At 53.9% G+C, this 115,343-nt stretch carries 102 protein-coding genes and 1 pseudogene; 55 read left to right on the top strand and 48 right to left on the bottom strand.

Annotated features, from left to right (window positions below):
* Position 1: 1 nt before the first annotated feature.
* Positions 2-1,237, bottom strand: a complete 1,236-nt coding sequence (locus tag M2418_RS22440; RefSeq protein ID WP_259149215.1) for a benzoate/H(+) symporter BenE family transporter — start codon at positions 1,235-1,237, stop codon at positions 2-4.
* A gap of 108 nt (positions 1,238-1,345) precedes the next feature.
* Here M2418_RS22440 and M2418_RS22435 point away from each other — a divergent pair, with 108 nt between their 5' ends.
* Both M2418_RS22435 and M2418_RS22430 read left to right on the top strand, forming a co-directional pair.
* Positions 1,346-2,836 (top strand): PLP-dependent aminotransferase family protein, encoded by a 1,491-nt coding sequence (locus M2418_RS22435; protein ID WP_405049468.1) that lies wholly within the window; start codon positions 1,346-1,348, stop codon positions 2,834-2,836.
* A 420-nt stretch (positions 2,837-3,256) separates the two neighbouring features.
* Positions 3,257-4,390: a glucoamylase family protein gene (locus tag M2418_RS22430; protein ID WP_259149325.1), complete on the top strand. Its 1,134-nt coding sequence runs from the start codon at positions 3,257-3,259 to the stop codon at positions 4,388-4,390.
* A gap of 1,629 nt (positions 4,391-6,019) precedes the next feature.
* On the opposite strand, the gene M2418_RS22425 is transcribed toward M2418_RS22430, so the two are convergent.
* Both M2418_RS22425 and M2418_RS22415 read right to left on the bottom strand, forming a co-directional pair.
* Entirely contained in the window at positions 6,020-6,289 is a 270-nt protein-coding gene (locus M2418_RS22425) for a DUF1488 domain-containing protein (RefSeq protein WP_250985760.1), read from the bottom strand.
* 271 nt (positions 6,290-6,560) lie between these two features.
* The gene (locus tag M2418_RS22415; RefSeq protein WP_259149207.1) at positions 6,561-7,109 is read right to left on the bottom strand and encodes a hypothetical protein; all 549 of its coding nucleotides are present in this window, start codon (positions 7,107-7,109) and stop codon (positions 6,561-6,563) included.
* A gap of 49 nt (positions 7,110-7,158) precedes the next feature.
* Between M2418_RS22415 and M2418_RS22410 the strand changes: the two genes are divergently transcribed.
* The 6 genes and pseudogenes from M2418_RS22410 (at position 7,159) to M2418_RS22385 (ending at position 12,870) form a co-directional block, all read left to right on the top strand.
* Positions 7,159-7,368, top strand: coding sequence for a cold-shock protein (locus M2418_RS22410; RefSeq protein WP_250985757.1), 210 nt, complete (start codon positions 7,159-7,161; stop codon positions 7,366-7,368).
* Between the two features lie 134 nt (positions 7,369-7,502).
* Positions 7,503-7,727, top strand: coding sequence for a hypothetical protein (locus M2418_RS22405; protein ID WP_192490323.1), 225 nt, complete (start codon positions 7,503-7,505; stop codon positions 7,725-7,727).
* 174 nt (positions 7,728-7,901) lie between these two features.
* Positions 7,902-8,711: pseudogene (locus tag M2418_RS22400) on the top strand (transglutaminase family protein).
* 121 nt (positions 8,712-8,832) lie between these two features.
* Positions 8,833-9,906, top strand: a complete 1,074-nt coding sequence (locus M2418_RS22395; RefSeq protein WP_259149206.1) for an AI-2E family transporter — start codon at positions 8,833-8,835, stop codon at positions 9,904-9,906.
* A gap of 267 nt (positions 9,907-10,173) precedes the next feature.
* Positions 10,174-10,440, top strand: coding sequence for a hypothetical protein (locus M2418_RS22390; RefSeq protein ID WP_192490211.1), 267 nt, complete (start codon positions 10,174-10,176; stop codon positions 10,438-10,440).
* A gap of 438 nt (positions 10,441-10,878) precedes the next feature.
* Positions 10,879-12,870: a BCCT family transporter gene (locus M2418_RS22385; RefSeq protein WP_259149204.1), complete on the top strand. Its 1,992-nt coding sequence runs from the start codon at positions 10,879-10,881 to the stop codon at positions 12,868-12,870.
* A 151-nt stretch (positions 12,871-13,021) separates the two neighbouring features.
* Here the strand turns inward: M2418_RS22385 and M2418_RS22380 are convergent, their stop codons facing one another.
* The 8 genes from M2418_RS22380 to M2418_RS22345 all read right to left on the bottom strand — a co-directional run bounded on the left by M2418_RS22380 (position 13,022) and on the right by M2418_RS22345 (position 24,042).
* Entirely contained in the window at positions 13,022-14,284 is a 1,263-nt protein-coding gene (locus M2418_RS22380) for a glycerate kinase (protein WP_259149202.1), read from the bottom strand.
* A gap of 36 nt (positions 14,285-14,320) precedes the next feature.
* Positions 14,321-15,172 carry a 2-hydroxy-3-oxopropionate reductase gene (locus tag M2418_RS22375; RefSeq protein ID WP_259149197.1) on the bottom strand — a complete coding sequence of 284 codons (852 nt, stop codon included), beginning with the start codon at positions 15,170-15,172 and terminating at the stop codon, positions 14,321-14,323.
* 13 nt (positions 15,173-15,185) lie between these two features.
* Positions 15,186-15,962, bottom strand: coding sequence for a 2-oxo-tetronate isomerase (gene otnI, locus M2418_RS22370; RefSeq protein ID WP_259149196.1), 777 nt, complete (start codon positions 15,960-15,962; stop codon positions 15,186-15,188).
* 9 nt (positions 15,963-15,971) lie between these two features.
* Entirely contained in the window at positions 15,972-17,684 is a 1,713-nt protein-coding gene (locus tag M2418_RS22365; RefSeq protein ID WP_259149194.1) for an ABC transporter ATP-binding protein, read from the bottom strand.
* 11 nt (positions 17,685-17,695) lie between these two features.
* Positions 17,696-18,871, bottom strand: a complete 1,176-nt coding sequence (locus M2418_RS22360; protein WP_259149193.1) for an ABC transporter permease — start codon at positions 18,869-18,871, stop codon at positions 17,696-17,698.
* Positions 18,872-18,882: 11 nt separating this feature from the next.
* Positions 18,883-19,869 (bottom strand): ABC transporter permease, encoded by a 987-nt coding sequence (locus tag M2418_RS22355; RefSeq protein WP_192490204.1) that lies wholly within the window; start codon positions 19,867-19,869, stop codon positions 18,883-18,885.
* 26 nt (positions 19,870-19,895) lie between these two features.
* A complete protein-coding gene (locus tag M2418_RS22350) occupies positions 19,896-22,010 on the bottom strand; it encodes a family 10 glycosylhydrolase (RefSeq protein WP_259149189.1) in 2,115 nt (704 codons plus the stop codon).
* A 106-nt stretch (positions 22,011-22,116) separates the two neighbouring features.
* Positions 22,117-24,042, bottom strand: coding sequence for an ABC transporter substrate-binding protein (locus M2418_RS22345; RefSeq protein WP_259149186.1), 1,926 nt, complete (start codon positions 24,040-24,042; stop codon positions 22,117-22,119).
* Positions 24,043-24,237: 195 nt separating this feature from the next.
* On the opposite strand from M2418_RS22345, the gene M2418_RS22340 reads away from it, so the two are divergent.
* Complete coding sequence (locus tag M2418_RS22340) at positions 24,238-25,251, top strand: LacI family DNA-binding transcriptional regulator (protein ID WP_259149182.1); 1,014 nt, start codon at positions 24,238-24,240, stop codon at positions 25,249-25,251.
* Between the two features lie 126 nt (positions 25,252-25,377).
* On the opposite strand, the gene M2418_RS22335 is transcribed toward M2418_RS22340, so the two are convergent.
* Positions 25,378-25,650, bottom strand: a complete 273-nt coding sequence (locus M2418_RS22335; protein ID WP_259149180.1) for a hypothetical protein — start codon at positions 25,648-25,650, stop codon at positions 25,378-25,380.
* A 579-nt stretch (positions 25,651-26,229) separates the two neighbouring features.
* On the opposite strand from M2418_RS22335, the gene M2418_RS22330 reads away from it, so the two are divergent.
* The 8 genes from M2418_RS22330 to M2418_RS22295 all read left to right on the top strand — a co-directional run bounded on the left by M2418_RS22330 (position 26,230) and on the right by M2418_RS22295 (position 32,214).
* Positions 26,230-26,544 carry a PepSY domain-containing protein gene (locus M2418_RS22330; RefSeq protein WP_259149177.1) on the top strand — a complete coding sequence of 105 codons (315 nt, stop codon included), beginning with the start codon at positions 26,230-26,232 and terminating at the stop codon, positions 26,542-26,544.
* A 27-nt stretch (positions 26,545-26,571) separates the two neighbouring features.
* Positions 26,572-27,180, top strand: a complete 609-nt coding sequence (locus tag M2418_RS22325) for a general stress protein (RefSeq protein WP_259149175.1) — start codon at positions 26,572-26,574, stop codon at positions 27,178-27,180.
* A gap of 74 nt (positions 27,181-27,254) precedes the next feature.
* Positions 27,255-27,761 carry a ferritin-like domain-containing protein gene (locus M2418_RS22320; RefSeq protein ID WP_250985743.1) on the top strand — a complete coding sequence of 169 codons (507 nt, stop codon included), beginning with the start codon at positions 27,255-27,257 and terminating at the stop codon, positions 27,759-27,761.
* A 95-nt stretch (positions 27,762-27,856) separates the two neighbouring features.
* Positions 27,857-30,001, top strand: a complete 2,145-nt coding sequence (catE, locus tag M2418_RS22315; RefSeq protein WP_259149323.1) for a catalase C — start codon at positions 27,857-27,859, stop codon at positions 29,999-30,001.
* Between the two features lie 175 nt (positions 30,002-30,176).
* Positions 30,177-30,737: a DJ-1/PfpI family protein gene (locus M2418_RS22310; RefSeq protein WP_310503227.1), complete on the top strand. Its 561-nt coding sequence runs from the start codon at positions 30,177-30,179 to the stop codon at positions 30,735-30,737.
* 102 nt (positions 30,738-30,839) lie between these two features.
* Positions 30,840-31,202 carry a ribbon-helix-helix domain-containing protein gene (locus M2418_RS22305; protein WP_250985741.1) on the top strand — a complete coding sequence of 121 codons (363 nt, stop codon included), beginning with the start codon at positions 30,840-30,842 and terminating at the stop codon, positions 31,200-31,202.
* Between the two features lie 366 nt (positions 31,203-31,568).
* Positions 31,569-31,778: a cold-shock protein gene (locus M2418_RS22300; RefSeq protein WP_192490079.1), complete on the top strand. Its 210-nt coding sequence runs from the start codon at positions 31,569-31,571 to the stop codon at positions 31,776-31,778.
* A gap of 160 nt (positions 31,779-31,938) precedes the next feature.
* Positions 31,939-32,214 carry a hypothetical protein gene (locus M2418_RS22295; RefSeq protein WP_192490078.1) on the top strand — a complete coding sequence of 92 codons (276 nt, stop codon included), beginning with the start codon at positions 31,939-31,941 and terminating at the stop codon, positions 32,212-32,214.
* A gap of 926 nt (positions 32,215-33,140) precedes the next feature.
* Here the strand turns inward: M2418_RS22295 and M2418_RS22285 are convergent.
* Positions 33,141-33,860: a fumarylacetoacetate hydrolase family protein gene (locus M2418_RS22285; RefSeq protein ID WP_259149165.1), complete on the bottom strand. Its 720-nt coding sequence runs from the start codon at positions 33,858-33,860 to the stop codon at positions 33,141-33,143.
* 173 nt (positions 33,861-34,033) lie between these two features.
* On the opposite strand from M2418_RS22285, the gene M2418_RS22280 reads away from it, so the two are divergent.
* From M2418_RS22280 to M2418_RS22235, 10 genes are all read left to right on the top strand, one after another.
* Positions 34,034-35,047, top strand: coding sequence for an ABC transporter substrate-binding protein (locus tag M2418_RS22280; RefSeq protein ID WP_259149164.1), 1,014 nt, complete (start codon positions 34,034-34,036; stop codon positions 35,045-35,047).
* Entirely contained in the window at positions 35,044-35,850 is an 807-nt protein-coding gene (locus M2418_RS22275) for an ABC transporter ATP-binding protein (protein ID WP_192490190.1), read from the top strand. The genes M2418_RS22280 and M2418_RS22275 overlap by 4 nt, the downstream gene beginning before the upstream one ends.
* Positions 35,847-36,719: an ABC transporter permease gene (locus M2418_RS22270; RefSeq protein WP_250984626.1), complete on the top strand. Its 873-nt coding sequence runs from the start codon at positions 35,847-35,849 to the stop codon at positions 36,717-36,719. The genes M2418_RS22275 and M2418_RS22270 overlap by 4 nt, the downstream gene beginning before the upstream one ends.
* A gap of 25 nt (positions 36,720-36,744) precedes the next feature.
* Positions 36,745-37,485, top strand: coding sequence for a GntR family transcriptional regulator (locus M2418_RS22265; RefSeq protein ID WP_259149163.1), 741 nt, complete (start codon positions 36,745-36,747; stop codon positions 37,483-37,485).
* Positions 37,486-37,494: 9 nt separating this feature from the next.
* Positions 37,495-39,084 (top strand): gamma-glutamyltransferase family protein, encoded by a 1,590-nt coding sequence (locus M2418_RS22260; protein WP_250984628.1) that lies wholly within the window; start codon positions 37,495-37,497, stop codon positions 39,082-39,084.
* Between the two features lie 233 nt (positions 39,085-39,317).
* Positions 39,318-39,608, top strand: coding sequence for a hypothetical protein (locus M2418_RS22255; RefSeq protein WP_250984629.1), 291 nt, complete (start codon positions 39,318-39,320; stop codon positions 39,606-39,608).
* Complete coding sequence (locus M2418_RS22250; protein ID WP_250984630.1) at positions 39,608-39,874, top strand: DUF1488 domain-containing protein; 267 nt, start codon at positions 39,608-39,610, stop codon at positions 39,872-39,874. Before M2418_RS22255 ends, M2418_RS22250 begins: the two co-directional genes overlap by 1 nt.
* Before the next feature lie 335 nt (positions 39,875-40,209).
* Positions 40,210-40,464, top strand: coding sequence for a hypothetical protein (locus M2418_RS22245; RefSeq protein WP_250984631.1), 255 nt, complete (start codon positions 40,210-40,212; stop codon positions 40,462-40,464).
* Between the two features lie 148 nt (positions 40,465-40,612).
* The gene (locus tag M2418_RS22240; RefSeq protein WP_259149162.1) at positions 40,613-40,804 is read left to right on the top strand and encodes a hypothetical protein; all 192 of its coding nucleotides are present in this window, start codon (positions 40,613-40,615) and stop codon (positions 40,802-40,804) included.
* A gap of 298 nt (positions 40,805-41,102) precedes the next feature.
* Positions 41,103-41,546 carry a hypothetical protein gene (locus tag M2418_RS22235; protein ID WP_192490182.1) on the top strand — a complete coding sequence of 148 codons (444 nt, stop codon included), beginning with the start codon at positions 41,103-41,105 and terminating at the stop codon, positions 41,544-41,546.
* Between the two features lie 266 nt (positions 41,547-41,812).
* On the opposite strand, the gene M2418_RS22230 is transcribed toward M2418_RS22235, so the two are convergent.
* Positions 41,813-42,307, bottom strand: a complete 495-nt coding sequence (locus M2418_RS22230) for a hypothetical protein (RefSeq protein WP_250984633.1) — start codon at positions 42,305-42,307, stop codon at positions 41,813-41,815.
* Between the two features lie 134 nt (positions 42,308-42,441).
* On the opposite strand from M2418_RS22230, the gene M2418_RS22225 reads away from it, so the two are divergent.
* The 7 genes from M2418_RS22225 to M2418_RS22195 all read left to right on the top strand — a co-directional run bounded on the left by M2418_RS22225 (position 42,442) and on the right by M2418_RS22195 (position 54,517).
* Positions 42,442-43,104 (top strand): response regulator transcription factor, encoded by a 663-nt coding sequence (locus tag M2418_RS22225; RefSeq protein WP_250984634.1) that lies wholly within the window; start codon positions 42,442-42,444, stop codon positions 43,102-43,104.
* A complete protein-coding gene (locus M2418_RS22220; protein WP_250984635.1) occupies positions 43,101-44,468 on the top strand; it encodes a HAMP domain-containing sensor histidine kinase in 1,368 nt (455 codons plus the stop codon). Before M2418_RS22225 ends, M2418_RS22220 begins: the two co-directional genes overlap by 4 nt.
* 371 nt (positions 44,469-44,839) lie before the next feature.
* Entirely contained in the window at positions 44,840-46,027 is a 1,188-nt protein-coding gene (locus M2418_RS22215) for a glycosyltransferase (RefSeq protein ID WP_259149153.1), read from the top strand.
* Between the two features lie 179 nt (positions 46,028-46,206).
* Positions 46,207-48,447, top strand: a complete 2,241-nt coding sequence (glf, locus tag M2418_RS22210) for a UDP-galactopyranose mutase (RefSeq protein ID WP_259149151.1) — start codon at positions 46,207-46,209, stop codon at positions 48,445-48,447.
* Entirely contained in the window at positions 48,440-51,682 is a 3,243-nt protein-coding gene (locus M2418_RS22205) for a glycosyltransferase (RefSeq protein ID WP_405049467.1), read from the top strand. Before glf ends, M2418_RS22205 begins: the two co-directional genes overlap by 8 nt.
* Positions 51,679-53,940, top strand: a complete 2,262-nt coding sequence (locus M2418_RS22200) for a glycosyltransferase family 4 protein (RefSeq protein WP_250984637.1) — start codon at positions 51,679-51,681, stop codon at positions 53,938-53,940. The genes M2418_RS22205 and M2418_RS22200 overlap by 4 nt, the downstream gene beginning before the upstream one ends.
* A 109-nt stretch (positions 53,941-54,049) precedes the next feature.
* The gene (locus M2418_RS22195) at positions 54,050-54,517 is read left to right on the top strand and encodes a MarR family winged helix-turn-helix transcriptional regulator (RefSeq protein WP_259149149.1); all 468 of its coding nucleotides are present in this window, start codon (positions 54,050-54,052) and stop codon (positions 54,515-54,517) included.
* Positions 54,518-54,643: 126 nt separating this feature from the next.
* Here M2418_RS22195 and M2418_RS22190 read toward each other — a convergent pair whose 3' ends face one another.
* From M2418_RS22190 to M2418_RS22165, 6 genes are all read right to left on the bottom strand, one after another.
* The gene (locus M2418_RS22190) at positions 54,644-55,738 is read right to left on the bottom strand and encodes a polyamine ABC transporter substrate-binding protein (protein ID WP_259149320.1); all 1,095 of its coding nucleotides are present in this window, start codon (positions 55,736-55,738) and stop codon (positions 54,644-54,646) included.
* A 304-nt stretch (positions 55,739-56,042) separates the two neighbouring features.
* Complete coding sequence (locus tag M2418_RS22185; RefSeq protein ID WP_259149147.1) at positions 56,043-56,372, bottom strand: hypothetical protein; 330 nt, start codon at positions 56,370-56,372, stop codon at positions 56,043-56,045.
* Positions 56,373-56,612: 240 nt separating this feature from the next.
* Complete coding sequence (locus tag M2418_RS22180; RefSeq protein ID WP_259149146.1) at positions 56,613-58,214, bottom strand: GMC family oxidoreductase; 1,602 nt, start codon at positions 58,212-58,214, stop codon at positions 56,613-56,615.
* A gap of 219 nt (positions 58,215-58,433) precedes the next feature.
* Positions 58,434-59,210: an alpha/beta fold hydrolase gene (locus M2418_RS22175; RefSeq protein ID WP_192490156.1), complete on the bottom strand. Its 777-nt coding sequence runs from the start codon at positions 59,208-59,210 to the stop codon at positions 58,434-58,436.
* 309 nt (positions 59,211-59,519) lie between these two features.
* The gene (locus M2418_RS22170) at positions 59,520-60,686 is read right to left on the bottom strand and encodes a M20 aminoacylase family protein (protein ID WP_250984641.1); all 1,167 of its coding nucleotides are present in this window, start codon (positions 60,684-60,686) and stop codon (positions 59,520-59,522) included.
* A gap of 80 nt (positions 60,687-60,766) precedes the next feature.
* Positions 60,767-61,012, bottom strand: coding sequence for a hypothetical protein (locus M2418_RS22165; RefSeq protein WP_259149144.1), 246 nt, complete (start codon positions 61,010-61,012; stop codon positions 60,767-60,769).
* A 175-nt stretch (positions 61,013-61,187) separates the two neighbouring features.
* Here M2418_RS22165 and M2418_RS22160 point away from each other — a divergent pair, with 175 nt between their 5' ends.
* On the top strand, positions 61,188-62,267 hold the full coding sequence (locus M2418_RS22160) for a helix-turn-helix domain-containing protein (protein WP_192490168.1): 1,080 nt from the start codon (positions 61,188-61,190) through the stop codon (positions 62,265-62,267).
* A 23-nt stretch (positions 62,268-62,290) separates the two neighbouring features.
* Here M2418_RS22160 and M2418_RS22155 read toward each other — a convergent pair whose 3' ends face one another.
* The 12 genes from M2418_RS22155 to M2418_RS22105 form a co-directional block, all read right to left on the bottom strand.
* Complete coding sequence (locus tag M2418_RS22155) at positions 62,291-62,662, bottom strand: hypothetical protein (protein WP_250984643.1); 372 nt, start codon at positions 62,660-62,662, stop codon at positions 62,291-62,293.
* Positions 62,659-63,519, bottom strand: a complete 861-nt coding sequence (locus M2418_RS22150) for an extradiol ring-cleavage dioxygenase (RefSeq protein ID WP_250984644.1) — start codon at positions 63,517-63,519, stop codon at positions 62,659-62,661. The genes M2418_RS22155 and M2418_RS22150 overlap by 4 nt, the downstream gene beginning before the upstream one ends.
* A 257-nt stretch (positions 63,520-63,776) precedes the next feature.
* Complete coding sequence (locus M2418_RS22145; RefSeq protein WP_259149142.1) at positions 63,777-64,517, bottom strand: response regulator; 741 nt, start codon at positions 64,515-64,517, stop codon at positions 63,777-63,779.
* A gap of 791 nt (positions 64,518-65,308) precedes the next feature.
* Complete coding sequence (locus M2418_RS22140; protein WP_259149141.1) at positions 65,309-67,834, bottom strand: two-component system VirA-like sensor kinase; 2,526 nt, start codon at positions 67,832-67,834, stop codon at positions 65,309-65,311.
* Positions 67,791-68,819, bottom strand: a complete 1,029-nt coding sequence (locus tag M2418_RS22135) for a cytochrome-c peroxidase (RefSeq protein WP_259149140.1) — start codon at positions 68,817-68,819, stop codon at positions 67,791-67,793. Before M2418_RS22135 ends, M2418_RS22140 begins: the two co-directional genes overlap by 44 nt.
* A gap of 138 nt (positions 68,820-68,957) precedes the next feature.
* The gene (locus M2418_RS22130) at positions 68,958-69,677 is read right to left on the bottom strand and encodes a phosphatase PAP2 family protein (protein ID WP_259149138.1); all 720 of its coding nucleotides are present in this window, start codon (positions 69,675-69,677) and stop codon (positions 68,958-68,960) included.
* A gap of 382 nt (positions 69,678-70,059) precedes the next feature.
* Positions 70,060-70,446 carry a hypothetical protein gene (locus M2418_RS22125; protein WP_259149137.1) on the bottom strand — a complete coding sequence of 129 codons (387 nt, stop codon included), beginning with the start codon at positions 70,444-70,446 and terminating at the stop codon, positions 70,060-70,062.
* A gap of 191 nt (positions 70,447-70,637) precedes the next feature.
* Positions 70,638-71,447 carry an alpha/beta fold hydrolase gene (locus tag M2418_RS22120; RefSeq protein WP_259149135.1) on the bottom strand — a complete coding sequence of 270 codons (810 nt, stop codon included), beginning with the start codon at positions 71,445-71,447 and terminating at the stop codon, positions 70,638-70,640.
* Positions 71,448-71,739: 292 nt separating this feature from the next.
* Complete coding sequence (locus tag M2418_RS22115) at positions 71,740-72,285, bottom strand: cytochrome c (RefSeq protein ID WP_259149133.1); 546 nt, start codon at positions 72,283-72,285, stop codon at positions 71,740-71,742.
* A gap of 113 nt (positions 72,286-72,398) precedes the next feature.
* Positions 72,399-72,947 carry a DUF1127 domain-containing protein gene (locus tag M2418_RS25845; protein ID WP_405049464.1) on the bottom strand — a complete coding sequence of 183 codons (549 nt, stop codon included), beginning with the start codon at positions 72,945-72,947 and terminating at the stop codon, positions 72,399-72,401.
* A 250-nt stretch (positions 72,948-73,197) separates the two neighbouring features.
* Entirely contained in the window at positions 73,198-74,406 is a 1,209-nt protein-coding gene (locus tag M2418_RS22110; protein WP_259149131.1) for a cytochrome P450, read from the bottom strand.
* A gap of 231 nt (positions 74,407-74,637) precedes the next feature.
* On the bottom strand, positions 74,638-75,414 hold the full coding sequence (locus tag M2418_RS22105) for an alpha/beta fold hydrolase (RefSeq protein ID WP_259149130.1): 777 nt from the start codon (positions 75,412-75,414) through the stop codon (positions 74,638-74,640).
* 411 nt (positions 75,415-75,825) lie between these two features.
* Between M2418_RS22105 and M2418_RS22100 the strand changes: the two genes are divergently transcribed.
* Entirely contained in the window at positions 75,826-76,326 is a 501-nt protein-coding gene (locus tag M2418_RS22100) for a cupin domain-containing protein (RefSeq protein WP_259149129.1), read from the top strand.
* A 559-nt stretch (positions 76,327-76,885) separates the two neighbouring features.
* A complete protein-coding gene (locus M2418_RS22095) occupies positions 76,886-78,061 on the top strand; it encodes a cytochrome P450 (RefSeq protein WP_259149127.1) in 1,176 nt (391 codons plus the stop codon).
* A 759-nt stretch (positions 78,062-78,820) separates the two neighbouring features.
* Here the strand turns inward: M2418_RS22095 and def are convergent.
* Positions 78,821-79,285, bottom strand: coding sequence for a peptide deformylase (def, locus tag M2418_RS25840; RefSeq protein ID WP_250984870.1), 465 nt, complete (start codon positions 79,283-79,285; stop codon positions 78,821-78,823).
* 438 nt (positions 79,286-79,723) lie between these two features.
* Here def and M2418_RS25835 point away from each other — a divergent pair, with 438 nt between their 5' ends.
* The gene (locus M2418_RS25835; protein ID WP_405049463.1) at positions 79,724-79,909 is read left to right on the top strand and encodes a DUF1127 domain-containing protein; all 186 of its coding nucleotides are present in this window, start codon (positions 79,724-79,726) and stop codon (positions 79,907-79,909) included.
* 158 nt (positions 79,910-80,067) lie between these two features.
* On the opposite strand, the gene M2418_RS22085 is transcribed toward M2418_RS25835, so the two are convergent.
* Positions 80,068-81,210, bottom strand: coding sequence for an esterase-like activity of phytase family protein (locus tag M2418_RS22085; RefSeq protein ID WP_250984871.1), 1,143 nt, complete (start codon positions 81,208-81,210; stop codon positions 80,068-80,070).
* 527 nt (positions 81,211-81,737) lie between these two features.
* On the opposite strand from M2418_RS22085, the gene M2418_RS22080 reads away from it, so the two are divergent.
* Positions 81,738-82,775, top strand: coding sequence for a glutamine synthetase beta-grasp domain-containing protein (locus M2418_RS22080; protein WP_259149124.1), 1,038 nt, complete (start codon positions 81,738-81,740; stop codon positions 82,773-82,775).
* A gap of 274 nt (positions 82,776-83,049) precedes the next feature.
* Here M2418_RS22080 and M2418_RS22075 read toward each other — a convergent pair whose 3' ends face one another.
* The 6 genes from M2418_RS22075 to M2418_RS22055 all read right to left on the bottom strand — a co-directional run bounded on the left by M2418_RS22075 (position 83,050) and on the right by M2418_RS22055 (position 88,898).
* On the bottom strand, positions 83,050-84,108 hold the full coding sequence (locus M2418_RS22075) for a ketopantoate reductase family protein (RefSeq protein WP_250984656.1): 1,059 nt from the start codon (positions 84,106-84,108) through the stop codon (positions 83,050-83,052).
* A 305-nt stretch (positions 84,109-84,413) separates the two neighbouring features.
* Entirely contained in the window at positions 84,414-84,845 is a 432-nt protein-coding gene (locus tag M2418_RS25830) for a BA14K family protein (RefSeq protein ID WP_405049466.1), read from the bottom strand.
* A gap of 653 nt (positions 84,846-85,498) precedes the next feature.
* Positions 85,499-86,758: an ABC transporter substrate-binding protein gene (locus M2418_RS22070; RefSeq protein WP_250984657.1), complete on the bottom strand. Its 1,260-nt coding sequence runs from the start codon at positions 86,756-86,758 to the stop codon at positions 85,499-85,501.
* Between the two features lie 2 nt (positions 86,759-86,760).
* The gene (locus M2418_RS22065; RefSeq protein ID WP_250984658.1) at positions 86,761-87,807 is read right to left on the bottom strand and encodes an aldo/keto reductase; all 1,047 of its coding nucleotides are present in this window, start codon (positions 87,805-87,807) and stop codon (positions 86,761-86,763) included.
* Positions 87,808-87,817: 10 nt separating this feature from the next.
* Complete coding sequence (locus M2418_RS22060) at positions 87,818-88,168, bottom strand: TIGR04076 family protein (protein WP_250984659.1); 351 nt, start codon at positions 88,166-88,168, stop codon at positions 87,818-87,820.
* Positions 88,161-88,898 carry a GntR family transcriptional regulator gene (locus M2418_RS22055; RefSeq protein ID WP_250984660.1) on the bottom strand — a complete coding sequence of 246 codons (738 nt, stop codon included), beginning with the start codon at positions 88,896-88,898 and terminating at the stop codon, positions 88,161-88,163. Before M2418_RS22055 ends, M2418_RS22060 begins: the two co-directional genes overlap by 8 nt.
* A gap of 113 nt (positions 88,899-89,011) precedes the next feature.
* Here M2418_RS22055 and M2418_RS22050 point away from each other — a divergent pair, with 113 nt between their 5' ends.
* From M2418_RS22050 to M2418_RS22030, 5 genes are read left to right on the top strand one after another with little or no spacing between them, the layout of a single operon-like run.
* Entirely contained in the window at positions 89,012-89,821 is an 810-nt protein-coding gene (locus tag M2418_RS22050; protein WP_250984661.1) for an ABC transporter ATP-binding protein, read from the top strand.
* On the top strand, positions 89,818-90,561 hold the full coding sequence (locus M2418_RS22045; protein WP_259149119.1) for an ABC transporter ATP-binding protein: 744 nt from the start codon (positions 89,818-89,820) through the stop codon (positions 90,559-90,561). The genes M2418_RS22050 and M2418_RS22045 overlap by 4 nt, the downstream gene beginning before the upstream one ends.
* Positions 90,558-91,469, top strand: coding sequence for a branched-chain amino acid ABC transporter permease (locus tag M2418_RS22040; protein WP_250984663.1), 912 nt, complete (start codon positions 90,558-90,560; stop codon positions 91,467-91,469). The genes M2418_RS22045 and M2418_RS22040 overlap by 4 nt, the downstream gene beginning before the upstream one ends.
* Positions 91,466-92,437 (top strand): branched-chain amino acid ABC transporter permease, encoded by a 972-nt coding sequence (locus M2418_RS22035; RefSeq protein ID WP_250984664.1) that lies wholly within the window; start codon positions 91,466-91,468, stop codon positions 92,435-92,437. The genes M2418_RS22040 and M2418_RS22035 overlap by 4 nt, the downstream gene beginning before the upstream one ends.
* Before the next feature lie 4 nt (positions 92,438-92,441).
* Positions 92,442-93,902 carry an aldo/keto reductase gene (locus M2418_RS22030; RefSeq protein ID WP_259149115.1) on the top strand — a complete coding sequence of 487 codons (1,461 nt, stop codon included), beginning with the start codon at positions 92,442-92,444 and terminating at the stop codon, positions 93,900-93,902.
* Between the two features lie 431 nt (positions 93,903-94,333).
* Here the strand turns inward: M2418_RS22030 and M2418_RS22025 are convergent, their stop codons facing one another.
* On the bottom strand, positions 94,334-94,816 hold the full coding sequence (locus tag M2418_RS22025; protein WP_192490138.1) for a MarR family winged helix-turn-helix transcriptional regulator: 483 nt from the start codon (positions 94,814-94,816) through the stop codon (positions 94,334-94,336).
* 409 nt (positions 94,817-95,225) lie between these two features.
* Between M2418_RS22025 and ehuB the strand changes: the two genes are divergently transcribed.
* From ehuB to M2418_RS22000, 5 genes are all read left to right on the top strand, one after another.
* Complete coding sequence (gene ehuB, locus M2418_RS22020) at positions 95,226-96,095, top strand: ectoine/hydroxyectoine ABC transporter substrate-binding protein EhuB (protein ID WP_250984665.1); 870 nt, start codon at positions 95,226-95,228, stop codon at positions 96,093-96,095.
* Positions 96,096-96,160: 65 nt separating this feature from the next.
* Positions 96,161-96,832 (top strand): ectoine/hydroxyectoine ABC transporter permease subunit EhuC, encoded by a 672-nt coding sequence (gene ehuC / locus M2418_RS22015; protein ID WP_259149111.1) that lies wholly within the window; start codon positions 96,161-96,163, stop codon positions 96,830-96,832.
* A gap of 3 nt (positions 96,833-96,835) precedes the next feature.
* Positions 96,836-97,528 carry an ectoine/hydroxyectoine ABC transporter permease subunit EhuD gene (gene ehuD, locus M2418_RS22010; protein WP_259149109.1) on the top strand — a complete coding sequence of 231 codons (693 nt, stop codon included), beginning with the start codon at positions 96,836-96,838 and terminating at the stop codon, positions 97,526-97,528.
* Positions 97,525-98,298, top strand: a complete 774-nt coding sequence (ehuA, locus tag M2418_RS22005; RefSeq protein ID WP_259149108.1) for an ectoine/hydroxyectoine ABC transporter ATP-binding protein EhuA — start codon at positions 97,525-97,527, stop codon at positions 98,296-98,298. Before ehuD ends, ehuA begins: the two co-directional genes overlap by 4 nt.
* 118 nt (positions 98,299-98,416) lie before the next feature.
* Complete coding sequence (locus tag M2418_RS22000) at positions 98,417-100,579, top strand: mechanosensitive ion channel domain-containing protein (protein WP_259149106.1); 2,163 nt, start codon at positions 98,417-98,419, stop codon at positions 100,577-100,579.
* A gap of 169 nt (positions 100,580-100,748) precedes the next feature.
* Here M2418_RS22000 and M2418_RS21995 read toward each other — a convergent pair whose 3' ends face one another.
* The 5 genes from M2418_RS21995 to M2418_RS21975 all read right to left on the bottom strand — a co-directional run bounded on the left by M2418_RS21995 (position 100,749) and on the right by M2418_RS21975 (position 106,337).
* Positions 100,749-101,459 (bottom strand): ribonuclease activity regulator RraA, encoded by a 711-nt coding sequence (locus M2418_RS21995; protein WP_259149105.1) that lies wholly within the window; start codon positions 101,457-101,459, stop codon positions 100,749-100,751.
* 27 nt (positions 101,460-101,486) lie between these two features.
* Positions 101,487-103,223 carry an L-arabinonate dehydratase gene (gene araD / locus M2418_RS21990; protein WP_259149104.1) on the bottom strand — a complete coding sequence of 579 codons (1,737 nt, stop codon included), beginning with the start codon at positions 103,221-103,223 and terminating at the stop codon, positions 101,487-101,489.
* 48 nt (positions 103,224-103,271) lie between these two features.
* A complete protein-coding gene (locus tag M2418_RS21985; protein ID WP_192490131.1) occupies positions 103,272-104,771 on the bottom strand; it encodes a tripartite tricarboxylate transporter permease in 1,500 nt (499 codons plus the stop codon).
* A 38-nt stretch (positions 104,772-104,809) separates the two neighbouring features.
* Positions 104,810-105,289 carry a tripartite tricarboxylate transporter TctB family protein gene (locus M2418_RS21980; protein WP_250984672.1) on the bottom strand — a complete coding sequence of 160 codons (480 nt, stop codon included), beginning with the start codon at positions 105,287-105,289 and terminating at the stop codon, positions 104,810-104,812.
* A gap of 67 nt (positions 105,290-105,356) precedes the next feature.
* Positions 105,357-106,337, bottom strand: coding sequence for a tripartite tricarboxylate transporter substrate binding protein (locus M2418_RS21975; RefSeq protein ID WP_250984673.1), 981 nt, complete (start codon positions 106,335-106,337; stop codon positions 105,357-105,359).
* A gap of 239 nt (positions 106,338-106,576) precedes the next feature.
* On the opposite strand from M2418_RS21975, the gene M2418_RS21970 reads away from it, so the two are divergent.
* Positions 106,577-107,602: a LacI family DNA-binding transcriptional regulator gene (locus M2418_RS21970; protein ID WP_259149101.1), complete on the top strand. Its 1,026-nt coding sequence runs from the start codon at positions 106,577-106,579 to the stop codon at positions 107,600-107,602.
* Between the two features lie 10 nt (positions 107,603-107,612).
* Here the strand turns inward: M2418_RS21970 and M2418_RS21965 are convergent, their stop codons facing one another.
* Positions 107,613-108,785, bottom strand: a complete 1,173-nt coding sequence (locus M2418_RS21965) for an L-talarate/galactarate dehydratase (protein ID WP_275643479.1) — start codon at positions 108,783-108,785, stop codon at positions 107,613-107,615.
* A 114-nt stretch (positions 108,786-108,899) separates the two neighbouring features.
* Between M2418_RS21965 and M2418_RS21960 the strand changes: the two genes are divergently transcribed.
* A complete protein-coding gene (locus M2418_RS21960; RefSeq protein ID WP_259149100.1) occupies positions 108,900-109,790 on the top strand; it encodes a LysR family transcriptional regulator in 891 nt (296 codons plus the stop codon).
* Between the two features lie 572 nt (positions 109,791-110,362).
* Here the strand turns inward: M2418_RS21960 and M2418_RS21955 are convergent.
* Complete coding sequence (locus tag M2418_RS21955; protein ID WP_259149099.1) at positions 110,363-111,289, bottom strand: LysR family transcriptional regulator; 927 nt, start codon at positions 111,287-111,289, stop codon at positions 110,363-110,365.
* Positions 111,290-111,402: 113 nt separating this feature from the next.
* Here M2418_RS21955 and M2418_RS21950 point away from each other — a divergent pair, with 113 nt between their 5' ends.
* Genes M2418_RS21950 through M2418_RS21935 form a run of 4 tightly spaced genes read left to right on the top strand, consistent with a single transcriptional unit; the run spans position 111,403 to position 115,133 of the window.
* Positions 111,403-112,485 carry a 4-oxalomesaconate tautomerase gene (locus M2418_RS21950; RefSeq protein ID WP_259149098.1) on the top strand — a complete coding sequence of 361 codons (1,083 nt, stop codon included), beginning with the start codon at positions 111,403-111,405 and terminating at the stop codon, positions 112,483-112,485.
* 46 nt (positions 112,486-112,531) lie between these two features.
* Positions 112,532-113,533, top strand: coding sequence for an ABC transporter substrate-binding protein (locus M2418_RS21945; RefSeq protein WP_259149096.1), 1,002 nt, complete (start codon positions 112,532-112,534; stop codon positions 113,531-113,533).
* 12 nt (positions 113,534-113,545) lie between these two features.
* Positions 113,546-114,376, top strand: coding sequence for an ABC transporter ATP-binding protein (locus tag M2418_RS21940; protein ID WP_259149094.1), 831 nt, complete (start codon positions 113,546-113,548; stop codon positions 114,374-114,376).
* Complete coding sequence (locus tag M2418_RS21935) at positions 114,360-115,133, top strand: ABC transporter permease (RefSeq protein ID WP_259149092.1); 774 nt, start codon at positions 114,360-114,362, stop codon at positions 115,131-115,133. The genes M2418_RS21940 and M2418_RS21935 overlap by 17 nt, the downstream gene beginning before the upstream one ends.
* Positions 115,134-115,343: the final 210 nt, after the last annotated feature.

The raw sequence follows: 115,343 nt of genomic DNA, 5'->3' as shown, positions 1-115,343 counted from the left end.
GTCATTTGGCAGTCTCTTGCTTCATCTTGGCTATGCTTCGGTCTCGGGTCAGCAAGCGGCCGTTCAAGCCGACATAGGCGACGAGGCCGATAACCAGTCCCCAGAATGCGCCACCAATCCCAAGCAGATTGATGTTCGCCGCCGACGCGAGGAAGGTTATGAGTGCTGCCTCACGGGTGACGGGGTTTGCCAGGGCGGCAGCAAGGCTGTTACCAATGGTACCTAGCAAGGCAAGCCCTGCCAGCGCGGTAATGAAGGTCGAGGGAAACGCCATGAAAACGGCCGCCAACGTCACACCAAATACGCCGACCAGCACGTAGAAGAAGCCCGCCGCAATACCGGCGATCCAGCGCCTTGAAGGGTCTTCATGGGCCTCCCGTCCTGTGGCGATGGCGGCGGTGATCGCGGCAATGTTGAACGCATGCGATCCGAACGGCGCCATAATGAGCGAGCCAAGGCCGGTCACCGCGAGTATGGGATTGGCACTCGTCCTGAAACCATCACTCCTTAAAACAAGCATTCCCGGCATGTATTGACCTGTCAGAGTAATGAGAAACAGTGGCAGCGCAACGCTTAACAATGAATTCAGAGAAAAGACCGGCATGGTCAAGACAGGTGCAGCGAACTGAAGCTGCAGCCCGGCCAGATCAACTCGCCCCTGCATGACCAGCAACCCAAGCCCCAGACCGAGAATACCGACAACTGCATATCGAGCAGAAAACCTCTTCAGCAGGACGTAGGCGACAATAAGAAGACCAACGAGTAGGGGATCGACTGTTACACCGGCGAAGGCACCAATGCCGAATTGAAGAAGGATGCCGGCGAGCAGGCCCGATGCGATACCAGGCGGGATCAGGCGGACGATTCTCTCAAAGCCGCCCGAAAGCCCCAGCAGGACAAACGCAGCCGCCGATGCGATATAGGCGCCGACCGCTTCGGCATAAGGGGTTGTACCGAGTGCTGTCACAAGGAACGCCGCAGCCGGCGTCGACCATGCGGTGATGATGGGCTCACGGTAGCGCCAACTGAGGATCACCCCCGTCACACCAACGCCGATCGAAACCGACCAGACCCAGGATGCGGTGAGGTCGGGTGTGAGACCCGCGACGCGCGCGGCTTGAAATACCAGAATGAAAGTCCCTCCGTAATTAACGATGACGGAGATCAGTCCCGCAACGATCGGGTGCACGAGATCGAATATGTATGTGAGATATGGTGATTTCAGACGAGTGGACATGGATTTTCGATGTTCCTTCAATCGCGGCATTTGCAATTCTTCTGCTTGACTTCTAGGCGGAAAATGGACGGATATTCCCATCCATTTTTCGAGAGAGATGCAGACCAATTGTTCAGGCATTCACAACTGGAAACCGTACAGGCTTGGCTTGCTCATCCCGGCCATGAAGCGATGCCTATTCATGCCAGGATACAACGGGCAATCCGCCAAATGATCATTGACGGGGCACTTCGCGCCGGCAAACCACTGCCCGCATCGCGGTCGCTCGCACGATCACTTGGTGTTTCAAGAGATACTATCGAATCGGCCTATGCCCAGCTTCATGCAGAAGGTTTTATCGAACGGCGTGTGGGCAGCGGCAGCTTCGTCTCGGCGATGACTGAGTTTGCACAGCAGCACCGGCTCAAGCAGCGTGGCACTTTATCGCGCAATCAGGCCCCTGACCTGAGCAAGCGTGGAGCGGCCATGTCGCACGGCGGTGGCGTGCGAGAGATTCTGGCGCCTCGCCCTTTTGCGCACGGTGTTCCAGAAACACGCAATTTTCCGCTGCAGCTTTGGGAACGACTGGAGCGGCAGGTGCTGAAAGAGCATGGCACCAGTGCACTTCTTCACGGCGACCCGCAGGGAACGGAACCCTTGCGACGCGCTATCGCCGATTATGTAAATCTCGAACGAGGTGCTAGCGCGACAGCCGACCGAGTACTGGTACTGACCAGTTCGCAACAAGCGATGACGCTCTGCGCAAACATGCTGTTTGATTATGGCGACCGAATATTCATTGAAGATCCGGCCTATTATGGCGCCCGAAAGGCGTTTGACGCCGCGGGTCTTGAATGTATTCCGGTCAGCGTTGATCATAACGGGATCGTTGTCGACCAGATCAAGGCTGAGCCACGCAAGGTCAAAGCGGTATTCCTGACCCCCTCTCATCAGTTCCCGACCGGTGCCACGCTTTCCCTGGACCGTCGCCTGGCCTTGATCGACTGGGCGGCCCGGCAACGGGCATGGATCATCGAAGATGATTACGACAGCGAGTTTCACTATGCTGGGAAGCCAACCGCGTGTGTGCAGGGTTTGGATCCTCATGACCGGACAATCTATATCGGCACCTTCACAAAGGCGCTCTTTCCGGGATTGCGCATTGGTTACGCTATCCTTCCATCGCAACTCGTCAAGCCGATGACTGTAGGACGCACCCTGCTGGACGGTCATACCGCTTCCATAGCGCAACTGACGCTAGCCCGTTTCATGGAAGGTGGACATTTTGGCTCGTACGTACGTGTCATGCGCAGCATGTATGCGCAGCGGCTGGACGTCGCTTCGCAACTGGTTCGCAAACATCTTTCGGATTTTGTTGAACCGGCACCACCCGCCGGTGGCTTGCAAATGCCTTGTCGTCTCATCGGCGACATTTCAGAGCAGGCTGCCGTCAACGCCGCCCGGCGCTCGGGAGTGGAACTTCTGGGTCTGTCTGCGCTTTATGCCACCGGAGACGCCAAGCCCGGGTTACTGATGGGCTTTGCCGCCTATACACCGCATGAAATTGAAATTGCCGTCAGAAAGCTGTCTATTGCATTCAGATCGCTCAGCCTTTCATAGCCGGGCTTTCGCCAAACTGGTGGTGCCCCTCGTCTTGGAAACTGGCACATTGTGGGCGACTGGGGGCAAAGAGTTGGATGGTAAATGACGCCTGCGCTGTTTTGTCTGGAAAAGTGCGGAGAATTTCGCCTGCTGCCCATCAGAAACCATTCTGGAATCTGTGGTATCTAAGAAAAGTTCATAATCAGCATTTTGGCATTTGAAAGCGTAACGGCATGGATTCTGACATTTTCGACCACACGAAATCAATACCCTGCACAATCGATGACCGCACATTTGTCACTTTTGAATCCACCCAGACCCGTTGAGCCCTCCCACGTCACGCGCGCTTTGCCGGAGGAGATCCAAGCGCTGCAGCGGAACACGTTCGAGTATTTCTGGTTGGAAAGTCACCCCAGTACGGGTTTTCCGCGTGATCGGCTGCGATCGGATGGAAAGCCCATCCACGAGATCGCCTCTATCAGCGGGATCGGTTTTGCATTTATTGCAATCGTTGTTGGCGCGTATCGATCCTGGATCACTGCTGCCGATGCCTTGGAGCGGACAAACCAGATCTTGTCATCCCTTGGGAAGGTAAAGCGTTACCATGGCGCCTTTCCTCACTTCGTGAATGCCGAGACATGCGAGTTGATACCATTTGCGAAATTTGATGACGGTGGCGATCTCGTTGAAACCGCCTTCCTTATGCAAGGTCTTATCTGCTCACGTGAATTTTTTTCAGGATCGACGCCCGCTGAACGCAAACTACAGACCGCAGTTGACGAGTTGGTGCAGGCTGTGGAGTGGGACTGGTACACAAAGGGAGAATCCGGGCCTTTATGGTGGCACTGGAGCCCTCGCCACGCCTGGGCTCGTAATCTGCCTATACAGGGCTGGAATGAGGCTCTGAGCTGTTACGTCCTTGCTGCCGGTTCCTGGAAATATGGGATTGATCCCGCCTGCTATCATTCAGGGTGGGCACGAGATGGAGCAATATTAAATGGCAACGAATACCTGGGCGTTCGCCTACCGCTTGGCGACCCGTTTGGCGGGCCGCTTTTCTTATCCCAGTATTCATTTTGCGCCTTAGATCCAAGGGGTCTGGGAGACGGCTATTGCAGTGATTACTGGATGCAAATCCATGCACATGCCAAAATCAACTATCTGCATTGTCGATCTCGATACAAAGATGCCGACGGATGGGGATTGTCTGCCTGCGACGGCCCAAGAGGTTACTTGGTCAATTCGCCTATCAATGACAGCGGGGTAATTGCTCCGACAGCCGCCCTCTCCAGCATTCCGTTTTTGCCAACGGAAGCAATCGAGGCCGCACATCAATTTCTGCATTGGAGAGGCGGACGCCTTGAAGGCCGCTTTGGCCTCATGGACTCTTTCAAGCCGTCTACGGGATGGGTGTCCAAAACTCATCTCGCAATTAATCAAGGCCCAATTGTCGCGATGATAGAAAACTATCGCAGCGGCTTGCTTTGGGACTTGTTTATGGGCGCGCCGGAAACGAAATCTGGTTTGAAACGGCTTGGATTTAGCAGCCATGGACAACAGCTCATGACTTGATCATGCGGAGCGATGTTTGCTGCAACTGACGCTCTGTTATCGTTGCGCAGTACTGACCCTGTCGATATCTGACGCAGGTGCCCGAGAGCACGTGCCCGCCCGAACCGCGACACGATTATGCTGCTGTGAAAGAGCAGATTATTCACCGATTTCTTCTTGAGATGACACCATTCGATCATCCGGTCGATGAGATGCAGCACAGATATCACCGCCTGGTAGCCTCAACGCACCAGTATCTTGTTCCTCGGGCCGTGATCAACCGCGCTTTTCCTTTGCTACTACGTGTGACCATAGCGACCTTCGCGCAAAACACTTGTCAGCGGAAAGATGGACTCGGGAAGAACACCACCATGCGACCGAACGCGGTGCCCTGCACGTTTATTTGCAGCTGAGGAACGATATGTTTGCAATGGCGTTTGCTAGTGCCGCATCACGTGGCAAGGAGTACGTCTTATGACTGACACTCGCAAACCTGATCAAAAGACCGATCAGAAATCGGACCAACGCTCCCAGACTGCTAATCCGTCAAAAAAAGACCACAACCAAAAATCGGGTGGATCAAAGTCTGATGAACAAAAGCGTGGCCCTGACGAACGGTAGGCCCCGGTGTTGGCTGGGTACAACCCCAGCCGGAATGGTTTTCATACTGATGTTGGTAGATCACCAGTCACCGAGGTAAAACGAAGTTTGCCAATCCGATGATAGGGAAACGGGATAACATGCGCTATTATCCCTAGACGTTTTTGTTCACTGCTCGCTCGTTTTTGAGCATCTCGTTTGTTCCGATAACCAAACATCAGTGTTTCGAAGCCATCAACGACTTCAACCATCCAGGCATCGTGAGATCTATAGAGAACCACGCTGGAATTCACACGTATACGCGTTACCATTTGTCCGTCCTTTTGTGAGAAAAGGCGAGACAATGCTCCCGCAGTCGGCAACGTCCTGATGAATTTGCTGTCGATTGCCAGAGTATACACATTCTCAGTCACATAACCAATCCGATGGCTCTTACAACAAATCACTAATCCTGAGGTGCCGTCGTTATTTTTGCAGTACCAATAGAAACCAGTGGAGGACCTCGATGCGCGCTTATATAATTGGCAGTATAGTCATCTGGTGCGGGGTGTTTCTGGCTTGGTATTGCTTGACAGTCTTTACATACCGGGACAGCCCCCAGGACGCAGCTTCCCCTGCAGCAAACGTTGCAATCCTGTCCGCCTCACAGTGCCGTGTTGCAGTTGAGACGCTTTTTTCGATGACCGACAAACTGTTGCAAGCCGGCGGCCCGGAAGTCCCCACGGAGTTACGTCGAAACATCGAATCTTGCATTTCGTCGGATTCTGTCACCCGCGACAAAATCACAGCATCACAACTCATCCGACTTTTTCCGTGAGATATACGGCACACGGTCAAAGCTGCGGCTTCCCCTAAGTCATCACCGGATGAACTAAGGTAGAAAATGATTGAACCATATGCCCACCCGCGTCCACACGGTGTGCTGACACGACGTTTACATCATATGTGATGGTTTGATTGCTTGTATCTCGCCCAGACATTCACGAAGAGGACGCTTTCCGTTCCCATGGCCGAGGAAATGAGCGCCAAGAGAAGGTCAGCCAATCTAAGTTAAGCAAGATCGCTGATTGTCAGAACATTCAAATTGCGCCCGTATTTCGCATATACCTTCTTGGCCGCCTCATGGATGGGCTTGAGCATTGTGTCAAAACTCGAGAGATACTGGGCTTCCGACATTCGCGTTCTAGGCGTCGTGCCCTTGGCCAAGGCCTCGGCTTCAACAAAAAAACGAATTTCGAACATGCCATCATAGCCGAGAAACCGCACGGCGTTTCGCACGTCATCGAAGCTGCGCGCACGGTTGGGGAAAGCCAGTGTCATGATTGACACCTGCTGCGCTCTTGTCTGAGGGTAGCGTTGCGTCGATTGAGTGACAACATGCCGTCAGTCGCCTCAGATATGCTCAGGTCAATGAGCGTGCAGTCCCCTATTCGTACCGGCACTCCCGTGAACACATGGTAGATCGTCCATGAGCGATCTCTCTCGATCCTTCTGCCGTATTGGTTATCAGGTGTATCCGTGACGCAGGCCCCACCCTCGTTTTCCCAACGCTCTACGCTCAGTGCTTGACGTCTGTGTTTGCCGTTGGTCTTCATGGTTTTGGCCTTTCTTTAGCAGTTCGAACAAATTCGTCCGCGTAGAGCCAGTTTTCAGCATGAGCGCGCGCACTGGAGAAAGTCCAGCACAAGACGAGCCGATAAAAAAAGCAGATCGAAAGCGCGTGTAATTCATACAATGCGGCTGTAATGGAAATAAGTTCCGGCGAGATATCACAAGACACGCCGGTATGTTTTCCAATCATGCGCCCTGATTGCGCACAAAACAAGGCCGTATTGAAAGTATTTGGGACCAACCACTTGCGATCATTGGCCATTTCATCGGGAACAATCTCTTTCAGTTCAGCCCCCGTGCAGCAGAATGCTTCGGTAGCCACAGCGGCCTGGGGCGCAAAAGAGTTCTTCAACTCACTCACGCGGATCGCCACTTTTGCGCGAACAAAATAACGACCAAAAACTTTTGGTTGACAATCATTGCAAGACACTTTACGAAGTGTGATCGAGTTTGCTTGCTTAGCTTTGATTATCTCGCGATTGGCACCGCGGTCTGAACGAACCTCTCCTTTCAAAATCGTTATCATCATATACGGCACCGAGTGCTGTGTTTTCTTTATCGTTATGAAAGGGTTCATCATGAACACTGGCACAGTAAAGTGGTTCAATTCCACAAAAGGCTTTGGCTTCATACAGCCTGACAATGGGTCCGCAGATGCTTTTGTACACATCTCCGCCGTTGAGCGCGCTGGGATGCGCGACCTCGTCGAAGGCCAGAAGATCGGCTTTGATCTGGAGCGGGACAGCAAGTCCGGCAAAATGTCGGCCTGTAATCTTCAGTCAGCCTGAGGAGATCGTGCTTTCCCTTGACCACGGATGTGCTGGCACTTCTGAAAGCACGTCACTTTTTTTTATAAAAGGCCAGGCAAATCACCTAGCTTTTTAGCTCGGCCTCGTTGGCCAACTTTGCAACAGGAATTCAAATGACCGAAAAGTACAGCATTTCCCGACAGAAAGCGGAAATTGCTTTCAACGATATCCAAACGCCCTTCTTCGGGAAGGAAAAAGCGTTTGATGAGCTTGAGGCAATAACGCAGAACCGCGAAGCAAAGACTTTGCGGCTCAGGCAAGCACGCCTTGAAAAAGAGCATTCTGATCGTGTATCTGCAACATCCGCTCTCGTCGCGAAACGCAAACGCACAACTTAAATGTGACAAGGCTCGAACCGCCAAGAACGCATTCGATGTCCACAGCTTAATGCGCTCTCGACACTGAGCACGCCAAAGCCGCAAGGCGACACGGCGGTCGTCCCCCGATGGAACGTCCCTTACTTGAGTGCGTTGCAATTGAACGGCTTGATGCCTTTCACTAGGAACACCTCTATGAAAATACGTGCCGGCTTTAATATCGGTTATCAGTGCGAGCATGAGACGGCGATGCTGCTCGTCCTCAATATTCACCCCAGCCGGCGCGCCGACCTACTTACTGAACAAACGCTCACCTTTGATAGGCCGGTTGAGGCTTGGGGTTATCTCGACATATTCGGTAATGTCTGCAGTCGTATATCTGCTCCACCCGGCCTTACGACGATTTCTACCAAGTTCGATATATATGACAGTGGCCTGCCAGATCCGGTTCCTGAAAATGCCTTTCAGCACGACATAAAGGATCTACCTGATGATGTGCTGGTTTTCCTGCTAGGCAGCCGCTACTGTGACACCGACAGATTGGCAGACTTCGCCTGGGAGACATTTTCCGGTACCCCGCTCGGCTGGCAACGCGTGAAAGCAATTGTTGATTTTGTCCACGAGCACATAACCTTCGATTATGATAGAGCAGATCCACTCAGAACAGCTCACGGAGGGTTCACTGACCGAAAAGGTGTTTGCCGGGACTTTGCCCATCTGGCCATTACGCTATGACGTTGCATGAATATCCCTGCCCGTTACTGCACTGGATACCTTGGAGATATCGGCGTTCCCAAGAACCCGCACCCGATGGATTTCAGCGCATGGTTCGAGGTCTACCTGAGTGGACGGTGGTACACGGTCGATGCCCGCCACAACACACCACGCGTAGGACGAATACTGATGGCCATAGGGCGGGATGCGACCGACGTTGCGCTATCGACCGCTTTTGGCCCCGCGATTTTGACGAGCTTCGAGGTCTTTACAGACGAACTTCCATCATGACCGAAGCCATTTGAGACAGACCGAGCCGTGTTGCTCGGAAAATCACGGCACTGCTATAGTACTACCAAAATCTGTACTTGCTGAAGAGAAAGCTAGGTTCGGCTAGCCAACAAAGGCACACATGTCTATTCAACGAACAAGCTTCTACATCTTGCTGGCGGTAGTGACGATCGCGTTTTTCTGGCTTTTGTTGCCATATTACAGTGCCGTGCTATGGGCAGTTATTCTTGCCATCATATTCTTTCCGGTACACAGGCGGGTCGAGCATGCATTAAAAGGGAGGAGCGGGATAGCGTCGTTGCTAACCGTATTGTTGTGCATTTTTCTCGTCATCCTGCCGTCCATGATTATCTTGGGGTCGCTCATTCGTGAAGGCTCCAACCTTTATCAACGGATAAATAACAACGAGATTGATTTTAGCGCCTACTCCACGCGCATCGAGGAGGCTTTGCCCGCGTTTGCCAACGACTGGCTAAGATCAATTAGGCTGGATGGCTTCACAGATTTGCGGGAGAGTGTCTCTGCTGCCTTTATGCAAGCAGGACAGTCGATTGCCGGAACAGTTCTCAGCCTGGGCCAGAACACACTGCAGTTTTTTATTGGTTTCGGCATAATGCTCTATCTCATGTATTTTTTGTTCAGGGATGGTGCGGGACTTGCCAGAACAATCCAACAGGCAATTCCATTGAGCGATGACTACACGCGCCAATTCGTCGATAAATTCGCAGCAGTTGTGCGCGCTACCGTGAAGGGTAACATCATCATCGCGATCATTCAGGGAACGATTGGCGGTATTGCTTTCCTATCTCTTGGTATCGAAGCGCCTGCATTGTGGGGTGTGGTAATGACCTTTCTGTCAATGCTGCCGGCCGTTGGAGCAGCTCTTGTCTGGGGTCCAGCTGCTATCTGGCTTTTCCTCACCGGAGCATGGTTGAAGGGGCTCGCCATGGTACTCATCGGAGTGCTGGTCATAGGGCTGATCGATAACCTCTTGCGACCATTGCTGGTAGGTAAAAGCACCCGGTTACCAGACTACATTGTTCTGGTTTCCACTGTCGGCGGCATTTCACTTTTCGGAATTAACGGATTTGTCATCGGGCCGCTCATTGCCGCCCTGTTTATGTCGGCATGGTCGCTTTTTGGCCGACAACAGAACGCCAAAAAAAATGAAGCAGCCGACGAAGTGATCATGTAGGGCCGCAGACGACTGGCTCGCCTTTTTGCATCCCGGTTTTGCGATCTGAGTTTGACGACAGACGATTTAATTGTCCGGAGAAGACAATTTGGAACACAACAGCAAGAAACTATGTTGAACCGACGAATGGTGCGTAATGCACGCGCTTTGTACTTGAGGCCGATAGCCGCGGCAAACTACCCAAAAAAATATTAGCTTCACTGCCTATTTGTAGTGCTGCCGGGCGACCGAGAGTGAAAACCGTACTCACCGTCGAAGGGAACTATAATGACCGATAATAAAGAGTTTTCAATCAGCAGTAATGGTGATCGTTGGTCGATTGAGACAAATGACGGAGACATAGTTGTCCTGCACACAGCCAATAAGCCTTCCGGAGGTCAGCAGACCCGCAAGGCACTTTCTGATTTCCTTGAAGAGAGTGTTGGCAAACCTGAGCACACGGCGCTTCTTCAAATTTTGGGGCAATCCAAAAACGAGATCAACGACCAACTGGGGAATGAAGTCGTAGATCCGTCTGTTTTCGATAAAGGATGATCGGAAATGAATGAGGCCGTTAGCGAACTCAAGTGTCGTCACACTCTGACAACGCAAACGCAGACATCATAAACCTAACCGCCAGATAGGATCTCATAGGGCGAAGCTGCGTCTATGGCATGGTTGGTCATATGAACACCGTCTCCGACAATACTTCCCTATGATCTGCACAACCGCTTGGATATTTAGTCCGGCCGTATCATCGATAAGAACCTGGACACGTGCGCCTGTCGTCACAGCGTTCTCCCCTTCTTTTACGGGTCAGTAATTGGGTGGAACGCAGTCCTCTTCAAAGCCGTTCTATCCACCGATACTTCAAAGACTTTCAGGCATATTGATTACAGTTCGGGAATTCGTCGTGAGTAACATCCGCGCGTCAAAATACTTCGTAGTAGACATGATTTCCTGGAAAACCAGACGCTGGAAAGATCAAAACCTATGAAGCCTTTCGTCATAAACCCTCCAGTCTTTTATGGGTCACTCTTCATCATTGGTATCTTTCTCGCCATCGGTGTCTTTATGCCGGGAGAGGCCGGGTTGCTGTTCAGTGCGGTGCAAAAGTCAATTTTGAGCGCTTTTGGATGGTTTTACCTTCTTGCAGTTGCAATATTTCTGCTTTCTGTCCTGGTACTGGCATTCGGACGTTTCGGGCAGCTGAAACTCGGTCCTGACGATTCAGTTCCTGATTTTCGTTTCACGTCATGGGTGGCCATGCTGTTTGCAGCCGGGATGGGCATCGGCCTCATGTTCTATGCGGTAGGTGAACCCATGACGCATTACATGGCACCTCCCACAGCAGAACCACGTTCGATTGAAGCCATGCGGGAAGCGATGACAGTGACGTTCTTCCACTGGGGAATTCACGCCTGGGCAATCTACGCTGTCGTGGGTCTGTCTCTAGCTTATTTTGGCTACCGCTATAACTTGCCACTCACGATCCGTTCCGGCCTCTATCCCCTTCTCAAAAATCGGATAAATGGGCCAATCGGGCATGCTGTAGATATTTTTGCAATTGTGGGAACAATGTTTGGCATAGCAACCTCTCTTGGAGTAGGCGTTGCGCAAATCAATGCGGGGCTAAATCACCTGCTGGGCATCCCTATTGGCACAGAGATTCAGTTGCCTTTGATCGCCGCTGTGACCCTGGTTGCGACCTTGTCAGTGGTCTCTGGCCTCGACAAGGGTGTGCGGATCCTTTCCGAAACCAACCTGCTACTTGCAATACTGCTGATGATCTTCGTGCTGATCGTCGGACCAACTGGCCAGATTTTCAGGGACTTCGTGCAAAACCTCGGAATGTATCTGGACACGATCGTTTTGCGCAGCTTCAACATATATGCCTACAAACCCACTCCATGGATCGACATTTGGACATTGTTCTACTGGGCTTGGTGGATTTCGTGGTCGCCATTTGTTGGCATGTTCATCGCCCGCATATCGCGAGGTCGCACAGTGCGCGAATTCGTGATGGCGGTACTTTTCATACCGGCCGGCTTCACTTTTTTCTGGATGACGGTGTTCGGCAATACAGCTATGTTTATCGATACCGGTGTGGCATCTGGCGCCTTGGGCGATGCTGTGGCCAATGATATGTCGGTCGCGCTTTTCCGGTTTTTCGAATATCTCCCCCTTCCCGCCATCACCTCAACCTTGGCGGTGGTTCTGGTTTCGATCTTCTTTGTCACGTCCGCAGATTCTGGTGCACTTGTCGTCGACGCAATAGCAGCAGGCGGCGAAACCACCACAACCACTGGGCAACGCGTCTTCTGGTGTATGATGGAGGGATTGGTAGCGGGTTGCCTGCTTCTGGCCGGTGGCCTTGCGACTCTGCAGTCCGTTACAGTTGCGAGCGCGCTACCCTTTACAGTAGTGATGCTCGCTTTGGTATGGTCCCTGTTTAGGGGTATGAGGGAAGATCTCGCACAGCGGGAGGCTCATCAAGGCCAGAGTGTCCTTCCACCGGCGCAGCCTGCCAGCGGACAAACATGGCAACGTCGTCTTGGTCTAATGTTGACTGCAGCCACCGAACAAGACGTTCGCCGCTTCATGGAAAAGAATGTGCGGCCCGCCCTTGTGCAGATGGCGGAGGAACTCACGGCACAGGGCAGAATTTCAGAGATTTTGACAGAAGACGCCGATGCAATTGTCCTGCGATCACCAGCTGAAGGCGTGCGCGACTTCGTATATGGCGTGTCCCTGACGAGCCACCGTGTTGCAAGTTTCACAACAGTACGTGCAGGGCAACCGGAGCTCAGGTACGAGGCAAGGACTTATTTTTCGAGTGGTAACCGGGGGTACGACCTGATGGGAATGTCACGAGATCAAATTCTAGCCGATGTGCTTATCCAGTTTGAACGATACCTGCATCTGGTTAACTCTCCCGATATGCAGCTTGTCCACGGTGCCCCGGAACATCCCTCCGGAGTTTGATACAATCTCACCATGCAGGAACTCAACGGCAGGGCTTTGCAAAAACATCCAGTAGACCAACGGTCCCATATGCTGATCGAAACTGACATGCTGTTGTTGCAGCCGCAACTAGCCCAGCCGTACAAGTGACTTTAACCCCACAGGGCCCATATCAGGTGATCAGTATAGCGCGAAAATCGTTGACGTTAACACCGGTTGGCCCACAGACGAACAAATCCCCGGCGAGGGAGAAAGCCGAATAACTGTCGTTGGCGGCAAGCAGGGCCTGCCCATCAATGTGGTTCGCGCGAAAGCGCTCCACACTGGTTCCGTCGACAAATGCTCCAGCATTGTTTTGCGAACCATCGATGCCATCAGTATCGGCTGCCAGGGCGTGCACCTCTAAACCGTCGATGGAAAGCGCCAAAGAAAGTGCAAATTCGCCATTGCGCCCTCCCCTGCCACCTTCAGATTTTAATGTCACGGTAGTTTCTCCGCCTGAAAGCAGCAGGCAAGGTTTTGCAAATGGACTGTCACGTGTGGCAATTTCACGGGCTATGGCAGCGTGGACGCGCGCAACATCCCGCGCCTCGCCTTCCATGGCGTCGGACAATATCACCGCGTTGACACCATCATGCTGTGCAAATTCTGCGGCAGCATCGAGCGCCACACGCGCCGAAGACAAAACGTGCCATGTGTTGCCCTCAAAGGCAGCACTTTTCGGACATGGAGCATCTGCAGCGGGCGTGCTAAGAAAATCCAGCAGTTTGGACGGCAGCTCCATGCGGTAACGCGCAATTATGTCCAGTGCCTCCTGACGGGAACTGTCGTCGGGAATCGTTGGACCAGACGACACGAGAGCAGCAGTGTCCCCGGGAATATCCGAGACGACAAAAGTGACGACGCGTGCTTTCGTCGCCGCAGCAAGGCGCCCACCCTTGATGGTGGAGAAATGTTTTCGTACCACATTCATTGCTGAGATTGGTGCGCCTGACGCAAGAAGTACCTCGTTGAGACCTATCTCGTCGGCTAGAGTAAAGCCATCCGGTGGTGATGGCAGAAGAGCTGAACCTCCTCCGCACACCAGAGCAATTACGAGATCGCAAGCAGAAAGGCCTGACAGGATGGATTTCAGCCGCTTTGCAGCGGCAAGCCCGGATTCATCAGGCACCGGATGAGCCGCACCGACAACTTCGATATCACGCGTTTCGCACTCGTAGCCATAAGGCGTCACGACAAGTCCGCTGAGCGGACCGTCCCAGACATGTTCAAAGGAGCGTGCCATCTGGGCGGCTCCCTTCCCGACACCGATCACCACGACGCGACCATTGGCCGGTGGCACAGGCAGGAATTTCGTCATGCCATTTGCAGGATCTGCCGCTTGTACAGCCACATCATAAAGAGAAGTCAGAAAGCGGCGTGGATCTAAAATCACAGCAGTTTCCTTTCTAAGGCCATCAGCGGCGATCGACTACAAAAGCTCAAACAACGCCGAGTGATCCTTGTCACCGAGGCCTTTGGCCAATGCACTGTTCATGAGTTGTTGCACCAATGCTGCGTTCGGCAACATCAGCTCGAGAAGTCGTGCAGATTCCATAGCAAGCGACAAATCCTTGTGATGCAGACGCATGCGGAAGCCTGGTTCAAACGTTCCCTTGATCATACGTTCGCCGTGCACTTCAAGAACACGAGACGCGGCGAAACCACCCATCAACGCCTTACGTACGATCGCGGGGTCGGCGCCTGCCTTTTGAGCAAACCTGAGTGCCTCTGAAACCGCCTGGATATTGAGAGCAACAACGATCTGGTTCGCAACCTTCGCAATCTGGCCGTCCCCGACGCCACCAATCAAGGTGATGTTCTTGCCCATGCGCTCAAAAAGCGGTCTGGCACGCTCAAAGACCTCAGTCTTTCCACCAACCATGATGGTCAGAGACGCTGCCTTTGCGCCAACCTCGCCACCCGACACCGGCGCATCCAGATAGTCGCAGCCCAGGGCTTCAACTCGAGCCGCAAAGTCTCTGGTTACCAACGGCGAAATGGAGCTCATATCGATGACGAGCTTGCCGCTGCTGAGACCTTGCTGAACGCCATCCTGACCAAACAGAACTGTTTCGACATCAGGCGTGTCGGGCAGCATAAGGATGATCACCTCGGCCGACTTCGCAACCTCCGCCGCTGTGTCGCAGGCAACAGCACCACTCTCAACGAGATGCGAAGAGACGGGCTTGACCCGATGCACATAAAGGTCATGACCGGCTTCAATCAAATGCTGCGCCATCGGGCGACCCATAACGCCCAGTCCAATAAATCCAACTTGCAACGTACCTTCTCCCTTATTGATATGCCTTCAGCCAGCCGAGCCCCTGGCTGGTATCGCCCGCCGGGCGATACTCACAACCAACCCAGCCATCGTAGCCAAGCGCGTCCAGACGTTTGAAAATGAAATCGTGATTGATCTCGCCTGTGCCAGGTTCGTGGCGCCCTGGATTATCGGCGACCTGAACATGGCCAATGGAGCTCTGCAGCCTCTCGAACGTTCTGACGATGTCGCCCTGCATGATCTGCATGTGATAAAAATCGTACTGTATCAACAGATTGGGATGGTTGACGCGCCCGATGATACGTTCGGCATGATCTGTGTTGGTCAGATAATAGCCAGGAATGTCGCGGGTGTTGATCGGTTCGAACACCAAGGTCACACCTGCATCTGCAAGCCGCGTTGCCGCATAACGCAGGTTTTTTACCAAGGTCTCCTCCAGAATGTCGGGAGCCACATCCTTGGGAGCGACACCGGCAAGACAATTGACTTTTTGACAATCAAGAACACCCGCATATGCCAGTGCAGTGTCCACCGACACCTCGAACTCGGCGACCCTGTCGGGCAGGCAGGCTAAGCCACGCTCTCCTGCCGCCCAATCACCGGCCGGCAAATTGAAAAGAGCTTGTGTTAAACCGTTTTTCTTCAATTCGGCGGCGACCGCCTCGGGTGTCTCCTCGTACGGGCTGACATACTCGACGGCCTTGAAACCGTCCGCAGCGGCGGCAGCAAAACGCTGGATGAATGGGTGCTCCGTATAAAGCATGGAGAGATTGGCTGCGAATTTGGGCATGTGCTGGCCTCAGGTTTGCTCTGCGCGCAGACGATGAAGCATGCGCTTGTTGCGTGGATCGGGATTTGGAACGGAGGAAATCAACCGCCTCGTATAGGGCTGCGACGGGTTGGTGCAGATCGTCTGCGCATCTCCAACTTCAACAATCTTTCCCTTGTGCATCACCGCCACGCGATCACAGAAGTAGCGCACAACCGAAATATCATGAGAAATGAAAATGAAGCTGAGATGCAGCTGCTTCTGGATATCAAGCAGCAGATCGAGGATCTGGCTACGGATCGATACATCAAGTGCAGAGGTTGCCTCGTCTGCAACGATCACTTTGGGATCAACTGCCAGCGCTCTTGCTATGCCGATGCGCTGCCGTTGGCCACCAGAAAAGGCGTGCGGATAACGCTCCATAGCCAGCGGGTCCAGGCCCACTTTTTCAAGCAGTTGGGCAACGCGTTCTTCGACAGCTTTCCCGCTCATTTTGCCCGATACGATCAGTGGATCCGCAATGATCTGCTTGACTGTCATTCTTGGATTAAGAGATGCAAAGGGGTCCTGAAAGATCAGTCGCACATCCTGATGGTAGCGACGCAGATCAGTTTTACCGAGCGAGGTGACCTCAACAGGTGCAGTGTCACCATCGGGGCGGAAATGTACGCTGCCCGCGGTTGGCTCTATCACACGCAACATCATGCGCCCTAAGGTCGTCTTGCCTGAACCGCTTTCGCCAACAATGCCCAGATTTTCACCCGGAAAGAGTTCAAGAGTGGCATTGTCCACAGCAACCAGTCCCTGACCAGCGCTTGCGCCGAAAAGTTTCGATGCCCCACCGTAAATTTTCGTCAGTCCGCGTATCGATAGTACCGGCTCGACCGAAGAACTGAGGGACGAAGGTAGTGCTCGTTTTTCGGCAGCGCCCTCTAGCTTCACGGTCGCGTTCAAAAGTTGGCGCGTGTAGGCATGCTGGCTGGCGTGGAAGATCTCATCGACTGGTCCCTTCTCAACGATCCGCCCAAACCTCATCACTGCAACATCGTCAGCTACCTCGGCGACTACGCCCATATCATGGGTGATCAGCAGCATTGCCATGCCACGCTCGTCTTGCAGGCGTTTAATGAGGTCAAGGATTTCCGCCTGGGTGGTCACGTCCAGTGCTGTCGTAGGCTCGTCAGCAATCAACACTTCAGGATCGCAGGCCAGAGCCATGGCGATCATAGCTCTCTGGCGCATTCCGCCCGAGAACTCGAAAGTGTATCGCTTGGCCATCAAAGCTGGCTGCGGGATCTCGACCTGCCTCAACAGATCGATACAGCGCTCCCAAGCTTCTTTCTTCGTGACCTTGTTGTGCAGTCGGATAGCCTCGACAATCTGCGATCCGATCGTGTGGACGGGCGAAAGTGAGCTCATCGGTTCTTGAAAAATCAACCCGATGCGACCGCCACGAATGGCAAGCACCTCGCGACTGCCCTCTGCCATTTTTGCGACATCAACCGGACCGCCTGGTCCGTCGAGAAGGATCTCGCCGGCGACCATGCGACCAGGCTTGTCGATGAGCCTCATCAATGACCGGGCAGTAACCGATTTTCCCGATCCACTTTCCCCGACAAGTGCCAGTGTCTTGCCGCGTTGCAAATCGAAATTCACGTCACGCACGGCATGAAGGATGTGTGTTCGCAAATGGAAATCGATGGAGAGATTGCGCACCGAGAGCAATGTTTCAGATTTTATCATCGTGATACACCTCATGTGTCATAAGGGTCGGCCGCGTCGCGCAGACCATCGCCAAAGAAATTGAAGGACAGCACAGCCAGCACGACGGCCAGGCTTGGCCAGATCAGCAGCCACGGGGCTGTTGCAACCGTACGGACATTTTGTGCGTCCTGAAGCAATACGCCCCAACTGACGACAGGCGGTTTGAGGCCGACCCCTAGAAATGACAGCGACGTTTCAGCAACGATCATCGTGGGAATGGCGAGCGTCACGACGGCAAGGATATGGCTGGTAAGCGACGGAAGAATGTGACGAAAGATGATGCGGCGCTCGCTTGCTCCATCCAGCCTGGCGGCCGTTACAAAATCTTCGCCACGCAGCGAGAAGAACCGCCCCCTGACCTCGCGGGCAAGTCCCGTCCATCCCAACAATGAAACGATCAGCGTGACCATGAAATAGACAGATAAGGGTGACCATGTCAGAGGAATGGCGGCGGCCAGCCCCAGCCACAACGGTATGGTCGGCATGGCGCTGACGATCTCGATGATACGTTGTATCAGGGTGTCGACCCAGCCTCCGTAATATCCCGACACCGCTCCCATGATAACCCCAAGGGTGAGCGAAATGGCTACACCCACGAGGCCAATCGACATTGACACTCGAGTTCCGTAGATCAGTCGGCTCATCAGATCTCGTCCAAGACGATCCGAGCCGAGAAGATACATCGGTTCCCGCTGGTCGAGCGGTCCCATCAAACGAGTTTGCATCGGGATAAGCCCCCAAAGTTTATAGGGCGAACCTTCCACAAACAGGCCAATGGGAATGATCTTTGTTTCGTCAACGACAAAGCTGCGGCGCAGGGCCTTTGGATCAATCTCGATCTTGTAACCTTTGACATGGGGAAGAAACTTGCTTCCACCATCCGCCGAGCGGGTAAACAGGGCAATTCTCTGCGGCGGGGCAAATGTGTATTGCGGCCTTGATGCGTTGGGCAGACCCGGTGCCAGGAATTCGGCAAAAACACCAATGACGTAAAGAATGAGAATGATCACACCAGCAACGGCGGCGACCTTATGTCTGAAAAAGCGCTGGCGGATCAGTGTCCATTGCCCAGCCGCCACCAGACTCTCGACCTTACCGCTGCGTTTCAGAGGACTGATTGCGGGACCTGTTTCCAGCGTGGAGACGCTATTTGTGTCACTCAACATGGAGAGCCCCTTCAGTTGAAACGGATGCGCGGATCAAGCGCAGCCAGAAGAATGTCGGAAATCAGCATGCCAACCAGGGTGAGCACGCCCATGAGAAGAATGAAACTGCCGGCGAGATACATGTCCTGCCCCACAAGCGCCCGAAGGAGTAGTGGGCCTGCGGTTGGCAGATTGAGGACGATTGCAGTTATGGTCACGCCGGACACAAGATCGGGCAAAACCCAGCCAATTGAGCTGACGAAGGGGTTCAGCGCGATACGCACCGGATATTTTACAATGACTTTCCGTTCGGGAAGCCCCTTTGCACGCGCCGTAATCACATAGGGTTTGCTCAATTCGTCGGAGAGATTGGCACGCAGAATGCGGATCATTGCCGCGGTACCGGACATTGCGATGACAATGATCGGTATCCACATGTGACTAAGCATGTCCGTGAATTTGGCAACACTCCACGGTGCATCGACAAATGCAGGAGAAAAAATGCCTCCGACGCTTTGGCCCAGAAAACGGTAGCTCATATACATCAAGGTCAGTGCCATGATGAAGTTGGGCACTGCCAGGCCGATAAATCCAAGCAGGGTAAAGGCGTGATCACCGAACGAATGCCTTTTTACCGCTGAGTAGATACCGATGGGCAGTGAAATCGCCCAGACCATCAACAGACTGGCAAACGAGATGAGCAGGGTCGAGCCCATGCGATCCCAGATCAGCGTTGATACAGGCTGGTTCCACTCGAACGAGTAGCCAAAATCGCCCCGCGTCAGAATACCCGTCATCCAAACGAAATACTGGACATAGACGGGCTGATCGAGACCATACTGCGCGCGAAGGCGGGCAATGGTTGCTTCATCTAGGTTCTGTCCCCCATCAGCCATGGTGGACAGAAGCGAGGTCAGATAATCGCCAGGCGGCAATTGAATGATCATGAAGGCGATTAACGACATGCCGAACAATGTCGGTATCATGTAGAGAATACGTTTCAGCACATAGGCCAGCATGGCTTCCTCCCACTGGTTTTCTCGGCTTATGAATGCCAGGTCAGGTGGACCGTCTCCATGGCCTCGACCGATGGCACCTCCACCTCGACCCGGTCGCCCACGATACGGCAGGTGCACTCCTGACCTTTCACCAGCATCTTTGCGACGGCTGACCGCTTTCCTTTCGGTAGTGCTACTGAAAGCGTCTGCGCCCCGATTGGGTACACCTCCCGCAGCGGTCCCTTCATCATCATCGGGTTGGTCAGATTGACAAGGAATACCACCAGTGCGTCGTCCTTTTCGTAGATCGCAATATCGATGATCCCCTTGCCATCAATTCTAACGCGATGATCTTCACCGAAAGCCCAGTTGACTGCATTAGCAATCAACCGCCCGTGGTCCGGTGCCAGCACTTTCCAATAGACTTCACCGAGGTTGAAGGGGATGTAAACCACTCGACCGCCATACCCTGTGTCCCTCGCGACAACGGCTGCGCCCGTCGGCTCTTGTCGCGGATAGACCTCTTCCATAGGCAAATCAGGAAAGTCGGGAACGTAGAGAAACGGTGTGTCTGCAGCTTGTTCTGCATTGACGGCTAACAGGTGCGTACCACCGATGATGCGGGCAGCACCGTCGTAACCTATGTTGATTGGATGGGTACCTGAAAGAGCAATGTAGGTGTTTTTGACCGGCCCGCGGGTCGACGAGGTCAAATGTGCCCCAAAGACGTTTGCCAGACCAAAATCAGTGCGCGGCTTGCCCACCTGGTCGTAAAGCGACGTTTCGTATGCAGCAACAACCGATCCGCCGCGCTGGACGTAGGCTTCGATCGCGCTACATTGTTCATCGGAAAGGTAGGCGGCGTTTGCCAATATGATTAGCTTGAAGCGATCCAGCGTTTCTGCTGTCATGACTTGATCGGACACAAACTCGAACGGAATACGTGCCTCGACCAGAGCATGATAGAAGCCAAGATCGTTTTGCTCGGCAATATGCCGTTCTTCTGGAGCCCAGTGCCGCAACGTGGTTGAAGGATCGATAATCGCAATCTCGGCAGTTGGTTGCATGCCGTCGATATGCGGCTCGATGTCAGCATGAAGATTGAAGGCCTCGACGACCGGCTGTACCCAGCGATCGTCTGGAACACATGCATTGAATTTCGTGAACCACGGGAAAAGTCCCTGCGCCATGCCGTCATGGATCCAGAGCTTGATTTCCTCTCCGCTCTGAACGGAATCCTTCCAGCGATATTCCTCCTCTGGCCCGATGGACGTAATCAAACCAACCGGCCGGTCTCGAAATGTAGCGCGGATACGTTTGCCGTTTCGCCCCGCGGACCAGCCAACCTCAACGCCTTGACGTGCCTGATGGTCAACGAAAAGAATAGGGCAATGTTTCTGAATAAGTGAAAGGTCAAATTCCATGAGCGATGAGCCGCTCATGTTGGGGATGAAGCTGGCATGTGGCCGAATGCCTTTTACGGTCTCGTCCCAATAAACAACCAGCTCTGTCAGAATACGCCTGCGCCACGCAGCCCAAGCCTGCCAGGCAGGATCACTCGCATCCGGTTTTAGCGGCAAGTCAAAGCCGGTTTCATCCTTGAAACGCCTCTGGTTATCCTCGCTGTAGGACACCCCATGACCTTGCCATCGATTGGCAAACACCGCGTCAATGTCGTATTTCAAAACAATCTCACGAATGACGTCTGTCGTAAAATCGCGGTTGTAGCTTCCCAGTGCGTCGGTCACATAAATGCCGGGAAACGCCCAGTGCTCGCGCGGACTGCCATCCTTGTTGATTGCAACCCATTCAGGGTGGGCCTGCGCTGCATCCGCATGAATTGCATGCGGATCGACACGTGCCATCACGTGCATTCCCAATTTGCGTGCCCCCTCAACGATCGTGCCAAAAGGGTCTGTGCTGCCAATGAACTTGGACACATAATGCAAAGGGATTTCGCTGGGGTAATAGGCAATGTAACCGCCCGCCGAAAGGCATAAGGCATTCGATTTCGTGCGCCGGAAAACATCGATCCAGAATTCTGGATCGTATTTTTCCGGATCGTCCTCCGCAAATGTAAGCTGTGTCCATCGGGTGGCAGATTTGTACCACTCATGGGAGCGGCTGGCTGTATCGGTGGACGTATTTGGTCGGTGAAGCATGTTGATATCCATGGCAATAGGTTGCCGTCGCGCCGGGGACGGCACGTGCGACACGTGGAGATTTACTCTCCCCGAACCGGTTTCTCAGTTCGGGGAGGGAGAGCAATCAGGCTTTGAAAAACGTCTCGGGATTGGCTGGAGCAGGTGTCGGATAGCCCCATGAATTCGGCATGGTTTCAGGAACGTTGCGCATGTCCTTTTTGACAACCCCGTAACTGTCCGTTGGCAGGCATATGCCAAAAACGTAGAATTGATCGGCTGCAATTTCCAGAATCTCAGCCATCAGTTTCTTCTGCTCGTCAGGATTTGCCGAGCCAAGCACGCGATCATAAAGGGCCAACGCATCCTTGACCGGTTGAGGTGGCTCGACTGCGCCCTTGGAACTGGGATCTCGATACCACAACTGCCATCCCTTTGCGTAAAGCGCTTCAGTGGTATTTGGAATGTAGTAGCGAGGATCAAGAATGGCGGCAATTCCGCCGTTACCGCCGAAGCGGTGAGCCGTCGCATCATATTCGATACCCTGACGCACCCTTACTTCCCACAACGAGCGGTCCATCGTTCGCATTTGAACATCGACACCAACAGCCTGGAACATAGGCAACGCTAGCTGAAAAATATCGAGGAAGGTTGCGCGCGCCTGATCAATTTCAAATATGACCGTTACACGTTTACCGCTGTCATCCAGACGGTAACCCTCACCGTCCTTGTTGGGAAGGATCTTGTCGAGAAGGGCATTTGCGCCTTCCGGGTCATATTGTGTGAACTGCGTTGCGAGGCGCTCGTTGTAGAGTGGATCTTCTGCTCTGAGTGCGGGTTGCGATACTGTGCCCTGGCCGATGAAAACCGTGTCGATGATGGCTTGGCGGTCAAGCGACATCGATAGAGCAGCCCTGAAATCCTTGTTGTTGTAAAGCTGGCGCTTGAACTCGTTGGGGTGATTGAGGTTCAGCTGGAATACCATCTCGTTAGTTTCGGTTGACGTCAGGGTATAAAAACCGAAGTTGCCCTGCTCCTGTGCGTCATAAAGTACGGCGCGATTGGCCGGGGTTGCGATGTACTGGTCCATCAGGTCAATCTCGCCCTGCATGGCTTTCAAAAGCAACACCTGCGGATCGGCGACCATCTGGTATACAATGCGGTCCAGATAAGGCAGCTGCTTGCCGTCAGTATCGACCTTCCAGTAAAACGGATTGCGCTCGGCAATTGCCCTATCGGTGCTTTGTCCGGGAGCCACGGTCATCTTCCAGGCGTGGATGACGGGGCGTTGCGAATTCTGGAAGAATTCATTGTCGACAACCAGCCCGGCCTCGCGCTGGAATAACTGGATCCAACCGGAGGCGCCTTTTTTCTTCGCCTCTTCCTCCGCATTCTTATTGTACTTGATGTGGAACTGTTTGAGATAGTGCTTTGGCGCCCGGGTTGTCTGATCATCATTTGCCCACGCCAGTCTCAACGGGAAAAGCCCGTTTGGCGCGGCGAAGATTACCTTGAAAGTCACGTCGTCAACGGCTTCAAACCGTGCTTTCTTTCCACCGGAACGCAGGTGGTTCTGGCCGACATCATCCAACCCCTCATAGTTGAAGATATCTTCGTACCAAAACAGGATGTCTTCGGTGGTAAAGGGTTCACCGTCCGACCATTTCATACCCTTACGAAGCCTGAAGGTGAATTCTGTCGCATCAGCATTGGCTTCATAATGTTCGGCGACGTTTGGCACAACGCCCGACCAGTCTGGCGAATATCGCAACAGCGGTTCATAGGCTTGGTACCGGAAAAGCATCGACAAGGAACCGCCGCCAACAATGGCACTGTTCCAGTCGCCACCGTGTGAGCCGACCCGCTCAAGCGGTGTGACAATCAACGGGTTCAGCGGCAACCGATCCGCCAGCGCAGGCAGTTTTCCTTCGCCGACAAGGTCTTTCAGCATTTCAGCTTCAGTGAAAGTCATTTGAGCCCAAACAGGTAGGGCAGGCAGCAAAACAGCTGCTGTTCCCGCAGCGAGAAACGCGCGGCGTTTTAATCCTTGCATGTTTTCCTCCTCGTTTCATACGCCGAGTGAATCTCCCCTCCTCTGGGCCGACACCTCAGCTTTCTTGCAGATCATTCTCCGTTGAGTTTTTGTTTTGTTATTTTGTTAGCTTGCATTATGTATTTTGTTAGGTAAAGCGTTATGTTAAATTTTTTTATTCACTGCGCGATGCGTCAATATTCAGGAGGGTTCGACATGGGTCGGGTCACGCTGCAGGACATTGCCAGCTACACTGGGCTGTCCAAATTTGCCGTCTCCCGCTCCCTTGCGGGAAAGGAAGGTGTGAGCGAAAGCACGCGACAGCGGGTTGAGGAGGCTGCAACCGCACTCGGGTACAACCGGCAAAAGCCGACTGAGGAACAGCGCGAAATCACCCTCATCTTCCATGATAAAGTGGATAGTGTCAGCTATGAGCTGCGCACGATGCTGCAGGATGGCATGCAACGGGAGGCCCACCGCCTCGGCCAGCCGGTTCGGTTGCAGTGGACCCACGATGCCAATCGCGTAGAGGCAATGGCCAAAGATAGCGCTGGCATCATTCTTGTTGGCCCTCACGAGCAGACGACGCTTGATATCGTCAAAGCGTCAGGTGTACCCGTGGTCCGGCTGGGCTGGGTTTCCCCTCTGGAGCAGGCGGATCATGTGGGCGGAACCGATCATGAGGCCGGAATTGCTGTGGGTGAATATCTGCTTGGTCTTGGCCACCGCAAGATCGTCTTTCTTCAGGGTGAAGAAGGATATCGCGGACGACGGGAGCGATACTATGGTCTGAGGGAGAGCCTGGAGGGTTGCCCGGATGCAGAACTCCATGACCTGCGTTTTGCAGAAGACGGCGGCTTTATCCCGGCCCTTTTAACACTCCAGAAATCCGGCGTCCTCCCCACGGCGATGTTTTGCGCTCATGACGGGTTGGCACTGACCGCGGTTTCCGAGCTTCTAGCCCGCGGCTTCAGGATTCCGGAAGATATGTCGGTTGTCGGCTTTGGCGACTTCTCCGCTGCAACCCAGATATCTCCACAACTTACGACGATTAAAGTACAAGGCCTGGAAATGGGTGCAACGGCGCTTCGGCTTTTGCTGGAACGGCTTGAAACGCGCGACCTCTCGGTTCCGGCAAGACGCATTCTTATTGCATCGACATTCATTGAGCGGAGATCATCGGGGCCGGCTCCCGTGCAAGCGAAACAACTCAACGAGGCTTCGAGGTAACTTGCCTTTGGCCGGGTTCGAACCGGCAATCCAACAGCATGTTGGTTAGGCCATGGAAGCAGGAGGCGCGAAGAACTCACGAACATCCAGCGGGACGCGATCGCCATTTTCACGAGCGTGGTGAAATCAATCGCCAGAGGCGTAGAGTAAGGAAATATCGCGGTGGTGTAGCTGACAGTTAGCACTTTCACTCTTCACCACGGCACGTTTTGGCTCCAATACGACCAAGCAACCACTTCGATAAGCATATTCCCGATCTCCGTTCAGCAGGGTCTTTTGAACTGGCACTTCGTCCATCGGCCGTACTTCCTGCGCCGTTTCTTTTGGCACATCAGCAGAGGAGCAAGCGGCGAGCGTTGCGGTAATCGGGAGGGCAAAGATGAGGCGATATTTCAGCATGTCTGTCTCCTTCTTGATGTCTTACGCTAGGAGCAAGATGAGGCGAAAAGACGAACGCACCAGCCTCTCGGTGACGATCGATCGCCGGGACCACACCGCTCAAATCGGCGGCACTGGCATGTGCAAAGCACTCCGACACTGACGTCGCCGATCGTACCAAGGTTTTCAGCAGGCTAAGCTGAGTTGGAACAAGCCGTGTCCCATCTCAGTTGGTTTCGGCCTTTCATGCCGTGCCCGCCACAACGAAGTAGTCGCGCCAGGGGTACGAGAGAATCGAAGCGATGCGTCAGCACTCCACGCGTCCACCATGAACTCGGCGAAAGCTTTGATCCCCTTAGATCGTCGTCAGGCAGATGGTCAAAGCACTAATGGTTGGTCGACCTGGCGTCCCGGCGACATCCGTGCACTCCATTATTCCCGCTGTTGGTCTGCGAGCGCTCTTCAAAACCGGGCGTGTGGCCCGCTCACGTGGTTCGGCAAGTTAAACTAGTCTCCAGCGGGCATGGAACAATTGCCGGGTCTTGGGGTTAGGGACTGAGGAGCTCGTGACTACGAGCTCCAAACGAGAGGAATACCCCAGTGAAAAATTATATGCTTGCCGCGGCGCTGCTCAGCGCCAGCGCGGTTTGCGCATTCGCTCAGACAGCGCCGACCGCGAACTCTGATGCAACGACACCAGCTATCGACACACCGCAGCCTAGGAATACCGCCGCACCCGTTGAAGGGGCAAACAGCTTCACCGAAGCACAGGCGAAAACACGGATCGAAGAAGCAGGGTTCTCCGTCAAGGACCTGAAAAAGGATGACAATGGCATCTGGATGGCCACCGGCGTGAAGGACGGCAAGTCCGTTTCGATCGCACTCGACTATCAGGGCAATGTCGTCGCCAAGTAACCCAATATAACCATAGGAATTTCAATTATGAAAACTGTAACCGGCCTTTTCGACAACTATTCCGATGCAAGCGCAGCTGTCGGCGCGCTTGAGTCAGCGGGCGTAAAATCCAGCGACATCAGTATCGTTTCTCACAATGCGGACGATCGACACGCGGATAATTCAAATGCAGCCGAGGGCGCTGGCACGGGTGCTGGCATAGGCGCCGCCATTGGCGGCACTGGTGGCCTGCTCACGGGTCTCGGTCTGATGGCAATCCCAGGCGTTGGACCGGTCGTGGCCGCCGGATGGCTGGCCGCCACAGCTGCCGGTGCCGTTGCCGGCGCAGTCGCAGGCGGCGCGACCGGCGGGATAATCGGTGCCATGACAAGCTCGGGCGTAACCGAAGACGACGCGCACGTCTATGCCGAAGGCGTTCGCCGGGGCGGAACGCTGGTAACGGCTAAAGTCGAGGACACGCTCGCTCCACAAGCAGACGAAATTTTGAAGCGCTCGAACCTGGTTGATCCGACAGAGCGGCGAGCCGCTTACCAGGAGCAGGGTTGGACGCGTTTCGACGACACCCTTGACCCCTACCCCGCCGAGGAAATCGAGCAGGAACGTAACCGCTATCGCCGCACAGGCGCTGGTCTCTAGCCCGACAAAGCCCGCCAATAAGAGGCGTGTTTTCAAGTTTCAGTTCACCCCTTTTAAGAAATAGGACAACACCAATGGCTAACGAAAAAACATTGAACGACCTTTTCCTCGATACGCTCAAGGACATCTACTTCGCTGAGAAACAGATCCTGAAGGCCTTGCCGAAAATGGCGCGCGCCGCGCAATCAGAAGAAGGCAAGGCTGGCTTCCTCCAGCATCGCGACGAAACTCAGGTTCAGATCGAGCGTCTGGAGCAGATTTTCGAGCTTCTTGGCAAGCCCGCTCGCGGCAAGACATGCGAAGCGATCCAGGGCATTCTCGCAGAAGGCGAAGAGATCATGGAGGACTACAAAGGCACGGCAGCGCTCGATGCCGGACTGATTTCTTCCGCGCAGGCTGTCGAGCACTATGAGATCGCCCGTTATGGCACGCTGAAGTCCTGGGCCAGCCAGCTTGGAATGAAGGAGGCGGCCTCGTTACTGGATGCCACCTTGCAGGAAGAGATTGCCACGGACCAGAAGCTGACGGCCCTCGGTGAATCTTCAGCCAATGCCAAAGGCACGATGAAAAAAGCCAGCTAGACTACCGACACTACGGATCAGGCCGCCCTTTGGGGGCGGCCTTTCTGCTTTCGGGCCGCAGGCGCCCGTCGAACCCAGTTCATCAGGAGCCCACCATGGCCAAGAACACAACCGCTAAATCGCCGCATTCCGCACCCGATACCGCCACGATACACGATGTGACGCTACAGCGCGGGCCGGGTGGCGAACTACACCAGATAGCCGAAGGCGACACACCCATATTGACCACCGCCCAGGGCGGACCAATTGCGGACGACCAGAACTCGCTGCGCATCGGGGCCTTGGGACCACTCGTCGTCGACGACTTTCACTTCCGTGAGAAGATGTTTCATTTCGACCACGAGCGGATTCCCGAACGGGTCGTGCATGCGCGCGGTTATGGTGCGCATGGATTCTTCGAAACGTACGATTCTTTTGCCGCCTACACGAAAGCTGATTTCCTACAGCGTAAAGGCGAAAAGACGCCCGCCTTCGTACGTTTCTCGACCGTAGCCGGAAACAAGGGGTCTGCCGACCTCGCACGTGACGTGCGCGGGTTTGCCGTCAAGCTCTACACCCAGGAAGGCAACTGGGATCTGGTGGGCAACAACATTCCGGTCTTTTTTATCCAGGACGCCATCAAATTCCCGGACCTCATTCATGCGGCCAAGCAGGAACCGGATAGGGCCTTCCCCCAAGCGCAGACGGCCCATGACAATTTCTGGGACTTCATCAGTCTCACTCCGGAGAGTATGCACATGGTCATGTGGACCATGTCCGATCGTGCCATACCGCGGTCTTTCCGCTTCATGGAAGGTTTCGGGGTGCACACCTTCCGCCTGGTGAATGCCAAGGAGGAGTCGACTTTCGTTAAATTCCACTGGAAGCCAAAACTGGGCCTTCAGTCCGTGGCCTGGAACGAAGCGGTCAAAATCAACGGCGCCGACCCGGACTTCCACCGTCGCGATCTCTGGAACGCCATCCAGTCAGGCAACTTTCCAGAATGGGAGCTGCAGGTCCAGCTTTTCGATCAGGCTTTCGCCGACAGCTTTGATTTCGACGTACTCGACCCGACGAAACTCATCCCAGAGGAAATCATCAAGCCTCAGCCGATCGGGCGGCTGGTCCTTGACCGCATGCCAGACAACTTCTTCGCGGAAACCGAGCAGGTTGCCTTCATGACGCAGAACGTACCTCCGGGCATCGATTTCAGTAACGACCCTCTTCTGCAGGGCCGCAACTTTTCTTACCTCGACACACAATTGAAACGCCTGGGCGGGCCGAATTTCACGCACCTGCCTATCAATGCCCCGAAGTGTCCGTTTGCACATTTCCAACAGGACGGTCATATGGCAATGCGCAATCCTGTCGGTAAGGTCAATTACCAGCCGAACTCGTTTGGCGAAGGACCGCGGGAATCGCCGACCCGTGGGTACCGGCATTTCCCCGCCGAAGAACAGGGGGCAAAAGCCCGGCTACGTCCGGAGAGCTTTGCTGACCACTATAGCCAAGCAAGGCAATTCTTTATCAGCCAAACACCACCGGAACAGCGCCACATCGCCGCTGCTTTGACATTTGAACTCAGCAAGGTTGAAATCCCGGTCATTCGCGAGCGCATGATATCCCATCTTTTAAACATCGATGAGACGCTTGCCACGACTGTTTCCCAGAAGCTCGGCATCAAGAAACTGCCAAAGCCTGCTGACGCTGCGGTACCAACGCGCCAGGATCTGGAGCCATCCCCCGCGCTCAGTATCATCGAAAACGGGCCCCAGCGCTTCGAAGGGCGAAAACTTGGTATTCTGGTCACCGATGGTGTGGATGCCAGGCTGCTGAAAGGTCTGACAGATGCCATCATAAAGGAAAAAGGTGTTGTCGAGCTGATTGCGCCCAAGGTAGGTGGGGTAGAAGCCTCTGATGGGAGTTGGATCGAGGCTCAGCATATGATCGATGGCGGACCGTCGGTCCTGTTCGATGCCGTGGCCATTCTCACGTCGACCGATGCGATTGACGACCTAGTGAATGAGGCGACTGCCAGAGACTTTGTGGCCGACGCTTTTCAGCACTGCAAATTCATCGGTTACGATCAATCAGCGCTCCCGCTGCTTGAAAAAGCGGGGATTGCAGACCTTGATGAAGGCGTTCTGGCTTTGCCCGGAGAAGAGGGCCTGTCAGCTTTCGTTTCGGAACTTGGCAAACTTCGTGTCTGGGGCCGTGAGCCATCGGTAAAGCTTGGTAAGGCTTCTCCGCCAATCAAGTAGCCTAGATGGGCGGGGTTGTCCCCGCCCATCAACCAGCAAACGATCGCACATCCAAAGTGACACACGGAGCGCTGCGAGCATGAAAATATTACGGTCGTAGTATTGGAATAACACCCGTTTCAATGGACTTCGTCTAATCTGTTGCTGCAATCATCGCGGCTATAGGGAGGGATGTATGATGGCGAAGATTCTTATGATTACCGGTGACTTCACCGAGGACTATGAAACGATGGTTCCGTTCCAGACGCTTCTGGCCTGCGGCCACAGCGTCGATGCCGTATGCCCCGGCAAAAAGGCGGGCGACAAGGTCAAGACCGCGATACACGATTTCGAAGGCGACCAGACCTACTCGGAAAAACCCGGCCACAATTTCACTTTGAATGCCGATTTCGCATCGGTCGATCCAGCGCATTACGATGCGTTAGTCGTCCCGGGCGGCCGTGCACCGGAATATCTCCGGATGGACCCCGATGTCCTCGCCAAGGTGAAGCATTTTTTTGACGAGGGAAAACCGGTTGCCGCAATATGCCACGGGGCTCAGTTGCTCGCTGCAGCAGGCGTTCTGAAGGGTCGTATCTGCTCGGCGTACCCGGCCTGCGCTTACGAAGTAACGGCATCGGGTGGAACATTCGCCGAGATTGCAGTGACAGAAGCCGTCACCGATGGCAATCTGGTGACGGCGCCAGCATGGCCCGCACACCCGGCATGGCTCAAGCAGTTTCTTGCGATTCTTTAAGAGCAGTCTCCAACTCCGGGCGAACCAGTGGGCAGTAGGATTGTTGCCAGCTCGAGGAATGTTCACACTGCTCTAACATTAATGGGAAGGGAGGCCCTTGCGATGTGCGAACTCTTTATCAAGGCCGATGCCAGTCAGTGGCAAAGCTGCACCCATAGTCTGCGCATCGATGGTGTGACCACTTCGATCCGGATCGAAAATCATTTCTGGTATACGCTCAGCGAAATCGGCCTGCGCGACGGCATGACTGTCGCGCAGCTCATAACAAGGCTATGGCATGAGGCGATGGATGCCGATCATGATCTCGGCAACTTCACCTCATTCTTGCGCGTATGCTGTGCCCGTTACCACGCCCTCATCGCTGCGGGCGAAATTTCGGCAAATCTAAGCATCCCTATTGCCGATCACGCGGCCCGCGAAATACTTGCCCGGGAGGCACAGCAGTATAACACGATAGTCAACTGACAAGGGTGCTCTGCCGTGATTTGCCTTCTACCACGCACCTCAAGCAACTGGCCTGCCCGGACGTTTCAGATCCTGGGTGGCGAAAGTGCTGTTTCGTCAAATCCCGATCTGCCGATCACCGACGAGATGGAAATGACGTGGCGGCCGCATTGACACCCATAGGTAGAATTGCCTGCTCGCAAAACTAAAAGTTGACAATCAGATTAAGATCCACTATATATCCATTATCGATATTTTCTTGCTGAGCTTTGGTTACCGCGCGATTAGCACCGCGCTTTCAACGAACCCTCCCTTTAAAACAATCGTTATCATCATCCGCAGCGCAGTCGCGCTGAGGTCATCTATATTGCTATGAAAGGGTTCATTATGATCACCGGCACAGTTAAATGGTTTAATTCCACCAAGGGCTTCGGCTTTATCCAGCCTGACAACGGCAGCGCTGACGCGTTCGTTCATATCTCTGCCGTCGAGCGCGCCGGAATGCGCGAAATCGTCGAAGGCCAGAAGCTTAGCTACGATCTGGAGCGCGACAACAAGTCCGGCAAAATGTCGGCTTGCAATCTTCAGGCTGCTTAAATCGGTATCTGCTTTCCTTTGACCACGGATGTACTGGCACTGTTGAAAGCACAATACCTACTGAGGTCAGGCAAGTTGCCTGGCCTTTTTTTTGGCCTGATGACACCGCAACTGCGCTGGTGGCCCAGGTGGCCAGTGGCCGCAATAACAGGAGTTCTCGATGACGAACCAAGCCAACGAACTTCAGGCAATCAACACGGCGTGGCAGATTGCCGTGCAGGAAATTCTGCGGATGGTCGTTCGAGACCTGTACAAATCAGGGGATGAGGCGTCCTTCCAAGCGCATATCAAGAGAGTGGAAGAGGCCGCCGTCGACAGCATCTACACCGGACTGATGCTTCGCGGGACTGATGAATGGACGGAAGTGCTTGTCAAGGAAAAGGCCAGTAACTTCGTCACGACGCTTTTGACGTCGTTCACTTATGACAAGGTCTAATTATGTCAGCACTAACGACGCTCCCATAGCGTTGACGAGTTTTTCGCGGCGTCCAATGTGCCACTTCATCAATAGATGATGGAACACACGGTATCAACGCTTCCCAGTTAGATGATTCTTAGAAATCGTTCTTAGCAATCTCTGTTAAGCGAAAACTGGTTACAACGGTCCTCGCAACGGTAGACCGGGCAATTCTGTACATCGCGCGTCGGAACGCTGTTTCTGGCAGCATATTCACCAATCTCGCATTGCCGGGCACTGCTGACGTAACGGTCGTAGAGTGTCATGTTACGAACGCGTGTTGATGGATAACGGAGAATTACGGCACCTTCCCTGTCAATCGCACTTTGTACCGCTGCGCAGTTCATTGAGGGCGTTTCATAGCGAGATATGGCAGATGCTGGTGAAGCTGCAAGAGTAGCAAGTACAATCATAAATGTTGTCTTGAGCATGGGTTTGCCTTTCCTTGACGTCGAGACCACTTGCGTCAACCGCAGACGCTGCCCAACCGAGAGTCGAACAATCGAAACACCAATTAGTTCCTCAGCCCCATGCAATCGCTGAGAAGCAGGCGCCTATGCTGCCTGGCGGCAGCGGCCTCGCCCGCGCTGTGGCAATTCCATGACCAACATATTGAAGAACGTTGCCAACCAGACCGTCACGGACGAAGGCAGTTGCAACCCACCATCACGATAGAGGAAAAGCAACAGTCTGCTGCAAAATCTCTTTCACCAACCGAGGCGAAGAGGCTTTCCGATGCGTTTCGCGCGCTCGACCCCAAGCCCAGTTTTTTGTCTCGTGAGATGGTCGAGCATAACGCATTATGAGATGAAACCCCGGCGACTTGACGCAATCGGCCAGACATTGCTGCCTGGCCGATCCATGTAAAGCAGTACTTATTCCTTGCGGAAAAGAAATGTCCCCGATCAGGCAGCAGCCTTGACCGACGCGCCGATCGTCACGGTTAGCGTGCCGAGATTGTCGATGCTTCCCACGAGTACATTTCCCTCCGTAACGGGCCCTACCCCGTCCGGCGTACCGGTCATGATGACATCTCCCGGCTCCAGCGAGTAATAGCGCGATAGAGTTGAGATGATTTCCGGTGTGCGCCATATCATCAGGCCAAGGTCTGAGTCCTGATGCGCCTTGCCGTCGACTTCCAGTTTAATACGGCCTGTTGCCGGGTGACCGACCTGTTCAACGGGATAGACTGGACCGCAAGGTGCAGACAGATCGAATGACTTTTTCAACTCCCATGGCGAACGTGGCCCTTCTGCGGTGTCGAGAAGCGTCCGTCGTGTCATGTCGAGGCAGATGCCATAGCCGAATACATGCGATAACGCCTCCGCTTCGGGAATGTCATATCCCCCTGACTTCATGACGACCATCAGCTCAAGTTCGAAATGAAAATCATTGGTTTTGGGCGGATACGGCACGGTCCCCCCATCCTGAACCACGCAGTCTCGGGGCTTTTGGAATACAAGCGGAAAATCGCGTGTTTCGTCTCCGCCCATTTCACGCACATGGGCAACATAGTTGCGCCCGATGCAATAGATGCGTCGGACAGGAAATCGTTTGTCACTGCCAACGACAGGCAGGCTCGGTTGCTCCGGTGCAGGCACGGCAAAGGTGGCTTCTGGCTTCATTTAGGCAATCCTGAGAGTTTGATACGCCTCAGAACAATATGCATGTTACTGCGCCTGTCTATAAAAATCTGCATATTTTTAAAAAAAAGAAAAAAATATGAATATTGATTGACAGTCCGCAAAGTTAGTGACTTCCTGAAGACGTTGCAGAAGACAACGAAGGGGAACAGCAGATGATCACACGCAGAACACTGATGGCCTTCACGGCATCCGCCGCGATGTTTCTATCCGGCCATGCCATGTCCCAGGAGAAAAAGGAGTTGGTCATTGCCTATCCCAGCTCCATGGGACTGGGTTATTTCGCCCTCTACAACGCAATCGGAGAGGGATATTTTGAGGAGGAGAATATTACGATCCGTCCCGAAAGCCTCAACGGTTCCGCCCAGGTAATCCAGGCCCTGCTCGCCGGTCAGGCGCAGCTTGGCCATCCCGGCCCCGGCCCGCTTTTGAATGCCCGTGGCCGCGGTGAGGATCTGGTCTATATCTACAACTACTTTGCGCGCAGCCAGTTTAACCTGGTAACGACAGAGGATTCGCCCTTCCAAACACCTGCAGATCTCAAGGGCAAAGTCATTGGTGTGGGTACGTCGGACGGAGCCGAAGTCGCTTTCGTGCGATCGATCTTCGATGCCGCCGGAATGAAGGAAGGCAGCGACTATACCTTTATTACCGTAGGTGAAGGAGGAATGGCCGTTGCCGGGTTCGCAAACAAATCAATCGATGCATACGCCGCCGATACTGCCGGCACCGCGACGCTGCGTTTGCGCGGTGTAAAACTGCGCAATCTGACACCACCCGACTTCAAGGCCTATTTTGGCAATGGATATGTGACGACACGGGCGTTTCTCGATGACAACAAAGATATACTGGAGGGCTTCGGGCGCGCACTCGTCAGGGGAGTGAAGTTCGGCATCGATCCTGCAAACCGCGAAGCAACGCTGCAACATGCACAGATGGGCAACCCGCAGCAGCTAGAGGACAAGGAATTCGCAAGCGCACTTCTGGATATCTACTTCGATCTCACCACACCGCTCGATCCCATGAAGGGTTATGGATACCAGAACCCCGTGGCGTGGCAGCAGTGGCAGAGCACCCTTGTGGCGGCAGGCGATCTGAAGCAGCCTTTGGACAATCTCGAGCAGGCCTACACCAACGAGTTCATTGAAAAGTGGAACGCTCCGAGATGATAGCTGCACAGAGGAAAGCTGTGGTGGAAAAGCCTGACAAGCCGGTCTTTCAGTTGAGTAATGTCAGCAAGATCTATGGCCAGCGCGACGTTGTTGCGCTGGAGGCTGTCGACATAACGCTGAACAAGGGGGAATTTCATTCAGTCATTGGCTCCAGCGGGTGCGGAAAGTCAACGCTTCTAAAGATCATGGCGGGTCTGACACCTCCATCCCGAGGCAGGGTCATGCTATCGGGAACGCCGGTTATGGGGCCACGTCCGGATATTGGCATGATGTTCCAGCAAGCGACATTATTTCCATGGCGAACAACACTGGAGAACATCCTTTTACCCCTCGAAATCCGCGAGGGACGCGCCGTGGCTGCCGCGGCGCGAGCAAAAGCCGAAGCTCTTTTGTCGCTGGTCGGTTTGAAGGGATTTGAACACACCTATCCCGGTCAGCTCTCAGGCGGCATGGCACAACGGGCAGCAATTTGCCGGATGCTGATTGCAGATCCCGATGTACTGCTGCTGGATGAGCCGTTCAGTGCGCTCGATGAAATCACTCGCGATTTCATGAACATGGAATTGCAAAGAGTGTGCCTCGAACGCGGCGCCTCGGCATTTCTCGTGACGCACTCCATTTCAGAGTCTGTCATCCTGTCGGATATTGTCCACGTCATGTCCGCAAGGCCTGGACGCGTTGTCAAATCCATCAAGATCGACCTACCTCGCCCAAGAACACTTGAAATGAGCACGCTGCCGGAATTCGGGCATTACACGTCAACCATTCGCAACCTTCTCGACAAGGGGGCTTTCCTATGACCGATGCAACATCCTCCGGCTTGATGTCAGGCTCGGAAGACGACACCGTATGGACAGAGCGGGTTTCATGGATATCCCTGCTCCCCAGGTGGGTCTCAATGACCATCCTGATGCTGGCATTTCTGTCATGCTGGCAGCTTGTGTCGTCGGCAGGCATCGTTTCCCAGCTGATCTTGCCATCACCACTGGCCACACTTTACGACCTGGGATTTGTGGGCCGTAACCTGCTCTCTGGGCAGTACATGCTTCCCGCACTGTGGGTCACCGCGCAAGAAGTCTTCTGGGGCTTTATCCTTGCGCTGGCAATCGGCGTTTTTCTCGGAGTGCTTGTCGGTGAGACCTCGTTCGGCGAACGCGCAGTGATGCCCTATGTCGTAGCAATCGATACCATGCCCAAGCTTGCATTTGCGCCATTGTTTGTTGCGTGGCTGGGTTTCGGCATCACCTCCAAGGTCGCACTTGCAGCCTTCATATCCGTTTTCCCCATTGTGGTAGGTACGGCTGCAGGGCTGCATGCCGCAGATGAGAATGCCAGAATGCTCTTTAAAAGCATCGGCGCATCACGGTTGCAGACACTGCTCAAACTCAAAATTCCCACTGGACTGCCACAGTTCTTTACAGGTTTGAAAATTGCTTCGATAAGCGTTGTATCTGGCGCGATTGCCGGTGAATTTCTGGGTGGGGGCAAAGGATTTGGAGAACTGATCCGCATCGCTGCTGCTCAACTCGATACGCCGCGTGTATTCTCGCTAATTATGTATCTCAGCCTTCTGGGCCTGCTGATGTTCGGACTGGTTTCATGGATGCAGTACCGGTTTGTTTTCTGGCAGAGAGGCCCGGATGCGGTCAGAAAGACAAAGAAAAAATGAAGCTTCTGTCTCATGGAAAGAATGAATGGCAAAGGTGAGCGACAAGACAACGCTGGCAACCGCAGTGTACCAGAAATTGCGAATGGATATAATCAATGGCTCATTCAAGCCTGGCGAAAAGCTTCGCATTGAAACGATTGCCGCCAATTATGAAGTGGGTAGCAATGCGGTTCGGGAGGCATTGTCGCGGCTTTCCTCCGAGCGGTTGGTCGATCGCCACGAGCAGCGCGGTTTTTCTGTCCCGTCCATAGCGCTAGAGGAATGGCGCATCTTGGTGAAAACACGCTGCTGGCTTGAAACCAGGGCGCTGGAAGAATCCATCAACAATCGCACCGCAGTCTGGGAAGAAGGCATCGTTGTCGCATTCCATCGGCTGTCACGCTATAAATCGTCGGGTTTTCCCGATGACAGGCCCGGCTGGGAAGATGCGCACCGCAGTTTCCATCGCGCGCTGTTGTCGAATTGCGGCTCGCCCTGGTTGCTCGACTTCTGCGACATCCTTGCCGATCACGCCGCACGCTATGTCTCCATTTCCAATGCGTATCGCACCGTCCCCCGTGACGGCACCGCCGAACATGAAGCCCTTATGAGGGTTGTGATCGACGGCAACAGCCAGGATGCCTGTGCAGCGCTCATCACACATTACACAAGAACGCTCCAGTTGATCGAGCACCTGTTCGATGGAGGTGTCATGACCGGTAATCCCGGAAAGACAACCGATCTTCCCGCGATTGATCCTGCCGAACTGTTGAAACTCAATTTCTGAAAGATTAAAATGAAGTTCCCGGTTTCCCCGAAATACGTTTCCCGCCGCTCACCTGTCATGGCGCGCAATGTCGTTTCGACATCGCATCCGCTGGCCACTGAAGCCGGTCTGTCGATGTTACGCAAGGGTGGCAATGCGGTTGACGCCGCACTTGCTGCAGCGATTACCCTGCCTGTAGTAGAGCCCACTGGTAATGGGCTTGGCTCGGATGCCTTCTGCATTCTTTGGGATGGCAAGGAACTTCACGGCCTCAATGCCTCGGGACGTTCACCCGCAGGTTGGACGCCGGAACGCTTCACTGGTTCTTCAATGCCCCGCAGAGGCTGGGAAAGTGTTACGGTCCCGGGCGCTGTTTCCGCCTGGGTTGATCTCTCGTCGCGCTTTGGCAAACTTCCGTTCGAAACTCTGTTTGAACCGGCGATCCATTACGCCTCGCACGGCTTTCACGTTACGCCGATTATTGCCGACCAATGGCAACGCGGAGCTGATGAGCTGAAAAGCCAGCCGGGTTTTGCGCAAACCTTCATGCCTGGAGGACGGGCTCCGGGTGCTGGCGAATTATTCCGCTCGGCTGATATGGCGCAAAGTCTGCGCCTGATTGCGCAGACGAAAGGCGAGGCATTCTATAGCGGCAGCCTGGCTGAAAAGATCGTGGCATTCGCAAGAGAACATGATGCTGTACTGAATGTTGATGATCTCGCACAGCATAAAAACGACTGGTGCGGGACCATCAGCCAGAACTTTGGCGACACAAGCCTTCATGAAATTCCCCCTAACGGACAGGGAATTGCAGCGCTGATGGCGCTCGGCATCTTGCAAGGCACCGAAATTGCGGATCTGGACCCCGACAGCCCCGAAGCAATGCACTTGCAGATCGAGGCCATGAAACTGGCATTTGCCGACATTCACGCCTATGTCGCCGACCAACTCCATATGACCGACGTCACCATTTCACACCTGCTAGAGCCAGCTTATCTGGCCCGACGCGGCCAACTAATTGATCGCACAAAAGCGACAAACTTCCCGACCGGCGCGCCGAAAGACGGTGGTACGGTATGCCTTGCCACTGGTGACGAGAGCGGAATGATGGTCTCGTTCATTCAGTCGAACTATGCCGGTTTTGGCTCTGGCGTGGTTGTGCCGGGTACGGGTATCAGCCTCCAGAACCGTGGCTTCGGCTTTTCGACCACCGATGGTCATCCAAATCAGGTCGGTCCTTCGAAACGGCCATTTCATACCATTATTCCAGGCTTCGTGATGGGCAAATCGGCACCGGTCATGGCTTTTGGCCTTATGGGGGGACCAATGCAGGCTCAAGGTCATCTCCAGATGATGCTACGTACGCAGGTATGGCGACAGAACCCGCAAACCGCCGCCGATGCTCCGCGCTGGCGGGTGATTTCAGGGCTTGATGTCGCGCTGGAGAACTCAATGGATGCCGCGACAATCGAAGGACTTGCTGCACTGGGCCACCGCGTTACAGCCGAGGCCCCCGAGGCAAGCTTCGGGTTCGGCGGCGCTCAAATGGTCCATCGCATCGATGGTGGCTATGTTGCGGGGTCAGACCCACGCAAAGACGGTTGCGCGGCGGGATTTTAGAGGACATCGCAGCTGCAAGGCTTCTATTTACTTGAACCTCAACTGTCGCATGGCATGACCGACGGATGAGCTGTACGGGAGCGCCAATAGGAAAACTGATGCCTAACTTTGTTCACTCGAACGAAGAGGCCTTGTAATCGGATAAATTGGCACGACCTTGGTTATAGTGACAGCTTGTTTTCGGACCGCTGTCGCCGAGGGGCAAAACCTTGCTCCCAACCAAGGAGGCCAGCATGTCTTCCACTCCAGCAGAAACAGTGCAGATCGACAATGCCGGCTTCAAGCTGATCAGGGACGTCCTGAGGGCTGCCGGTCTTCGGGGTATTGAAGCCGACGCCAGTTCCGACATGAAACGCGAGGCACTGATTTTTCTTACCACCGAGTTCCGTGATGGAACCAGGACGAAAGCTCACCTTTTAAAAGCTCTCACTCGGAGAAACCGTTCTGCAACAGCCACGGCCCGCGTTGGGCACTTGTCGACGGAAGATTCCATCGCCCGGTCACAGGATAAAGGAAGCTTTTGATGGGTATCACCTTTCCCAATGAAGCACGCAGTTTCGACGATAAAAACAGGTGTGTGCGATTCAGCGGTTATGACGGAATGTTCGAGGTGAAATTCTATCTCGCGACTGAGGTACTCGCCTGTGAGAAATCACACCGAAACGCAAGCGAGAGCGACTATCTGACATCGTTCGACACGCTGCGACCGAGAATCTTGAAAGCAGCTGCCTCGGCCTATGCGAAAGAAGGAAGCAGTGCCATTTCCCTCAGTCTCGAGAATTTCCGCTGAGGAGATCATTACACGGGAAGGAACGACTGTGCACCATTCAGCCACTGAAACACCTCCCTCATCAGCGGAGGTAAAAACCGTCCTGGTCAGCGAGTTCGCAAGAAGGTTTCGCCTGGATCAGATCGAGGAAAACAGATTACGGAAGCTCCTCGGCCCAGTTGCCAAAGAAATAGATCTACTCAGAAACGCGGGCCGATAGGCGCGGATAACTATTGGCCTTTTGCGCTCAGGTCAGGACGCCCATGCCCATGCAGTCGTGATTGTTGTGCGATGAAAGCGTAGCTGCTGATGCTGCGGACGACAGCCTCGACCTTCAAAAACAAAGGACAAGCAGCATGAAGTCAATTCAGGAATGGCTCAATGACAAGTGCGAGGAAATGGCCACTTCTTCAAGGTTCTCCAACGACACAGTCTATTTCGAGCGACAGGCGGACATCCTGCGCACTCAAGCCCGGGAAGACGGCTACGGAACTCTGGAGCTCGCGGACCATTGTGAGGGCAATATCGCCACCTATCTCATGAACCGGGTCAATACGCTGAACCGAGCCGAGATCGTCCGCGCAGTCGAGAACGCACCGTATGGAGAATGACCACCATGCCTCAGGCCAGTCCGAGCCCGTCGTCTGAGATCAGCAGGTGAGCCGTCAACCAAGTTAAAGTCGTGGGTCAACGGGCAATTACCACTCGTGTCATGCCTGATGCCTTCAAATATCGCGTAACCGCTTAACAGGAGCAATCATGACCAAGGACAATGCAGACACAACAGCGCAAGAGGCTGTTGAGGAGACGGCAAAAAAGGCACCGATTGCCTCGGACAACCCAGCCGCGGGTCCCCACGCCAAGCAGCACTTGATGGACAAAAGCAAAACACCGGGCACTGGCACTTTGCCCGATGTTGAAGACAAAAGCGTTTCGCCCGGCGGCGGCTGATATCGATGAACACACAGGAGAAAGCGACAGGATCGCCAAACAACGCGCGGTCTTTAATGCTGCGTACCGCTCGTCTGATTTGCGACACCATTCGTCGGCGCCTGCGCTCAAGGCAGGATCACAATCGGCAGGCGTTAGCCGATTACATGAAGCGATAATCTGCTCGATGTTTAGCAGCAAGGGAACCGCTTACTTCCAGGCTTGTTAGAGCTACGTACCAATGCTGGTACGGTCATGGCGGCGATCCTGCTAGCTAGTCAGTTACGGAGCAGGCGCTACGCGCAGTGGAGAGTGGACGATGTCAAATGTGACCAAAACAAGCGGCCTCGAAAACGATAATAAAACGAGTGAAACACATTTTGGGCAATCAGTAGAAAGCCTGGCGCAAATGCGGGATAGCGCGTCAGCCGAAGGACCGGCCGGTGAACCCCTCAATATCTACAGGCTGGAACCAACCGCCAGCATTGACGATCCAAGGTGGCAGAATGCTCCTCCGAGCGGTCCCATCACTGTTGCTGCTCGCACTTCAGGCGACGCCCGATTTGTCGCATCGAGCCGTGAAGTGGACTTCATGGAAATCGATTCCGCTCCAGCCGAAGACGTCACAACCGTCAATGCCAGTGCATTTCGAGACGAGAAGCTTTATACCGTCATCGAAATCGAGCATGGCCGGACCGATGTGCGTCGAGGTGTAATGGAAGGAACCGTTCGGGTCGATGCAATCCGGCCTCTAAAGGACTAGCAGTGAAACGGTGTTAGTTTTACCACACTTGGCGAGGCGTCACCATACATGGCCTTGGGACGTAGATATGTCTCGCAGGCTTTCGGCTGGAAACTCGGGATCGCGACCGATCATCCCCAAGAAGGATATTGATAAGTCGAGCGATGTGCGTGGCAGAGCACCACCTATTAACCTGCGAGACCATGTTGGGAACTACGCGACCCCGGCCCTGCACGATGCTGGAGCAGGCTCCACGCGCGAGCCCGCTCTAACACCAGCTTACCCGTTTAAGGCTTGAGGTGCTTGAGCATTTCAAGCGGCCGCTTATGCGGCGGCTTGCCTGCGGGGCCCAGCGCCTCAGTGCGTCCATCTTCGTGAACGATGTAGCTTCCGTGCAGGAAACCATCGTCAAAGCGGCCCTGTATCGTCACAAGTTCACTTGATGCGACAAGTTTACCGCCCTCGCCTTGTGGCCCAGTTTCGACAAGTGCACGACCGGAGTCGTCCTGAACGATGAACTTGTTGCCAAAAATCTCGGCCACCTTGCCTTTGATTGTAACGAGGCTGTCATCCGCCATAGCGGAGATTGCGACAGGCGTCATCGGAGCCACCTCGACGCTCGGCCTTGCCAACTTCATGGCGCCCGCACCTCCTGCAAGGCCGACAACGAGCCCAAGCGCGGCCAGTCCAAATGCACCAGCGCGCCTGCGTCTACGTCTGGGATCAGGTGGCAGATGCGGCTCAGTTGGATCAACGGAATTAATGTTATCGGATATAGACATCGTCGTCTCCTTTGGTTCAGACAACACCGTTCTACGCCACTCTTCCCGGCAACAGCCTGAACCAATTGGTTCAGCTTGAGTTAAGCCTGAAACTCATAGAACATTGCTAATCTTAGCCAGGATCGGACCTTTGGATGCGCGTACTTCTTGTCGAGGACGATATGGATCTCTCCAGCCGTCTCGCAGCGAGCCTCCGGACGGAGAATTTCGTTGTCGATATCGCACGCAATGGAGAGGACGCTGAGCATGCCGGCCTTACAGAGATCTTCGACGTCGCAATTCTCGATCTCGGCCTTCCGAAAATTGATGGCGTTTCAGTCCTGAAATCCTGGAGGGACGCAGATCGATCCTTCCCCGTGTTGGTTTTGACCGCGCGTGATGGCTGGCCCGATAAGGTGGCAAGTTTCAAAGCTGGCGCCGATGATTTTCTCTCCAAGCCATTCAAAATTGAGGAGCTTGTCCTGCGCATCCGCGCGCTTGTGAGGCGCGCCACGGGCCATGCAAGCGCTCGAATCAACTGCGGGCCACTGACGTTTGATGCACAGCTTGGCACGTTCGAGCATAACGGCGTACCCCTGAAGTTAACGGCGCTCGAATGGCGCGTACTGTCCTGCCTGACGCTGCGAAAAGAAACAGTGGTCGACAGGCGTGAGCTTTTAGAAAGGGTCTATGACGGCGACGCGGAGGTAGATTCAAATTCGATTGAAGTGATCATAGCACGCCTGCGCCGCAAGATCGGCCCGCAGCATATCGAGACCGTGCGGGGTCGTGGCTACATGCTGACGGCAGCATCATGAATATCTCAAGGCTTCTGCAGCGCTCAACGATATCCGGGCGGTTGATTGCGTTCTCCGCTATCTTTGTTGTTGCCGCAATCGTCGTCGCTTCAGTCGTCCTCTGGCTGATCGTCGCCGGCGTCGTCCGTTCGCAGGTCGATCAGCGCCTCGACACTCAGATCCAGGCGTTGCGGAGCGCCATCACCACCGCCCCCGACGGTGCAGTAACACTTTCCATTCAGCTAGATGGGCCACCCTTTGATAGGCCGGGATCCGGGTGGTACTGGCAGGTTTCCGGACAGTCCGTTCGGCTTACATCTCGCTCACTTTCCAACGGTACGATCGAGACACCAGGTCACGCTTTCGAATGGCGCCAGCTTTTCGCTGGCATGCCCAGGCCCGGTGGCACCACAGCACTACGCGGACAGGCCTTGCACTCGAGAAGGGCAGAGGCAACCGTCGGCGACAGGATCGTGACGATCACCGCCACCGCACCAGAAACTGCCCTGACCTCCCCCGCATTCCGGTCATTGATGTGGCTTCTTCCCGTCATGGCGCTGCTTGGCGGCAGTCTCATCGCAGGTACTATCTTGCAGGTTAGGTTTGGTTTGCGCCCCCTTCGCCAAATGACGGCAGATATTGGATCTGTGTTGACCGGCAATCGTTCGACCCTCCCCGAGCCGGGCGTTGAGGAACTTCGACCTGTCGCAACCGAGATCAATCGACTGATCGATCAAAGTGCGCAGCGTCTTGCCGACACGCGCGTGCATTTTGCAAACATGGCCCACGGGCTTAAAACACCGGTGGCCAGTATGATGCTGGCTCTCGATGATACAAATGACCCTGATAAAAGCATGAGAAAGCTGATTGAAAGAATTGACCGGCGTATTCAACATCATCTCGCCGACGGTCGTAAAGCAACAGCTGGCGATATGGCTCGCTCAACATCAACGGTCAGACCTCGCCTTAAAGACCTGCTCTTTGTTTTGGAACGGATCTATGCACACAAACATCTGTCTGTTGAATGCAAGGTCGACCCTTCTGTTGTTGTAGGCTGTGCAAACGAAGATTTCGATGAAATTTTTGGCAACATTCTCGACAACGCATTCAAGTGGGCAAATGAAACCATCCGGATTTGTGCACGGATCGAAGGTTCAGCCGTAACGATCGGTATTTTCGACGATGGACCAGGTATGCCCGATTCCGGAATCGAAGACGCGCTTCGCCCCGGATTTCGACTTGACGAAACTGTCGCAGGAGATGGCTTTGGCTTAAGCATATCGAAGGAGATTGTAGAACTGTACGGCGGCAGCATTGAATTGGCACCGATGAACCCGGGCTTGATGGTTAATGTGAAGCTCCCTGGCCCCCAAGCTCTTCGGTGACGTAAGGTATTACCCACTGGCACAATCCGGCCAGCGACAAGGTGCGCAACATGGAGTTGGGTCTGACCCTGCAATCCGCAGCGGCGGCATTTAGACCTGTTGGCAGGATGGCCCACGGAATTTACCTGCATCCAGTCCTTTGAGGCGGTTATCTGGCACCCTCAGGCCAAAACAATTTTCTAAACACAAATCCGAGGAAACTTAAAAAGATCTGCGGTGTTACTGCATATGCTGAGCGGGTACCCTGGATTTCCAAAACGAAGCCCGACCCGTCCGGCAAAATCGTCACCTGATGCTCACGATGGCTCCCGCAGGTTGTGATCGCTTTTTTCAGGCAATCCGTTACAGCACGAACTCACATATTGGAAACCATGGCAACTGAAAGCACCATCAAGGTTCGCGACCAGTCAAGCGGCAAGAAGCTGCAGCGGTTAGTGGTGATCAGTGATTTTCAGGAAGGGCCGCCCAGTTCTGTGGACACGCTATCTGTCGAGTTATCACGCCAAAAGTGGATCAGCGGTTCACGCGGCACTCCTCCCAGTCCTGTATCGTCACCACATCAGGTCATCGTTGAAGGCGGTTACATTGAACGCCTTCCTCTCGCCGCGCTCAAGAATGAGCTTGTCGACTGCGCGGAAGTCTGGACACACTGGCGTGGAGATCTCCCTCCGAAAGACCTGATATCTGCTAGCCCTTTCTTGAGGCGTCGCTCGTTCAGGATGAACGGTCCAGAGGCCCCGTTTTCGTCAAACGACATGCTGGGTCATATACAGGCCTTCGGGCCACCTGCAATATTGTGTGTCTGGGGTCTTGGTGTGAGTGAGGACATTCTTCTGGCATGCAGCGAAAGCTTCAAGATCTACAATTCCATCGATGCTCCCGCCCTTCGGGTGCCTGCAGAAGTAAGCCGCCACTTTGATCTTGTTATCACCGGGGCTGAGTGGCAATCGGAGATTGTTCGAGCTCGTCATCCAGGAATGCGAACTGCAGTCATGCCCATCGGCCCTGAATTTGCTTCCGAGATCACGTTCAGACCGTTGAACCTGCCCAAAATACATGACGTGATCTACGTCGCGGCAGCGCAACCTTACAAACGGCATGACATCCTGTTTCACGCTCTCCACAAACTGCCGCGAACCTTAAAAGCGCTTTGCGTGTGCGGTTATGGCGAAATGATGAGCGATTTACGCCGCCAGGTGGAAGAACTCGGCATCAACGTCGACTTTGTAGATCCTCCAGGCGTACCCTTCGCGGAAGTAAATCGGCTGATGAACCAGTCGCGCATGGGGGTCGTATGCGGTATCGACGATGGTGCTCCGGCGATAATTACTGAATACATGCTGGCTGGCATCCCTGTCCTTGCCAACAGCCTTCTGTCCTGTGGGTTGCAGTATATAACCCAAGACACAGGCCGGACCGCAACGGCTGAACTTTTCCATGAAGGCATCAGCCTTATGTTGAATATCCCAGGTGCCTTTCATCCGCGCAAAACTGTGCTGGAAAACTGGACCTGGCCACACAGCATCCAGAAGCTGCAAAACATAATCGACGAAACATAGCCAGATATCTTCAGCAACTGGAACATTATCTGACAATTGTTGTTAGGGGGCTGTCTGTTGCGAGGTAAGTTATGAATCGCCTGAGCTCATTCCCCGAGAAGTTTCTACCCGAAAATGCCCCGCTCATCTGTTTTTCACATCTGAGATGGGATTTCGTGGTGCAGAGACCTCAGCATCTCATGCAGCGCTTCGCTGCAGATCGCCAAGTATTTTTCTTTGAAGAATTCATCCCAACGGATCATCACCTCGCCTATCTCGAAATCCACCCTTTCGATGGCACTCCAGTCAAGGCGGTTCGCCCACGGATTCCGCACTGGTGGAACGAGACCGAACGCGAGGCTGGCCTTGCAGGTCTTCTGGGCGAGCTCCTTGCGCTACACGGCGGCGAGCGGCCAGTGCTGTGGTTCTATACACCAATGATGTTTGGTTTTGCCAAGCATTTTGATGCCGCAGCAGTGATTTATGATTGTATGGACGAACTTGCAAACTTCAAACTGGCACCACCACACCTTAAGTCGACGGAAGCCGAGTTGATTGATCGTGCGGATGTTGTCTTTACGGGCGGCGTAAGCCTGTATGAGGCTAAGAAGCATCGTCACGACAATATCCACCCCTTTCCCTCAAGCGTCGACAAATGTCATTTTCTATCCGCTCGAGGCAAGCTGCCTGAGCCGCTTGACCAGGCATCGATTCCTCACCCGAGATTTGGTTACTACGGGGTGATTGATGAAAGGCTTGATCTGGAACTGATTGGTTCACTAGCCGCTAGCCGTCCGGAGATGTCATTCGTCTTTCTTGGACCTGTGGTGAAAATCTCGACGAGTGACCTGCCGCAAGCACCTAATATCCATTATCTGGGCCAGAAACGTTACGACGATTTGCCTGCCTATCTGTCAGGGTGGGATGTTGCGCTTATGCCATTCGCACTCAATGAAGCGACACGGTTCATAAGCCCGACCAAGACCCCCGAATATCTTGCAGCCGGTCGCCCGGTCGTTAGTACAGCAGTGACAGACGTTGTGCGCAGCTACGGAAATGTGCCTGGGGTGTTCATTGCCGACGGGACTGAGGATTTTTGCAATGCTTGCGATAAAGCGATCACGATTGCAAAGTCAGGTACTTCCTGGCTGCGCGATGTTGATAGTGTCCTCGCATTATCGTCCTGGGATATAACATTCCGTTCCATGTCCGCTCTGGTGGACGAAGCAGTATTGCGAAATGGCAGCGCGCGCAATGCTGCTAAAAAGCCGCTCCTGAGGGAAAGTAGCCAGGTCCAGAGCGATACATATGACTACTTGATCGTTGGCGCAGGTTTTGCGGGTTCAGTTCTTGCCGAGCGGTTGGCTGCAGACGGAGACAAGAAGGTTCTCGTTTGCGACAGACGTCCTCACGTCGCCGGTAACGCCTATGATCACTATGATGAAGAAGGGGTTCTTGTTCACAAGTATGGCCCACACATTTTTCACACCAATAGCGACGAAGTCTTTGCCTACCTATCCCGCTTTACGGCGTGGCGCCCTTATGAACACCGGGTATTGGCGCAGATCGGCGAATTGCGCGTGCCGATCCCGATCAACCGAACCACACTAAACATGATTTACGGGCTCGACCTGCCGAGCGAAGCAGCAGCTGCACTTTTCCTCGCCGGCCGCGCCGAACCATGTGATCCAATCTCGACGTCAAAGGACGTCGTCATTTCGCAGGTCGGCTCTGAGCTCTATCGGACATTTTTCGAAGGATATACCCGCAAGCAATGGGGTCTTGATCCCTCCGACCTGGACCGCTCTGTGACCGCGCGTGTTCCAACCCGCACCAGCACCGACGACCGCTATTTCCTCGACACATTTCAGGCCATGCCGCTCAACGGTTACACCCAGATGTTCGAGCGTATGCTGGATCACGATAATATCACCTTGATGCTGGGCACGGATTTTGCCGAACTCAAGCAGGCACGCCTTGCAAAACATATTATTTTCACGGGTCCGATCGATGAGTATTTCGACTATCAATTCGGGCGCCTTCCCTACCGAAGCCTGAAATTTCGGCACGAGACACACGATGCCGAATGGGTATTACCAGTCGCAGTCGTGAATTACCCCTCAGAGGAAGTCGAGCATACCCGCATCACTGAATACAAGCATCTGACAGGCCAGTCTCACGAGAAAACCAGCATAAGCTATGAATATGCCTGCGCAGACGGAGATCCCTATTATCCTATACCTCGGCCCGAAAACCAGGCTCTCTACAAGCGATACGAGGCACTCGCGCGTCAACTGGGTGATGTGACCTTTGTCGGTCGGCTTGGCACCTACAAATATTACAACATGGACCAGGTGGTTGGTCAGGCGCTTGCGACGTATAGACGCCTGAAGAAACGACACGATGTCGGCGCGGTACTGGCCGATGTCCATCGTGACTGACAAGCTGCGAATAGTGCTTGCCACAGACAGCCTCGACCCATCAGGCATGGGCGAGCACATGATTGCGCTTGGTCGAGCACTTAGTTTGGACTGGGATGTAACTCTGTCTTTGATGACGGAAGACCGGACAGGCGTGTTACCCCGCGCTGCGCGTCATGGTCTCGGCATACGGCTTTCTGGCAATCACGAAGAATTCGGCAACTGGCTGACCACAGCCGATATAGACCTCCTGCATGTCCACGCCGGGATCGGATGGGAAGGACATGATCTTGCAGCAGCCGGCCGTCAAAAAAACATTACGGTTATTCGAACGGACCACCTCCCGTATTTGCTGACAGATCCTGCACAAAAGGAGCACTACAGGCAGCAGACCCTGGGCGTCGCGCACCACATAGTCGTTTCCGCTGCATCAGCGGAAAGCTTCCGTAGCAGCGTCGATCCTGCCCGTCTATCAACCATCCGTAACGGTATTTTTCCTTTCGAGCCCAGCCTCGAAACTTCCAATTTTAAACAGGAGTTAGGGGTTGAGGGACGGATCGTTCTGTTAACCGTCGCGCGTTTCACGGCACAAAAAGACCATGCAACCCTCCTGCATGCACTGCCGAAGATTGTTCGGACTTACCCGACCGTGATTCTGCTGTTGGCAGGCTCCGGAAGCGAGCGACAAAAAATCGAGACCCTCGTCAAAGAGCTTGGCCTTGAGGACCACGTCCGCTTTCTCGGGCAAAGACAAGATATTGCCCGGCTCATGGAAATTACCGAACTTTTGGTTCTCCCGTCGCTTTTTGAGGGCCTTCCCCTCGCGATACTTGAGGCCATGTCGCTTGGAGTTCCAGTCGTTGCCACGCGTATTGGTGGCACTGTTGAGGCGCTGGGCGACACTCACCCGTTCTTTGCAGAACCGGGCATTCCAGACGCTATGGCCTGCGCCATCATCGGAGCCCTCGCCGATCCTCGCCGCATGGCAGAGGCCGGGACAATGGGTCACGATCGCTTCCGCGACAACTTTTCTGCCCACCGCATGGCAGCGGAGACGGCCTCGATTTATCAGCGATTTATCAGCAAGCCAGCGAAGCGCTTTCACAAGGACAACTCCATGCAGAAAACACGTCTGGCCTTCATCGGTGCCGGGGGGATTGCCCAACGTCATCTGGATATCCTCGCGCAGTTTGCCGACGTGGAGATGGCAGCATTTGCTGATCCTGATTTGGCCAAAGCAGACCAGGCCGCGATCCGGTTTGGCGCGAGATCGTTCGAGCATCACCGAGACATGTTGGACGCAGTAAAACCTGATGCTGTTTATATCTGCATCCCGCCTTTCGCCCACGGAATACCGGAACATGACCTGATCGAACGCGGGATCCCGTTCTTCGTTGAAAAACCGGTTTCGCTCCATCTGCCGACTGCCGAAGAAATCTCGGCGGCCGTCATCGCCAAAGGGTTGATCACGGCCGTCGGCTATCACTGGCGTTATCTCGATATCGTTGATGAAGCGCGGGCTCTTCTGGAGAACAATCCCGCCCAGCTCCTGTCGGGTTACTGGCTGGATTCTACCCCGCCACCCGAATGGTGGTGGAAGCAGGACAAGTCAGGCGGACAAATCATTGAGCAGGCGACGCACCTCCTTGATCTGGCTCGGTTTCTTTTCGGCGAGGTGACCGAGGTCTACGGCCGTGTTGGACACAAAGACCGACCAGACTTCCCCGGTTTGGATGTTCCAACGGCCACAACAGCCAGCCTCACCTTCCAGACCGGAGTGATCGCCAACATCGCATCCACCTGCCTGCTCGGCTGGAACCACCGCGTCGGCCTGCATATCTTTGCCGATCGACTTGCTATCGAACTGACAGACCACGAAATCATGGTTGACGTTGGGAGCGGTCGACCGGTGCGTGGTGCCGACGGCGATCCCGTCTGGCGCGAGGATCGCGATTTCGTCGACGCCGTTCGCGGCGGCGAGAACCGTATCCGCTGCTCTTACGAAGACGCGCTTGCAACGCACAGGCTGGCGCTGGCTGTCATGTCTTCTGCACGTGCGGGGAAACCCGTGCGGCTCGAAGCAGCACCTGTGCAGCGAACGCCACTGGCACCCCTGACACACCAGCCGCGTTCAGAAGAACCGCATGCAGTGATGCCCCCTGGCCACCGCCATATTCGTTCTCTCGGTGTGGAGGCGCCCGGCCGGACCTACTTCTTCGAATATGAAGAAGGCCCTCCCGTCGATGGTCAGGTCAGGCTGGACACGCTCTATACTGGTCTTTCTGCGGGCACCGAACTGACTTTTCTCAAGAACAGCAATCCCTATTTCCGGTCTCGGTTCGACCGCGATCGTGGCGTGTTCATCGAAAACGAGCCCGATCTGCATTATCCCGTTCCCTTTCTGGGATACATGGAGGTGGCGCGAATATCTCAATCCCGCGCCTTCGGACTTTCCGATGGCGCACTTGTCGCATCAGCTTACGGGCACAAAACCGGCCACACCGCTGACCCTTTCCACGACGTGCTGGTACCCTTGCCGAACGAACTTGATCCCTTGCTTGGCGTCCTGGTCGCCCAGATGGGCCCTATTTGCGCCAACGGTATCCTTCATGCTGATGCGGAAGCCTTTGGGCTACACGTTCCTGCTCTCGGGGCCGGCGTCAACGGTCGCCCCATTATGGTAATCGGTGCGGGAACCGTTGGCCTGATGACGGCATTGTTTGCCCGCTCGCTGGGTGCTTCGGACGTGATCATTACTGATCCGTCTGAATTCCGGCGGGGCAAAGCCGACGCAATGGGCCTCACGGCCATGACAGAGGAACAGGGCTGGCAGCATGCAAAGGCACGCTGGCATGATGGTGCGATGGGGCGCGGCGCTGACCTTGTATTTCAGACGCGAGCCCATGCTGGCAGTCTGCACACAGCGCTAAAGTCCTTGCGTCCTCAAGGCACGGTGATCGACCTGGCGTTCTATCAGGGCGGAGCCGATCACTTGCGGCTCGGTGAGGAGTTTCACCACAATGGCTTGAACATTCGCTGCGCACAGATCAATCGAGTTCCCCGCGGGCTGGCACCGCTCTGGGATCGGCGCAGGCTGGCCCAAGCCACGGTGGATCTTCTACTCACTGAAGGCAAAATCATCCGTGAGCACATGATTTCGCATGTGCTTCCTATCGATGACGCGCCTGGCTTTTTAAACGACTTAATCAAGAATCGACCGGAATTCCTGCAGATTGTCTTCCAGGTGAACGAATGATTGGGGAGGCCGCACCTGTGCGAATTCTGTTCGTTTTTGCCTGGCTGGTCGTAGGCGGTGAGGAAACCGAAGTACGGCTGCTTGCAAAGAATCTGGATCCCAAGCGGTATCGTATCGACGTGACAGCATGCTTCCATAGACCTGGCATGACAGACCAAACTCATGAGCAACTCCGAGCACTTGGCGTCGACGTTGACACGACACCCTATGGGCTGTCCTTCGACGATACGGTCGAGTATCTGGCCGGGAAAATTCCTCTCTACGACGTCGTAATATCTTGCCAGAACGTTGCTGACATCTACCCGGCACTCGAGCTATTACATCTGCGCCCGCCGCTAATCGAGCACGGCGGGCTTGTATCGGAGGCGCTGGCGGGACCTAAGCACTACACGACCAGATATGTTGGTGTCTGTCAGACCATCCGCGATGCAGCAGCTTCCAGGATGGAAGGGCGAGAACATCATGCCTTGGAAATACCCTCCATGGTGGATCTCACTACCTTTGATGCGAACGACCGTAGCACCATGCGCAACACGCTGGGAATTCGCGACGGTGACATGCTGGTAGGATGGGTCGGACGGCTGGATCCCAAAAAGAATGTTGAGGATTTTATCAAGGCGGCGGCATTCGTTCACGATAGGCATGAATCCGCACGCTTCGTCATTGTTGGCGGCCCGGACGCTTTTTACCCCGACTATGCAGAGCATCTGAAGGAACTCGCGGGCAGCCTGGGACTAGATAATACCCTGCAGTTTCTTGGAGACCGCAAAGATGTCCCCACCCTCCTTTCGGCTTTCGACATTTTTGTCTGGCTATCAGCTGGTGAGGGCATGCCGCATGTTATAGCCGAGGCGGGTGCGGCAACACTGCCCGTCATCGCGACACCTGACAACGGTGTGCTCCAGCAAATCGATCCTGGTAGGTCGGGACTTCTCGTACCATTCAACGATCCGGTTATCGTTGCGCAATGTCTTAGCGATCTGATTGTCTCACCGGACCTGCGCAATGCCCTGGGTCAGGCATTGCGTTTGAAAGTAGAGGCAACCTACTCCGTCGAGGCGGTGCTGCCGCAATGGGAGAACCTTATTGACGAGGTGGTCAAAGAACGTCGGCCAGCTGAGCCGACGGGTCTTTTTCAATCCTTCCTACAGGGAGGATTTGAATGTTCTACACATCGTCTGCGTCCCAATGAAAATCAACCTACCGGGCGGCGCCTCGACCTAATAGCATCGACTGGTCACGATATTTATGCTGCTCAAGACTACCGCCAGCTTTCTGATCTGGGAATACGAACAGTAAGGGACGGTTTCCGTTGGCACCTGATTGATCGGCCAAACGGCTATGAATGGACAAGTGTCATACCGATGTTACGAGCGGCCTCGGAGGTTGGAACACAGGTCATCTGGGACTTGATGCACTATGGATGGCCAGACGACGTCGATATCTGGTCTCCCCGGTTCGTTGACCGTTTTGCGGATTATGCCGCCGGCTGCGCACGAATTGTTCAAGAAGAGAGTGACGGCATCCCTTTTTATTGCCCCGTTAACGAGATTTCGTTCTTATCCTGGGGAGGTGGTGATGCAGCCTATCTCAATCCGTTCGCACATGGTCGCGGTTTCGAGCTCAAGGTGCAGTTGGCACGCGCAGCGATTGCTGCCATGGACGCAATTCTGACTGTAGACCCGCGCGCTCGTTTCGTGCACTGCGAACCAGCTATCAACGTTGTCACGGATCCAGAACGCCCTTGGGAAGAACGTTTAGCCGACGGACACCGAAAGTCACAGTTTCAGAGTTGGGACTTGATTGCAGGACGGTTATGGCCCCAGATCGGTGGTGCGGAACGCTATCTCGACGTCGTGGGTGTCAATTACTACTTTAATAATCAGTGGATCCACGGAGGACCGCCACTCGATATCGGGCATAGACTGTACAAGCCCCTCAGCAATATATTGATAGAGACTTATGCCCGTTATGGCAGGCCAATGCTGATTTCCGAAACAGGTATCGAGAATGAGCGAAGAACCGCGTGGTTCGAATATGTGACGAGGCAGGCTGACATCGCAATGGAAGCCGGCGTACCGTTGGAAGGCATTTGCCTGTATCCCATCGTCAACCATCCCGGCTGGGACGACGAGCGGGCCTGCCAAAACGGCTTGCTGTCTGCTGTGGCCAAACCTCCGAAAAGAGACGTTTATCAACCGCTTGCAACCGCCATAGAGATGTATTCCCTGACCCACCCGTGTTCACAAGCCAAATGACTTCTGCAGCAGGAACACTGGGAGAACCCAGACATGTGAGATTTTTGTTATCGCGATATTGATTTTCGCGATTCGAGATAGTAAATCTTTGAGTGACAGGAGCACTCAAATGACTGATAAAGCCAATCCCCCGCCCCCTTTAACCGCACAGCTCTGCTACTCGATCTATTCGGCCGGCATAGCAATACAGCGAGCATACAAGCCTTTTCTTGACGAACTCGGCCTGACTTACCCCCAGTATCTCGTGCTGAATATTCTTTGGGCTCAAGACGAGCAAACGGTTGGATCGATCGCCAACAGCCTTGCCCTGGAATCCAGTACACTGACACCACTCCTGAAACGACTTGAAGTTGCGGGCCTGTTGCATAGAACTCGCAGTAAAGAGAATGAACGGCAAGTTGTTGTGGCGCTTACTGAAGAGGGGCGCGCCTTGCAGCGAAAAGCTGGTTGTCTAAGCGACGCGTTACTATCAGCGTCAGCACATAGTCCACATGATCTGGCGCTTCTCAACCGCGACATTAGAAATCTACGCGACGAAATTTACGCGAACATTGAAGGTTGGAGTGCTCCCGTCTGACCGACGAGAGCCCAGCATCTGTGTCAAGCACTTTAACGACACTGTAAATGCATCCCGCCAAGATCAGTGTGTTCGTAACGTGGACCATAAAGAAATGGCCCACCGCATTTTCTTGGGGCAGCTGGCCTAATTCTCTGATTTGAGCGCTGTCCACAGCCTGTTCAGCACACGCTGTTGCGTAGCGTCGTATGGTGAAATTGTAAAAAGCCTGTCGAGGACCGCCGCTGAAGGATAGATTGAGGGGTTTTTGCGAACTTCCTCATCTAGAAACTCTTGAGATGCAAGGTTACCATTTGCGTATTGTACGTAATTGGAAGCTCTGGCAATGACTTCGGGCTTCATCAGATAATTGATGAAGGCATGTGCTTCATCCACGTTTTTTGCATCGGCAGGAATGGCCAGATTGTCAAACCACATATAAGTGCCCTCTTTGGGAATGACGTAACCCAAATTGACCCCGTTGCCAGCTTCTTCCGCCCTTGCCTTCGCCTGCAGCACGTCACCCGAGAAACCGATCGAAATGCAAATGTCGCCTGTTGCAAGCTCATTGATATAGGCCGACGAGTTGAACGAGCGCACCGACGGACGGATTGATTTGAAGACCTCAACACCACTCTTGAGATCATCCGATTGTTTGCTATCGGGATTTTTACCGAGGTAAGACATGGCAATAGCGACCGTCTCGTCAGGCGCGTCCAAAATATTGATGCCGCACGCTGCTAGCTTTTTTGCATTGTCGGGGGCAAAAAGTACGTCCCAGCTGTCGATTGCGACATCGCCTAACGCAGTTTTGACCTTCTCGACATTATATCCGATACTTGTCGTTCCCCACATGTAATTGACGGCATATTGATTTCCAGGATCATAAGCGGCAAGCCGTGTCATGATGTCCGGCCACATATTGCGGAGATTAGGGAGCTTTGATTTATCCAGTTTCTGGAAAACCCCTGCGTTGATCTGTCTGGCAAGGAAGGGGCCGGTCGGAACAACAACATCGTAGCCTGATGCTCCTGCGAGGAGTTTTGTCTCAAGCAGTTCGTTGTTGTCGAATACGTCGTATATAACCTTTATTCCTGTTTCTTTTGTAAAATCATCAAGTATTGACTGTTCGATATAGTCGGACCAGTTGTAAACATGCACAACGCGGTCAGCAGCAATGGCGGAAGTCGCACTACCGATAACGGCAGCGCCGAAGATTACGCGCAACAATATTTCGTGCATAAAAGCCTCTTTTATGAAGTTGATGACATAGCGTCGCGAGTAATTCAGTGTGAGAGGGCCGCTTTGACGGTGCCGACAAAGAATTGCCAAGGCCGCGCCCCTACGGGGCTAATGGCAGCAGCCAAGACGTTTCTGGATCAAACTGGGCACACCTATTGAAATACGGACGACGGCCAAAAATGCGTGCGGCCTGTTTCGTCTGTATTTCCGTTTTATGGATTCACATTTCAATTGCAGTACGACACCTGCGAGTTGCGCTATGGTGACTGGCGAAACTAAAGCAAAGAATGGTGCGCGCAGAACATTATCGATGGCACAGAATCAAATATAAAACGGCCATGATGCTCAGCAGAGATAAGGCTGCCGCGCCGATCGTGTATAGTTGTCGGAATTCATCTGGTTCGCCATCGGAAGAATGGAATGACTGTTCATTGCGTTGACTCACATCCAACGCAACGGGCAAATCAGGAGCGCATTTGGCACCAATTTTCTCCCCGGATTTATCAAATAACCGATCTTGATAATCCCACGATATCAGCGCTTTCCTGCGTCTCTCGGATCGCTTTGGATTGAGGTCTTCAGGTCTGTCACTACTTGGCGCTTTTTCAGCGTAGTCCTCGGGTCCAAATCCCATTCCCTCACCTCCGTCGCATGAGAGACTAGAATTTCATGGCCGCTTTTCAGCCGAGTTACATTTCATTACTTATGTCTTATAAATGAAACATGCCCGGTTATTTGAAAGGTCTGCTCACACAGGGTAGCGAAGGTTTTCTGACGCTTACTGAAGGGCAACAACAGGGCGACATTGCCGCCAGCACCCCACAATAGGACGCAGCTTACAGGCTCTGAGGAGCCTGTAAGCCAGTGATAAAGGTCAGGACGAAATTCCGTTATCCGCCTTTAACATGTCTGCCGCACGTTCGCCGACCACCACACATGGAGCCATCAAGTTGCCGACGGGTATTCTCGGCATAACCGAGGCGTCGGCAATGCGCAGATTTTTGACACCATACACACGCAGGCGTGAATCAACGACTGACATGGCATCTCGTCCCATTTTGGCCGTACACGACTGGTGCCAATACGTGACAGCGGAGTTGCGTATAAAGTTCTCCATACTTGCGCGGTCGCGTATGGCGGGAATGACTTCCCGCTTGATCAAGGACCGAAAACGATCACTGTTGCCCAATTCCCTGCACAATTCGATAGTGCGAAAGGCTGTGTCCATATCCTGAGGATCGCTCAGTGAGTTGGGTGTAACAATAATCGGGTCGTTGGGTTGCGGGCCGGACAGGCGAACGCATCCACGGCTCTTGGGCTGAGCAAGCCCGGCGAACATCGTCCAACCATGTTCAGGCGCTTGCAATCCTACCTCAGGTGGCGGCGGCACTGCGAATTCCAGCTGGCACTGCACCATATCAGGCGCAGGCAAGCGCGCGTCGCTCTTTGCATAGAGCACTGCTTCGCAGCCGCCACCACCCACCAATTGAGGTTTCAGATATTCCCAGGTACAGCCGAAGGCTATGTGGTCCTGATGATTTTCCCCAACCCCCGGAAGGCCTTGGACGATAGGAATACCGTGGCGTCGCAATTCATTTGCCGGTCCAATACCGGATTGCATAAGCACTTTGGGCGTATGTACCGCCCCAAGAGACAGCACAACTTCGCGATCGGCACCGACGCGCAAAATCTTATCACCAACCATGGCTTCTACGCCGACGGCTGTCTTGCCTGAAAAAATGATCCGAGTGACAAGCGCGCCCGTCAAGACCGTGAGGTTTGGCTGGCTCATGATCGGTTGCGTATATGAACGAAAAATCGACTGCCGCTTGTTGTCACGGATTCGCAACTCAGCAATGGCGGCTCCGCCGTCACCCTCCATCATCTCGCCATTGGCGCTTTCAAATTTCGCGATGCCGAGATCCTTCGCGGCATCAACCGTGATCTCCGCAAGCGGCTGAGGGGAATGGGGCTGTGCAACATATACCGGTCCACCCGCCCCCCGTCGTGTCGGATCAGCTTTACCCTGCCAATCTTCAATACGACGGTAATAGTTCAGAATAGAATCGTATCCCCAGTCCGGATCACCTGTCTCGTCAGCAAAATAGTCCCAGTCAGCCTTGTGACCGCGGGCCCAAACCATGACATTGATACTAGACCCACCGCCGAGTACCTTGCCCATGTTCAAGGGAAGACGACGACCATTAAGGTGTGGTGAGGGCTCGCCTTCGAATGCCCAGTCGTGCGATGAACCAAGATTAAGCGGCCATTGGGCCGGGTCTGAAATCGAAGGCGCGTTGTCGTCGCCACCAGCCTCAATAAGAAGGACCTGAACGTTTTTGTCCTGGGCCAGGCGAGCAGCGACCACAGAGCCGCTAGAGCCAGCTCCGCAGATGATGAAATCGAAATGGGTACGAAATTTAGTGCGATGAGCCCGTGCTTCCGGACCGTCGCGGTCTGTTGTGGCGTGTTCCATAAGTCACCTTGTATGTTGAATTAAATGTGTTGTTGCGCGGAGCGCAATGCTCAACCGACCTATGTCGGGAGCCGCGTTAAACAGAGATTTCAGCTTGTGGTCCGTCAGTTTCATTTGAAGTGAACGGGCCGAACTCGTCTGGAAAATGCATTGGTGTTTTCAAGCGAGTGCATTTTTGCACTCGCTTGATGTTTCTGTTGTCAGTTTGCTTTGTTGTTGTCAGTTGGCTTTGTTCTGGATTGTCTTGGCGGCCTCATCGATCGTGTCTGCGACAACCTTTGGCTGTGTCATGAACAGCGCATGGCTGGCTGAGACCTTGGTGATCTTCGCCTTGATCCGCTCAGCCATGTGAATGAGCATCGCCTGATCAAAGGCCTTGTCTTCCGTGGCAATGACAGCCCAGCTGGGCTTGGTGCGCCAGGCAGCATTTTTGAGCTTTGTGCCAAACACCTCCAGATTGATAGGAACCTGCGAGTCTCGCATGAAGGCTGCATCTTCATCACTGACATCATGGGCAAACCCGGCTTTGAATTTCTCGGGGCTGACAAAACCGAAGCCGTCATCGGCCTTGTCGATCACAAATTCGGAGGCTGGGGCAAAACCCTCATATTGCTGGCCAGTCGTTTCACCAGCATCTGGAGACAGGGCCGACACATACACCAGGCCAGCGACATTGGCGTGAATGCCTGCCTCCGTGATGACGGTACCGCCCCAGGAGTGACCGACAAGAATGGTTGGGCCGTCCTGACGGTCGAGTGCGCGGTTTGTCGCGGCAACATCGTCGTCAAGAGAAGTCAGGGGGTTCTGGACAATCGTTACCTTGTAGCCACGCTGGGTGAGCTGATCGTAAACGCCGCGCCATCCCGAACCGTCTGCGAATGCACCGTGGACGAGGACGACATTCTTGACGGGCTGGGCTGCTGATACTGAAGTTGCATGTCCTGCGGCGGCGATAGCGATAGCGGCGGCAGCTGTGAGGAATTTGTTGTCGGTCATCTGCATCACTCCGTTGTTATGCGATAACTATTATCGCGATAACTATATAAAACCAGACATCGCCATCTCAGTCAACTCCTTTTTTTCGAGATGGGTTTATTGGCGCTCGCAAGTGCGGCTGGTTATGGTGTTACCGCTGCACCTTATTTTTGTTTTGTCGTCAACGACTAAGGAAAACCGCGGCTTTCCAAATAGTTGGGTGGTGTTCGCAGTAATGCCATCTATTCAATCAAACATGGGCATACGCGTGCGCCAAGCCACCTGCCTCGAAAGTCAGCGGAATATTGTGCTGCGCCACCACGAGGTCATTCATCGTTGGGAGAGAATTGTCTCAACGAGACGAACCCAGTAACTCACGCCGAATGGGATGGCGTCATCGTTAAAATCATAGGCGGGATTATGTAATCCTGGCGTATCGCCGTTTCCTATGATTATGAAAGCACCCGGTCTGCTTTCCAGCATATAGGCGAAGTCTTCTGCTGCCATGCGGGGCTTGATGTCAGACGCTACCGCCTTTTCGCCAACGACCAGTTTTGCCACCTCTAGAGCGATCTCGGTCTCCTTCTCATGGTTGAATGTTACGGGATAACCATGGTTATAAGAGACGTCTGCTGTGGCCCCAAAGATGCTTGTCGTTAACCGCGTCACATCCTTCAGCCTCCTTTCCGCAAATGCGCGCATTCCAGCGCTCAACGTTCTCACGGTCCCAGTCAATCTCACTGTGTTCGGGATGACGTTATGGGCATTCCCCCCTTGAATGGATGCGACCGTAATCACCAGCGCATCGGATGGTTCGGTTTCGCGCGACACGATAGTCTGGAGCGCGATGACAAGGTGGGAGGCGACCACAATGGGATCAATTGAAAGATGTGGTTGACCAGCATGCCCGCCACGACCGTGAACAACGATATCGAAAGTGTCGGCAGCAGCCAGAATTGCTCCTGCCCGGATTGCAAAATATCCAACAGGAAGCATGGGCTCGTTATGCATCCCAAACACACGTTCTATGTCAAACCTCTCCATGAGCCCGTCCTTGACCATGGCTAGCGCCCCAGCCCCACCTTCCTCCGCTGGCTGAAAGATAACAGCCACTGCACCTCGGAAATTGCGCGTTCCACTGAGGTATCGAGTGGCTCCAAGGAGCATGGCCATGTGACCATCGTGCCCGCAGGAATGCGCACGACCGGATATCTTCGACGCCCAGGATTTGCCGCTTCGCTCAAGGATCGGCAGGGCATCCATATCTGCCCGCAACCCGATGACCGGCCCCTCGCCCAACGTTCCTTTGACAAGGCCCACAACCCCGGTTTCGCCGATACCAGTCTCAATCACATCGCAACCGAATTGCGAGAGTTTGTCAGTGATGAAACGGGCAGTCGCATGGACGTCGTAGAGAAGTTCCGGGTTCTGGTGGAGATGACGCCGCCAGGCAATCACGTCATCACCCATCTCACCAATACCGTGCGCAAGCAGCATCTTGAAAATCCTATGTCTTGAATAATGATAGACCGCCATGCTGGTCGCACGTTCGCCACCAGCACATTCGAGCCGGGTGGTCAGTCGGTGTGATCTGGCTCTAATGGGGCCACCTTGTCTTCACCGTCCGTCAGGCGGCCGTCGACTTGCAAATGCAGAAAATCGCCCTCGTCAGGCCACGGGTAATAAGGAGAAAAGTAGTAGGCTACACTACCGAAACCGACGATTTGTTTGAGAAACGAAAACGCTCTGCTGGCGCCCTTGAGAAGCGCAGAGTACAGCGGGCTAAGCCGCGAAATGGTTCCTGAAGAAACACTCAACTTCATGACAAATCTCCCGCCTATAGGCCGCTTTAGAAGCCTGCAGGTTGGCGAGGTGAGGTTTCGCTTTCGTATCAGCGATGGGTGTGTTGATTACAAATGGAATAGATTGCCAATTCCAACACTTCTTGCATATTTTCCATATTTTACTATATCTAATGTTCAATTAGTGGGTAAGTGCGTGAAAGATATTCTGACTACGGCGGACGCCGCGGAGTTATTAGGTGTTTCTGTGCGAACTGCCCAGTTATGGGTGGAAAGCGGTCAATTGCCGTCTTGGAAAACACCAGGCGGACACAGACGAATTCCCCGACAGGCAGTTCTGGATCTGATTGATGATCCCCATTCCGATGATATTCGCGTTTCAGCCCGGGGTGTGGTTGTCGCAGCTCAAGGTCGCGGTGCCCACTGGCAGCTGACCGGCCTTCCAGGATCAGGCTTGCTCCTGGATGTCGTGGAAGATGTCGAGGCCTTGTCCAAGTTGATCGCGGTCATCCCTCCTATGCTGATTATCGTTGAAAACGCAGATGAACCTGATCGAAAGCGGCTCATAACCGCGCTCGGCAACGATGTTCGCTACAGACAAACGCTTATCGTCAGTGCAACCGAAGCCGACGTTAATCATCCAGCGACGCGGATGTCCCGGCGCGTACAAGTGAAGATGTCGAGCGACGTCTCGCAGATGAGCGCAGCGGTCGTGGATTATCTGCGATCGACCAAGCCAGCTGATAATTTGTCCGCCGGCTTTCCGACGCCCTGGAATGAACGTGCGCGTCTGGAGGCAGTGAAGCAGTCCGAGTTGCTTCAATCGCCACCCGACACGAGCTTTGATCGCCTTGTACGCCTGGCAGCCGACGTCACACATGCTCCTGTCGCAATGTTCACTTTGATCACCAAGGACGCACAGTGGTTCAAATCGCGAATAGGGTTTGAAGGAGAACAGACCCCTCGAGACTGGGCATTCTGTAACAGTACGCTCATGGCAAACAAATTTACGGTGATAGAAGACCTGTCGAGAGTTGAGATATTCGAGGGCAATCCGGCGCTTGCAGCGCCATTTGGCTTTCGATTTTACGCGGGCGCTCCCGTTCGCGACAAATTCGACTTTGCGCTTGGCTCAATATGCGTCATCGACGTTGTACCGCGTACCTTGGCCCCTTCTGAGTTCGAAGCGCTGACAACTATCGCCGAGGCAACTACCAACTTAATTCGCGTTCGCGCCCAACAACGTGAAGAGCAAAACGCGTATTCTGCCATCTGAGAGGACACACACGTCGACAGCGCTTACGTGGCCACGGATGGGTAGGAGTGGCCCTGCCAATGCGCCAGCTTACCCGCAAATTCCCGATGAAATGATAGCGGTCCTGACCTAGCGGCATATGGCTCGTCGTAGATGCCTATGAAAAGAGTGAGATTGAGAAAGAAATGTGCTCCCATCTCAAACAAAGCCACGAAGTCATGTGCAGTGAGCGCATTGCGCTCATCTACCGTCAAGCTCATAATTGTCGATTCCTCTGCTGAATTTGACAGCAGAGTCGCACCGATCGTTTGTTCCCAACGTGCGACAAGGCCATGTGGATCGATGGTATACTGCCGCAACAATGCGGGATCTCGGTCCACCATGAAGAGAAACTTGTTGACGAAATATTTGCTCACGCGGCAGGCTCCTTTGGATACCAGGTAAAATATGCTTCCATTGTGTGAAACAGATCGAGATTGTCGACGTAATCAGCACATTCCGCACCAGCGACCCCCAGCATCAGTATAAAATTTAGAAAACCGTGCGTCGCGTTTCCGCTTTTTTCCATACTCTCGTGGCTGACATTTCGAAGTATTGCTTCGACATCACCAGTACGAAGCCACTCAATAGCTTGCCGGTCAAATACCGGATCCGGTCCCGTCTCCATGAATTGACGAGGTCCGCCCAACTCTAGGGAAAGATGGCCGGTACCGATTGCTGCGACCCTTTTCGAAGATGGAAAGCCCTCAATCGCTCGGCGAATAGCCAGGCCAAGGTCATAAAACCGTCTGACTGACGGCAAGGGTGGTGCAAAGATATTGGTGTAAATTGGCACAATGGGCAGGTCGTTTTGGGGCCGTAAAGTAATGATCGGGCAAACGATCGAGTGGTCGATTTTCAATTCATTGGAGAATGCAAAGTCAAAGTTCTGATCAAGCAATGACGTGTGCATGAACGCCGACATAGCCTCATCGCCCTGCAACATGTATTTCGGCAGGCCAAATTCGCGCTCTTCGTTATAAAATGTCGCGTCATACCTTGGAGCCTTCCCGATCAGAAATTGCGGACAATTATCCAGAAAAATCTGATGAAAATGGTCAGATCCGACCATGACGAGGATATCAGGCTGCGCGCGTGCCAAAGTCTCGCGATACGCTTCAACTTTGAGTCTCCATTCCGGCGCCTGAGGCATCTGCTCCTCAGCAGGCGCTGTGGTCGCTCTAAGATAAAATGGGTGGTGAGTGGATGCCAGTGTGGCAACTAGTTTAGCCAATGCCCTGCTCCTAAATAAACAGATAGGGTTAAGTCGGGCCAGACTGAAGCATTGAGAATGCTAGTGCGATTTAACCTACCCGAACTATGAGGTTTGCATCAGCTTTCTTAGGCAGGAATGCTTTCGCGGTTGTTTCAGATATGCATGTTTCTGTTTCGGGTGTAACAGTTTGTCGGGACGCGCGGAGATAGCCGCGCGCCGTATTTCGAGGACACCCTTGTCCTTGATCGCTTCATGACACTGCAGGGAGCGACAACCTAAGCTCTGCCAACAATCCTGCTAGCCGCGCCTCTGTACGTCGCGGTTACATCCGCATCAAACATGTAACCGGCGCCCCTCTCCGTCTTGATTAACGCTGGCTGTGAAGGATCCTTCTCCAGCTTTCGGCGTAATCTCAGGATCAGAACGTCGATACTCCTATCGAACACTTCTTCATTGTAAATTCGACTTGCCGAAAGGAGCTGCTCACGTGACAGGACCTGACGCGGCGATCGCAGAAAAGCTGTCAAAAGGTTGAACTCACCTGCTGTCAGCTTCACTTCTTGTTCGCCGCAATACATCAGCTTACGAAGCTTTATGTTGAGCTCCCATTCGTTAAATGAATAAATTTTCTTGTCTTTCTTGACTTCTATGGCAGGTTTTTCTCGTAATGATGAGCGAACGCGTGCCAACAACTCCCGCGTACCAAAGGGCTTAGTGATGTAGTCGACAGCTCCCAGTTCCAGCCCAACGACTTTGTCGGCCTCTTCAAGTCTGTCGCCGCTTATGATTATAATCGGATAATCAGACGTGCTTGATAGCTTTCGAACAATGTCGAGACCGTCTTCGTTTCCCAAATTCAGATCGACGATGATTAGGTCAATCGGGTCCGTGCTCAGAACTCTGGCAAGGTCCTGGCTTCCGCTGAGAACAGTTACCCTAAAGGCGTGTTGCGACAGGTAGTCCTTCAACAAGCTGCGCATGGCGGAATCGTCGTCTATCACCAATATGTGTTTCACGGCGCGGCTCCAATCTCCGCAAGGCAAATGACGGCTAATTGCTCGTCTCGACCTAAAACGTTGCAGTCCATGGGTCTTCGGTTCGGGACGGATTGTTTTGACGGGGACGTACCCACTATCAGATCTTCCTCCCTTGCAGACCCGCAAGCCATTTGATGGCAGTGGCCCGAGAGGCGTTTCAGCAAATCATACACTTTGAGTTTCCTTTTTTGACCTATCAAAAAGCTACGTCTATCGAAGGTTGAAATTACCGTAAATATCATTTGTATCAATTTTATCATTTTGTAAAGCGCCCTTGAAGTTATTAATTGTCCTAGTTTTGCGTTCCGCAGCGATATTTTTGGGCGGGGTATGTGCTCTACCTCCAGAGTTTCGTGTTCATGTCCGGAAGCTGGTGGAGGATTGCAAATGCAACATTGCAAAGAGGTCCCAGCCAAGGACCGTTGAGACCGAGACTGTGAGCGATGGCCTGTTAACTGATGGCTGATTTTTGAGTTTGGCGCTTTTTTCGAGGGGGTAGCCAAAGCTAACTGATGTTAGGAGACCGCAAATAAATGCCCATCCAAGAAGCAGACATTTAGTAATGTTTTTGTTCGAAGCATCGACAGGCAACTATAAGGGCAATAGCTAAGCCACTGAAAGGACCAAAATATATCCTTCCGTGGCTTCATAAATCCATGAAACACCATGCGACGAAGAGGATGTGTTTTGTTGAAAGCCAGTTTGAGCGGCACAGGCTTTAAGGCTCAGTCATTGATGACCGTGGCTGCCAGACAATATTAAGTACCGTGTCATATGGGACGGGTCAGACTGTCGAAAATGGCATTTGCCAACGAAGCGGAACTGAACGGGGTTTTCAATATCCGCGATCGCAGGTGAGAAAGTTCCGGGGTAAGTTCGAGGGTTCTGTCGCCCAGCAACAACATTCTCCCCTGCCCAAACAGAGTTTCCATATGACCAAGATCAGCCTTGGCGATAACGCATTTTTGATTGAAAATAGCGAGATCGGCACGCATACCGCGATCAAGCTCCCTGCGCAAATCGACCATGTCGGTGTAACCAATCGGCTCGTAGCCTAATGCGGCGACCTTCTCCTCATAGAGTTCCCGCAGCATCTTGTCCTCCTCAACAATAATCACCTGCTCCCCATTTCCGGTCGGCACCGCGCGCTCATTAAAGAAACTGTCTATCGGTAGCGGCGCTTTGACTGTGGACGGAAAATAAAGCGAAAACTCTGTGCCTTTGGCGCTTTCACTTTCCACGTTGATGCAACCACCCAAAGCACTGACTATTCCGTGGACGGCAGAAAGGCCAAGACCCGAACCACCAGAACTGGAATTCGTCGTAAAAAATGGCTCAAATATATGGGGCATTACATGTTCTGGGATACCAGGCCCCTCATCTTTGACCGAAAGGCAGACATATGCACCTGGCGCAATTTCGCCATGGGACAAAGCCTTTGTGCGAGCGACATCAAAAGTTTGAACCTCGATTTTCACTCTTTGCCCACGAGCCGATGCCTGACTGGCATTTTTGCACAAGTTCATAGCCAACTGGTGGATCTCCACCGGATTGCCTTCGATAACGGCTGACGTTTGGCAAAGGTACCAGTCCAGCACAACCTTGTTGCCCAAGGTAACCTGCAGGAGAGGCAGGATGTCGGCAATGGCATCAGCAACGTCAAATGGTTTGACAATCCGCTCGCGCTTGCGGCTGAAAGTCAAAATCTGATCCACGATATGTTTCGCCCGCGCCCCGCTCTTGAGTATTTCCTCGACATAATTGCGTGTCGCTGACGGTTTTCTAAGAAGCTGAACTGCCATCTCACCGTATCCGAGGATAGCACCGAGGACGTTGTTAAATTCGTGCGCAATGCCTCCAGCCAAAGTCCCGACGGCCTCAAGGCGTTGCGCGTGCTGCAGCCGCGTTTCGAGCCCGTCGCGCTCCTGCCGTCCCTTAATTGTCTCGATGAATTCCATGAACGTCTTTAATGTCGCCAGCAACAGGTGCATCTCATCTGTCGTGAAGTGCGCGCGTGCATTGTCGAGCGCAAGAACAAGTACCGCAATGTCCTGTTCACCCACTTCAGCGCCAACAACCAGATGGCAAATGTTCCTGTCGCGGACATCAAAGAGGTTGCCCAATCTCATAGAATGGCAGCAGGAAGTCTTGTCGTAGAAGCGAAATGTCGGAGCGCCTTTCTGGCGAATATGATTGCGGGTGAAATCCTTCAGGATAGCCCTGCTTTCACTGCTGTCTGGAAACTGGTGTGCGTCTCTCAGTTCGGACCGATCGGAGTTGTAGATGGCAAAACTGGCGCGATGAGCACCAAATATGGTTGAGATACGGGCCAGAGCGCGATCCATGAAGTCAGGGAATCTTGAAGGACAGCAATCAACCATATCGTCTTTGATATCCGCTATGACTTGCTCATAGTGCAGTCGTCGCTTGAGACGGGTCGTTTGTGCACGAAGTCGATAGACAAGAACACAAATATAGACGGACAGAAAGGACGCAATGATCCCCAGCATAATGCGGCTGGTAGACGCTCGCGACGACGCATCGGCCGCAATGCTTACGTACTTTGACTGAAGTTTTTCCGCACGCAGTGGTGTTGGCGATGCCTGGATAGCTGCGATCTTGGAGTCAACCCGCGGCAATACGGCCAGGATCATCTTTGCGTGCACAATCACGGTGCCAAAACTTTTCAAGACCGGAGCGGCGGTGTCGAATTCGGGCAAGTGGGACAGCCTTGCCTGGATCAGGGACTGGAGGCTTTCGTCAGGCCTTGTTGAAAACCGCATCATGAGGTTTCCAAGGTCGCTTGCACGAGCCAGCGCACGTTTAACCACCTCGTTGTCGGATTCGTGTAAAGTCGTCAGTGTCTGGCCAAACACACTAATCGAGTTTTGCAAAAGAGCGTTGCGTGTCTTGAACCCTTCAACCAAGACCTCATCTGAATCTATGCCTTTTGCCAAGTCCGTCAGCAGCTGGTGTAATTCGTCATCATCATTGAAGGGCGGGGTTTTCAGAAGCTCGGTAAGTTCGCTGATGGTACGCCTGAGATTTGAAACAGAATGGACGAGCGCGTCATATGACGGCAATAATCCTGCTCTGGCGCGCAGCACGTCGCGCTGCAAAGACGCATGATTGACATCAACTGCCCTCAAGTTCTGCATAACGGCTTCATGGACAGCACGGCCGGGATCTCTGCCTGCTACTACAAGCGCCAGAATGATTGCCGATATCGTCAGGATCCCGATTGGGAGGATTTCACCGAGACTCGTCAGTGACAGCCGTCGAGAGACGCTTACCATTATAAACCCCGGTCAAACTTTTCAGGAAAGCTTCTAAAGCTGCAATATCTTCGTCGTTGAGCTGGCGACCTAACTGGCTCTCCCCCATGATTGCGATCGCCTCCCTCAACGTTTCGGTTCGACCATCATGAAAGTAAGGCGCGGTGACCTCCACGTTGCGCAGACTTGGCACGCGAAAGACGTTCTCTTCTTTATCGTGGCGCTGCAGCCGCTTTTCCAGATCTTCAGGCTCATGCAAGGAGCGCGCATCCGGATCCCCGAAAACGCCAAATATCTGGAACATGTTGCCACCGACGTTGGAGCCTTGATGACAAGACACGCAGCCATACTCCATAAACAATTTCAGGCCCTGTTTCTGGTTAGGAGAAAGAGCCTGTTGATTACCTTCAAGGTACTGGTCAAACGACGAATCCGGGGTAACGAGTGACAGCTGGTATGCCACCAGAGCATCTAGAACGTTTTCGCGGTCTGCCTGCCGTCCATATTGCGCCGTAAAAACCTCGATGTAACTTTTTTGCCCATTGAGCCTTGAAAGCAAATCAGGCCATTCAATCGCCATCAGATTTGGATCATGAAGAATGGTCTCGTTCTGCGCCGCTAAAGACGTAAACCTGCCCCGCCAACCCAACCGGTAATTGTTGCCTACGTTAAATATCGTGGGCGCATTGAACTGGTGTACTTTCCCCTGGTATCCAACCGTTCTGGAAAGACGGATCGTGCCACCTGTTTGCAGATTGTGACAGGTACTGCATGACATCGCATTCTGCCCCGACAGAACAGGATCGTGAAAGAGACGTCGGCCAAGCGAAATCTTACTTGCATCAAGAACCGGCGGAGGCGGCAGCGGCGCCAAAGCCTCGTGATGGCCCGGATAAGGCTCTAGGCTCGCCGCAAATGTCGTGACAACACTGCACGATATTACAGCCGCCATCGCCAGAGGTTGGACGTACCGTTTTTCCGGGAAGCGACGGCGTACTTCATCCATACAGCGTTTCGCTCCCTATGGCTCAACTTTGAAATGACAATCAGGCTCATCACCCAGGACGGACTAGCCTCCTAAGCTGCAAGTAAGGATACCAAGTTTCAATTTTTTCACAAGTATCAATTTCTTCATTTTTTTAAATCATCTGAAGATGTCTGATTGGGGTTTATGGGTGAGTGACGGGTGCTTGAAAAAGAGCGGCGAAATGATCGCCGCGCACAGCCAACCTAAGATACAGCCGCCGAGTACGTCGGTGGGCCAATGTTGTTCAGTAACAACACGTGACAGGGCAATAAGGACCATCATCCCGAAAGCAGCTCCCCGCCACCCGGGCAACCTCGAGACGATGCAGTAACAAACGGCGCCAGAAAGGGCAGCTTGGGCCGATGGAAACGATTCAAAGGCCCGCGAAACAGAAAATGGGCTGAAGAAAAACATATCGGGCACTGCCAACGTCGTTGGACGAGCCCTGCCAATGGATACTTTCGCAATGATGGCGACTAACAGTGCAAACACGCCGCTGACCAGAACAAAACCAAGAAGTTTTGCAAATGCTGAAGCCAAAGTACGTCTCACGACGAATGCGAAAAGCGTTGTGAGAACGAGTATCGTCGCAATTGCGGACAATAGGTTTGTCGGTTCGGTAAATTCGGTCAGATCCTGAAAAAAAACCTTTACGATTGCTGGCGTTTCTCGAGCAGCCATCACGACGGCCTCGTCAAAAAAAGCCGCAGCTCCAAATGCGATGCCCACGAAGCACGCCCTAGTTATTGTGGCTTTACGCGAGGACGGAATTTGTGGACTGACTTTATTGGTATCTGTTGACAGGCCGGACAGCCATTTTACGGATTTCAACACCATGGGTTCTCAAGCCTTAATTATACGATGGGCTAGACATGCATGTCGCATCACGTGTGATTCACGACCGCAAGGCCGCAATGCGTTTCAGACTTTTGAACTTCAGCATTATGTCGGTGAGGTGAAAAATCATTACACTTGAAATATGAGACTGCGACGCGCCGGGCAAACATTCGCGCGTCAAAGGGGCACCGCTAGCTGTCTATGATTGAGAGTATGCGCTGTTGTAACGTTGCCCAGCCCACGACGTCCGACAAGCGCCCGTGTTCACGTCACCGGTCAGGCTAACAGCTAGGTTCGCCTGATAATCGGCTTTTCACTCATTCGGCTGTGCCGTTGAGGTTGTCCGATCCCCGCCCGGCGCAACAGACAGGCACGTCACCGCTCAAGGGTACCAGTCTGGATAGAGTGGCGCAGACTGCAGGAGAACGGAAAAGATGGTAATGTGAATTATGCTGAGAGCGAGCAAGAGGATTAGGGGAAAAATGCCATTGAACCAAACGTCTTCTGCACTGTTTTCAACTGCCGTCTCACTGCCTGAAGCCGTTGTTGCAGTTTCATCAACATGCTGAGACATCACAATTGGCTCGGTTGGTTTGAACGACGGTTCACCCAGTATGGCGATGATGCTCTCAGCGGTTTGTGTATAGTGCGGATCGTTAACTTCCGTCCGAAACCGCGGCCTGCGCAGTTCATCTTCAGATCGAACGCTTACCAGATGGAGATGGCTGCTGTGAGGTTTTGAGCTGGCTTCTTCGCGGTAATCTTGCATGCGGATTTCTCCTTTGAAATAAAGGTTTGGTATTCAGGTAGTGCTGTGGGGGTGAAGTCAGGAATTGTCCTGGGGCGCACAATCAAGCTTAAGCCGAGCCCCCGTTACGCAGGCGCTTGGCGTCACGCCGCTGGGATCGCGAACCCTATCAATGGGGATATGTTGCTGATCTTGCAGCCGGCTAAGACAGTTCAAATGTCTTCGAGAAATCTTTCCAGATAGCCATTAAACTCTTCGCTGTTCTGGAGAAAGGGGGCATGCCCGGCCCGCGGAATACGAAAGCACGTACCCTTCCATAGTTTTGAATAAGGCACGCTATCAACGTAATCCAGGTTAATGATCGGATCGTCAGCGCCATTGACAATGGCTGTGGGAATGCTTGTCGAACTCACAATGGCGCGCTGATTGCTTTTTTCCGTAATTCGCGCAGCGGAGAACAGGATTGTCCGGAAACTCAAATCTGTTCTCATCGCCGCCTGCTCCAGTTGGTACGTTGCTTCATCGCCTAAAACTCTGTTCACGAACTGCATCGCCTCCAGTTCGGTGAACTTTCCCCGAGATGCCAGACCCTTCAGCAGACCGCCGCTGAAACCTTCCGATATATCGGGCCCCACTGGTGGCGTACCTGTGAGAAACAGCCCGCGGAGTGGGTACGAACGCGCTGCTACTTCGATTGCAACGTGTCCGCCCAAAGACCAGCCAACAAGGACGGGTCTTTTAAGATCCAGCTTTTCAAGAAGTTCAATGCACGCGTCTGCGAGGCCGGGTAACGGATATGTTCTCTCCTTGACCTCAGCGTCATCAGACTGACCGTGCCCGGGCAAATCTATGCAGATCAAACGATGGCCTCGGCCAAGGTGGGAATTTAACTGTCGGTGAAAAACCCTGCGGCAAGAAGAGTTGCCGTGGATAAGCACGACGTCCAAACCCTTGCCAAGTGTCATCTCGGCGACAAGATTGCCATGCGAGGTATCTACGTTCTGAATTACGGTATCAAACATGTCAGCCTGCTCTCATGCGTTGAATTGTTATGCGGGTAATCCGTCTGAACTTCTTTTTCATTGGAGGAAGTTCTACGATGAAGGCTTGGCTTCGCTGTTTCGGATTCCGAAAAACGGGTTACAACTGAAAGCCATGGATCTCTTGAAATACGATAAGGCTCAGTGTGCTTACCGCCATCCTGAAGGATGACATCCACGCGAGTTGACCCGAGTCGCGGACACGCGTGTTTGGCAGACTTGAGTTGGACTAAACTAAGCCGCCCAGTCACACATGTTGGTCTCACTGCGCTGATCACTGCTGTTGCTTTACTTTATCAGGAGGCACCAACCGCAGCGTGTGAACGGGAACTGCCTCCGCGCGGCCAAATGGCCCGGGCACCTTGTTTTTCACCGGCGTGAGAGATTTCAGATATTCCACAAGCGCGAGAATATCGGGTTCTTGCAGTTGAGCTAAATCAGCCCATGGCATGACCGGAGACAGAAGTCGGCCATCGGGACGCTCCCCTGTTGTAAGGGCCAGTCTAATGTCCTGTGGGGTCCAGGTACCGATCCCCGTCTCATCATCAGGTGTTATGTTAGGGCCGATCACGGTGCCGAGATTGGGGTCCCAGAAACCAACGTCGGACCCAGACAGTGTTTTGCTTTGATCACGTTCACCTAGAAAATGCCCGGGCGTATGACAGTGCTCGCAATTACCAAGCTGAGAGAGATAGTAACCACGGCTCACCAACTGCTGGTTTAGTTTGTCTGCCGCTCCAGCAATCCCCGCAAAACATGTCGTTAGCACGCACACGCTGGCGCAAGAGCTGAAAAAGGTGAAGAAGCTGGGTAATTTCATCGGTTTGATATCTCTTGTAATATGGATCAAAGTGCTGGTTGAAAAACACAGCCAGTGAGGCGTTGTGGCTGGCGGGGCGCTAGCCGCTTGGGATGGATAAATCGGACAACCGTCTATTCACGACCTTGTCGCCGCGAAATGGAGGAATTTTCGCCGCCCCGTTCATCTGCATCTCGTGCAGAGACAGACACGGGATAAACCAGACAGGCTGCCGGGCCAAAAAGGGAAAAGAAACGGAAACAGAGCGACGGACGAGACACGTGAGCGGGGTCTAAATGCTGGTCGCTATGACTTCCAGCACGCTCGTTAGTACGAACCGACCCAACCAAGCCCGTCTCGTGGCCAACACCGGAGAAATCGTCTTCTGAAAAAGAGCGTCTCGCTCTATTTTGCCGTTCAACCAGCCAAGGGTGGTCAACACGCCTCACTTTCCCGACATCCTCTAAAGGCAGGCCGAGACAGCTAATTTCTTGACGGCTCATGCCCAAGTCGCGAAGAATATGGTCATCGAGTAACCGCAACTGCTCGATTTGACGGCGAATTTTGCGCTGAAAATTCCACCAAGACAGTGGTGCTGTAAGAGTCTGCGTCAGTCGTTTTGCACGGTGAGACCAAATAGATCTGCGTCCGTACAGTGCTTCGTGGCGAGAGTTCGTATTCATCAATAGGGCGCTCCAAGCGGTTTTGATCGCTTGACATTGCCCGTCTGTATTTGTTGCAAGATTGCTATATCAGACAACTCGATTACAGACGTAATCGCATGTGCCGCCGAACAATTTGCGCTTGATTTGACGCGAGGCGCCGTCTTCTGAACGTATATTCTGGACGTCCTTGAAAACAGGACAGGCGCACTTGCAGAAAGTGCGCCTGTCTTCACAGTGTTGATCCTACTCAACTTTATAGCGATGCGCTTTAAGCGGGGCTGACAATCAATTCGTCAACGTTTCTGATGCCTGCATGTCCACTGACGCGCAACGACGCATCCCCCAAGCACAACTCCTGCATGCAATCGAGTAAGGCACCCAATGCCTCTTCCAGTTCTATTTGCGCTAAGGCTTGCCCAAGGCAACGATGCTCGCCGTCACCATAAACAGGATGCCATCGCGGTCGATTGCGCTCGAGTGAAAACACATCCGGCTCAGGAAAGACGCAGGGATCACGCAGAGCTGACATGGTGGACAAGATAAGCATGCTTCCACGCGGTATTACGTGGCCGGCAATTTCTATATCCTCCACTGCGAGGCGTGGGATCGATCCCACAGCGGGCTCCAGTCGCAAGCACTCTGCGACAGCAGGTACAATAAGGCGGCGATCCTCCTTCAATCGCAGCCAGATGTCGGATTGTCCTAGCAACAATCCGGTTTGAATCACGATTGCCGCACGTGTGGTATCTGTTCCACCCAAGATCACGCTAGCGAGTTGCATGACTGCCTCAGAAGGTGAAAGCTCGCCCTCTCTATCCACGTTAGCAACGTATTCGGAAATGAAATCGTCGTTCGGCGACTTGCGGCGTTCCGCGATCAACTCTTCGCAATACGATATGAAAATGGCAGTTGCCGCTTCCATTTCCGGTACGTCCTGGTCAGTCCAAGACGTGGTCAGCACCCTGGACACCTGATAAACCAATGCGGTGAAATGCTGGACATCCGACGCGGGAATCCCAAGTATCGCAGCAATTGTGATAGCCGGTATTTGAGCCGCAAATTCATCGCGCAATTTCAATCCATCTTCGCGCAAATGTTTGGATAGCAGATTTCCTGCCAAAACTCGTACTTTGGGCCGTAGGGCCTCCATCATTCGGAAAGAGAAACACTTGGTCATTGGCTGACGTCGTCGGCGATGTACGTCACCGTTCGAAAACAACATGCTTTTCGACAGAAACTCCAGAATCGGTCCGCCGGTTATTCCACGAGCGCTCAAATATTCAGTTTCAATCTGTTTGGTGCGTGGGTCCTTGACGAAACGTTGAACATCTTCCCCGCGTAAAAGTAGATATGCTCCATCCTCCCGCTTCAGGAACGGCATGTTTGCACGATATTCTGCAAAGATTTGGTGGGGTCGGGAGTTAAGTTCGGCGTAGGTAAGGACTGGCGGAGTTGGCATCATCGAATAATATGTCAAATGTAGATCCTTGGGTGAGAGGGGCCACCCTTCTGATCCGGCATTACTTTTTGATCATTACAAGGACGACTGAATCTCATTGCATTTGACATGAGTTCATTATGCTGAACTTGGCTCGAGCTCTCAGCTTACCGGTGGCAGATCATGGATCGTGGAGCGCGTCTGTCTGGAGAATGTTGCATTGGTGTTTTCAAGCGAGTGCATTTTTGCACTCGCTTGATGTTTCTGTTGTCAGTTTGCTTTGCTTTGAATTGTCTTGGCAGCCTCATCGATCGTGTCTGCGACAACCTTTGGCTGTGTCATGAACAGCGCATGGCTGGCTGAGACCTTGGTAATCTTCGCCTTGATCCGCTCAGCCATGTGAATGAGCATCGCCTGATCAAAGGCCTTGTCTTCCGTGGCAATGACAGCCCAGCTGGGCTTGGTGCGCCAGGCAGCATTTTTGAGCTTTGTGCCGAACACCTCCAGATTGATAGGAACCTGGGAGTCTCGCATGAAGGCAGCATCTTCATCACTGACATCATGGGCAAACCCGGCTTTAAATTTCTCGGGGCTGACAAAACCGAAGCCGTCATCGGCCTTGTCGATCACAAATTCGGAGGCTGGGGCAAAACCCTCATATTGCTGGCCAGTCGTTTCACCAGCATCTGGCGACAGGGCCGACACATACACCAGGCCAGCGACATTGGCGTGAATGCCTGCCTCCGTGATGACGGTACCGCCCCAGGAGTGACCGACAAGAATGGTTGGGCCGTCCTGACGGTCGAGTGCGCGGTTTGTCGCGGCAACATCGTCGTCAAGAGAAGTCAGGGGGTTCTGGACAATCGTTACCTTGTAGCCACGCTGGGTGAGCTGATCGTAAACGCCGCGCCATCCCGAACCGTCTGCGAATGCACCGTGGACGAGGACGACATTCTTGACGGGCTGGGCTGCTGATACTGAAGTTGCATGTCCTGCGGCGGCGATAGCGATAGCGGCGGCAGCTGTGAGGAATTTGTTGTCGGTCATCTGCATCACTCCGTTGTTATGCGATAACTATTATCGCGATAACTATATAAACCAGACATCGCCATCTCAGTCAACTCCTTTTTTCGAGAACTGTGTGAATTGGTTCGCGTTGCCGCTCCAGCCAAAGGTTCTCAGGAAACGATTTCAAACAAAAGCGGCACTCACGCATTATTTTTCGAATGGTCGCCTGACCTGTAGCGGCAGCAATCGACACTACATTCAAGGACACCCGACACGGTGTCGCTGAGGCCGGAACAGTACATTCGCGGCCACAGTCAACGGTCACATGCCTTGGCAACCGATTTCAATGGAAACGTTATGGGCAAGTTTTGTAACCGGAACGCAATGCCGACATTTCAACACCGGAATGAGCGTGACGCAGTGTCATGCAATACTCGAAAGGAAATTCGAATGGATGCGTCGGTAAAAATGGTAAACAAGTGCCCTGGCGACGACAGTGAATGGTGGGAGGTCACCCCCGGTGAACGGTTCACGATCCGTACCTCTGTCGCGGTTACCGGAGGCCTGTACACGATGATCGAAGTCACTGCGGAGTCACGTAACGGTGTACCCGTTCACACTCATGCCAACGAGGAGGAGCACTTCATTGTTCTTGAAGGCAGTATTCACCTTACAAATGGTAACCAGAGTGTGACATTGTCAGCGGGAGACTCTGCAACAGTCAAGCGCGGCGCACGTCACGCATGGTGCAATCTGTCAGACAATCCTGCCAGAATGTTGATCATTTTTTCCCCGGGACATATGGAACAGGCATTCAGGCTCATCGGCTCCCTAGAGGGTGGCGATCTATCAGCGATCGCTGAGTCAGCCGAAAATGGCGGCTCGACGATTGTTGGCCCACCACCTTTCGATAACATTTATTCTGTTATGTCACCTCGTCCAAGCCCCTGAGCCCCGCAATCCGTGGGTTGGCCGAGACAGATCCAATTGCAAGATCGGCTTAGAAGTTGCGTATTTTGGCTGTCGCTAGAATATTTACGAACACTAATCAGGGAACCGCGACTGGCACGCGGATGCCCCCCGACGCACGGTGGAGGTCGCGGAAAACGCGAAGCCCAAGTTGCCGACAAGACGACCCTTCCAGATAAAACAGGGGGGTTACACTTGAAGCTACTAAACGTTTGCTTCAAGCGTCTCGCAAACGTAATTGAGCATCAGGTGATCTGTATAGACATCCAGTGATCCTGTTCCCCTAGAGGTTATACCTCGAACTTAAGCCTGGGCAACCAGGCTTTTTTTTTCGCGTGGATAAAGCATGCAGCCTCATGGGCGCCTCTTGAGACCGTCAGTCTTTGCTCGGTCTTCGCCAAGCTTACCTGGCAACTGGCCGACCCGGGTTACATTTGAAACACAAAAAACAAATTAGCAATATCGGCAAATTTGATAAATATGATACTACAAGTATTATTCGTGACACCTCAGGATGAATTACATCACACATGGAGATATTATGCTGACCGTAGCGGAACTGGACGCAGACCCTCACAAAGCATTTGCCCGGCGGAGGCCTAATCATCGTATCGTTGAATATGAAGGTGGCGGCTTCTTTGTGCTGCACCACGCCGATGTTATTCGGTTGAGCAATGATCCGCGCCTCGTTTCAACAGAGACGGCCATTCCCGACTCCAGAGGCGTGTCTGAAGGAAGTCTGCATCAGTTTTTCAGTCACGGAATGTTGACGGTGAATGGTGCACACCATGAAAGACGTCGCTCGCTCATATCGCGCTCATTGTCGATGTTTGTGGCAACGCAATTTCGAGCGCATGTCCGCGACGCCACTGAAAGTTTGATCGACGCAGTATATGAGGACGGACAGGTCGAGTTCGTCAGCCATTTCGCCGACCAAATTCCTATCCTCGCCTTGGCCGGCCTACTGGGAGTGTCCGACCAGGAACGTAGTGCTTTCATGGTCAACATTTGCGAACTCAGTCGTTTCTTCAGCCCTTCATCCAGCGAAGCAGACATCAAAAGATCGTCAGAAGCAATGGATTTCCTACGCGACTTCCTGATGCAAAAAATCGCAGAGCCAAATGGCGCCGACGATCAGGCATTCATTGCCGCGTTCAAAAGCGCCTGTTTTGCCGAAGGCGTGCCGCCGCTTGAAGCTGCCATCCAGATCATTCAACTGATCATAGGAGGAACGGAGTCTGTTCGAGCGTCCATTGTCGCTCAAACCTCCCTTCTCCTTTTAAATCGAAGCCAGTGGAATTCGGTGTGTGATGATCCAGACCTCATCCCTGCAGCCGTTGATGAAGCAATGCGTTACCAGCCGGGGATCGCGGGACTGGTGCGGCTGACTACGGAGAAAATTGAATTGCAGGGAGAAACACTTCCTGCGCAGGCCCTGGTAATACTCTCAACATTATCTGCACTGAGGGACGAGACAGTTTACCATCGCCCAGACATATTCGACATCAGACGTGCGGATTCCACTCGAGAGCATTTGGCCTTCGGTGCGGGCCCGCATCGATGCGTAGCAGATCATTTAGCACGCATCGAACTCGAAGAATGCCTGCATGTCCTTTCGCAGCGGCTGCCGAACCTTCGGCTTGACGACATTCCTGTCTTCAATGGGCATGTTTTCATCCGGGTCCCAAGCTGCTTCTGTGTGAGCTGGCCAGTCTGAATGGACAAGGCTCCCTCTTATGAGCGCCGCTATTCCATTCCATGAACTCCCAAGTCCGGCGAGAGCCTCGTCGGACACATATATCGCCGTTCTCCAGCAACACGTCCCGTCGTGCCTAGTCACAAAGTTCTTGCGATCGAGGCATAAGGACCGCGGCCATGGCTGGTTGCACAGTTCCTGTCACTCTGGTCCGCGATCAACTGAGCGACAACACATCTGCTTAAAGAACAGGGTGAAAAAGCGGGCGTTACAAGCGTAATCCGTTCAGTTGAATTCTGAAACGGTGCTGTTTTTTTTGAGGAGCAAAATGTTCCTCCCGACAATCTCGATATTACAAATCATTACCGGAGTCACAATGAAGTTAACTGCTCTGACGGTCGTACTGACTACCATTACCGCTGCACCTACCTCGGCTTTCGAGCCTTTTCCCTTCAGCCTCACCTACCCGACACAGTCACGGGCAAAGGCATCAAAACCCTCGGCGAACCAGCCGAAACCGTCATTTAAAACTATGTTCAAATACGACCGTGTGCATAGGGAAAAACCACCGGTCGCAAAAAACGCTCGTCAAAATGCCAGACAGGACGACCGTTGAAGGCAACAGTATCGAGCCTCCATATATCGATATCGAACAAGAGCTGCACACTTTTTTGCATGTGGATTTCACGCCGGATGAGCAGCCGTTGATTTGACCCGGCGACATGTCATTTAGACAGTTGCGGTGACAACGAGACATTCGGCGACCGGTCACGCCGTTGTTCATTCTCTGTGATCCAGAATTAGTATTCCGTTGAGGTGATCAATCTCATGTTGAATTCCTCTCCCCAAATCGCCCTCTGCAATGATTTCGCGCTGCTCTCCGGTGAGGAGAGAATATCGGACCCTCACTTTACTTGGTCGCGTAACATTTATTATTACCCCAGGGATGGACAGGCAGGCTTCGCGCGCGGTGACCATATCACCAGCGGTCTCAATGATCTGCGGGTTCACGAAGGGCTGAGATTGCCGCGGGCCACTGCCAGTTGGATCGACGATAATTACCCGCTTGAGAATACCGATCTGGATAGCAGACAATCCCGATCCTCCCGCAGCACACATTGTGTCACACATATTTCTGACGAGCCGGCCTATGCTGTCGTCGTCTCCTGACACAGGCAGAGAGACCTGGCGTAGGACACTGTCCAGTGACGATACTATTTTCTTTACAGCCAGCTTTTGCTCCATCGCATTAGGATTAATTGCCAAGAAGCAGTTTTTCTCTCCCCATTGCGGAAACGGGATTTTGAAAAACCTGGATATGACTACAGCTGAAACAGGGTGGCGCCACGCTGCCCGCAGTCATCCAGTGCGCATGAGATAGGATTATCCTGCTCCGTGGCCGCAGCGCAGGTGGCGTTACATCGGCTACAGCGCCACCAAAACACATTTTCAAATGCCAGGCTGTCACGGCAGTGTTTTCTTGATCATACAGGCGGCATGGCCCACGTCCGCAGACCCGGAGTGCGACCTGCACTGTGCGATTTCCATGCTGGAGCCCTTCCTACAAATGCAATCAAATATACAGCTCGTGAAACGAGTGAGCAGCACGTCTCGCCTAAATATTGATCGTCTGGCGCAAATCATTTGTGCATTCAGATTATTTTTAATGCGCGGGAGAGCGTGATGAGAACTCAAAATTCCAAATTATTCTGGCCACTCGGGCAAATGATTGCTGGCGTCGAGCGCAGGTGGAGGTTGCGAAATGCGGCAAACCATCTTGCAGAACTGGATGACCATATGCTTCGCGACATTGGAGTAGGCCGTTGCGATATTGAATATATCGTGCGTCGTGGGCGTGATGGACACTAGGCCTATCTACACCGAACACCATTTGCCGGCACTGTGAGCTATCGCATGTCATGATATTGGAATTCACCTGGGATTATCCCGGATATTGCGATCCGGGATAATCTATTCATGCATCGGCCGTTATGATCAATTCAGCTACGAAGCTTGCGCAAATTCGCCTACCCGCCCATCTTAGGCAGATCGATTTTGAAGACAAAAAACTGGCTTTTCTGGCGCTTGGAGAAATTGTTGTCAGCCGCCAGGATCAGAACATCACTCCCATCCATCGCCTTACCAACAGCGATGCCCTCAATATTATCGGGTGTCAAACCGATTGCGCGCAGGTCAAGCACCTGGGATTTGCGAACGGGTACAACTCGCTCGGCGGCATGAGCAAGTGAAGTGATGTTTGACACATCAGTCGCCCCTTCAACATCGATCATGAACACCTTGATATTATTTCCAAAACCTTGAGAGAAATTGCGTTCGACGACCAGAAGATAACGATCATTGAGCGCTATCATGTCTGAGGCACCGTTGTCGTTTGCTCCGTCTGCACTGTCCGGCGCCTGAGGGATAGGCGATACCGGATAGATGTATTGGGCCTTGGGTGTGCCGGTTGAGCCATCGTATCTGATAATTCGCGCAAGGCTGCCCTTTGTCAGGCTTGCCACGTCACCATCCTGAAAAAGTGCAGCCTCAGTTCCAACAAATACATCTCCTGACGGGGCAACTGCCAAATTTTCGAACGAAAGATTTTCCCGCACTCCATGGGCTTTGTCGGCGGTCGGAAAAAACTGCGCAGGAAGCGAAAACTGCCGGATAAATTCCCCACTTCTTGAGGCAACCTGAACGGATGGAGGGCTCATTGGATTGGCACCTCCTTCGCTGGACCAGTAAATTCCATCCGGGCTGATCCGAATTGCCTCGGGATCCACCTCCGCTTTGGAAAAAGCGTCCCCTTCAGCGTTCAAAAACGCAACATGTTTGTTTACACGGACACCTTTCAAACCATCATGGCTGACGTCGATGTCAAGCTCATAGAAACGGGCCGGACCTTTTTCGGAACGATCATCACTTATGGCAATGTAACGGCCACTGGCCGCATCAAACTCAATGCCCGATATTCCCCCAAACTCAATTCCATATTCCATGCTGCCAGTGGGAATGACGAAGTCGCCGAGATATGTAAATGAGATCGATGCTTGGCACTCACCAAACGGGCAAGGCGTGGAAATAACCGGGAAGTTTTCACCTGCGTGTAATGTTGAAGCGCCCAGCAGCAAGGCAACAAATGTAAAATGGACTAAGCGTTTATGCATGAGAGGTTCCGATCTGTTCAGTTGATGATCCGCGCCACTAAAAGTTGCCTCCATGATCGAAAGCGGAACAAGCGCGTCCCGTGCTGAACAACACACTGGCTGACGAAACCGGCGTTCAATTCGCTGTAAAGGAACGGTTTGCACAGCTTGCTGTGGGCGCGCATACATGGTTGGTGGAACGACACGCCTACAGCGCGTGCCTTCTATGCCGCATACGTTGGCGACGTCGAAGCATCTCCAATCTTCAGACATGGTCGATTTCACAAAAGCCCGAGACGGGCTTCAAATGAAACGCGGCCTTGCATTCTGCGTTGTGCCCCACCTGGATTTAATGCCCGCGCGATGCGCCTGCATACCAAATGATTTTATCTGCATGTCGCGGAGCAGCGCGAACGATGCTCGTCATGGAGCCTCAGGGTCGAGCGTTCTTGCCAAGAAAATTACGTCTGAAACCTTGATTGCTCGGCAAGAAATCTGCCTGAAGCAAATAATCATCACAAAGCACTCCTCAACAAAGGAGGTTCGCAATGACTAAGTTTAAACTCGAGTACATCTGGCTCGATGGTTACAAGCCGGTAGCAAACCTGCGTGGCAAAACGCAGGTCAAGGAATTCGACGAATTCCCGACACTCGAGCAGCTTCCGCTTTGGGGCTTTGACGGCTCCTCCACCCAGCAGGCCGAAGGCCACAGCTCGGATTGCGTTCTGAAGCCAGTTGCCATTTATCCTGATCCAGCCCGTACCAACGGCGCGCTCGTCATGTGCGAAGTCATGATGCCAGATGGCGTTACGCCACACGCATCCAACAGCCGCGCGACCATCCTCGACGACGAAGATGCATGGTTCGGCTTCGAGCAGGAATATTTCTTCTACCAAGACGGCCGCCCGCTCGGCTTCCCTGAGCAGGGCTACCCAGCTCCGCAGGGCCCATACTACACTGGCGTTGGCTACAAGAATGTCGGCTCCCTCGCCCGCGAAATCGTTGAAGAGCACCTCGACCTCTGCCTCGAAGCAGGCATCAACCACGAAGGCATCAACGCCGAAGTGGCCAAGGGTCAGTGGGAATTCCAGGTCTTCGGCAAGGGCTCCAAGAAGGCCGCTGACCAGATCTGGATCGCTCGTTACCTGCTTTTGCGCCTTTGCGAAAAGTATGGCATCGACGTTGAATTCCATTGCAAGCCGCTCGGCGACACCGACTGGAATGGTTCGGGCATGCATTGCAACTTCTCTACCAAGTTCATGCGCGAAGTTGGCGGCAAGGAATATTTCGAAGCCCTCATGGCTGCGTTCTCCAAGAACTGGCAGGAGCATATCGACGTATATGGCCCAGACAACCACCTGCGTCTGACCGGCAAGCACGAAACAGCGCCATGGAACAAGTTCTCCTACGGTATTGCTGATCGTGGCGCGTCGATCCGCGTTCCACACTCCTTCGTCAACAACGGTTACCGTGGTTACCTGGAAGACCGCCGCCCGAACTCGCAGGGTTGCCCTTACCAGATCGCGTCTGTCGTTTTGAAGACGATCGCAGAAGTACCGGGCTGGACGAAATTCGCAGTGGCTTGAAAACATTGGCGAGGCACGGTCACAACCGGCCCCGCCATTTCTTCTTCCAAACTGGATAAAATGAAGGGATTATTTTTGCGTCTCATTTTGAGAGCGTCTTGTTTTCCCTGACGGGTTTAAACGAAATGGAGCATAGTCTTTTAGCGAATAAATCCGCCCAAAACATACCTATCGTTCCGCTCAATTTGAAGGCGCTCCCAACCTGCCCGATCGCCTGCTGCTGACAAACAGCCACACACCGACAATAAAAGGAGCGTGGCGGCTGCAGAGGATCTTATGGATTGTGCGAGAGTTCCAGTTGCCCAGACCCACCATTCAGTGCTGCGACAGGTTGTGCAGCGGTGACTCTACCGTGCTGAACGTTGCGGAAACGCGCAACGTTGGAAATCGTCTGAACAACGGGCATCGAAATTCGCTCCAGGGCCGCCAACTCAAGAACGGCGTCGCAAATGCTTGATAATTCGAGACGTTGACCCCGTTCGTAGTCCTGCAACATCGACGTTTTTACATCGCCCATGCTTTTCCCCATCTCAAGTATGGCCTCCGGTTCGACCTCGAGTTTAGCTTCGTACGCGCTGACAACAGGGAGGACTTCATAGAGCATTTTGCGGCTGATGTCTGAAAGATAGGGATCTCCAAAATTTTCTCTTAATGTGGCACCAGTTATCGCGGTAAGTGGGTTGGAAATCAGATTTCTCGTCACTTTGGTCCAGACAGAATCTCGTATTCGCGGCGCGATATTCGTTGTAATTCCAGATTGCCGCAGGATCTCGGCGATAGCTTCCAGCCGCCAACTTCTCCGGTTGTTCAGCTCACCTATCGTCATCTGCAGTGGATTGAATGTGACCGCCGAGCCCCGATCAATACGCTGAGCCGTCATGACCGTGGTGGTGCCAATAACTTGATGAGACGGAATTATCTTCTTCAGGACGTTTTGCGGATCGACAGAAAATATGGTCTTTCCTTCGCGCGCGCCATCTATCCCATCGAAATACCACCAGGGTATCCCATTGATCACGGGTACCACCGTCGTATCAGGCCCAATCAGATGAGCAATTGACTGCGCAAGGGCAGGTAGATCATGCGACTTCGAGCAAAGGAAAAGAAGGTCGGTTCTGTGAAAATCTGCCGCGACCCCTATATCTACCTCAAGTTCGTGACGCCCTTCAGTGTCGTCAAGGCGCAAACCATTCTCGCGAATGAAATCAACGCTTTCTTGTTTGGCGATCAGTCCAACGTTATGTCCACCAATGATCAATCTGGCCGCAAGCGTAATGCCAATAGCGCCAGCCCCAGCCACGCAGATGCGTGTTTTGTATCCGATAGATTTCATGAGCCAGTCCTTCGTTGTCGTCGAGACTGGATGATCGGCTGCTCACATGCATTGTTTGTTTCGATATACAGGCAATACGCTACAGTCGAAATAGCGCGCCCTCTTGGATGGTGCTGTAGAGCATGGGTGGCAGCGGAACGTTTTTCACAGCTGACCGCAGAAATGGCGGCACTAAAACACCCGGTCGATGTCACCTCGGAAAGCAGGCATTGCCACTTGTACAGGAGGCTGATGCCCACCCTACGATCAGCATTTCGCTCTTAGCGACTGGTCCCTGCGTAAAACCTTGTTGAATAGGAAGGCTGTCAGAACTGTGCAACGGAAGAGTTGCCTAAAGCGTTGCTAGCGGACTGCGACCCGGGCCCAAGACACTGTTTACGAGTTCCTGTAAAAGGCTGGTATGTGTTGTCCTCAACCCGATAGGAACTATATCGCTCCATACACCACTGGGCATTTGCGTCCAGATCTATTGTATTTTGAACACCTGCTAGGTGCTCAGGTGCCTGCATTTCGGCCGGAGGTACGCAGGTGCGGCGAGGTCCTCCCCCGTATGGCTGGTAGGTATTGCTGCCAGAATCGTAAGAGCGATAGCGCGAACTGCACCATCCTCCGGGATCTACATTCTGCGCTTTGACCGGCGGCGCACTCGATAACTCGCCTTCGTTTGCCAATTGTACAGGTATGGAAAAGCGATTGACAGCTTTTGCGTTGCCAGCAGGTTTTGCGTCGGCGATCATAGCAAAAGAAGAAAGGCGAGCTGGGAGTCGCTCATATGATTGGTCGGTGAGATCAACGCGCCTTACCTGCGATGTCCAAAGCGGTTCATCGTCAAGATTTGTAAAAGCATGCGGTTTCGAAAACTGCATTATATGAGATGACACCTTCATAGCGCCAGCAGTCATTGGAAGAAGGCAGGAGACAAGAAGCAAGCTTGTGAGAAGTTCACGCATGGTATCGACGGCCCGATTATCTTGCAGGCGCAAATGCCTTTGCGGAAAAATTGTTCCCGATTACAAACGCAGTTTGTCACGGCGTTCACTTTTCTTCGGCACAAACCGGAACGCCTACAACTTAGCCAGGGGTCACTCGTCCCTTCAGTGCAGATTCGCTGTGGATACCCCCGCCAAAGCAATCCATGCGCGCAGCCGCGAATGCCAGACGTCCGACTGGGGTGGCATATTTACTTGTAAAGCACACCGTCTTCTTATGCGATTGCGCTGACCCAAGCGCGAGTACCGTTGATCAAACCGCAGTTCTGTTGCGTGTCGCGCGGACTTTGGCTTCAAGTTGGCAAACTCTCGAGAGACGTCGTGCAGACGAGGTGCTGGTGCCAGTCGAGAGGTGGTTTGAGTGCGGGCTTGAAACAATTATGCCAAGCCCGCCCAAGTGATCAATTCGACGCTTTGATCTTTGTGACCTCTTCTGCGCTCAACTCTCCGACTGTCGTCACTTCGCCATTGGTGATTTTCCAAAGGCGGAACGGGCCTGTGATATCGCCATACTGGTCGAAGCTGACGGGACCGATAACGCCCTCATACTTTATCGGCTTGCCGTCTTTTATAAGCTGCAGCGCCTTGGCAAATTCCTCCTTGCCGGCATGAATCGGTGTCCCTCCATCGGCCACAACCTCCGCCACCGCAGCCTTGATGGCAGCGGCATCCGACTTTCCTGCCTTGGCAATAGCCAGCGCCACGATCGCCCCAGCATCATAGGAACGATCAGCTGCAGGAGCAGATGGGGATATACCGCCAGAGAAGGCTTCGTAATTGCTGTTGAAATACTCCGTCGATGCCGTAGGGCTTGTGCCAGAAGACGTGCCGTAGGCATTTTCGAGATATTGCGCGCCCACGCTTTCAACGAAGTCCTTGGAATTCATGCCGTCGTTTAAGAGAAAGGTCTGCTTGCCGCCACCGGAAATCCAGGCGCGTGCAATCGTTGCCCCATCAACCGGCGTGCTGACAAGATAAAGCGCATCCGGCTCGCCCGCCATCGCAGCACTGGCTTCAGAAGCATAGCTCGACTGCTTTTCGTTGTAAGGCGTCGTAGAGGTGATGGTGCCGCCGAGTTTCGTGTAGGCAGTGGTGAACTCTTTCACCATGTTGACGCCGAAATCGTTGTTGACGTTGATAATGGCGATCTTCTTCAGACCTTGATCCATCGCATACTTGGCAGCCGCAGTGCCCTGCAGCGCGTCAGAGGTGATTGTGCGGAAAAACACACCATTGGTCTTGCCTTGTCGGCCAAGCTCGGTGAGCGTCGGTGAGGACGAGGCAGGCGAAACCTGCACGACCTTGGCCGGAGCTGTGACCGAGGTCAAAATCGGGATCGACACCGACGAGATGATACCCCCGATGATCACCGGCACCTTCTTGATGTTGACAAGCTGCGTTGCCTGATCAACGGCGACGTTGCCCTGGCTCTGGCTGTCTCGCGTATCGGCCACCACCTTGCAGCCATCGATGCCACCGGCATCGTTGAAGTCACGGAAAGCCATCTCGACAGATTTCGCCCCTGCCTGACCGTATTCGCCAGCAGGCCCCGTCAACTCCATGACGAGGCCAACGGTGATATCGCAATCGGCTGCGAACGCTGGTGCCGTGGACGTCGCCAGTGCTGCAACAATGGCTGAAAGCAGAAATTTCGTTCCCATTTTTATTCCCCTTTATTGAGATTGTATTTCATGATGCTGCCGTGACGGCCCTCCCGGTCCCGCTCCAACGTATAGACGTCACCCTCGAGCTCTTTGCCTTGTCGCAGGATCAACTCGATCTCTGCCAGGTCTGTGTCGGTGAGTTTGACATTTGCGATGGCGAGATTGGATGGCAGGTGGTCGCGGTTGCGCGCACCAACAATCACAGCGGCCACGCCGGGCTTGGTCAGCATGGCTGCACTGGCTATGGTCGCGATATCCACATCATGCCGATCAGCGATCTTGCGGAGTGTCGACAGCAGCGCCTGAAACAGCTCCCAGCCGCCGAAATCGTCGATAATCAGCTTGTATTTGGTGAGCGAACGGTTTTCGAGCGGATGTTCGGGCTCTGGCTGGCCGAGCCAACGATCACCTAGAAAGCCGCCGGCCACCGTGCCGTAGCAGAACAGCGAAAAGTCCTTATCGGCAGCGAGCTCCACCATTCGCTTTTCCGGGCGAAGATCGAGCAACGAATATTGCAGCTGAAGTGAAGTGAACGACACGCCAGATGCAACGATCGCCTCGATATGATCGGTATCGAAATTGGTAGCACTGACCTTGCCGATCTTGCCGGCCTGCTGCAGTTCCTTCAGCCAGCCAGCTGTCTCCTGCCAGCCTGGAATATCGTACGCCCACCAGTGGAACTGGACGAGATCAAGGCAATCGAGATTGAGGCGCTTGCGCGAAGTATCTATGACGCCCTCGACATATGCCTTTGTGATGACTGGCAAGACTGCCAAATCAGGAACGAACTTGGTATGCACCCGGATGCGCGACAAAGCTTCGGTGCCGCGCTGGTTACCATAGGCCAGACGGAAGCGGCCAATCAGCTCTTCAACGCCAGTATAGATGTCGGCGCAATCAAATGTGGTGATGCCTGCATCGGCAAAGGCGATCATGTCATCGATCGCACTTTCGGTATCAACCGCGCCATGACCGCCCGCCAGCTGCCAGCCGCCACGGATGACGCGCGATATTTCGTAACCGGGGGCGATGGTGATGCGTTGCATGTCTACTGGCCTATTCTGCTATCAAGGGAACCGCTGTCGTCGCGGCGTGGCTGAAACGGCGGAGACCCGTACGGGTGATCCTTAACCGGGTGGAACAATTCGGATCGGGACAAGCGATTTCGGTATCCGTCGTCATCCAGTCGTTGCGATGGGTCGCACGCTGCTTTGCGGCCAGCAGGGGCAAAACGGATGCCAGCGAGTAAATGGAGATGCCCTGACCGGGCGGCAGGTGCAGCATCTCGCCATGCAGTTCGAAGTGATCACCGGGCTTTGCTCCACAATAGACGGCCCCGCCTTCGGGAAAGACCACATCGATGCGCAGGTCGAAAAGGTCGAAACCATCATCCAAAGGATCAGCCATGGTTGTGCCCTTTCCCTACCTCGTCTTCCAGTCGCCCTCGGATCAGATCGAAAGATCGGCTGATGTCGTTGGTGAGCGATTGCGTCGCCCCTTCAACATCGCGTCGTTCCATGGCATCGATCATGGACCAGTGGTGGTTGGTCGCCGCCAGTCCGCCCTGTTCATCATGGATATGCGCCGCCTTGCGGATGATCGCCCCCGACTGAAGCCAGAGGCTTTCAACGATCGGGATCAGTACCGGCGAGCGTGCGGCCTGATAGATGTGGAAGTGAAAGCGCTGGTTCAGCGCAGAGGTGACGTGGCCGATATCCTTGCCGTGCTGCTCGAAAGCCAGATCGCAGTCGACATTGATCTGCTTGAGGACGGCGAAGTCGTCGGCTGTCAAGTATGGCAATGCGAGAGCGACCATTTGTCCCTCAATCAGAATGCGTGCCCGGGCTAGGTCATCGAGGCGACTGCGAGTGATAAGCGGTACGCGCACCGACCGGTTTGGCAAAGATTCAAGCGCCTGCTCGGACACGAGCCGACCCAGCGCCTCGCGCACTGGCATGGTGCTGGTCTGCAACCGCTCAGCAAGATCGACAATGCGCAAGATGTCGCCAGCATCGAACATGCCATTGATCAGCGAATTGCGCAGCTGCGTGTAGACGCGATCTTGCAGCGTCTCGCGACCAACCGGCGCAAGTGCATCACCGCGATCAAAGCTGCTGGCCTCAGAAACAATACTCATCTCGATTACCGTCCCATTTGCATCGCCTGAAACAACTTTTTGTGGGTTGATTTTCTTCATGAGGTAAAGTTTGATCAAACATCACCGATCAAATCAAGAGACTTCTTTCGTTCATGCACTCTTCCGCGTCATCAGCCCCCGTGACCAATGCTCCCGATCTGCGGGCCGTGATCGATGCACGCGACCTCGTGAAGCGTTTCGAAGGCCATACGGCCGTCGAGGGCATGTCGCTAAAACTCGCAGCTGGCGAAATGTTGGGACTGATCGGTCCAAATGGAGCCGGTAAGACAACGCTTTTCAATCTGATTGCTGGCAGTCTACGGCCGACATCGGGAGAAATCTGGATTGGTGGCCTCGACGTCTCCCAAGAGAGCCCTGAACAGCGCATCAGGCGCGGTGTCGGGCGCACCTTCCAGATCCCAAAGCCCTTCCTCGAAATGACTGTGCTGGAAAACGTTATGACCGGCGCGCAAGCCCAGGACGGCGAGCGGCTTTTCGCGAATTTCCTGCGGTTCGGTCATGTCCGAAACCAGGAGAAGCTAGCGATCGAAAAAGCACGGGGCCTGCTGGAGTTTGTTACGCTGTCAGGCCTCGAGGCCCAACCGGCAAAAGTGCTCTCAGGTGGCCAGCGCAAGCTTTTGGAACTGGCCCGCATCCTGATGGCCGACCCGCAGGCAATCCTGCTTGACGAACCTGCAGCGGGCGTCAACCCGGCCCTGCTCGAAACCATCATGGAGCGGGTCATCGATCTCAACAGGCAGGGCAAGTCCATACTGCTGATCGAGCACAACATGGACATGGTTTCGCGGCTATGCTCTCGCGTTGTTGCCATGTCGCTCGGCAAACCTCTGGCCGAAGGCACGCCTGCCGAAGTGGCTGCCAATGCCGACGTGATCAATGCCTATCTCGGGATTGCAGCATGACGGCGCCCGCGCTTCGCACCCAAGCGCTCGTCGCAGGGTATGAACCAGACCTGCCGATCGTGCGCGGTATCGACCTGTCAGTCGCGCCCGGGGAGCTGCTGGTGCTTCTCGGACCCAATGGAGCCGGCAAGTCGACATTCGTCAAGGCGATTGCCGGTGTCGTCCCTGTGCATTCCGGCAGCGTCTTCCTGGGGGAGAGCGACATCACGCGCGTTACTACCCACCGCAAGATCGGAAAGGGCCTCGCCTTCGTACCCCAAACGGAAAACATCTTCGCAACGCTTACCATTCACGAAAATCTCCAGCTTGCTGCCGCCGTCCTGCCAAAGCCCATCCGCGCTGAAAAAATCGCTGCTCTTTACCATCGCTTTCCCGATCTGATGACAAAACCATCGCGGCTGGCGGGGGCGCTTTCCGGCGGACAGCGCCAGATGCTTGCGGTAGCCAGAGCGCTGATCGTTGATCCTCCAGTCCTCATTCTCGACGAACCATCGGCCGGTCTGTCGCCGAAGATCGTCGCGGAAGTCTTTGCGATGCTGCAGGAAATCAATTCCGACGGCGTCACCGTCATTCTGGTTGAGCAGAACGTCAAGGCTGCCCTTTCGATTGCCAACCGCGCCGTCATTCTGGTCGAAGGTAAAATCCGCCATGAAGGAAATGCATCAAGCCTACTTGGCGATCCTCTGATCGCCAAGCTCTATCTCGGCACATCGCAGCAACATGAGGTGCCGCAGCCATGAACCCACAATTCCTGATGGATGGCCTGATTGCCGGCGCAATGATTGGCCTGGGCGCCATCGGCGTCACGCTGACCTACTCGATCCTGCGCTTTGCCAATTTTGCCCATGGCGAGCTTCTCTCCTGGGGGGCATATCTGGCGCTCGCAGTGAGCGGCGGCCTCGGCCTGCTCTTCTCCACTCTGACAAAGCCTGTCGGGCCCTTCTCCTTCGGCTGGTCTCTGCCGCTTTCAACCGTGCTCGCAATCATCCTCACAGGTGCTTTGGCACTCGCCGTGGACGCGGTATTGTTCGGCCGCCTGCGAGCGCGCGGCAGCGCCGTTATCATTCTGGTGATGGCAAGTTTTGGCGCCTCGCTTGCCCTGCGCAGCCTGCTTGAGTTCATATTCACCTCGAAACCCGCCTATTACACCAAGGCACTGCAAATCGCCGTTCCGCTCATTGGCAGACTGCGCGCAACGCCCGATCAACTTCTATCAATGGGCGTCTCTCTCGTTGCCGTCATCGCCATCCACCTGCTGATGACCCGAACTGATGTTGGCCGCTCGATGCGGGCTGTCAGCGAAAACCCCGCACTAGCGGGAATTGCCGGCGTCGATGTGCGCCGGGTAATTCGCTGGGTGTGGTTCGTTGGTGCAGCGCTCGCCTGCATCGCGGGCGTCATGACCGGGCTGCTGGTTCAGATACGGCCCTATCTGGGTCATGACCTGTTGCTACCATTGTTTGCCGCCGCGATCCTCGGCGGCATCGGTAGCGTACCCGGTGCCATGATCGCAGGATTGATCGTCGGGCTTTCAGAGGCTGCGGCCGTGCAAATGATCGGCGCGGAATGGCGCGCTGCGGTCTCCTTCGTGATCCTTGTTGCGGTCCTTCTTCTGCGTCCACGCGGACTGTTCGGGAGGGCGACATGAGCCTGGACCTGATTGCCTATGCCGCCTTCTTCCTCACGATGGCACTGACCTATGCCATCATGTGCCTCGGTCTCAACGTGCAGTGGGGCCAGACGGGTTTGTTCAACGTCGGCATAGCCGCTTTTGTGGCCATCGGCGCCTATGTCTCGGCCCTGCTGACCACACCTGATGCTGCCGGTCGTGTCGGCGGCTTCGACCTGCCAATCCCCATCGGCTGGATCGGAGGCGCGCTTTTCGCAGGCCTAGCCGCCTGGCTGGTCGGAGCGCTTACCATCCGGCTTCGGTCCGATTATCTGGCAATCGCCACTTTCGGTGTGGCCGTCACAGTGCAGCTTTGCGTGCTCAACCTGCAGCCGCTCACAGGCGGCGCTTTCGGTATCGGTTTCATTCCGCGTCCGTTTGGCGATCTGGCCGGCGATCCGCTTGCCTTTGGCCTTTCTAATCTCGCGCTGATGGCCGCCGTCGTATTGGCACTGTACCTCGCCCTCCAGCATCTGGCCAAAAGCCCGTGGGGGCGCGTGCTAAGGGCTATCCGAGAGGATGAAGCTGCCGCGCAGGCGCTGGGCAAGCGCCCGATGCGCTTCCGGCTGCAGGCCTTTACCATCGGCGGCGCCATCATGGGGCTGGCGGGTGCCGCACAAGGGCATTTCATCGGCTTCATCGCACCCGACAACTATCTACCGATCTTGACCTTCCAGGTCTGGGCAATGCTGATAGTCGGTGGCTCCGGCAACAATCGCGGCGCCATTCTTGGCGCGGTGATCGTTTGGGGCCTCTGGGCGCTGTCGGCCGCAACTGTTTCCGCTTTCGTCCCGCCGGAGCAGCAGGCGCGCGCTGCATCACTGCAGATTGTCATGATCGGGGTAGGTCTTTGCCTAATCCTGCTCCTGCGCCCTCGCGGCATTCTCGGCGCGTCGAACACAATTGCATCTCTCACGCGCAAGCGCGCGGCAAAATCTAAGGAATAGACCCATGGCAAAGCGGCCCGATCGCATCGCGATCACCAAGGACCTCTCAATCAGCCGTCTTGTCTGCGGGCTCTGGCAGGTTGCCGATATCGAAAAGAACGGCACGGTAATCGACCCGGACAAGGGCGCCGATGCACTTCAAGCCTACACGCGCGACGGCTTCGACACATTCGATATGGCAGATCATTATGGCTCGGCCGAAGTGATTACCGGACGTCTTTTGGCGCGTTATGACAGCAACGCCAGACCAGTCGCTTTTACCAAGTGGTGCCCCGAGCCCGGCCCGATGACTGCGGATGTCGTGCGACGCGGCGTTGAGGAACGCCTGAGCCGACTAGGGGTCGACAGTATCGATCTGCTTCAGTTTCACTGGTGGAGTTTTGAGCACCCCGCATGGCTCGACGCCCTTCACGAAATGCAGCGCCTTCGCGAAGAGGGCCTGATCGGCGCGTTAGGACTGACCAATTTCGACGCCGGACATCTGTCGTTGGCCTTGGCCGATGGTATCGAGATCGCCACCAATCAGGTCTCGTTCTCTCTCGTTGATCGCCGGGCGGCCGGAGCGTTGTCCGATCTCTGCGCCAAAAGCGGTGTCAAGCTGCTGGCCTATGGCACACTTTGCGGCGGTTTTCTCTCCGAAAAATGGCTCGACCGGCCCGAACCCGTCAACATCCCCGACTGGAGCCGCTCGAAGTATAAGCGCTTCATTGACACCGCCGGCGGGTGGGACGCGTTTCAAGGCATTTTGCGGGCGGCCTCCGGTATCGCGGTCAAACACAGTGTCTCGATCTCCAATGTCGCCAGCCGGTGGGTCCTCGAACATAATGCTGTCGCTGCTACCATCGTCGGCGCGCGGATCGGAGAAAACGAGCATCGTGACGATAATCTGAAGGTATTTTCCTTCGCGCTGGATGGTGAGGACCATGCGGCCCTTAACGCAGCTTTTGCAAAAACACATCCCATTCCTGGTGACTGCGGCGATGAATACCGCAAGCCACCGTTCCTAACGGCATCTGGCGATCTCAGTCACCATCTGGACGCCATCCCGTCTATCTATACCGCAGTCCCTGTCCCCGGCCGACCTGGTCGTTCCCGTGTATCGTCGGGCAGCATCTGGGAGCCCATCGCTGGATATAGCCGCGCGGTCCGGATTGGCAGTCGCATACTCGTCTCCGGCACAACAGCGACCCATGGCGCGGACCGATGTGTTGCGCCCAAAAATGCTGGCGCACAGGCCACCTACATTCTTGATAAGATCGCAGCATCCATCTCCGCGCTGGGCGGCAGTATGGAGGATGTTGTACGAACCCGAATCTACTTGCGCGATGCTAATCAGTGGGAACCAGTTTCCCGGGCTCACGGTCGTGCCTTTTCATTGGTCCTGCCGGCCAATACACTGATCGAGGCCGGCAATCTGATCGGGGATTACGAGGTTGAGATCGAGGTGGAAGCGATCTGCGACTGAAGCCGATAATAATCCCTGTCGCGCCTGGCAAAACAGTTGCATCGCGGATACCAGATGGGCGCGCCCAAGGGTTTTCTGGCTCCACCCCCGCTGATGTCAGGCCTTGCCCCTGCAGGAGCAAGGTTTAGGGTTCCAGTGGCTGCAACGAGCCTCCAACAGCAAGCGCCATCACGCCAGCACTGGCTGTCTTGACGCCTGTGTGTGTTCTCGTACTATCGGTACAGAACCATCCACAACGATGGCAACGAAGCCATGCGCGTCACGCTTCGTGACCTTTCTGCTCGCAACGTAAAAAATACGTAATTTCCAGCCTGTTGGCCGGAAGACATCTTCGCACACCTGCTCGCTACCGCGCCTGGCCGATTTTTTGTAGAGCAGACCTCATATGCGCGAGCCCACGGAACCGGGACGGGCCAATGCCGAATAGCGAATTATGGTTCGCCAGATAAATGCACCATATGGTCAAACACTGCGGCCGGATCGTCATGATCCGGGTCAAGCATATCTGCAACCCGTTCAAGCGACGCAACAAGTGTCATTTGCTCCCAATCTTTAAGCCGGGAAAAATGTTTCTGGAATTCGGCATGCACCGCATTTGGCGCTTTGGCCAAAATTTTCTGGCCATGATCTGTGATCGACAAGAGAGCTTGTCTGCGATCTCGCTCGCCGCGGCGGCGATGGATCATCCCGATGGCTTCCAGCTTTTTCAACAGAGCAGTCGCCGTTGCCTGAGTGATCCCCATGTGAGCAGCAACATAACCCGCGGTCTGTTCACCCTGCCCGTCCAACACCTGCATGAAGATAAGTTGTGACGGCGTCAGGCCCGTTTCTAGCATAAGCTCTTTTGAATTAAGCTCAGACGCGCGCAAGATTTTTCGAATTGCTGTCAGTGCAAGCTTGGTACGATCTTCCATCGTTTTTCCCTGTCGGTTCACTGCGCTGTAACTCTAGAGGGAACCAAAGACAATAGGAATGCATTTACATGCCCTCCACATCCTTAGATAGGCTAAGCATTATCGAGCATAAAATCAAAAAATAGAAACGATTGAAAATTATATACGAGGATAAAAGTCCGTCTATTCAGGCATTTAGACGATACTTTAGAGAATCGAAGTCTAATTTGCGGCTTTTTTGTGGTTGATATTTAGTTCGATTAATCTAAATAAATGGCGTGTTATCGAAAGCAGAAATCTGCTTTTTTCAGATTTTACACATTGGAACAGCCTGTCGACTACGGGCACGCGCGCACCGCGCGGGATGGAAATGCGGCGACGAAATCAGCTTTGTCACTTGTCCATCCAAGCATGAAATCAGGAGACGTGTATGACCAAATTTTCACAGCAAGTTTTGACCCTGCTGACACTAGCCGCAACGACAGCATTGGCGGCTAATCCCGGCAACGCCGCCACCCTGGAAGAGATCAAAAAAAGCGGAACCGTGCGTATCGCCGTCGCAAATGAAATTCCTTATGGCTATGTCGACCCATCAGGTGAAGCAAAAGGCGCCGGTCCAGATGTGGCAAAGGTCATCATGGAAAAGCTGGGCGTCGAAAAGATTGAATGGGTTGCCACCAACTTCTCGTCTCTTATCCCCGGCTTGCAGGCGAACCGCTTCGATATGGTCGCCGCAGAAATGGCGATCTTGCCAGACCGATGCAACCAGGTCCTTTTTTCCGATCCGAACACGTCTTACGGCGAAGGTCTTTTGGTCGCCAGTGGCAATCCAAAGAACATTCATGCTTTCGAGGACTTTGCCAAAAACGGCGATCTGAAAGTGGCAATTATGGCTGGCGCGGACCAGCTTGAGATGATGCAGAAACTTGGCGTGGACGAAGCCAATCTTGTCACCATCTCGGCCAACGCAGATGCCATATCGACTGTATCCACAGGACGCGCCGACGCATATGCCGCGACAAGTCTCACTGTCGGCAACCTGGCTGAGCAGAATAATGGCGTCGAACTTGCAGAAAACTTTACTGACCCGGTCGTTGACGGAGAGGCCGTGCGCAGCTGGGGCGGGTTTACCTTTGCAAAAGACAACGTGACATTGCGTGATGCCGTCAATCAGGCGCTTGTTGACATCAAGAACACTGAAGACTGGGCGGAGATCGTCACCTCCTATGGTTTCACTCAATCCGATCTGGATGGCTCACTCAAACGCAGCACACAGGAACTCTGCTCTGTGTCAAATTAATCCTGTTAAAGCGCCTCGGAAGCTCAACTTCCGGGGCCAAAAAATCTTAGTCTAAGGATCATTCGATGCATTGGACCGAATATTTCGGACCGCTTCTCGAGGGAGCCTGGGTTACAATTCAGTTGACCGTTTATTCCACCGTTCTGGGTGCAATCCTCGCATTTCTGGCGGGAATCGGAAAACTGAGCAGATTTGTGACCGTCAGGGTTTTATCTATTGCCTATATCGAGATATTTCGCGGCACCTCGCTCTTGGTGCAATTATTCTGGCTATATTTCGCGCTGCCGCTTGCAGGTATGGCAATCGGTATTGATTTGCGCCTGCCCCCGATACTCGCTGGTGTTCTGGCGCTCGGTTTGAACATAGGCGCCTACGGAGCCGAAGTCGTGCGTGGTGCTATCGTGGCCGTGCACCGGGATCAGCGTGAAGCTGCGCGAGCGCTCAATTTTACGCCGCGCCAGACATTATTGACAGTCATTATACCCCAGGCGCTGCCGGAAATGATGCCTTCCTTCGGAAATCTCGCAGTGCAAAACCTAAAAGACACAGCACTGGTTTCGCTCATAAGCCTCGGCGACTTGGCTTTTCGCGCCGAACAGATCCGTAATTTCACCCAGGACAGCACGACGATCTACACAATGCTTTTGTTTGCCTATTTCGGGATGGCCCTGGTCCTCACGGCGATCATGCGCAGTGTGGAACTCTATGTGAGCCGCTGGCGCACAGGAAGGAGCTGATCGATGCTCTTCGGTTATGAATGGGACCTGTCCAGTCCCTCTGCGTTTGCGGCTTCCATCCTGCCGATCTTGCTCAATGGCCTTGTGGTCACAATCCAGGCAGCTGTGTTAGGTTTTGTCGTAGCACTGGTGCTTGGTCTGGTGTGGGCAGTTCTCAAGAATGCACCGTCGCGTTTCATCTCCTGGCCCGCCAAGGCAGTTACCGAGTTCATACGCGACACGCCATTGCTCGTGCAGTTGTTCTTTCTCTACTATGTGCTGCCGGAACACGGCATAGTTCTGCCGGCATTCATGACCGGTGCCCTGGCCCTTGGCATTCAGTACAGTGCCTATACGGCCGAGGTCTATCGCGCTGGTCTGGAAGCTGTTGGCAGGGACCAGCGCGAAGCGGCGCGTGCGCTTAATCTGAGTTTCCGACGCACGTTCAGCCACATCGTATTGCCGCAAGCGGTGCCACGCATCATTCCGGCCATGGGAAACTATCTCGTTTCCATCATGAAGGACGTTCCCGTCCTCTCGGTAGTAACCGTTCTGGAAATGTTGAACGTCGCCAAAATAGTTGGAGACCGCACGTTCGACTACCTTATCCCACTGTCGATGGTCGGTCTCATTTATCTCATCATGACCATCATTGCGTCTGCCGGGGTTCGCCTTGTCGACGCCTCGCTACCCACTCGAGGAATTCCCCTGAAATGACTGATACAATCGTAAAGTTCGACAAGGTGGTAAAACGCTTCGGTGACCTCACCGTCCTCAACAAATTGGACTTTAACGTCCGCAAGGGTGAGAAAGTCTCCATCATCGGCCCTTCGGGCTCGGGCAAATCCACTGTCCTGCGAATTCTCATGACATTGGAAGGTATCAATGAGGGAAGCGTCACAGTGGATGGCGAGCCTCTGTGGCACGAACGAAATGCCAGTGGCGAACTGATCACGGCAAGCGAAGCGCACCTTCGCAAAATGCGCAGCAAACTTGGTATGGTGTTTCAGCACTTTAATCTGTTTCCCCACATGACGGTGCTGCGGAACATAACGGAGGCCCCAGTCCAGGTTCTCGGATTATCAAAAGCTGACGCCCGGTTGCGCGCAGAGGAATTGCTGGAACTTGTAGGCCTTTCTGATCAAGCCAACAAATATCCCAGCCAGCTTTCGGGAGGACAAAAGCAGCGCGTGGGAATTGCCCGCGCGCTCGCCATGCGGCCCAACATATTACTGTTTGACGAACCAACGTCAGCGCTCGATCCGGAACTTGTCGGTGAAGTTTTAAATGTAATTGGCAAGCTTGCCGATGAACATGATCTCACAATGCTGCTGGTAACTCACGAAATGCGCTTTGCGCGGGAAATCTCCGATCGCGTGTGTTTTTTCGACCGCGGGAGAATTCGAGAAGAAGGTGCACCTGAAGATATCTTCACCGATCCCACCGAGGAGCGGACAAGAGAGTTTCTCCAGGCCGTGTTGAACTAGGTTCGGCAACCCTGCCCGGCACGACACTCATCTTGTCAGCAGCGGCAGTCATGCTGTCCGGTCCGCGGCCAGCGACAATTCGAACCTTTTTATTTCAGCCCAGACTTCGAAAGCCAGCATGCGTGCATGTAATATCGTTGCCAGTTTCATTCTCTTTCTATCGATGATCCTGCTATCCGCCCCATCATTCGCCCAAAACGGAAGCGAAGCCGTTTCAAAGCAGGCCAGCAGTGTCGATGACCTGATCCGTATCCTCGAGAACGAAGAAGCGCGTCATGCACTGTTGAGCCGCCTGAAAAGTGAAGCTGCAGCCCAAGCCTCGACCACATCCGATTCCGGTGAGCCCACGATTGCTCGCCAGATTGCAGAACAAACAAAAGCGGCGGCAGAGCATATCGTCGCTGGAGGAGAGGCCGTTTGGGATGGTGTCTCCAGCATAGCGACAATTATCTCCGAACCAGACAGCATGAATTATCGCGCTCTTCAGGCGTTTGTTCTCAACGTCCTTCTGGTCGGGGCAGCGCTGTTTGCGTCTTATCTCGTGTTGCGCATGACAACTCATTTTCTACAGCACCGTTTTGCAAGCCGAGCCGATGGCAGACACTGGTCTTTGCGCGTGCTTTTCACGGCAATATCAACGCTCATCGACATTATGGCTATCGCTTTGTCTTGGGGTGCAGGCTACATTATTGCCCTTCAGGTGGTTGGCGGCGGCACGGGCCGAATGGACATCAACCAGACACTGCTTCTCAATGCATTTCTCATGGTAGAACTGCTGAAGGTCGCCATGCGGACGATGCTGCAGCCGCGCTTTCCAGCTCTTCGCCTGCCTCCTGTATGCGATACGACTGCAGCCTACTGGTATTTCTGGCTGACGCGAATAATCTCGCTCGTTGGCTATACGTTCTTGTTCGTGGCACCCGTTATCGCCTCGCTTGCCTCTGACACGGCAGCGCAAGTGGTTCGCGTCGTGGTAATGCTCACAGTTTTGCTCATCGCTGTGATCATTATTTTACAAAACCGTGACCGGGTGAAACAAACACTCTCTGCGAGAGCGGCAAGCGGTCGGGTCGACTTCATCAGTCGTAGCGGAGCTTTTTTGGCCGGCATATGGCACCTTCTTGCAATCGCTTATGTCGTCTCGGCTCTTATCGTTTGGCTCGTCAATCCGGCAATTGCGCTGCCCTTCATGGTGGCAGCAACGATTAAATCGATCCTTGCATTCATTTTTGGGGGCTTGGTGATCGCGTTCGTGGCGCGCTTTGCAAATGCTGGCCTTCGACTGCCGGACGACGTACGGCTTCGTCTGCCAATGCTTCAGGCGAGGCTACAAGCCTTCGTTCCGCTGATGATGCAGATCGTCCGCTCTCTGGTGTCGGCCGGGGTTCTGATCGCGGTGGCTCAGTCCTGGGGATTGATCGATTTTCTAGGCTGGTTGGCATCGGAGACCGGCCAACGCTTCACAACATCAACCATTGCAGCACTGGTCATCCTTTTGCTTGGCTTTCTAGCCTATTTGGCTATGTCATCATGGATCGAATACCGGCTCAATCCCGAATTTGGTTCGATACCGACAAGTCGCGAGAAGACGCTACTTTCCCTGTTTCGTAACGCCTTCAACATTGCACTTGTGATCCTGGTGACAATGCTTGCACTGGCACAAATTGGTGTGAACATCGCACCACTCTTGGCGGGCGCTGGCGTACTTGGTCTTGCCATTGGTTTCGGTGCACAGAAGCTCGTGCAGGACATAATTACTGGCGTCTTCATTCAACTTGAAAATGTCATGAACGAGGGCGATATCGTCAGCCTTGGTAACGTGACCGGCGCCGTGGAGAAGCTTACCATTCGCTCCGTTTCCATACGTTCACTGGATGGCACACTTCACCTCATTCCATTTTCCTCGGTCGACACTGTCTCCAATCTCATGAAGGATTTTGGCTATCATGTTGCGGAAATCCGTGTGGGGCTCAGGGAAGACATTGGCGCCGTCAAAAGTGCCATGCAGGAGGCCTTTGATTTGCTGATGCAGACGGAGTGGAAAGACAAGGTGATTGACGACCTGGAAATGCACGGCATCACCGCTTTCGGCGACAGCTTCATAACGGTCAGAGCACGCATCAAGACGTTGGCTGGCAGTCATTGGGGAACTGGGCGAGCCTACAACGAAATCATCAAGCAGGTTTTCGATCAGCGCGGCATCAATATCCCGTTCCCTCACATTTCCCTCGCCGTTGACGCCAGCGGTTCGGGCTACCTACCAAGTACCAACATTTCATAAGACTTCCATCACGGTCAGGACCTGACACGACCAGGCCGGGTCGTCTGCGTCGGCAGCACTTGTTAGGGACAACACAACCTCGTTGCGCCCAGTAAGTCACGCCCACGTGTTGTCCGTTCTTTGCGAGCAGTCAGAGACCAGCTCAGCCTTTGGACGTAATGGCGGCGTTTCACCTGCCATTTATTCGACGCCATTCAGCAAACAGGGCCAGGTTGCTTTCATCCGTTGCTGGATAGAGACCGATAATCGTCTGGCCTGCCTTGACCCGTTCAGTGACGAAATCCTCATAGGCCGTCATCTCGACGGCCTCGTCAGCAATTTCATCGGCGATCTCCTTGGGTATGACGATAACGCTGTCGTCATCACCCACCATGATATCCCCTGGAAAAACGGCCACGTCACCGCAGCCGATCGGCACATTGATATCAATTGCCTCATGCAGTGTCAGGTTTGTCGGGCTGGATGGACGGTTGTGATAGGCCGGGATGTCCAGTTCCCCAATCGTCATTGCATCGCGAAAGCCGCCATCTGTAACCACACCTGCGCCGCCACGTACCATCAACCTTGTAATCAGAATATCACCAGCCGAAGCCGCGCGTGGGTCTTTGCGGCTGTCCATGACCAGTACCGAACCTTCCGGGCAGGTCTCGATGGCATGGCGTTGTGGATGTTTTGGGTCGCGAAACACGGACATCGGATTACGATCTTCACGCGCCGGCATATAGCGAAGCGTGAATGCCGGGCCGACCATGTTACGTCCCTTCGCTCGCACCGGCCGCACATCCTGGATAGTCTGGTTTTTCAAGCCGCGCTTGTAGAGCGCCGAGCACAGTGTTGCGACGGATACGCCCATCAGTTTCTCACGGGTATCGGGGTTCATATTATCCTCGTTCCAAATACGTGTTACTCAATTGATGGCGGGCTCGGACACTTTTGCGCCGAACTCGGTTTTCAGAAAATCGAAATCGCAACCCTTGTCTGCCTGCTCGATGTGCTTGGTGAACATAAAGCCGTAACCGCGTTCATACCGTGGCTCAGGCGCGGCCCACGCGGCGCGGCGCGCCACAAGCTCCGCTTCTGGGACGAGCATGTTGAGACTGCGAGCGGGAATGTCGAGTTCGACAATGTCGCCGCTTTTCAACAGCGCCAGAGGACCGCCAACAAATGCTTCAGGTGAGGCATGCAACACGCAGGCGCCAAAACTCGTGCCGGACATGCGGGCATCGGAAATGCGTACCATGTCTCTCAGACCGAGTTTCAGCAGCGCCTTTGGCATGGGTATCATTCCCCATTCCGGCATGCCCGGGCCACCCTGCGGTCCGGCATTGCGCAGTACCAGAACGGTCTCAGGCGTCAACGGATAATCAGGATCATCGATGATAGCCTTCAGTTCGGGGTAGCTGTCGGCGACAAGTGCCGGCCCTTTGTGCCTGTGAAACTTAGGATCACAGGCGGCCGGCTTGATGACGGCGCCATCCGGGCACAGATTGCCCTTTAACACGGCAAGCGAACCCTCATGATAAACAGGATTTGACAGCGGCCGGATAACATCCTCATTCCAGACTTTTACCGTATCCAGCCCTTCCACCAGAGGCTTGCCCGTCACGCAGATGGCGCTCGGGTCAAGCTTGTCACCGAGTTGTTTCATCAACGCGCGAAGGCCTCCAGCATAAAAAAAGTCTTCCATCAGATAGGTCGTGCCGGATGGGCGGATATTGGCGATGACAGGTGTTGTGCGACCGATACGATCAAGATCATCCAGTTCCAGCGGAACGCCGGCACGCCTGGCCATTGCAATCAGATGAATGATCGCATTGGTCGAACAGCCTGTTGCCATGGCGACCGTCACTGAGTTGTTCACGGCCGCTGGGGTAATTATTTTGTCCGGAGTGAGGTCTTCCCACACCATGTCGACAATGCGCCGTCCGCACGCGGCAGACATGCGTTGGTGGTTGGCGTCAGCAGCTGGAATAGACGAGGCTCCGGGAAGCGTAAGTCCCATAGCCTCGGCAATCGCGGTCATCGTTGATGCCGTGCCCATTGTCATGCAGTGGCCATAGCTTCGGGCAATACCACCTTCAATGCCCTGCCATTCCTCTTGGGAAATTGTTCCGGCGCGCCGCTCATCCCAATATTTGAAACCGTCCGTGCCAGAACCCAGTGCCTTGCCTGCATAGTTACCACGCAACATCGGTCCTGCAGGCAGATAGATAAACGGAATGCCCATCGACACGGCGCCCATGACGAGACCTGGCGTGGTCTTGTCACAACCACCCATCAACACGGCGCCGTCGACCGGATGTGAACGCAGCAATTCCTCTGTCTCCATCGCAAGCATGTTGCGATAAAGCATTGTCGTCGGTTTCACGAAATTCTCCGACAATGAGAGCGCTGGCAACTCCATCGGAAAACCTCCGGATTGCAGTACGCCGCGCTTGACCCAGTCAACGCGCTCGCGGAAATGCATGTGACAGGGCTGCGCATCCGACCACGTGTTGATGATCGCGATGATTGGTCGACCTTCCCAATCTTGCGGCGCGTAACCCATCTGCATGGTGCGCGATCGGTGTCCGAACGACCGTTGGTCGTCCGGTATCATCCAGCGCGCTGAGCGCAACTCATTGTAGGTTTTCCGGTCTGCCATTTCATACTCCCGTGCCACAGGGCACCCAAGCTGGATCGATAATATCCGTTATTCAGTGAATGCCTCATCCCGCTTGCGACTAATGCTAGGCGACAATACGAGAGCAAGTACGACAACGGCAAAGACCAGCAATGACAGACTAAGAGGGCTGCGTACGAAGATGGTCGGATCACCCTGGCTGATCAGCATGGCTCGCCGCAGATTTTCTTCCAGCATCGGCCCGAGGATAAAACCCAAGAGCAATGGTGCCGGTTCAAAGCGCATCTTGCTGAGCGCAAGACCGATAACGCTGAAGGCAGCCATGACAAAGACATCAAACACACTGTTGTTGATGCTGTAGGCGCCGATACAGCAGAAACCGATAATCGCCGGAAACAGCAAGTGATACGGCACCGTCAACATGCGCACCCAAAGCCCGATCAGCGGCAGGTTCAGGATGACGAGCATAAGATTGCCCGACCACATCGAGACAATCATGCCCCAAAACAGCGCCGGTTCATCCGAGATCACATTCGGTCCGGGTGTGATACCCTGAATGATCATCGCACCAACCATCAGCGCCATGACAGGGTTTCCGGGAATGCCAAGGGTAAGCATCGGAATAAACGATGTCTGCGCACCGGCATTATTTGCAGATTCAGGGGCAGCAACGCCTTCGATTGCGCCTTTGCCGAATTCAGCTTTGTTGGGCGAAATCCGTTTCTCCACCGCATAAGAAGCAAAGGACGCAAGCATCGCGCCACCACCTGGAAGAACGCCCAGAAAAGACCCCAGTGCGGTGCCGCGCAGAACCGGCGCGCAAATCCGCCGAAAATCATCCTTCGACAGCATCAGTCCTGTGACACGTTTGACGCCGACCGAACGCTCCTGCTCATTTTCCAGATTGCGCAGGATCTCACAGATTCCAAAAATTCCCATGCTGACGGCCACGAAATTCAGGCCGTCATAAAGCTCCGGAACATTAAACACGTAGCGTGGCGTACCGCTTTCCACGTCGGTGCCGATGGTGCCGAGGACGAGACCAAACACGATCATGGCAAAGGCCTTCAGCAGTGAACCGCTCGCAAGTGCAACAGAGGCGACAAGCCCCAGCACCATCAGCGAGAAATATTCTGCGGGCCCAAATTTGAGCGCAACGGATGCCAGTGGCGGCGCGGCTACAGCAAGCAGGATGGTCGCAACCGAACCGGCAAAAAATGAACCAAGGGCTGCGGTTGCCAACGCGGCACCCGCACGGCCATTTCGTGCCATCTGATACCCGTCAATGGCGGTAACGACAGAAGAACTTTCACCTGGAAGATTGATCAGAATTGCGGTTGTCGATCCGCCATATTGCGCGCCGTAAAATATGCCCGCCAACATGATAAGCGCAGATTCCGGCGGTAAACCGAAGGTAATCGGCAACAGCATTGCAATTGTGGCAGTCGGACCAAGGCCCGGCAGCACGCCGATCGCAGTCCCGAGAAGACAGCCGATGAAACCGTAAAACAAGTTCATCGGCATGAAGGCCGTTGAGGCACCGAGCCAGAGGTTAGAGAAGATGTCCATGTGTAATCCAATCCGGTTGCGCGGCTGGCTGGCAAACCTTAGAAAAAGTCACCGATGAAAGGAATCCAAGGCCCGAAGGCACTGACGGGAAGCGACAAGAGCTTCGTAAAAAGCAGAACAGAACAGGCAGAGAGAAACAAACCAAGTAAGATGGCATGACGCCAGTTGGCATAACGACTTGCCGTGGCAACCCCGACGATGAGCAGGAACATTGTGGCGGCAAGACCTAGTCTGGCCAATAGAAGTCCGAAGCCGATGGGCGCGAGAATGACCAGAAAATAGGCCATCCAGTTCCACGCTTCAGGCCCATCATCTTCCACCTCAACTATCAGTGACTGCACAATGATCAGAGTTCCAAGGGCCATCAGCAGCAGGCTCAGCATGGTTGGGAAATAGCCAGGCCCCATCTGGAAAGAGTTGCCTACCTGTAGATCCCGCCCGAACCAAATGAACAGGAGACCGGTACAAATCATCGTTACGCCGCCGACGAAGTCGCGGCCGTTTTTTATCTTCAGCATGGCATGATACTCGCGTGTGTAAAATGTACCGGCCGGAACTGCGTTCAACTCCGGCCGGCAGATAACATCACTGCAGCGGCACGTTGGCAGCCTTGATAACCTCGGCCCATTTGACCGTTTCACTGTCGATGAAGGCCTGGAATTCAGCCGACGTATTGCCGACAGGCGTTACGCCCATGGCTTTAAGTTTCTCCTGCATCGCCGGGTCTGCAATGATCGCCTGAACTTCCTTACTCAGTTTTTCAACAATCTCAGGCGGAGTACCGGCGGGCGCAAACAGACCGTGCCATGAAGTTGCTTCAAATCCCGGAATAACGCTTGCCATTGTCGGCACATCTGGCAACAGGCTGGCTTTTTCCAGGCTTGTTACAGCGAGCGCCTTGACCTTTCCGGCTTTCACCTGCTGGGCCGCGGTCGGGATATTGTCAAACATCATGTCCACGTGACCGGCCACGACATCGAGAATGGCCTGGCTGCTGCCCTTGTACGGCACGTGGGTGATTTTAAGATCAGCCTTGGTTGCCAGAAGCTCGCCAGCCAAGTGGATGGATGTACCAACCCCGGACGATGCATATGTATGCTTTCCCGGCTCGGATTTCAGGAAAGTGATCAATTCTTCAACGGAGTTGGCTTTGATCTTGTCTGGATTGACAACCAGAACGTTGGGCAGGCTCGCAATCAGTGAAATTGGCGCAAAGCCTTTTTCCTTGTCATAAGGCAAAGATTTGTAGAGCGTCTGATTGATGGCGTTGGAGCTCACCGTACCCATGCCAATCGTATAGCCATCCGGCTTCGAACGGGCCAGATCACCAAGACCGATATTGCCACCGGCACCGGGCTTGTTTTCAACGATAAAACGTTGCCCCAGCCTCTTGTCCAGTTGCTCGGCAACCAGACGGCCAAAGGTATCTGTATTTCCGCCAGCGGCAAATGGAACGACAACCGTAACGGTCTTGGATGGATAGTCATCAGCTTGGCTCGACTGTGAGCTAGCTACAGCCAATATGGCGGTAGCGGCCGCCAACGTCATGAAACGTTTGAGGTTCATTATAATTCCTCCTCTTTTCTGGCCTCCCGCCAGCGTTACCTACCCACCCTTCGAAATCCTCCGACGAAGGAATGGAAGCGCTTTCATTATAAAATCAAAATCCTGAACTTCAACCAGCGGGGGTATTTTTTAAAGTATTTTGAATCAACGGATTAACACGTTAACTATGAGATTTTTTATATTGCCACTTGATTATACATAAAATGAAAGCGTAAATCATTTTAATGGGGACTATCACGATGACCGAACACGGCAAGACCAAAAACAATGTTGCAAACGGTCCAGTGACACTTGCCGACATCGCCAAGCTGGCAGGTGTGTCGCCAGTAACAGTTTCACGGGCTATCAACACGCCTAGCCTCGTTAAACCCCGAACGCTGGAAGCCATTGAGCGAGTGATCGCCAAAACCGGTTATGTGCCAAATCTTCTGGCCGGCGGTTTGGCGTCCAGGCGGACCCGGTTGATCGCTGCCATTGTTCCCTCGGTTGCGAGTACAATCTTTGCCGAAACCATCGAAGGTCTGAATGCGGAACTCGTCTCCGCCGGCTATCAGCTGCTTCTTGGTCTTTCCGGTTATGATGCCAGCCGGGAACTGGAACTAACCCGTGCGATCCTGGCACGACGCCCCGACGGCATCATTCTGACCGGCATCACTCACCTTAAAGAGACCCGAGCCATGCTGACGGGGGCAGGCCTGCCCATTGTCGAAATCTGGGATTCCACGCCCTCGCCACTCGATACAGCGGTTGGTTTTTCTCATGCAGCGGTCGGCGTTCTGGTGGCTGAACATTTGCTGATCAAGGGGTATGACCGTTACGCACAGGTGGGCGCCAATGATCCTCGCGCCGTCCAGCGCCGTGACGGTTTTGTTGGACGCCTCAAGGGTATTGCTGATGTCGAATTGCCCGAACTCGAAATGAACTCGCCGTCCACTTTCCGTGATGGAAGAATGGCGATGGCTCAGCTTTTGGATCGTGGAGAAGGCACGCTCGGCGTGTTCTGCTCTTCAGATGTGGTCGCTCACGGCGCGTTGGCGGAAGCCCACGCGCGCGGATGCAGCATGCCGGACAAACTTGGAATAGTCGGCTTTGGTGATTTCGATTTCGCTCCCCACACACACCCGCCACTAACCACTGTTCGCATTGATCGCCGAGAGATAGGCACCAAGGCTGCCCGCTCAATCCTCAGAAAGATCGAAGGCGACAAAGACGTGGAAGCCATGATCAATGTAGACTTCCACATCGTTGCCCGAGGAACGGCCTGACGCATCTTGGTTACGGACGTTTGCCAAATTCAGCCGTTCCGCGCGTCCAATGCCCGGACTGCTCTGAAAGAGTAATGCCCAACCCCGGTCGGGTTGGAACTAGCATACGCCCCTGTTTAATCTCCAGCCGCTCATTAAATAGCGGATCAAGCCAATCGAAATGCTCTACCCAAGGTTCCAGCTCGTAGGCTGCTGCCAGATGCAAGTGAATTTCCATAGCGAAGTGCGGAGCAAGCTGCAGTTTCTTGGCTTCCGCCAGCGCGCAAATTTTCAGGAACTGGGTGATACCACCGACACGGGGTGCGTCCGGCTGGATAAAATCCACGGCGTTGTTTTGGATAAGCGCGATGTGCTCGAGAACGCTTGCCAGCATCTCGCCTGTTGCAATGGGCGTATCGAGCTGTGCTGCGAGGGCGGCATGGCCTTCCACGTCATAGGCATCGAGCGGCTCTTCGATCCAGGTTAGGAGATAGGGCTCCATAAGGCGGCCAAAACGCATCGCGCTTGGGCGATCCCATTGTTGGTTTGCATCAACCATCATCGCTGCCCGCCCACCAATGTGCTCATGCACTGCAGCAACGCGCTTCAGATCAGCACTCATATCGGGCTGACCAACCTTGATCTTGATGCCGCCGATACCTGACGCAATTGACATTTCCACGTTGTCAATAACCTCTTCGATCGGCGACGAAAGGAAGCCGCCTGACGTATTATAGCACTGCACGGAATCACGGTGCGCTCCCAGCAACTTCGCCAGAGGCAGTCCCGCACGTTTGGCTTTGAGATCCCACAAGGCCACATCAAAGGCCGCGATGGCTTGTACGGCAAGTCCACTTCGGCCGACTGAGGCGCCTGCCCAGCAAAGCTTGTTCCACAACTTGCCAATATCATTGGGGTCCTCGCCGATCAGGACATGTGCGATTTCCTTGGCGTGCTCATATTGCCCAGGTCCGCCAGCTCGCTTTGAATAGCTGAAACCGATCCCGCTATAGCCTTGCTTCGTTTCGATTTCCGCAAACAGGAATGCTACTTCCGTCAGCGGCTTTTGTCTGCCTGTTAAAACCTTCGCGTCACTAAACGGTGTTTTCAACGGCAGGAAGATCGACGACAGCTTTATCCAGGCAATACTGTCCCCGGCCGACTGAAATCCTTGCTGACCTGTCTTTAAAGCATGCATATCCATCTAGCCGCCTCCCGATTTCGAGCTTCTGTAGAGCTGTCATGCTTGACTGATAACGCCCCAATCCATTTAAGTCCAAGTTGATTATTGTTGAATATCTATACCGGATTTGAATAGATGCTTGATTTAGGACAGGTCCGTTCATTCGTTATGGTGGCCTCTGAACTGAACTTCAGCCGTGCCGCCCGACGTCTGAACATCACACAGCCCCCGCTCAGTCGGCAGATCAAGTTGCTGGAGCAAACACTGGATGTTACACTTTTTGAAAGGACTAGCAGGCGTGTCGTCCTGACACCTGCAGGCCTGACATTTCTAGTCGAGGCCCAGAAACTCCTGGAAATCGGCAATGCCGCTGTCACGGTGACCAGAAGGGCTGCTCGCGGCAGCGCCGGATCTGTCAAGGTCGCATTTGTTGGTGCCGCCACTTACAGCTTCTTGCCGGGCTTCATCAGTCAGGCCCGCGCTCTTGCTCCCCAAATTGAACTCGAACTGGTGCAGATGGAAACCGCCGAACAGCTTCAGGCTATCAATGGCGGAGAAATTGATCTTGGCTTGTCTCGTCCACTAGCCGGCTCGCACCACCTTGAAAGTCTTTGTGTCGCGCGCGAAACCATGATGCTGGCCATTCCCCGCACCCATCCACTAGCGGCCAATCGCCGCTCGCCACTGGATGCCCTCAATGGCGAGCCCTTCATCATGTTTTCGTCTGCAGCACGTTATCTGCACGACAAACTCGCTCGGCTAATGGCGGAAAACGGCGTCACACCGCGTATCGTGCAGAATATGACACATTCGCAGGCAATTTTGTCACTGGTCAGCGCAGGTATCGGTCTGGCAATCGTACCCGCCGGCACCCAAAATGCTTGTTTCGATAATGTCGTTTTTCGTGCACTGGATCTGAAGCACGAATGTATTGCCGAGCTTCATGCCATATGGAGCCCGAGCAATCGAAACGCACTGATGTGGGACATACGCGAGATTGCCAAGACGAGCGCCGAGTTGCGGTGACAAACAGTTGCTGCGACCTAGTGCCTCGAGTTGATGACAAGGCTACCATGCGACCTTGCAACAACTCCGCCAAGCCCTGTTTTATGACCAAAGGCATCGGGCTTGCGCGGCGCAATAGCTCACAGACCTCTGTTCACAGAACGCCGAAACCTCGAATGAACACCCGCTCCCTATAACTGTCGTCGCCTCATGCGGACGAGAATCGTTCCCGCCTCGTCTTCCGCATGCCGCCGTCGATAGCTAAATGAGATCTCGGGCTGACTATTGCACTGTTGCCCAGGGCCTCGCGAGGCAGCGCAGTGCGCGCGAACGCAATTACGTCACACAAGCCGTCACGGTACGAGTGACGCTCCGATCCTTAGAACAATATCGCCTCTGGTGGTGAGCCTACAAGCGCCGTTCAACAGTTCGCCATCGGTCTTAGTGAACAAGTCAACCGACCCAGATCACTGTCCTCCTTGGTCAACGCGCGGCAGCATGTTCCGGCCAGTAATCCGACCATTCTGACACACGTTATTTTTCTGGTTCCTAAACTGCGCAGAATGGCTCTCTTGCTTCGTGACTGGAACACCTCAAACGCGGGTCTGGGAATTGCCAGAGCCGTAGTTGCCCCATGCGCCCATCAGCATTTCCAGAAATCTTTCCGCCGCAGGCGATAGTCTTGCGCCGCGACGTCGGACCACGCCGATCATGCGCGAGATTTCAGGGTTGCCGATGGGACGCGTTACCAGGAATGGATGTTCACCTTGAGGCGTCGCCATCTGCGGCAGTACCGAAATTCCAAGTCCAGCTTCAACCAGTCCTAGCGATGTAGAAAGATGAGTGACTTCGTAAAACCAGCGCAACTTGATGTTTGATTTGGCAAGTGCCGCATCAAGTAGTGTTCTATTGCCACTTGAGCGATGCACAGTAATGAGCGGGTACGGCTCAAGTTCTGCCCAGCCAACCTGGCTCCTTTCCGCAAGGGGATGATCTTTGCGTGCTGCAAGGACAAAAGGATCTTCCGCAAGCCGATCAAACGTCAGATCCGGATCTGATGTGCCCATGATGTTTATGCCGAATTCGACCTCGCCACGGGAAACAGCCTGTAGGCCCTCCGTTGCAGGCAGGTCCAGAATGCGGAAACGTATGTTCGGATACTCCTGATTGAACTGTTTGATAACAGTCGGGAGGAAATAAAACGCGGCGGTCGGAAGGCAGGCGATCGTTACCAACCCACCGCGGTTAACCCCAACATCGCGGACAACGAACAGGGATCCGTCGAACTCCTCCAGCATTCTGCGCACCAGCGGAATGAGTTCTGCCCCCAACGCAGTGAGACTTACGTGCCGAGTGGTGCGCTCAAGCAAAGGCGCGCCAATTGCCATTTCCAATTTCTGTATTCGCCTGCTTAGCGCAGGCTGAGAAAGATTTAGCGTCTCGGCAGCACGATGAAAACTCTCCAGTTCGATAACACTCAGGAATGCCCTGAGATCAAGTATTTCACAATTAATGCTCATGGCGCATCAATACTCCGAATCTTCGCATTTCACATATCAATCGAATTACCACAAAGTGCAATAAATCCATTGATTGATACTCATTACACATGAGTGGAGGCGAAAGCACAAGCATGAATGATTTGATCTCTATCCCCTGTGTGTTGATGCGCGGCGGAACGTCGAAAGGTCCATTCTTTCTGGCTTCCGATCTTCCAGCTGACAAGAATGAACGCGATCAGATCTTGCTGTCCGTTATGGGATCAGGCCACCCGCTACAGATAGACGGCATTGGTGGCGGCAATCCCGTGACCAGCAAAGTGGCAATCATCGGCCCGTCCAGCATTCCGGGTGCAGATATAGACTATTTGTTTGCCCAGGTTCGCATCGATCAGCAAATGGTGGATACAGCGCCAAATTGCGGCAATATGCTCGCCGCTGTCGGGCCATTCGCCATCGAAGCCGGTTTGATGAAGCCCCAGGGTGCTACGACGGTTGTCCGTATTCATAACGTCAATACCGGAAAGCTCATTGAGGCAGAAGTTCCAACCCCCAATGACGAGGTATCCTATCTTGGTGATGCCAGCATTGATGGCGTACCTGGAAAGGCTGCCCCTATCGCCCTGACGTTTATGGATGCCGCGGGAGCGAGAACGGGCAAATTGTTCCCCACTGGCAAATCCCATGAGACGATTGAAGACGTCGCCGTAACCTGTATCGACTGTGCCATGCCAATGGTGTTGATGGAGGCTGAAGCTCTTGGCGTCAGCGGTTATGAAAGCGCTGCAGAGCTTAACAGTAACACTCCCCTGCTTGCCCGGCTGGAAGCTTTAAGACTGGAAGCAGGTAGGCGTATGGGCATGGGTGACGTCACCAATCAGGTCACCCCAAAGCCTGTCCTGATTAGCAAGGCGGCAAAAGGCGGTGATCTCAATGTGCGGTATTTCATGCCACACGAGTGCCATCCGTCGCTCGCGACAACCGGCGCTGTTGGCATAGCCACGGCCAGCATCACCCCCGATACGATCGTCTCGAACCTGGTTGGCCTTCGCACACCAACCGTCGTTTTGTCGATCGAACACCCAGATGGCCACCTTGATGTCAAGCTTCAGGAGCGCGACGGAAAGGTGACCGCTGGAATCCTTCGAACGGCACGCAGGCTCTTCGAAGGGCACGTCTTTGCAAAGCCTATCAAACAACTTGTTTGCGCGGCATAATTCTCGTGGTTGCCGGGAGGGCGCCACGTAAACCGGAGGAAAATCAATGCGTAAATTCATGCTCGCCCTAGCTGCAACCGTAGCGTTTGCCGGAACAGCCTTGGCTGAACCGGTCCGCATCAGCGTAGGATCTTACAATCTTAACAATCTGCCATTTCCCGTAGCGCAGGGCTTGGGCCTCTACGAGAAGGAAGGCCTTGACGTCACCGTTGAAAACTTTGCGTCTGGTGGTTCCAAAACCCTGCAGGCTCTCGTGGCCGGTTCGACAGATATCGCTGTCGGCTTCTATGATCATACAATCCAAATGCAGTCACAGAACAAGGCAGTTGTCGGCTTTGTTGTGCTGGCCCGCAACTCCGGCCTCGTTCTGGCAGGTGGAAACAATTCGACATTCGACCCTGCAAAGCCTGAGACCATCAAAGGAGCGCAAGTCGGCATCACCTCACCGGGCTCCTCGTCGGATTTCTTCGTGAGATACTATTTGCAGCGCCACAATCTGTCGGCAAATGATGTTGCGTTGATCGGCGTTGGCTCGGGATCCGCTGCCGTTGCCGCACTCGAGCAGGGTAAAATTGATCTCCTTGTCAACTATGACCCGGCTGCGACATTTATCGAAGCCAAAGGTGTTGGAAAAATCCTGATCGATGCGCGAAGCGACGATGGCGCCAAGGAAATTTATGGCGGCATTTATCCGACATCGGTTCTTTATGCCACGCAGGATTACATCGATGGCAATCCCGAGACCATTCAAAAAGTGACCAACGCCACTATAGCCGCACTGGAATGGATGAACGCGCATTCGGCTGAGGAAATCGTCGAAAAACTGCCTAAGGAATTCATCTCCGGCGACCGCGAGACCTACATCAAGGCTGTCCAGAACGCCAAGGCAATTTTCTCGACAGACGGAAAGTTCAACGAAGAGGATATCAAGACGCCACTCGCTGTACTGAAAAGCTTCAACGAGAAAGTGGCATCAACCGAAATAGACCTTTCGAAGACCTATACAAACAGCTTCGTCGGCAAAGCGCCGCACGCTGCTGCTAACTGACAGGAGGAGGCAATGTCATTGGCCGTAGTCAAACCCACGCCCCAGGATGGTGCAACAGACAGCAGGAAGGCGATGGTGTCTATTGACGCCGTCACCATGTCATTCGGCTCGTTCGTGGCTGTAGAAAATATCAATCTGACGGTCGCGGATGGCGAGTTTCTTGCCATCGTTGGCCCAACCGGCTGCGGAAAGAGCACCATTCTCAATGCTATCGCCGGGCTTTTGAAGCCGTCGCATGGTGCCGTTTCAATCGATGGCAAGGCGGTCAACGGAGTGAACGATGACATCGGCTATCTGTTTCAGCAGGACGCTCTGCTACCGTGGAAAACCGCACTCGAAAACGTAGAGCTTGGTCCCATGTTCAAGGGCGTCTCAGCAGCGGAGCGCCGTACAAGTGCTCTTGCCTGGCTGGCGAAGGTTGGCCTCAAGGGGTTCGAGCATCGGTATCCGCATCAGCTTTCCGGCGGACAGCGTAAACGTGTCCAGATGGCGCAGGCTCTGATTACCGGTCCAAAAGTTATCCTGATGGATGAACCGTTTTCTGCGCTGGATATCCATACACGCCATCTCATGCAAAACGAGCTGTTGCGGCTCTGGCAGGAAGAGCGCCGTGCTGTCGTGATGATCACTCACGATCTTGAAGAGGCCATCGCGCTCGGCGACCGCGTTGTCGTGTTGGCGGCAGGCCCTCGCAGCCGTGTGATCGACAGCTTCCCTGTTGATCTGGACCGCCCGAGAGATGTGGCGGAAATCAAGCTCGATCCACGCTTCATGGATCTGTATCGCAACATTTGGGCGTCGCTGCGCGGCGAAGTGGAGAAAAGCTATGAACGCCACGACTGAACGTCTCATTCAGGTTGGACTGCTCGTTTTCATTCTCGGCGGCTGGCAGCTCGGCACCTCGCTGGGTGTCATCGATGTGTTCTTTTTCCCGGCTCCGGTTGACATTCTCAACCAGGTTGTAACGTGGATTACCGACACTGGCTTTTATCGCCATGTCACCATTACCCTTACCGAAACCGTACTCGGTTATCTGATCGGCACAGGTCTCGGAGTTGCCGCGGGTGTATGGCTCGGTCTGAGCCGCAGCGCGTCGCGCATTCTTGATCCATTCATCAAGGGCCTGAACGCTATTCCGCGTGTAGTGCTGGCGCCGATCTTCGTTCTTTGGTTGGGTCTTGGCCTTTGGTCGAAAGTCGCACTTGCCGTCACGCTGGTGTTCTTCGTCACCTTCTTCAACGCCATGCAGGGTGTTCGTGAAGTCAATCCGGTTGTGCTTTCCAACGCTCGTATTCTTGGTGCAAAGCGCTCGGACCTGCTGCGCCATGTATATTTCCCGGCGGCCGCCAGCTGGATTTTGTCCTCGCTGCGTACGTCGGTTGGTTTTGCCGTTGTTGGCGCAATCATCGGCGAATATCTTGGCTCCTCCGCTGGCCTTGGCTACCTCATTGCACAGGCAGAAGGCAATTTCGACGCAGTCGGTGTATTCGCAGGCATTCTGATCCTCGCCATCTTCGTGTTGATTATCGACAGCATCCTTGATGTCGTTGAGAAGCGCCTGATAAAATGGCGTCCAGGCGGGAACGAGCGGACAGCCTGAACCTTTATCAACCACGATCAACAATCGGACGCGTTGTCAAAGAGACAGCGGGTCCGATTTTCCGCTACTATCGATCCGTTTACGCCCATCGACCTAAAGGCTGCAATACATGTCCAAATCTCTTGACAGTTTCCAATGTCGTTCCGTTCTTACCGTCGATGGTAAGGACTATGTTTATTACAGCCTGCCGAAAGCTGAAGCCAATGGCTT

This window comes from Rhizobium sp. BIGb0125 (assembly GCF_024810055.1).
GTDB lineage: Bacteria > Pseudomonadota > Alphaproteobacteria > Rhizobiales > Rhizobiaceae > Agrobacterium.
This window is presented reverse-complemented; position numbering and strand designations above follow the sequence as displayed.

Bases quoted from the DNA above. Each gene is read 5' to 3' on its own strand.
- M2418_RS22440 (WP_259149215.1), bottom strand. From the start codon at position 1,237: ATGTCCACTCGTCTGAAATCACCATATCTCACATACATATTCGATCTC.
- M2418_RS22425 (WP_250985760.1), bottom strand. From the start codon at position 6,289: ATGACACTGGCTTTCCCCAACCGTGCGCGCAGCTTCGATGACGTGCGA.
- M2418_RS22415 (WP_259149207.1), bottom strand. From the start codon at position 7,109: ATGATGATAACGATTTTGAAAGGAGAGGTTCGTTCAGACCGCGGTGCC.
- M2418_RS22410 (WP_250985757.1), top strand. From the start codon at position 7,159: ATGAACACTGGCACAGTAAAGTGGTTCAATTCCACAAAAGGCTTTGGC.
- M2418_RS22405 (WP_192490323.1), top strand. From the start codon at position 7,503: ATGACCGAAAAGTACAGCATTTCCCGACAGAAAGCGGAAATTGCTTTC.
- M2418_RS22395 (WP_259149206.1), top strand. From the start codon at position 8,833: ATGTCTATTCAACGAACAAGCTTCTACATCTTGCTGGCGGTAGTGACG.
- M2418_RS22390 (WP_192490211.1), top strand. From the start codon at position 10,174: ATGACCGATAATAAAGAGTTTTCAATCAGCAGTAATGGTGATCGTTGG.
- M2418_RS22385 (WP_259149204.1), top strand. From the start codon at position 10,879: ATGAAGCCTTTCGTCATAAACCCTCCAGTCTTTTATGGGTCACTCTTC.
- otnI (WP_259149196.1), bottom strand. From the start codon at position 15,962: ATGCCCAAATTCGCAGCCAATCTCTCCATGCTTTATACGGAGCACCCA.
- M2418_RS22365 (WP_259149194.1), bottom strand. From the start codon at position 17,684: ATGATAAAATCTGAAACATTGCTCTCGGTGCGCAATCTCTCCATCGAT.
- M2418_RS22360 (WP_259149193.1), bottom strand. From the start codon at position 18,871: ATGTTGAGTGACACAAATAGCGTCTCCACGCTGGAAACAGGTCCCGCA.
- M2418_RS22355 (WP_192490204.1), bottom strand. From the start codon at position 19,869: ATGCTGGCCTATGTGCTGAAACGTATTCTCTACATGATACCGACATTG.
- M2418_RS22350 (WP_259149189.1), bottom strand. From the start codon at position 22,010: ATGCTTCACCGACCAAATACGTCCACCGATACAGCCAGCCGCTCCCAT.
- M2418_RS22345 (WP_259149186.1), bottom strand. From the start codon at position 24,042: ATGCAAGGATTAAAACGCCGCGCGTTTCTCGCTGCGGGAACAGCAGCT.
- M2418_RS22340 (WP_259149182.1), top strand. From the start codon at position 24,238: ATGGGTCGGGTCACGCTGCAGGACATTGCCAGCTACACTGGGCTGTCC.
- M2418_RS22335 (WP_259149180.1), bottom strand. From the start codon at position 25,650: ATGCTGAAATATCGCCTCATCTTTGCCCTCCCGATTACCGCAACGCTC.
- M2418_RS22325 (WP_259149175.1), top strand. From the start codon at position 26,572: ATGAAAACTGTAACCGGCCTTTTCGACAACTATTCCGATGCAAGCGCA.
- M2418_RS22320 (WP_250985743.1), top strand. From the start codon at position 27,255: ATGGCTAACGAAAAAACATTGAACGACCTTTTCCTCGATACGCTCAAG.
- catE (WP_259149323.1), top strand. From the start codon at position 27,857: ATGGCCAAGAACACAACCGCTAAATCGCCGCATTCCGCACCCGATACC.
- M2418_RS22310 (WP_310503227.1), top strand. From the start codon at position 30,177: ATGATGGCGAAGATTCTTATGATTACCGGTGACTTCACCGAGGACTAT.
- M2418_RS22305 (WP_250985741.1), top strand. From the start codon at position 30,840: ATGTGCGAACTCTTTATCAAGGCCGATGCCAGTCAGTGGCAAAGCTGC.
- M2418_RS22300 (WP_192490079.1), top strand. From the start codon at position 31,569: ATGATCACCGGCACAGTTAAATGGTTTAATTCCACCAAGGGCTTCGGC.
- M2418_RS22295 (WP_192490078.1), top strand. From the start codon at position 31,939: ATGACGAACCAAGCCAACGAACTTCAGGCAATCAACACGGCGTGGCAG.
- M2418_RS22285 (WP_259149165.1), bottom strand. From the start codon at position 33,860: ATGAAGCCAGAAGCCACCTTTGCCGTGCCTGCACCGGAGCAACCGAGC.
- M2418_RS22280 (WP_259149164.1), top strand. From the start codon at position 34,034: ATGATCACACGCAGAACACTGATGGCCTTCACGGCATCCGCCGCGATG.
- M2418_RS22275 (WP_192490190.1), top strand. From the start codon at position 35,044: ATGATAGCTGCACAGAGGAAAGCTGTGGTGGAAAAGCCTGACAAGCCG.
- M2418_RS22270 (WP_250984626.1), top strand. From the start codon at position 35,847: ATGACCGATGCAACATCCTCCGGCTTGATGTCAGGCTCGGAAGACGAC.
- M2418_RS22265 (WP_259149163.1), top strand. From the start codon at position 36,745: ATGGCAAAGGTGAGCGACAAGACAACGCTGGCAACCGCAGTGTACCAG.
- M2418_RS22260 (WP_250984628.1), top strand. From the start codon at position 37,495: ATGAAGTTCCCGGTTTCCCCGAAATACGTTTCCCGCCGCTCACCTGTC.
- M2418_RS22255 (WP_250984629.1), top strand. From the start codon at position 39,318: ATGTCTTCCACTCCAGCAGAAACAGTGCAGATCGACAATGCCGGCTTC.
- M2418_RS22250 (WP_250984630.1), top strand. From the start codon at position 39,608: ATGGGTATCACCTTTCCCAATGAAGCACGCAGTTTCGACGATAAAAAC.
- M2418_RS22245 (WP_250984631.1), top strand. From the start codon at position 40,210: ATGAAGTCAATTCAGGAATGGCTCAATGACAAGTGCGAGGAAATGGCC.
- M2418_RS22240 (WP_259149162.1), top strand. From the start codon at position 40,613: ATGACCAAGGACAATGCAGACACAACAGCGCAAGAGGCTGTTGAGGAG.
- M2418_RS22235 (WP_192490182.1), top strand. From the start codon at position 41,103: ATGTCAAATGTGACCAAAACAAGCGGCCTCGAAAACGATAATAAAACG.
- M2418_RS22230 (WP_250984633.1), bottom strand. From the start codon at position 42,307: ATGTCTATATCCGATAACATTAATTCCGTTGATCCAACTGAGCCGCAT.
- M2418_RS22225 (WP_250984634.1), top strand. From the start codon at position 42,442: ATGCGCGTACTTCTTGTCGAGGACGATATGGATCTCTCCAGCCGTCTC.
- M2418_RS22220 (WP_250984635.1), top strand. From the start codon at position 43,101: ATGAATATCTCAAGGCTTCTGCAGCGCTCAACGATATCCGGGCGGTTG.
- M2418_RS22215 (WP_259149153.1), top strand. From the start codon at position 44,840: ATGGCAACTGAAAGCACCATCAAGGTTCGCGACCAGTCAAGCGGCAAG.
- glf (WP_259149151.1), top strand. From the start codon at position 46,207: ATGCAGCGCTTCGCTGCAGATCGCCAAGTATTTTTCTTTGAAGAATTC.
- M2418_RS22200 (WP_250984637.1), top strand. From the start codon at position 51,679: ATGATTGGGGAGGCCGCACCTGTGCGAATTCTGTTCGTTTTTGCCTGG.
- M2418_RS22195 (WP_259149149.1), top strand. From the start codon at position 54,050: ATGACTGATAAAGCCAATCCCCCGCCCCCTTTAACCGCACAGCTCTGC.
- M2418_RS22190 (WP_259149320.1), bottom strand. From the start codon at position 55,738: ATGCACGAAATATTGTTGCGCGTAATCTTCGGCGCTGCCGTTATCGGT.
- M2418_RS22185 (WP_259149147.1), bottom strand. From the start codon at position 56,372: ATGGGATTTGGACCCGAGGACTACGCTGAAAAAGCGCCAAGTAGTGAC.
- M2418_RS22180 (WP_259149146.1), bottom strand. From the start codon at position 58,214: ATGGAACACGCCACAACAGACCGCGACGGTCCGGAAGCACGGGCTCAT.
- M2418_RS22175 (WP_192490156.1), bottom strand. From the start codon at position 59,210: ATGACCGACAACAAATTCCTCACAGCTGCCGCCGCTATCGCTATCGCC.
- M2418_RS22170 (WP_250984641.1), bottom strand. From the start codon at position 60,686: ATGCTGCTTGCGCACGGTATTGGTGAGATGGGTGATGACGTGATTGCC.
- M2418_RS22165 (WP_259149144.1), bottom strand. From the start codon at position 61,012: ATGAAGTTGAGTGTTTCTTCAGGAACCATTTCGCGGCTTAGCCCGCTG.
- M2418_RS22140 (WP_259149141.1), bottom strand. From the start codon at position 67,834: ATGGTAAGCGTCTCTCGACGGCTGTCACTGACGAGTCTCGGTGAAATC.
- M2418_RS22135 (WP_259149140.1), bottom strand. From the start codon at position 68,819: ATGGATGAAGTACGCCGTCGCTTCCCGGAAAAACGGTACGTCCAACCT.
- M2418_RS22130 (WP_259149138.1), bottom strand. From the start codon at position 69,677: ATGGTGTTGAAATCCGTAAAATGGCTGTCCGGCCTGTCAACAGATACC.
- M2418_RS22125 (WP_259149137.1), bottom strand. From the start codon at position 70,446: ATGCAAGATTACCGCGAAGAAGCCAGCTCAAAACCTCACAGCAGCCAT.
- M2418_RS22120 (WP_259149135.1), bottom strand. From the start codon at position 71,447: ATGTTTGATACCGTAATTCAGAACGTAGATACCTCGCATGGCAATCTT.
- M2418_RS22115 (WP_259149133.1), bottom strand. From the start codon at position 72,285: ATGAAATTACCCAGCTTCTTCACCTTTTTCAGCTCTTGCGCCAGCGTG.
- M2418_RS25845 (WP_405049464.1), bottom strand. From the start codon at position 72,947: ATGAATACGAACTCTCGCCACGAAGCACTGTACGGACGCAGATCTATT.
- M2418_RS22105 (WP_259149130.1), bottom strand. From the start codon at position 75,414: ATGACCGACAACAAATTCCTCACAGCTGCCGCCGCTATCGCTATCGCC.
- M2418_RS22100 (WP_259149129.1), top strand. From the start codon at position 75,826: ATGGATGCGTCGGTAAAAATGGTAAACAAGTGCCCTGGCGACGACAGT.
- M2418_RS22095 (WP_259149127.1), top strand. From the start codon at position 76,886: ATGCTGACCGTAGCGGAACTGGACGCAGACCCTCACAAAGCATTTGCC.
- def (WP_250984870.1), bottom strand. From the start codon at position 79,285: ATGGAGCAAAAGCTGGCTGTAAAGAAAATAGTATCGTCACTGGACAGT.
- M2418_RS25835 (WP_405049463.1), top strand. From the start codon at position 79,724: ATGAGAACTCAAAATTCCAAATTATTCTGGCCACTCGGGCAAATGATT.
- M2418_RS22085 (WP_250984871.1), bottom strand. From the start codon at position 81,210: ATGCATAAACGCTTAGTCCATTTTACATTTGTTGCCTTGCTGCTGGGC.
- M2418_RS22080 (WP_259149124.1), top strand. From the start codon at position 81,738: ATGACTAAGTTTAAACTCGAGTACATCTGGCTCGATGGTTACAAGCCG.
- M2418_RS22075 (WP_250984656.1), bottom strand. From the start codon at position 84,108: ATGAAATCTATCGGATACAAAACACGCATCTGCGTGGCTGGGGCTGGC.
- M2418_RS25830 (WP_405049466.1), bottom strand. From the start codon at position 84,845: ATGATCGCCGACGCAAAACCTGCTGGCAACGCAAAAGCTGTCAATCGC.
- M2418_RS22070 (WP_250984657.1), bottom strand. From the start codon at position 86,758: ATGGGAACGAAATTTCTGCTTTCAGCCATTGTTGCAGCACTGGCGACG.
- M2418_RS22065 (WP_250984658.1), bottom strand. From the start codon at position 87,807: ATGCAACGCATCACCATCGCCCCCGGTTACGAAATATCGCGCGTCATC.
- M2418_RS22060 (WP_250984659.1), bottom strand. From the start codon at position 88,168: ATGGCTGATCCTTTGGATGATGGTTTCGACCTTTTCGACCTGCGCATC.
- M2418_RS22055 (WP_250984660.1), bottom strand. From the start codon at position 88,898: ATGAGTATTGTTTCTGAGGCCAGCAGCTTTGATCGCGGTGATGCACTT.
- M2418_RS22050 (WP_250984661.1), top strand. From the start codon at position 89,012: ATGCACTCTTCCGCGTCATCAGCCCCCGTGACCAATGCTCCCGATCTG.
- M2418_RS22045 (WP_259149119.1), top strand. From the start codon at position 89,818: ATGACGGCGCCCGCGCTTCGCACCCAAGCGCTCGTCGCAGGGTATGAA.
- M2418_RS22040 (WP_250984663.1), top strand. From the start codon at position 90,558: ATGAACCCACAATTCCTGATGGATGGCCTGATTGCCGGCGCAATGATT.
- M2418_RS22035 (WP_250984664.1), top strand. From the start codon at position 91,466: ATGAGCCTGGACCTGATTGCCTATGCCGCCTTCTTCCTCACGATGGCA.
- M2418_RS22030 (WP_259149115.1), top strand. From the start codon at position 92,442: ATGGCAAAGCGGCCCGATCGCATCGCGATCACCAAGGACCTCTCAATC.
- M2418_RS22025 (WP_192490138.1), bottom strand. From the start codon at position 94,816: ATGGAAGATCGTACCAAGCTTGCACTGACAGCAATTCGAAAAATCTTG.
- ehuB (WP_250984665.1), top strand. From the start codon at position 95,226: ATGACCAAATTTTCACAGCAAGTTTTGACCCTGCTGACACTAGCCGCA.
- ehuC (WP_259149111.1), top strand. From the start codon at position 96,161: ATGCATTGGACCGAATATTTCGGACCGCTTCTCGAGGGAGCCTGGGTT.
- ehuD (WP_259149109.1), top strand. From the start codon at position 96,836: ATGCTCTTCGGTTATGAATGGGACCTGTCCAGTCCCTCTGCGTTTGCG.
- ehuA (WP_259149108.1), top strand. From the start codon at position 97,525: ATGACTGATACAATCGTAAAGTTCGACAAGGTGGTAAAACGCTTCGGT.
- M2418_RS22000 (WP_259149106.1), top strand. From the start codon at position 98,417: ATGCGTGCATGTAATATCGTTGCCAGTTTCATTCTCTTTCTATCGATG.
- M2418_RS21995 (WP_259149105.1), bottom strand. From the start codon at position 101,459: ATGAACCCCGATACCCGTGAGAAACTGATGGGCGTATCCGTCGCAACA.
- araD (WP_259149104.1), bottom strand. From the start codon at position 103,223: ATGGCAGACCGGAAAACCTACAATGAGTTGCGCTCAGCGCGCTGGATG.
- M2418_RS21985 (WP_192490131.1), bottom strand. From the start codon at position 104,771: ATGGACATCTTCTCTAACCTCTGGCTCGGTGCCTCAACGGCCTTCATG.
- M2418_RS21980 (WP_250984672.1), bottom strand. From the start codon at position 105,289: ATGCTGAAGATAAAAAACGGCCGCGACTTCGTCGGCGGCGTAACGATG.
- M2418_RS21975 (WP_250984673.1), bottom strand. From the start codon at position 106,337: ATGAACCTCAAACGTTTCATGACGTTGGCGGCCGCTACCGCCATATTG.
- M2418_RS21970 (WP_259149101.1), top strand. From the start codon at position 106,577: ATGACCGAACACGGCAAGACCAAAAACAATGTTGCAAACGGTCCAGTG.
- M2418_RS21965 (WP_275643479.1), bottom strand. From the start codon at position 108,785: ATGGATATGCATGCTTTAAAGACAGGTCAGCAAGGATTTCAGTCGGCC.
- M2418_RS21960 (WP_259149100.1), top strand. From the start codon at position 108,900: ATGCTTGATTTAGGACAGGTCCGTTCATTCGTTATGGTGGCCTCTGAA.
- M2418_RS21955 (WP_259149099.1), bottom strand. From the start codon at position 111,289: ATGAGCATTAATTGTGAAATACTTGATCTCAGGGCATTCCTGAGTGTT.
- M2418_RS21950 (WP_259149098.1), top strand. From the start codon at position 111,403: ATGAATGATTTGATCTCTATCCCCTGTGTGTTGATGCGCGGCGGAACG.
- M2418_RS21945 (WP_259149096.1), top strand. From the start codon at position 112,532: ATGCGTAAATTCATGCTCGCCCTAGCTGCAACCGTAGCGTTTGCCGGA.
- M2418_RS21940 (WP_259149094.1), top strand. From the start codon at position 113,546: ATGTCATTGGCCGTAGTCAAACCCACGCCCCAGGATGGTGCAACAGAC.
- M2418_RS21935 (WP_259149092.1), top strand. From the start codon at position 114,360: ATGAACGCCACGACTGAACGTCTCATTCAGGTTGGACTGCTCGTTTTC.